We start from the raw sequence: 115,343 nt of genomic DNA on the forward strand, positions 1-115,343 counted from the left end.
TTCATGCAGAATCTCCCTGCGTATATATTACGAGAAAATTCTACTTTTGAAATCTACTATTTTTAGGGGGGATTACCGGTGCAACAGCACTTGGTTGAAAATGTTGAACCTTCGACCGTAAATATTATGTCTAATATTCCAACTTTCGATGCCTTTGTTGATGAATGGGTATCTGAAAATAGGATTCAATGGAAGAAAAGCCACTATAAAAATGTGCTTATGATCATTGAAAACTATCTAGTACCGGTGTTTGGTCAGATCAGACTAAACGATATTACACGGCCTCATTTGATAAAATTTCGCGCTTCAATTTCAGAGCCTAGACGAACTGGGGTAAAAGATAAACTCAGTAACGATTGGATAAATCATGTTATGACGCCATTACGAGGAATTCTAAATGAAGCAGCATTGCGTTTTGACTTCCCTACTCCGTTTATCAATATCAAACCTTTGAAAATCGATAAAACAGCTATTGAACCTTTCTCTCTAGCAGAAGTTCAGCTTTTTTTGTCGAGAATTCGTGATGACTTCCACAATTATTATACGGTGAGATTTTTTACCGCAATGCGAACGGCTGAAATCGATGGGCTTAAATGGCAGTTTGTAAATTTGGATCGAAACGAAATCCTAATTCAAGAAACGCTTGTGGATGGCAATGTTGAGACACCAAAAACATCAGCCTCGTATCGCAGCATTCAATTATCACAACCTGTCGTTGAAGCACTAAAAAAGCAACGAAAAGTGACTGGTAATAAGACATATGTATTTTGTAATGCGAATGGTAATCCTCTCGAGCACCGTAATGTAACAAAACGCATTTGGTATCCGGCGTTAGACGAAATGCGCTTAAAAAGAAGACGTCCTTATCAAACAAGACACACGTGCGCAACGTTATGGCTGGCTGCTGGTGAGAACCCTGAATGGATTGCCAAACAAATGGGTCATAGCACGACCAAAATGTTGTTTGAAGTTTATAGCCGTTATGTACCCAACGCGACCAGGCAAGATGGTAGTGCGTTCGACCGACTCATTGAACATGTTAATTTTGGTTCTACTCAGGAGAATACAGATGATTAAACCAATATTTGTTTGGATAAAAAGCGTTAAATTTAGCGCGAACCTTCCTACTGCTAACTGTGAATTTATTTCATCCAATTGTTTAATTAATGCAATAACATCTGCAGAAATAGCAAGAATTTGCCCTGTGAATTATGGACTTGCTCAGATGGTGATATCTCATGACCACCAAGGAAATACAGTTGTTTGTGCGATAAAACCCATATCAACCAAATGTACCGAACAGCAATATCGTCAAATGGTGAGTTTTGTTCATGAGTACAATGAAGGTTTGGTCGGTCGATTTCTTAGGCTACTTAGCTTCGTCACTATTCATGAGCTCCAGCCTTTTATCGATTTTATTCTTAATAAAGAGGAAATCCTAAAATTATTCATGAGATCTGAAGCCAGCTTCAAGCATCATCACTGTTATAAAGGTGGCTTGTTTGAGCACAGTATTGAAGTAGCAGAAATGACATATCAAAATGCTAAATATCTAGGGCATTCTGACGTTGAATGTCAAACGGGACTTATTGCTGCACTATTTCACGATATAGGTAAAATTTATCCGGCTTTACATATGAACAGTGATAAATACATCGCTGGTCCTCATGAAAGTTACACTTTTGCCCTTTTAGCTAAACCATTAGGGCAACTGGGAACACTTAACAGCCGAATATTTTCTATGTTAAGTGAACTTTTAGCAGCAAAGCCATATGGACATAAGACACGTTACGCCATTGAGCATGTGCTAAAGCAGGCTGACCGTAGTTCAGCTGAATCTAACTTTACCAAAACACAATTTAAAGAGCTCCCATCGCATTATTACTTCACAAAAGTGAATGGTAATGTGATGTATCGACTTAACAGTCTGTAAATTATTAGTTGAGGATCTTGATAATGAAATATCTCTATATTGGTCATGTACAGTCCTTTGCTACTGGTGATGGTAGAACAAATATCTTTGGCAATTGTACTAAAATTTGTTTGGTGAAATAGTTAGTAAAAACTGGAGCTTATTCGATGATTGAGAAAACTATGAAGGTCATAATAGAGGAAATGGAAGATGGCCAAAAATTTTTAGGACCCCAGTAAAATACCTAGAAGAATTACTATGTAATGAAGGTGATGTTATAAAATGGATCGATAATAAAGATGGCTCTTGGAACCTGCAAAAAATTGGTCCGTCAGACATTGATAACGCCACTGAAATCTAACCATTATCAAATCATGAACTTAGTCGTCGGCGGTCTTTAAAAAGTTTAGAGCCACACTTAGGCAATTTATAACGATAAAGATTAAACAGACACTTGATGCTTCAGCCACATCTGGGCTAGTCTGCTGAGCTTACTACTCAAGCGTTATATCGGACGCATAGCCCAAAGGCGGCTGAAAGTGAGTTTATCTATGTTTAAAATAACCAAATCTAATCAAGGTCGGTTCGAGCCTGTAATTGAAATCATTGGCAGGTAAATCAATAATTCAAATAAAAGCTGATCTGGGTTGGGATAACATTTATCACAAAAAAACTGCTGTCGAACCCAACAATCAAAATCTAGATAAAACAACAGCCTGGTGTCAATATTTGAGCATTTAAATACTTAAGGTTCAGTCTATGGATCAGTATAAAAATCCAGCTAAATAATGAACTTATCATTCGCTTCCTTATTTTTTACATTCCTTACACATCATACTTTTTACAGAAAAAAATCTTTTGTCGGTCTGATAATATTACACTCTTTACACTTTAATGCGGGAGTTGGGCGATAATAAGAACTTCCTGGATTTTGACGTGCATCAGACATTTTACGTATTGTAACCGTCATAAAAACCTCAAACTCAATTTGTGTTGCTTGAACATCAAAACATTGAAATACTCTTGTTCAGCAATATTATAAATATATATCAAAAATATATTCATCCTTCTTCTAAGCATATCTCTAGGATGTTCTAGAGATTTTATATTCCGACCTATAAATTTTTTCTTCTATTTGCCATAAAACTTGCTTAAAGAACCAGTTAATCGCGAGAACTACCAATCCAACCAGCTCCCCCCGACGATGGTGATTTACCAGCTATACCCATATTAACCAAGATTGGCTCAATAGTATCCTTACCTTGAATACGAAAACTTAGATTTGAGAGTATTTTTTTATCCTTCTCATTTAACTCTGAAACCTTATCATTTAGAAGTGCTTGAACAATCAAGAAGTGTCCAATTTTTTTCAGTAACTGAATCAGTTCATTTTTTTTGTCACCGAACATTTATCTAATTTCCATTTTAAATAACGCCAAATGAACTTGCGCAGTACAGGTGCAGTTTTTTCTTCTATTTGCGAAAAATATAAAATTTAAGCAAATGCTTGAAGAACGAAGCCACTCTTCGGCACAACCAATCACTATCAAAAATAGATCAATAACGCCTTAATTTCCAGTAAGGTTGCAACAGAATCTCTGCTTGATGGTAACCAGCTTTCCCTAATCGAGCTGGGACGCAAGATTCCCGAACGGATTAACCCAGGGTGAGCGCATGAGTGTTTATTTTTCGTCCACTATGATTGATCAACAAACGAAACAATATCAAGCCGAGTTTGTGATGATCATTTAATGTATAGTCGTGACTCATTATACAAACAAAGATAGATCGAAAAAAGTTCGCGATCTCGTCCTGGGTTTGCTCCGAATTACACATTAAACTCATCAATTGCTTACTTGGAAATCCGCCAGAGCCTTACATAATGAATTAACAAGCTTATGTTCTAGGCGTTTATGTTTATTTGAATGTCATTTGCTACCGCATTGACGAAATAACGCTGATTCGCACCACGATGCTCACTTGTTTCTGCTTGTGAGCCAATCTCTATTTTGGCTGCCAGTTCACTAGGTAGATTATTTTTAAGCGCTTTGTTTATATTACTCCGATTTTGCTGCACAAACTCTTTGCTCATAGGGAGTAAACCCGCGTAGTTTTTATCATTAAAGTCTTCTGGTTCAATGCCAAATGTTTTGTTAAATACCCGGCTATCACTGCCTATCACTAAATACTGGGTTAAAAAACCAATCGCGTTGTCAAAGTTATGTTTAAAAACACGTTCATCACTGCTAACCAATAAACCACGGTCAATACCTTGAGTAAGCGTTATTAGCCATATATAAAAAGCCAGTTCTTTAGCGGTAAGTTTGATATCGACACCGGAGACGCTTAAGGTTTTATTTTTTAGATACACGTCAACCACAACACACTGATTGTGAATAGAGTTAAGCGTTGCGACCGTTTGGCTAAACGACATCTTTCCCATCGAATTAATCAGCTGTGGGTCAACCGCCTGGCGCATCCGTACAAATGGTATTTCAGCTAATGTTACTTGCGCTTGGCTTGTATCTACCTTCCCATTGCCTTGCTTGCCTACAATCCAATTTGTTGCTTTGGTTGGGTAATAGAAATCTTTTACAAACTCAAACTCATCATTAACAAATACATGACTGAGGGAGTCTTGTGGGCGGCCTAACAATGACATGGCATAACCGAGATAAAACGCCATAGTTTTCCGTCCTCCTGCGATGGAGGCGTGAATAGCGATATTTTCGTCTTTAGTGAGTTCAAAGACTTTGCGAGTAATATAATTTGCCATGTAGGTCTGATCTTCAATGCTTTTAGCATCCTCAATAGGATCGCCCTGCTCATCTTCAATTAGCAAGATATTAGACTCATCAAAGATAAAATGTGACATGTCGTATTCTTGTTGCATCGCTTTCAGATGGCCGTTGGTAAAAAAGCCTTCCATTAACATCGCTTTCGATCCACTGGTGGTGATCACTATCACTTCATCTGGAAAGGTTTTACCTTCGATGTGCAAAGCATAAAGGGTTTCGGTAACTACCTGTGGGCTAGCCCCCGTTATTGCTAGAAGTATATTTTTCAATCAAGGTCCCTCCAATCAATATAGAATCGAAATTATACGTCGAATTACTTTATGAATTAATAGTTTATTATTAAGAATCCTGATTTAAATAACAATGAAACCGTACTAACTTCTCTTTGCTTTTCGCGCTGCTTTATTTGCTTGCTTTTGCTTCTTGCGGTCAACTTTTATGTGAGTATTTTTCGTACTAATGATACTTCCGTCTCGAAGTATCACTTTCCCCTTAGGGGATTTTATAAAATCTATTGCTTCAACGTGACCTGCTTTAGCGGATTCGCGAATGAGTTGTTTTAAAGCATGTGGTGACTTAACCTTATTGCCATTTTGTAATTTTCGCCAAATCAGCATTGCCAACTCAAATTTAATTTGAGCTTTACCTAGTACAGTTTTATTAATGCGTAATGCATCGTTTGCAAGCTCAATAGCTTCTGACGTATATTCACTATCTTTTTTGACTATATTAAACAGTATCTCTTGGTAATCAATAAATTGTGGTACCTGCTGATGGTGTTTTATCATTGCTGACAAACCTTTAACGGGAGCTGGAGCGTTACCCCAATAGCCATGATAATCGCAATAACCACTAAAGTAATTTACAGCTGGTGATAGTCTAGCTTTAGCACTAATAAGCGCAGTTTTTACTTTCTTTTTAAGTATATCGTTATTTTTGTCAAGCTCCCATTGCTTAAGCTTTTCAAATACATCTAAAGTAAATGAACGTTTTTCTTCGGCATGAAGGCCTGCTTCAATCCAATAGTGGTATTGTTTTATGTCTTCACCATAGTATTTTTGTTGAAGAACTCTTATTGCTTTATGGTTTGCTTGTTCACCCGCTTGTGTGATTAATTCAATACCGCGTGTTTGTTGTGAGCGAGTAATGAGATAACTACCATATTGGAATGCCACATCGCCTTCATGATCGGTCTTAAGTGCCAATTTAAAGCAGTTATCAATCGTTTGCCCTTGCGGCAATAAGAGCTGCTTTTTAAGATAAACGTTAGCATACATTAACCACGTTTTTTGATGGCTTTGACGATGAGCCTTTTCTAACCAATAGTTAAGATCGCGCTGTAGTGTTTCCCAATGCTGTTTTTTTTCTAAGTTTGATATATAAGAGTCTAACTCCACTAACTCCATTTCTGATGAAGCCCTTTGTGCTAGTTCAAATGCAGCCTCTTTGTTGCCTGCAAGCGCAGCGTATACATGTCCTGCAAATTCCATTTCAGACGGCTCATGCCATGGCTGCGGTGCGTCGCTTTGATGATTTAATTTGAATGCGAGGTATTGCGACAATTCAAAAATATCGGTCATTAAATGCCTTAGCTTAGATTTAGCAATTGAGGCATTACAGTTCCATTGGCCGTCAATGCATTTTGTAATATGTACACCTCGATTGCCATGGCAACGAATGTTATGGAGCGCTTCGATAATGTAAGGCGGCACCCGTTGACTCGCCGCCAATTGTTCAATTTTATCCATTAAGTCACCATGTAGCGCAGGATAAAGATTTATCTTGTCTGCTACTTCATGACACCATAATTCAATAAACAGACGAGCTTTGAGTAAACAACAGGCATGATCGATAGAGTAATATTGCTCAGCCTCTTGACTAACCCGATAAAGCTCAGGAAAACTGTGCGCAAGAAATTGATAGTTATCAGGTTGATGGTCGTTGTCGGAGTAAAGATTGTGCGCCAATGTTGTCATGATATAACCTAGTTGAGTTTGCGAGGTTATATCATGACAAGGCCACAATAATTGTGGCGTTTACAAGCTTGTGAAGTTATTAATGTTTGTTAAGTAATTGAAAAAGCATAACGACCGTCATTGTCATTGGTATTATTAAGGACAAAAAAAGGTGATTTATTTCGATCGAGAGTCCAAATTGAATGACATGACTTATCCTTACATTCACCTTTAAAGTAGGTATTACTCTTCGAAGTAAATGAATATTTATTTACTTCGTTACCACAATAAGGGCAAAGACGAACAAATTTAGCAATCGCATTTTTTAACTTAATCAAGTTAACTAATTTTTGATCGGTTTGATTTATAACCACATTAGTTTGTTCTGTATTTAGTGGAGCATATATTGACCGATTATGTGACAACACCTGCTCAACAATCGTAGGTAATTTATTTGGCAAAGGCTTATTAAAACCTTCTAATAACCATCGCCAAATGCTTTTTACGATAATTCTTGCTAGCGCTTCTTTTGCGTGGAGGTTTAAGGGAGATAACTCTATAACCATCTCGGATGTGTTAGCTTTGATGACTTGAGGAACTATAATAGTTACGTTATGTTCATTATTTAAATTAGTCATTATTAATGGTTCGGCATTAACCACAACACGAAAGATAGTGTGGCTGAGATGGCAAAACTCCCAGTTACCCTGTATTGGGTTCGTGATAGAAATATTGATGCCGTCACTTATCGTCAAACAAGTCATTTCCGAGTTAATACTCCAACCAATGTCATTAAATATTTGTTGTAGTATCCTTTCAATATAATCAGTGTAAATAAGCTGCTGATGCTGTTTAACATCAAGTAATTGGTTTGGATTAAGGCGTTTATTGACAGATATTTTTGACCACGTGTTCCATAGACTTGCAAGGCGGCTATAGTTGTCGTCGTGAATTAGAATATTCGTCGATTTAAGCGCGATGCCAACCTGTAAGTTCTGCGGTATGGCCCGATACAAGCTGCCATTCCTCATTTGAATTAACTTGCCACGAATTGTCTGAACCGAATCCATTTGATCATTACTTTGTTTGGCTAAATCATCTGCGTCTGCTTGATCAAAGGCACGCCCCCAATCTTTTGCTATTTGGGTAACGTAATGATGGACGTTGTCTTGGGCATCAAGCTGGCCAAATTCTTCTATCACCTTTAAAATCTGCGATATTCTTGCCTGTACGCCAGCGAGATAGCGTAATAAATTATCGATTAAACGTGCGTATACCATATTCTCATAGATCACAATTTCATCTTCAGAGATTTGTCCCTTTAGCTTTTTAGGAATAATACCGGTAAACGTTCGCTGCTGCCAACACTCTGAATGCGCGACTAAATGTGCTTGATAATTCGAGGCATAGCGTTTAACTCGGCTGGTTGCCATTAATTCTACGTCATAACGCATACTCATTCGCGGGCGCTGATTGATCATTTGAAAAACCCCGTCACTAAAGCCCTTCGCTATCGCCTGTTCTAATTCACTGGGCGAGATAAACTCTGATATTTCTGGCGGCAGTAAATGACTGAACCCACAACGTGAGTTGTCTTTGAATTTTTCTTCGATATGTTTTATTGCATCAAAAATGATGGCTAGCGCTTCATTATCACTACACTTTTCGCTGTCTGATTGCCCTCGCTCATCTTTGTAAAATTGTATAACGTCAGTTTTAGTTTGATGTTTGCCACTACCATCATCAAACAAAATTGTTTGCTGGTTATTGTCTATCAGGGCATAAAGCCCTGATGGAATCGCTACACCATCATTAACTTGCTCAAATTCACCAGTTAGACGTGAATAAAGCTTCATTAAAAGACACCTTCGGTTTTTAGTTCAGTTTCTGTTAATAGGATATGAGATGCTAGGTCGCATTTAGCTTCCATTAATACCTCAAGTGCGGTCAGTAGTTTTTCTAACTTAGTTTGTGAAATATCAAAACGACCTAACACCTTTCCTTTCCGTAAAACACGAGTTATTAGTAGATGTTCAAGCGCTTCTAGCGCTTCACCCCCACATGCAATATAAACACTTATAAAACGCATTGACTGGTTTTCAAATCTATTACCCCAACCAATACCAAAATCTTTTTCTAACACCTTAGTGAACTCTGATTCTTTAAGCTTAGTTAATACTTTGTACACGTCTTTTTGGTGTTTTATTATTGCTTGCTCAAACAGATCTGTGACCGATTGAATATCAATAACGTCTTTACGTACTCTTTTCGGTTCCCACCCTGATGGTTTATCTTGGCGTGTTAGCTCCATCATAAATGCGCGATCATGAGTCTTGTCAGCGAACTCAAAGGTTGTTTCATCATGATTGGCGGTACCCATGAACCAAGTATTGCTAGCTAATGGTATTTTACGCTGCTCGACAAAATATTTTGGTGGTTGAGTAACGCTTGAGTCCATTAATACAATATTGCGTTCGCCCTCGCGCATCTCAATGGCTGAAAGAAACTCAGCAAAATATTGCTCTGGACGTGAGAGGTTCATTTCATCGAGCAAGATAATGTTAAAACGATTCGAAAAACTCGGTGTATGGGCGCGATAAAGTCCTTGTAAGCATTCTTTCTCGTAATAACGTTTTTCAAAGGCATTGTAGTGTCCAAGTAAATCGTCACGGTCACGCCAACCTGCTTGTACTGGCACGGTGGTAACATGACCGCCTACAGCCTTAGCAAATGCTTTGACTAGGCTAGTTTTACCCGTGCCGGAAATCCCCTCAAAGACATGCAGTTGACTCATGGCAAGGCCCGCAACAAACTTACGTAAATCGTTAATATCGTAATATAGCGTGACGCCCTTTTCTGCGATGGCTATTCTAGATTGCAACTCTTCGGTGAATTCACTTAATGATGAAATTGAGGCAGTAGCTACCGGCTCGGAAAAGGTTCTATCCATTTTAGTAAGTTCACTAAAGGCTTGCTGCGACTGTTGCTTTTCAATCAGATCGTCGAGGGTCATTTTTAAACTATCGATTGATACTTTTAATGTTTGATTATGCACCTCAAGCACATCGTTTTGATACTGTAATTCCTGTTTCTCACGGATACTGAGCAGATTTTTCCGTGCTTTAGCTTGAGCTTCGTCCAAATCTTTCCGCAGTAGCTCTAATTTTTCTGTTTGCTCTTCAGAGATATCTTTATAGTGTTCAAGTTCGTCTTCTAGATCGCTCTCACTGCGCCCTTTTAATTTTGAGCGAGCCTCTTTTAACTCTTGTTCAACATTATCTAAGTGCTCTAATACATCGCTGGGATGGGAGAATTCACGCATTTTGGCTTCGCGTTCTAATTCACTATAGCCAGCAACTTTTTGTTGTAATGCTTTAACTCTTTCTAAATCGCGTTGGCGAAATGTCTCAAGGGACTCAATTTTTTGAGTTAGTTGTTGCTGTTCAAACTCGAATTTATTGGTTAATTCATCTCGCAGCTCTTGAGTGGCTATCTGTTGGTTAGCGAGCTTTTTTCTAAATTCTTCTTTCGCTGTATTTAGTTCTATGTAATCTTCCTTCAACTGATTTTGAAGTTGTTCAAAAGAAGCTTTTTCATCATTAAGCAACTTAATTTCTTTGGCTAGTTTTGATTGCAACTGCGCGTCAAACTCAACGGCCTGCTGGCGCTGCTGCGCTATTAAATCAACATTTGCTTTGATTTTCTGCTGCTCTAGCTCACCTAACTGCTGCTGTAATTGAGTAAACGATTGCTTCATTGTGGCAAGTGATGCTTGGCGTTCAACGACAAATCCGGCTTGAGCATTAGCTTCTCGCTCGACTAATTTAGCTTCAATATTTGCACTCTCGCTTTCTCTGTGGAGTATAGATACTGTTTTGTGCTCAATGTCTTTTCGTGCTTGAGCAAGCTCTTTATCTTCTTGGGCTAGACGTGTCTTGCTAGCTTCAATATCACTTAGACTTTTTGTAATTTCTTGCTGCTTAGCGGTTATTTCTGCTTGGCTTTGTTCATTATCGGTAATAGATTGGTTAAGTTTTTCGATTAGCCCTTCTAATTGCGATATTTGTTCAGCGTTAAGCTTATTTTCAAGCTCAGGATCTAACTCTATACCGGCTTTACTAAACAATCCTTTTAGTATACCTGCTTGCTTTAGTGGCTTGACTGGTACTATTGGCGCGCTTGATTTGTTTCTGTTTTTGCCTTTACCCATTGTTTTCTATTCCATTAAATAATTTGTTTAAAAAGGTTTCTATAGTACTAATCACGGTTTTGATCTGTTGATGAGCGATATTAATTGAACTGCCATGGGAGCAATCATCACGTAAGTGGGTAATTTTATAAAAATTCGAGAAATACGTTTGTTGTTCGAGGAGGAATCGCAATGGGTGTTGAGGGTGGGTCTCCATTGAAATAAAGATTGCCGCCAACTGTGCTCTCACTGAACTGTTCTTTCCAATTGCGGCAGCGTAGACTCGCGAAGCATTTAACGCCAATACTTGTTCGGCCATTTCATTATTCATGTTCGTTGCGGAAACAATCATATGTTTTAGTAGCGCTCTTGCGTTTTTAGTATGTGGCTTTGGCAAGCTGGTTGGTCTATCCAAAGGATATCGCTCTAAAATATATGAGCAGACTACTTCAACGACTTTTATACCTTTAATAATAAATTCAGTATTAGCCGCCGATCTTGAATAGCTTTCTTGCTCTAGGCGCTCTTGCAACTCAAACAACTGAAAAATAGCATTTGTTAAATCATTAATTTGACCTGCTCTAGGGTATTTAACTAAGACTTTGAGCTTTGCATCTTCTGCAAATTTTAGACAAGCCTGATCGTAACTTAAATCTTTATCACTGACACCTAGCTGTGACAATGCATAGTTACCTAGCGCTTTATTTTCCTTACAACCTTGTTTAAATGACGTGGTCATCCAGGTTGATGAGCTTGATATATCAAAAGGGTCATATAGTGTCCACTCAAAACTCGTGGTGGTGTCACCCCAAACCGTTAAATAGACCGGTGTGGCGCTTTGTGATGCTCGCGTAAGCTTGTCAAATGATGACGGAGGCTTTTGCCATTCATCTCTATTACGGGTATTTTTAGCTATATAGACAGCGTCTTGAAATTCAGCAGCGATTGTCGCTAAATCATGTTCACTTGGAGCACTATTAAAAGCACTGTGAGCAGTAACGACGAAAGGAATTGTCACGGAATCACTAGCACGTTTTAGCTTAAATTTAGGCCTGTGAGTGTCGTCGTTACTCGTGTAGATTTCATTAAGGCTATAACATAATCTTGGTAACCACTTCCCAGTAATAGCACACTGAAAGATGTACGCGGTGGTTAAACTGTCATTGACTTCATCATTGAGTAGTTCCACTCCCTTAGAGGTCACTAGGCCTTTTTCGGTGAGCCAACCATTGGGTATTAACTGCGCCGTAATGATATAGCTAACCATATCGGTTTCTAAGCCTAACCAGTTCGCGACGTCTTCATTTTTTAGGCTTCGCTTACCTGTCACATTAAACAGTTGTAAAATTGTCTTCTCAAATACATTCAACTCTCTTCCTTGAGGCTTATTGGTGTAAACTTGCCACATATTAACCGGCCATAATATGGCCTTGGCGTCATAGTTTGGTTGTTTTGTTTGTAACAAATAAGTATTAGCGAACACAGCCCAGCTCCCCTTGACATAATTGGTAGAATGCATTGAAACCAGGTAACACTTGTTGCTTTATGCCATAGTCAAAAACTATAGATTGTGTTAATTCAGCGCTTGCTAGTGATAGATCTCCAACGACAATCAATAAGCGTTTTTGCCTGCTCATAGCCACATTAATTCGATTAATTATTCTTAAGAACCCAAGCTGTTCATTAACCACAACACTATTATTAATATCTGAACCTGATTTCCAAGATCTCACTGTAGACAATAAAACAACATCAAATTCTTTTCCTTGAAACGCATCGACCGACCCAACACGAAAGCGTTCTTCGCCGTTTGGCAATAGGTCATAGCCATGCATAGGTTGGTATTCATCAGAATTCTTTTTCAGAATGCCTTTTTTAACCATAATGTCTTGTATCTTTTCTCGCTGCGCTGCATAAAACGTAATTATGCCAACGGATAAATCTGGACGTTTGGTCAAAATGTCCGCAGCCTCTTGCGCTACAACTTCAGCTTCGCATTGACGGTATTTAGAACCATTATGTGTTTGCATCTTACCTTGTGATTTTGCGACATCTAACCAAGCTGCAAGCTTTCCTTCATAATTGGGAACATCCAGAGGAAAGTATTTCTCTTCCAATCCTGCTTTAACAGCAGGTAATCCTGCAGATTCATAGAATTCTTTACTGTGAAAATCACCAAGCACAGGATGCATACGGAACTGAGTGTCCAGCATAACAACTCGTTGTGGACCACCTTGCTCATGAAATCGAGTCAAATCATGATATAAGCGCTCAAATAAACTTTGCTTAAGCAATTCATGATCGGTTATTGCCAGTTCATCTTTATCCTGCAGTTCTTTTTCAACTCTAGGCTCAAGCATATGCGGTAATTGCTTATGATCTCCTACCAAAACAAGGCGAGTTCTGGCCATGGCCATTGGGATCATTAAATCAAGTGGGTTGGCGCGAGCCGCCTCATCAATAATTACGGAATCAAAATTAATGCTACTACTTTGTTCAACTGATTTTACTGATACCATCTTATCGCCAGCGGCTTGCTGGCAAGTTGCGCCCAGCACCGTCACGTATTCGGTAATAGAACGTTCGACGACAGAGGGTTGGCTTCGTAACGTATCGAGGTATTGTTGCCGAAAGTGAAGTTTGCCTAAAATAGGATCACTGGTAAGAGACTGCTCTAGGCTTTGCTGTAATAACTCTAGATTATCAATCTCTTTTTCGGTTATATGCCGAGCACCAGCAAGTACATAAGGGTGCACTAAAACTTCGAGTAAGCTTTGCTTAATCAACTTATACGCGGGTAAACTAGCATCATTGTCGATGGCTTCTTGTAATTGAGTCGCGTATTCGAAGGTTGCTGGAAGTTGATTTAAGGTTTGCAGTAAATCTTGCGCTCGTAAAATACCGTCATCACTAAATGCAATATTGGTTGTTCTTAAACCACGAACTTTGCGATATAAAGTTGCTCGCTGCTCAGGTGTTACGCTGATAGATGATAAAGATGCAAATCTTGCGATCAATTTATCAATATTGTCCATTATCGAAACACTAATATTAAATCCACGTTCAATCTGCCAGTCGTTAAGCTTGCTGCTTAGCGATAATAACAAGTTTTTTAGTTCACAAGGGATGCAACACAAGCGGATTGATAGCACAAGCTCATTGATTGACTCAAATAATGTATATTCCTCAAATTGTTGTAATTCACTGGCGATATCAGGGCTAAGACTGTCAATACGTAGCTGCGACCAATGCGCTACATCTGATACGGATTTAGTGCTTTTCTCTTTGCCGCCAACTTTAATTGCTGGTAAACCAAAGACACCAGAGCGTGCCACCACATTGCTTACTGCATCATGCTGATAACTGCTGAGTAATATCTGGTGTTGAAGTGACGAACCAAACTTATCTCCCTCTTCAGCTATACGTTGTTGCAACGCTGAGATAACCTGTGTTTTACCTGTACCTGGCGGGCCAATAATCAGTGCTATGTCAGGTGTATTTAACGCAATTTTTAATGCTTTTTCTTGCTGCCTTGTTGGTTCTCCCTTAAAACGCTCCTTTGCCTTTCTTGTTAAAGCTTTAAGTCGTTTAGGTCGTTGCGGCGGCGGCTGTAAACCCTCGAGAATATGTTTGATTTGTGGTAATGGATTATTTCCCTGGCGCAACATGTCAAACGCTAACATCTTACGTTGATGTTGCTTTTGCATACCGTTGAGGGAAATATAGATAGCGCCCTCACTTGGCGGTTTCTTATTGAGCGTTGCCTCTAAGGTGCCATTAACAAACTTAAGCTGTGATAAAAAAATAGGTTTTTGGCTTTGTTTATCGCTATAACTTAAAGACTGATCAAGTTCAATTAGATAGTTTGGTGCTTCTGGTGCAACTTGTAAATCGAGATTTTCTAGACTAAAACGTTCACCTACGTTTTCAAGTTCCGCTTTATAGTTGTCAAGAAATACAGTAATAGGCGAATCTCCTAACACAAAGCGAAAGCGTATTTGCTCATCGTTTATCGGCTCACATTCACTATAGGTTAGGTAACCTGCTGACTTAGCTATACGCGAGGCCTGTTGCCAATGAGTCTCTGAATATTTGAGCCATAATTGAAAGTAACTTCCATGTTCTTTGGTATGTTGCTCTAACAAAATTTGCTGATGTGTATCTTTAATTTCGTTATTTACATTGTGTTCCAGTATCTGGTGCTTACCAGAAAATACGGTTACTTTTTCTGGTACTTTATTTAACGCTGTGATGGTATTGATATACCAAGAGTCACCATTTTTAATAATACCAGCGGCATGTTTCTCGCCCACAATTCTGAAGCTGTCACCTAGGGCTGTGGCGTGAAACTCACATAACATCGCCTGTTGCTTCATGTAATTAAAAAAGAATGTCTGCTGGAACCATTGTTGTGTAGCGGTAAAAGTAGCGTCAGTTCCAGCAACCTTAGCTATTGCGTTAATTGACGCAACGTCAAGATAGAGCTTGATTGATTCAGAACATTGCGCTTTAAGATACATAAACCTTACCGCAACGGCCGTATCATTCTTATAACAGATAACAAAAAGAACAACCTGAGGATCGCTTTTATTAACGGCTTTAGCTAGTGGTAGATGCGAGAAGGTCACTTCCTCGAAATAATCGCCTTGCTTGAGGTAAAACAAACCGTCATCTTCAAATATCTCAGCAGTCTCATTTATCTGCCAGTTAAGTACCGTCTGCGTTGGGTTGTCTAACGTTAATTCAACAACATCTGACTGTAATAACTTTGATGCTAATAGATTCATTATTTATCTCAAACAAAACGCCAGCGATAACTTTGCACTAGTTTCAGATGTGCATCATCTTCAATTTCACTAGGCTGCCATGCTGAAAAATAATAGGGGGTGTTTGGTGTGCTATTACTCAAAGGAATCCGTTTTTCTTGAGTAAAATCTATATTTGATTTTGCTTTGTGAATTTGAACTATCGCATTGTTAGTCGGCAATATATGAAGCTTATCCTCTTGCCACTCAATCGTTAATAACGAAGTTGCATCAGTCCATAATTGCGTGCCATAAGGGGCTGAATTAAACACTATGTTGTCGTCTTTATTTAGGATTCGAATATTGTTGAGTGGGTGGAAATGAGCGTTACCCTCTTCTTGCTCAACGAGCACCTGTTCAAACTTAATAAAGCTATCTGACATCGCATGCTTATAACAAAAAGGACAAAACTGGTCATTTTCATCTATTTGATAGAAAAATTGATGGCGGCAATGCTGGCAATCAATCGTTTGATCTACAGCTTGCTGGAGAACTGTTCGCCACTGACTGAGGGATGGACGCAATAATGGGTTATTTTTGCCACCTTCAAAGCAATGTCTAAACAACTCAGCCATATTTTGGTTGCAAACTAGCTCTAGCGGTATACCACCACTTGTTTCATTTGAGCTATCTTGCAAGTCATATACCCATGGGAGCTTTCCTTCATAAGCCTCTTGTTCAACGATTTCTGGTTCACCATTTTCAACATGAAGCCCCTTAAAAGGATGCTGATGTGTTAATAGTTCAAAAGCCATGACAGCAAATGACCAGGCATCTGTTAAAGAGTTTACATTTTGCTCATTACGCACTACTTCTGGTGCACCGTAACCGGGTGTATGAAGATGGGTAACGCCCTCTCGTTCATTAAAACAAATGTTGTCACAATCGATAAACCAAACCTGTGAATGGTTAACGCTTTCTGATACAAAAATGTTGGCTGGAGATAAATCGCCATATGCATAACCACGGGAATGTAACTCAGATAATGTTTTTGCTATTTTGAACAGCAATTTAGTTCGCCTTGCTACTCCACCAGTATCTAAATATCTCTGAGTACTGCCATTATCTTGTAGATCGTTAAAACTGTCGTTGATCACGGTTTCTAAGGGTATAAGTCCATCCATTAGTTCCATTACATAACCGTATTTGGGTTTAATAATAGCTATTTGGGGCAATGCCATATTTAAATCACTAATGTTTTGCTGACCAATCCAGTCTATTTGTTTGATCGCTTTATCAATTTTAGCTTTATCTTTACTATTAATGATTTTAACCAGTGTGCCAACTCTATCAGTACTGCACACCACGCCCTGTCCACCTTCGCCTATTTTACCTGTCAGTTCGTATTGATTTCCCTGACTATCGTATACAATTTTGCTTCTATTTTTTGTCATCTAAAATTACCATTGCTAAACTTTTATCATCTGTGTGGTGAGGCGTGGGCCAATGTATGAGCATATTCTTAAGGTGATGCTTAATTCGCCTAGATGATTTATTTTTTGAATATGCTATTAACGCTTGAGCAAACAGACTGAGCTCTGCTATGTCTTCGCTAATACCATCACTCATGAGTAAAATACCGTTACCTTCTTTAGATAGGTTGCCCTGACAAACGCTCCAGTCACTAAATTGTTTCGATAAACCTAAGCCTGTAGTTAAATTTGAAAACTCATCTATCGATATAGGTGTAACTACTCGAGAAGGCGTGCAAATGACCCCATCACCTAACTGAAACGTTCTAAAATCTCCTTGATGGTTGCCCCATGCAATTAGTACTGTAGTAACAGCATCCTTTGGGCGTATACCACTTTGTTTTAATGTATTAAGCCAATGTCTATAGAAATCAGAGATTACTGATTTAGCCAATATATTGAATGATGATTGCTTAAGAACATACTTTATCGAGTTAACTGCGGCACTCGCACCGATGTCAGCATAAGGCCTAGAACCCATGCCGTCACAGGTTATAATCGCCCAGTTATTTTCGTCAATGAAATGTCCAACAGCATCTTGGTTAGGCAAAGCATCACGAATATGTCCAGGCCCTATAACTGAAGTTTTAATAAGTTTCAGCATGTGCTAGAAATCTAAATCAAAATCATCTTCCACTAACTCGCCTTCGCCAATTTCAGCGAAATCTAGTTTAATCGGTTGGTTCGGGGTCTGACTCTTTGAGTGATTAGCGACACTCATGGTGACAGCACGGAAAAAGCGATGAATTTCATTAGCATTTTTGGCGTGAAAAAGAGGGGCTTCTATATCATTGCTAAAATCACCTAACACACTATCGTCAGCATCAGCACCAATAGACAAAGCAAGGCGTGTTGCTTTTTGTGCACGTTCACTGTTTACCAATTCACTATATGCGGCACTGTAGTCATCAGTGGGGTGACCATCGGATAACAGAATAATCACAGGGCGGTATGCACGAGATGAGATAATATTTTTATCTTCAATGAGTTTTTTAGCTAATAAACACGCTTCTCCAAGAGGTGTTCCACCATTTGCATTCAACTCTTGCATTTGCTCAATTTGGTAGGCTGGTGTTAACTTTAAATGAACTTCGGCTTGGCCGCCAAAAGTAATAATTGCTACATTAATTTCGGCTCTGCTTCTACCTTCTTGTGAGAAGCTTTTTATCATATCTCGTAGAGATTGATTTAAAGAATCGATTTTGCCATCTACTGACATACTACCGCTGGTATCTGCCATTATGATCACAGGAAGCGGCCGAGCTTTGTTTGCTACAAATTTATTTAACGACATTTATATTCCTTTATATTTTTGAGAACTATAGGTTACAACGAATACTAATGTATTGACGAAGATAGAGACGTTCGCAAGCTTACGATATACGTATCTATTTATTATCCTTAATATTCCTATATGGCTGACATTACAATGATTTTTAAAATCTAACAAGTGTGAGATCGCACGTTTTAGTCTGTTTAATCACAAATTGGATAACAATCAGCATACGGGAGAGAACGCAAACGTTTTAAACCTGGGTTTATTTGCATAATGTGCCTGCGTCTTGCGTTAAATCACCCTCGAAAACTCGAAAACTCGAAAAATTGTTTAGTTTGGTGACAACTATCCTGACGCAGATGGACATCGCGGTTCAACCCATGTACTAAATCTCACTTGACCTGATAAAGTTCAAAGCCATTTGTGTGCTTAGCGACATTAATCGTCGAGACAAGACTTTATAATACAAACATCTTGTTATTAAATATTGGAGTTATTTGTGACAAACAACAAAATATCATTTAAAGAAGCTACAAAGGACATGACCCCAGAAGAAATCAATAAATACAGACAAGAGCTATCTTATCAATCATTTGCAGATGTGAATCCTAAAATAGACGCTAATGATTTACACTCCACGTTATTTCCCGAAGAATACGATTTTATGTATGACAGTTATGCTGATGCAAACGATCGTAAAAAAGGCATCAACCCGATGAATCTGGCATACGCAGATAGAATGAATCAAAAACGTATTGATCTCGGGGTTTCTCCTTTAGGAAGTAATGGTAATAAAGACCATTCTACTTCAATTGAATTGTGTCGGGATATCGTTAAAAACTTAACGAATAAAAACAAAAATGAAATCGTTGGTATTATTAATAAAACGTTATCTCGATAAAAAATAATGTTTATTTACAATGAGGTAAAAGCAAAATGTATCAATGTGACCAAGGAAATTATGATGTTATTGGGGATATTCATGGGCATGTAACAAAGTTAGAAAATCTTTTAAAAAAGCTAGATTATGCAAAATCAGAACAAGGAGTTTATTCGCACGCAAGTAGAAAAGTTATTTTTTTAGGTGACTTTATTGATGGTGGTTCTGAACACCAACAAGTTATAGAAATTGTAAAGCCTATGGTCGAAAATCAAGCGGCTTATGCCATTATGGGCAATCACGAGTTCAATGCTATTTCTTTTCACACAAAACATCCAGGTACTGAACTTCCTTTAAGAGAACGTTCTATAAAAAATATAGGGCAACATATCGAGTTTTTGTCTGAATATAAAAAACATAACGATAAAATGCTCATCACTATCGAATGGTTCAAAACCTTACCCTTATTTTTAGAATTGTCAGAGATTAGGGCTGTACATGCTTGCTGGTCTGATTATGAAATAAATAAAATCAAACACTACTTAATGCCCGACAACACCATTAAAACAGAGTTATTTGACTCATTTTATGTGAATGCAAACACCAAAGGGACAAATGAGTTTGATGCTGTTGAGGTACTATTAAAAGGTGTAGAAGTACTCTTGCCTAATGGTGAAAAATTTAAAGATAAAAGTGGATCTGACAGACAAGAAATAAGAGTTAAATGGTGGTTGCATGATGGAGAGACCTATAAAGACTATGCATTAGTGCCAGCTTCAGCAAAAGTGCCATCAATTCCATTTCCTAAAGAAATAATTAAAAATTATTTATACAGTCAAAATCAAAAACCAGTTTTTATTGGGCATTATTGGTTACAGGGAAAACCAGAAGTACAACATAGGAACATAGCCTGTTTAGATTACAGCGTAGCTAAAAATGGCCATCAAGTTGCTTATCGGTGGACTAAAGGAGATGACTACTTAATAGATAGTAATTTTGTTACAAGCGAGTAGTTTCTGTTAGATACAATTTGAGCATTCACTATCTATTACACGTGATAATAAAAAATCAGAGGCAGGGTAACCGCATGAGTGTGCGTTTTTTGATCACTATTGATAAATTCAATACTGAATCACTTCTAATTGTTTAGGAAGTGATAACGTACTCAACAAATCTAGCTCTAAAAACAGACTAAATCTGTATAGTAAATATCCGCGATTTAGCAATGATATCAGAGGTATTTAAGTATCACTCGAGTTCAGCGCAGAAGTGCTACACTCGGAAAATTTGGTTTTGTAGCTGTTTAAACAGAACCACTAGCGGCATAGACTTCATAGATATTATAGACCGCTAGATAAGCTTGTTCTTTACAGAAAAAGTGACAATTAATATTTTTCATAAAGCAAGCAACGTTTAAAATCAGCAAAATTATATCCATGTATGTCGAATATTCTATGACTCTTTGTTTTATGCTGATAGTACAAAGGCCAGTATTTTCACTATCCTCATTTTGGCGACAAATAGAAACAATGGTAATAATTCTTTTTTCATGAGCAGCAATAGCATTCCCATCAGCATAATTATTGAGTGCCCGTCCCTGCCAGGGCAACCGCATGAGTGCTTGCTTTTTGAACTATACGTTTGATCGGCAGGCAAAAGAACAAGAAACTATCCTAACTATAAAGATTTATCGAACTGCGGATGTTTATTAAACGATCTACATTTGTTCGAAAAACGTTCGCATTCTCGACCTGCCGTCCCAGCCTTATCAATTGCTTTAACCCAAAGACTATCGAGGCTTACTCCATGCGGATGCCCCGCAACTTGTCCCAACCAAACATCAATGCTTATCTCATTTCTAGCCAATGATCATCATGAAAAAATAATTTGAAATAGTACTTGAATTTTCACGATTTATTTAACACATGACAAATTAATTAGTACATAATTCTTAACCTTAATACATTTAAACCATATCTAATCATCTTGTTAAATAAAAAAAGGCGTATTTTAAATGTTCAAACTGATTAAAAGCACTGGTAGGCTGTTCGTTAATAGTGTCAACGTATTAGACGCAGGCGTTAACATACTAAACAAGTCGGCTTATGAACTTAATCATTCAATGGAAAAGTGGTCGCTTGAACAATCGATAAGTTATCAATACAAAAAAATCGATGCGATGAAAGAAGCTACACATTCCGAACTATCAGAAGAATATAATGTTTTAATTAAATACCTTGAGAGTCTTCAAAAGATAAAACCATATGAAAATGCAATTACAGAGCAATTGGATTTAGCAAACTCTAGAAGACAACTATCTGAACAAAAACGTAAAACTCTTGATGAGTTTTATTTCGAAGGCAATCAACTTAAGACAAGCCTGCCTAGATTAGATGGTCGTCTACATGGATTAGCAAAATCTTGGTATCAAGATGGCACTAAAAGATGGCAGGCACAATTTCTTGATGGCAACATCTCCGGTGAAGGAAATGCTTGGCACCCCGATGGAAGTCGTTGGTTTGAATACAATCGCAACATTGAAAGTAAACATGTTGTAGTAACTGTTTGGCCTTCTAATTTTGATGAATTATCAGTTAGATTAGTGAAAAGTACTGATGTTAAGTCAAAAATGAACGTTGAAATTAATTTTAAAGGAGTTCATTGGGGCCCTATTTACTATGCAAATGGTAAAATTATTTCTAGTTTTTTTATTTTTGGTCTCAAGAGCATCATTAAAATAGTTATGCACCCAAGGTTGTGGAAAGGCTTACGAACGGACGTAAAACGCTTTCAATGCTTAGAGGAAGACGCGCAAATGTTTCAGATCATATTTCATGAAATTAGTTCTTTAACGTAGCATTTTGATATTCATATTCAACCGCTATTACACTCATTTTCTGGCATTGCAACTGGATTTACACCAAGTAAAGTATTAACTCAGTCTCAACACTACTGCACTCTATACTAACTTATTACTATCACCCGCAAGAACAGGTCGAATCAGTTAACAAGCTTGCAGAGAAGTAGATATTGAAGTGGGAGTCATAAAGTTTATCGATATTTTACGTGGCCATCTTGATGCCTTTAATCAGGCTTATAGTATTCAAATTATCATCTCGATGCGCCAACTGTTAATTTTATGCTCAATTAATGCACTTATTGTCAAAGAGCCAGCTACTGAGTCGTGTCTGCGCAGTCCCATACAGCCGTCTTTTTACTCACATAAAGGCATCTCAGTTGACCGCAGTGTTAGCACAATGCCATCCGAAACTGGTCACTAAACAGCAAGGAAATTACTACCCGTCGACTACTTTATGGTGACATTTATCTGATCTAATGTGTTTCGAATTTTTTATAAGATTTCGTCCTTGAAGATACAACTCACGGTTGAGTAACTAATTTATATTTAATTGTCGAGAATAGGTTGGGATATCATAGTTATACTCTAAATGACTATCATCGACACTATTATTAGGCTGAGCATTCAAAAACTCATGGATATTCAATATCTCAGATTCGGTAAAGCGTTCCTTTAATTCTAGTGATGGTGTCATCGTACTTTGAATAGGCACTTTTCTTTCTGTTGTTGGAATCCCAGTAGCAATGACCATCAACTCTATTTCACAGTCTAAATCAGGTACAATGGTTAACCCAATAATGACCATCGCACTTGGGTCTAGTTGGTGATGTAAGGTTTCACCAATTTTATTATATTGGCTCAATTCTATATTCTCGTTCGCCATTATGCTGACTATGGCTCCTTTAGCTTGAGTAAGATCAACATCTTCCAATAAAGGATTCTTTAGAGCATTACAGATGGTTTGTTGTAAATCTTCATTTGGCATTTGCTTAGCGACGCCCATTACCGCGCGACCTTGGTGACTGATAACAGAAATAAAATCATTTAAATCAATATTGACCAAACCTGATTGACTGATTGTGGTTGTTACACCTTTAAGTACGTCTTGTAAAATGCGGTTACTCTCAAAAAAAGCATTAACGAGCGTGATTTTTTTGTCTAACATTTGACCCAGTTTATCATTAGGCAATACGATCACTGCATCAGCTTGTTGCATTAGCTCTTCAAGACCAGTGTTCGCGAGTTGCATCCTTTTGTTCCCTTCGAAACCAAATGGTGTAGTCACAACGGCGACCAAAGGTTTGTTCAGTTCTCTAGCTACAGACGCCATATAAGGGATCGCGCCTGTACCCGTGCCACCGCCCATACCACCTGTAATAAATATGATATCTGAGAGTTTGATTAGTTCTCGAATTTCTGGTTCCGATTCCTGAGCAGCATCGTATCCTTTTTGAGGGATGGCACCCGCACCTAATCCTTTTGTTGTTTCGATCCCAATTTGTAATCTAGTACTGCATTGCGAAATTGCCAATGATTGATAATCAGTGTTAACCGCGATAAGTTGCACATTGTCATTAAAAGCAACCTGGCTAAGTTGATTAATGGTATTACAACCACAACCGCCAACACCAAAAACAGAAATACGTGGGCTGTTATTAGTTTGATTCAGTAGTTCGAACATAGGGTAATCTCCTTGGAATTATCCAAAGTAGATTAACCTATGACTACGACAGACTCCGTCGCAGAGCGTTGGTATTTTTTATTTACCTTATTGATCAATCGAATGAAATGGTTCCTCAGCTTTAAAGGGCCGATGACTTCCACACTATCAGTCATTTCCCACAAAACTTCTCTTAATCGTGAAGTATCCATAACACTGGCTTTAACACTGTAGCGACCATCTTGTAATTGTTCGATAGTTTGATTGTCACTCAATTTAACATTTCGCAAAATAAAGTTTGCTGATGGTGAAAAAAGCAATTCTATGTCAATCATCGTTGAGGTACTTTCAACACCTGTTTTGTTGATATTGAAATCAGTTCGAACAATTGCAGGCGTATCGAGTAGTTGTATGTTACGTAACAAATCAATTGGTTTGGCATAACGTTTTAAATGAAACTGACCAATGGTAAATACTAATAAAACGACACCATTGGAGACTTTAATCCCTTCAGGATTAATTAATTGATACTTTATCCAATATGGCTTTCCTTTGATCACTCGCTTGATTTCACAAGAAATCTGGCATTTATTAAGTAAAGCATCTTGAAGAACGCCTAATGCTTTAGGATCTTGTTCTATCGAAATGAAAGGAAACGGCTCTGGTAGCTGGGCTACACGGCAAGCCCAATACAACCAAGGATTATCTGGATCGCTCCCTAATACTTGGTCTGCTCTTTCAAAGTATGGAGTAAGTTGCTTTATACTTTGAGCAGGCAATAACTGTTTTGCACTGTGTTTAAGGGTATGAAAAGCCAGTGCCATGTGATGATCCATTAGGGTTAAATTAAGCCCTCGCCAACAAGCTGCAATAGACCAGCCGTAAGGTTTATTCCTATCATCAAGTACCAATCCGAATAAGCCCATATCAGACATGGATTTTAACTCCCGTTGAACTGTTCTAAGTCCTACATCATAGTCAAGATAATTGAGCTTATCTGTAATGTCATTAGCAGTTATTCGTTTGGGATATCGGGGTATAAACTCGAGCATGGTGAGTTGTCGCTGAATGTTTTGCTGCATAAAAAGTTCTCCTTTCTCATTATGCACAGCATAAACTCAACATGCGACAAAATCTGTCGCATGAAGATTTTAATGCTAAAATAACGTCTCACATAAATTTTTTGATCAGAGATGATTAGACCTTAGTTTGATAGATACTCAGGCCAGTTCACATCGGATAATGCTCATCCTCATAAACTTCAACAAAAGATACCAGCTTTTCAAGTTCATCACCTTGCGGAGAATTAAGCTCTGCATCAAATTGGATTTCAATTCTCTTTAAAGCTTTTGTAGTTGCTTTCCGATTGTTCTTGTTCTGCAAGGCTATCTTCAGGTTTGATGTGTTTACAAACGTCACTTTGCACAAAGGGATTAAGACCACATTCATCTAGACGCCTTCCTATGTAAGATATGTATAACGACACCCGACTAACATAAAGAAAAAAACTGACATCCATTATTAAATCCCATTAAGCTATCACTATAAAAGTGTCTATGGGATGCTCGAACCGCTGTCATTTATACTCAAATTTAATTGTATTCAGCCTCAGGGATCTAAAGGCCTGTAAAGCCTACAAGTACAATCATCGTACTTCTTATTATAGATTTACCCACAAGCTAATGACTCCCATGATACCTAAGGTGTAGTGATATAATGAGTTTTCATAAGATGATGCTTTACTGTTACAGCTCTGCATTGAAACTCAGTATGAGCAGCAGATGTAAGAAACTGAATAAACTTTGATGTCTTTGTACTCTTTTATACTTGTTGTTAACCAACGCAATTTCAAGAAATCCGTTTCCATCATGGTTGCCTAGGAAGCGCCCTTCACTCTCACTCGCAACGACAAGATTCGCATCACTAAACCCATAATCGGTGATTGTTTTTTTCCATCGAATTTCTATTAGTTGTGCTTGGTCTATATCTAGATTTGCTCGATGAAATTTGAATTTTAAATGCCGGTTTTTTAGGCCAAGTAGCTGACAAAACCTGATAAACATTCTTGAAACGTCTGACTCAGGGCACCTCAACGCATAATCCTTTCCAGGAACTGCGTATGATAATATCTCCATGCTCAATCTAATATTGGCTAATGTTAAGGGCTCAACGTCTAGGCTCTTATCGAACTTATTGCATAAATAAATAAACACTTTGCTTGATTTAGCTAACTTGTTATCAGGCTCTGTAATACTGGTTATATTGCTAAATCGTGGAAATGTAGGAATTAATGGTAATTTTTTGCCTATTCGTGGGTAATGCAGATGCACTTGTTCAGCATTATTTAGTAGTTGCTGTAATTGCTCAATCGGCACATTAAAATATTGAGATGATTCAATAACTGAACTGACTTTCAACGCATTGAGAGCTTTAGCCCAGGTCAAGCTACTAATTTCTATATTGGGTTTGATGTTTATGACAAACGTCGATAATGTCGCTATCGATAATGATGACGTTAAAGGTGCAGGGTTAATTGCCAACTTTGATTCGGTATCACTAGTGTAATAGTTAAGCCTTTCTGCCAGACTTAACCCTGGCTCTTGTTCAAGTAATGATGCACGGCCAACACATTCTGACATAAAGTACTTGGTTAATGTAAAACGAGGTTTTAACTCTAGGTAATACAAGATATCTTTGAGATGAAGATAACTATTTAACGTTGATTGAACATCCTTATGCCCCATTAGATGGGCTAATATAAACATCATTTTACGAGTATTACTATTGTATCTTAACCTGGTTTGCAGTTGCTGAAGATAGTCATTATTGAATATCTCATGGTCGAACATCGTTAGTTGAGATCTTCCCTGATTGATAATATTTTGATTTAAGCGGCACCATGTCCAATTAGCAAAGCTATGGCGAAGATGATGAACACGTAAACTGTAATCTTGGGTGCAATGACGGATTAAATCAGTTACTAACTCATAAGCTTGGTTTACTAATTTAGTGTTATCAAACAACAGTGCTTTTTTACTTGCTCCTGAGTTTTGATGAATTTGATACCGTACTCGTAATTTATGAATACAAGATTTCGGCCAAAGTGCATCTAATGGTAATTCACGACGAGCCGAGGTCGTTTTCAAAGTACGATGTTGATTTGGTCTTACTGAAAGGTGCACATAATCGAATTGATCGTTGCTTGGAGCGTGTGTAGCAAATGAAAAATCAGCCCATGTTAATTTTGCCGTTTCATTTCTACGTAATCCGCTAAAAAAGCAAAAGCAAAGTAAAAAATAAGCATATTGATAGATGGCTCCATCTTCAACATGCTCTGTTAAATAATTTAACACATCATCGATATGAGTGGCTGATATTAAATTAGCATCGACTTCACTGGAACTGCCAATAACATCGATATCCGATAGACATAAGTCATGAACAAGGTTTGCCTCAATTAAAAAATGAGCGAAGTAATAGACATATTTTTTACGTTGAGCTGAAGTAAATATTTCAGCAGCTTCATTTAACTTATTAGCCCAATCCTCTCCTGATAACAGCCCTATATCACAGGTACTAAATAGCGTTAGAAACGGTTTACTAAGGCTTTTAACGTAATCGACAGTGGTAGATACTTTTATACGACGCTTATAGGTTCCCCCATTTTTTAACAGTGATAATAACCATGAGCATAATAACCAAAGATAAGGGTTGTCTTTTACTTCTGATGATTTTAGTTCATTACTCATTGCTGCTAAACAATTTGCTCGCGTTTCTTTATTTTCATCGAGCTTGAGTAATCTCATCAAGATTTCATCTAACTGCTTTAAGGTAAAATCTATGGCGATAAAGCCATTATTATCAGTGATTATTTTATGCCATGGCTTAAATGCAATACTACTTTTTCCGCTCGTTTCTATAAGATGCGGTTCTGAATAAAGACACGCTTTGTTGGTTAATATGCGCATGAAAGCATGTTCTGGTAAAGCCTGACTGACACTGGGGAGAAAATACATCTGATACTGCACTGGCCCATAACGCAAAATGTTGTCTATTTTTCGTAAAGTGCGTGATTTCAGGATTGATAAGTCAGACCAATCAAATTCAGAGGTCGTATTTAAATATTTGATGATACATGCTGATATTTTTAGTGGTTTACCTTCATTTAGGTTAGACCATTGTTGAAGTGCCATGACAGCGACATCACTCAATATGAATCGAGTTGAAGCTGTTTTATTCTTTTGGGATTGCCAGTAACAAATGCCTCCTACATAAAAAATCTCTTGTGGGGATTCAAGTATTGAAAGTAGGTCTTCGGTTTTACTCACATTGACAGTGATATAAACTAATATTGCAGTACGTCCTAATTTTGCATCTAGTGAGAGTGATCTATTTGGCGAGAATAATTCTTTCTCTAATAAGGTGTATAGCATCTCTACAATGAGTAATTTTACGAGTTCCACCGGCGATAATATTGGTTTATCGCGCTTTAATGTCACAATAGACGGTATGTTAGGAGAGTCGATCCCATGATGTTTTTTTGCATAATTGAGTAGAGATTGTAATATCAATAACTGTTCTTGTTTATTGAGTACAGCAGGCTTCAATTGAGCAATTAAAGCTCTTAACTCCTCTGGTAACACTTTTGTTTCTGACTGTATGAAACGTTTTTTTAAGTGCCCAAGTAAGTTCTTATAGGATAAAAAAAAAGCTTCTTTATCCTTATTTTGTATTTCTTCATCAATCGTATGGTTGTTTTGCTTTAAGAAAGCATCGAATACCTCTAAATAAAAGGGATGTTTATTTCCTTTGCTTATGAGCTCGTTTATGAAATCACGGACTTTAGTGGTAGCCATCCAGCCTCCTTAAATAACTCATCAAGCACCGGAACGATATCGTTAATGGCTTCTATGTGACTCAACGCTGAGTAATGCCCTAATGGTACTTCTCCTGCTTGCCAATGACCCATTTGGAAGTTGATTAGTTCTGGTGCAATATTTTTCCCAAGCAAGTTAGATTTTAGCCAATGTCTCCCCGCATTAGATGGAAGTACGATTTCTTTTTGACAAAAATTAACGAGTTCTGAAGGAGATAGATTCTTCGCAACCACAGTGTTCCCTTGTTTGTGAAAAAAGAAGAACGGCCCTTGCTCTTTACGTGAGTTCCTGATGACTTTGTACCATTGTGAGGCCTGCGAGTGATTAAAATTCAACACGTGTTGGTCAACATCAACTATGCTATCAATCGTGCTGCAAATCTTAGGCATCAATACACGTAACAATGAACGTAAACAACTCAAATGACGTTTAAACTCTTTTAGTTGTGTTGTTAACACATTTGGGACTGCGACGATACGAGAGTGACTAAAATCTGAATCATCTTTGTCACTTATTCCCATTAAATTTAGTGATGGCATAAAAAGAGCAAATGTCGGTAACGGATTCCAAGCAGCTCTATAACCTGTTCCAAATAACAGCATCCAAGCTGTATAGGCCGTAAACGCATTATGATATTCAATAATATCAACTAGGCGGTGATGAAGGCTGGGTTTAGATGCCTCAACTCGTTGAGTTAAAGAGTCGATTAATGTGGAGACTGCCGTTTTTTTTGGCGTAAATGATGAGCCTATAAATTGTTCAGTTTGGTAGAAGTTGCGTAGGTCAAATAATGAGATTGACAATGCTTGACCAGAGTATCTAACGATATCTTGTTCTACACTTTGCCATAATTTATGTAGCTGTCGGCTTCTCTGATGATCACTCACATTTGCATAACTTCTAGCAACACGAGTTGTATACATATTGACGGCATAGCTATAGTCAATAAAAATTGGGTCGATAATATCTGTTGAATTAAGATAATAACTCATAAAATTGACCAAGCGCCGAACGCTTAAACGTCCAGATCCATGCCGATCTGATAGTTTTTTCAGCTTTTTCACTACCATATTATTGATAGTTTGAGAGTCCTTTTCATTAATTATCGGGCCAATAGATCGACTACCCATATTTACTACAATCATTTTCAGTAAGAAGTCCGGGCATGATGTAAAAACCTTTTCTTTGGCCTCCCTTAAACCAACAATATCAATCTTAGCCTTTGCCGTATGACTAACATAGAAGAACCACCACCCTTGCCCGCCCTTATCGATGTATAAACCTTGTTGTTTTTTAGTTAGGTCGGTAAAAACAACTAAGCTCTGTATTTCTTCTATCGATTTACTCAATAACACCATCAACCAAATCACAATCGTAGTTTCAATATTTGATGATTGATTACCTGACTTTATTAGCTTGCCTATGAGGAGGTTTAGCTCTTTTGGCATTAATAATTGCGTATTTTGTAATCCCATATTGTGAGAGCGGCGAACACTCGCCGTTACATCTACGGCAGTTCTAGCTTGGATATGTTTATTAAATGGGATTGCTGTATCTAATAGCTCTGTTTTATCTCGCTTAGTGCTGTAGTCACGGTTATTAACAACAAACGTCTGTAAAGGATATTGGTCATCTTCATCTAAACCATCACTATTAGGTATTAGTGGTGCATCGGGTATCAAAGCAAATATATCATCGGGTGCCCCCAAAATAGGTATAGCCAAAGGATCGATATATCGTTTTGGCGACCGCTCCAATTTAGGGTGTTTTCGAGCAATATGTTTAGATGGCTTCCAATCATTGGAAAAAAAATGTGACAATATTCTAAGATAGCTTCGATGAGGTAAATATTGCCTTTTCCATTTAGTTACTAGATATTGTTCTAGTTGAGTAGCAATAGACATTGGCGTATCAAATGCTGTGTTCGGTATGGTCTCGCGAACAAAATTAAACTCTGTGGCATTATTTTGCATAAAAAGCCTAAAATTAGCACAGGCGTCCTCTTCTCTTGTCGAGGACTCTCTTGCAAGGTCTTCATCTCTGAGGGTATCTAACACTGAATAGTAGTGCTTTATAAATGCGGCAAATAACTCACAAGATTTAGTTGTAAGTTTGTAGTTATAAGATTTAAGCAACACAACATAGAATGGGTACTCACTGCACCATCCTTTTTGGTAACTATTCCGATGATATTCTTTGTTGATAGACTTATCGTCAACTTCAAAGCCATAGTTATGCAATGCATCAAATATGTATTTGGGGAAATGCAAATCTTTCATGATTGAGTCAGCAGAATGGGATGAAATACTTCTGACGCTGGCTATCATATGAATCAGTTGTCTAAACCCTCCCAGGGTTTCGGGTGCAAAAATTCGCTCTGTTAGTTCCTCTAGATCTTCTAGTACTTCATCGTTTTCAATGCCCAGCATTTGATGATCACAATAATGACATATGTGGTCGTAAAGATGTTGTTTGAGTGTCGTCACTTTAACCTCACAGTCTTTGTGCTGATGTGTAACCACTCGCACAGCTGTGTTTTGGTTTTTATCGTTGGAAACAGAGATTTCCATTCAGGAGAATTAAATACTGATGGTTGCTCAACTGAAACAAACCATGTTGAGAGCGATTGAGAAACGGTATCACCAGTTACGTTAACAAACTGCTTTAGTAGAGGTCTGACAATATCATTTAACATCAATAATCGAAGTACGTCTTTATTAGGACGTCTGGGTAACACAATGGCAGGCACTAAACCTTTATCATCTTCTGTATGAAGTTTACAGAGCTTCTGATACGTCAATAACCCGGAAATCAAACGATAGTATCCAGCCTGCGTTTTACTTACTAATATGGGAGCCTGATATGAATCGAGTAAAATTGAAGCCGGTGATTCGATGCTATCGTCTGAGCTTGGCTTTAATGTGCCAATAAGATTATATGACTCACAAAAATCTTTGAGTGTCCGATCAAGTTGGACGTGATGAAGCCCAACCATTTCGAGCTTCACATCGACTAACAACTTATCCAGCCCTTTCTTAAAATGCTCTGCATGAATGTTCATTAATAGGCCTCACCAACAAATAGTGGTCATTTTCGACATTTGTATCTTGTGCCCAAATCGTGCCAAAATCAAGTTGTAAAAGTCTATATATTTGTTAAAATAAGCGAGTAAGCAGTCAATGTAAATGACATTAAGCCTTATTATATGGCGGTTATGGCGGGAATGTTGAAGTGGGAATGGTTCAAAAATATTGCGCGTTAACGTCTTGACATGGTAGGGGTCGGTGGTTCGAGTCCACTCGGGTGTACCACTCTTTTCAAAGAGTCTAAACATTGGAATTGTAATAAAAGTAAACAATACACCCGTAGCTCAGCTGGTTAGAGCACTACCTTGACATGGTAGGGGTCGGTGGTTCGAGTCCACTCGGGTGTACCAATTCTCTTATACAAGAGAATACGGCCAGCGAAAGCTGGTTTTTTTGTGTCTAAAATTAATAGTTAATATTCACAAGCTAATAAACCCATAGCTCAGCTGGTTAGAGCACTACCCTCTCTTAGTTAACGGCGGCGGTAGGGGTCGGTATTCATGTGGTAAAGCGAAGTCCACTCGGGTGTACCATTTCTTGCAGTAACTCCTCGTTTTAAAAACCTTTTTTTATTACCAAACTCTCTACGTAAAAATTTATCTGCGCCAAATCGCATTAACCTCGTGCCAAGCAGTTATTTTTCGTGTCTAGAAGTCTTACAAATTAATTCATTTCAAATTTAGCCTATAAGATAGTTAAAACTCAAAAAAATAGGCAAAAAACACCAAAATGACGTTTTGTGTCCATTTCGTGCCAAACATGTTGGCACAAGTGATTTTTGAACCTGAAATGAATGACAACTACAACTTCCATTACTGGCACGATGAATAATTTACAGTCACACAAGCCAGTTGACGTACTTTCAATCAACACCTGATGTACACCAAGTAGATAAATGTACTTTTTCAAAATGGCTTGTTCTTTTCAACCACAGCTCTGATCCGCCAACTCAGGGCAAGCGACTTAACTCTACTATTTGGTTAATTTGAACACCTGCGGTTTTCTATTTAGATTGTGAAATTTAGTGCCGTAGCAAATGGTAACCGTATTAGTCACCATTCTTTTACCGCAATTATTCGCAGCAAGTCCGCAGGCAAAGGCAAAACAGAAGGGAACGCTTAGAGAATAGTGATCAAATATTTTTGCGACCCAAGGTACATTTACCCCTCCAATTACCAGTAACAGCCCAGTAACCAATGACACAGCCATACTGTCACGCCATAGGAGTAATGCTTTGTGGGCATCTTTTATTAGTGGGTCATTTTGTAATGGTTGATAGATATGTTGATACCATACTTGATTTTGCTGCTCTGCAGATGCATCTGAGATTAGGGAATATTAATATTCGAACGTAAAACCAAATTGAGTCAGTTTTTCATAAACATGCACATCAAATCGATACAATGACGCTGCTCTGTGGGCAACATTACGTTGCTTCTCATTACAGTCAATTAATAAATTCATCTTTAATATTTTTCGGCGAAAATTGGGTTTGTCTAATGTCACACCGAGAATAGATTCATATAAATCTTGTAGTTGTAATAAGGTAAATTTTTCAGGTAACAAACTAAAACCGATCGGTTCATGTCTGACTTTGTATTTTAAGTGATTAAGGCAACTGGCCAAAATATTATCATGGTCAAACATCAGTTTAGGGACTTGTCTTACATCAAACCATTCACATTCTATGGCATTTGGACCATGCGATAAATTGGTTTCGTCAAAGCGGACCAACGAATAAAACGCAATGGTAATAATTCGTCTGGCTGGGTAACGGTCAACATCACCGAAGGCACCTAGTTGGTCTAAATATAAGTTTTCGACCCCGGCTGTGTTTTTTACAACTCGCGATGCTGCAGTCTCGAGGTTTTCGTCACTGCGAACCCAGTGACCGACTAAGCCCCATTTATTGGTTGCTAGGCCTTTATTGTATTTAATCAATAAGACTTTAAGTTTGCTGTCATGAAGGGTAAAAATAAGATTATCAACGGTTAAGTTACTAATACAATCAGCAGGGATGGTTTCTTCATCAATAACTTCGTTTATAAAATTCACAGGTAAGATCCAATTTAATATAGCGAGCTTGGTTGTACATACACACTCTGGAGATTGCCGTTGAACAACTGTGTAGTAGTAAAAAAGTCATATTCAACAGACGTTGATAATCACTTTACTCACCAAAAACATAATTGTAAATGCATGAAACAAAATCAATTTCTACTGCACATCACCAATGCACAATATTACAACAATACTTATCATCGTTGTGGCTTAGATGCGTTTTATCAACGATCACCACAAATTAACCTGCTTAAATTATTGATTGTATTTGTATTTTCCGTAAACAAACACTTCATCATCCGTAGAATAGGTCATTGCTAGACAATTGATTTACTCGACTCTCTTTGAATAATTTCAAATTCGAGAATATGACGCAACTGACTGTTTTTTAGTCCTGAAAAGTCTTTGTTTTTATTTGAGGTAAATAAGCTGACAGCTAACGTTGCCATTTCATCAATAGGCTGTCTTACCGTGGTAATGTTTGGCCACACGACCGTTGCGAGGGTTGTATCATCAAAGCCAACAACCGATAAATCATTTGGCACATTAATCCCCTGGCTTTGTGCAATAGACATCACCGCAGCAGCCATATCATCGTTAGCTGCAAAAATAGCACTGGGTTTATCGTGACGAAAAAGTTATATCTTTTAATTTCAAATAACACTAATCGATTTCTAGATTTGAACAAATTCACATAATCAATGACACATACGATGATGTGTGGATGATTTGTTAATGTTAGCCTCATCTCTCATGATGAAAAGACGGTGTCATGCTGATGCTAGCGCTTTAGAAGTACCTGAAATAAGGACAATTGGAGGCTTATTCAGTTTTCGCAAACCAGGCTGGCCAGTACTGAATTGGGGATATGTTTTGCATTAAGACTTTTAGTCTCGGTTAGTGGCTCCGATGATGTGGTGATAGTCGACAGTGTTGCTTGATTGGCTAAGTTATTTAGCGAAAATTAATTGCCGAGGGCGCTAAACGTTGCAAAGTTAACTAAGGGTCGCTAGCAAAATGAGTTAACTATTTTGATATTTTTGCATGCTTAAAAGTGTTTATGTTGATATCGCTAAACAACTCACTATTTACCGATTTATTTCCTTACTGGATAAGCCAATCCGACTAGACATCAGATTGGCAATTAGCGCTAGAACGGAGCGTCGATGTCAACAATGGCGATAAGTTTGTGGTTAACAAACTCCTTGATGCCGAGACCGACTAGCTCGCGGCCGTAACCTGAACGTTTAACACCACCGAATGGTAAATCCGCCTTAGCCATTGTCGGGTGATTGACGAAGACCATACCTGTGGATATTCGTTTCGCCACTTCTGCACCATGGATTGGGTTGGCAGTAAATACCGAACCGCCCAGACCGAACGGTGAATCATTGGCTATATGGACCGCGTCATCTTCATCTTTGGCGCGAAACATCATAGAAACAGGGCCGAAGAATTCCCAATAACGTGCGGGATTGTCTTCTGCAATGTCAGTCAAAATGGTCGGCTGAACAAAATTGCCTGAATCAGGGACAATTGGCCCAACCTCAGTTGCGGTAGCACCGTAAGAAACCGCCTGGCGAATCTTATCCTTGATTTCATCGGCTGCCGCCTTGGATGACAGAGGCGCTAGCGTTGTGCTTGGCTCGAACGGATCACCCGCTTTGATATTCGCAGTACCACCAATATATCCTTCAAGGAACCGATCATACACCTCATCCACAATGATCATTCGTTTTGATGACACACAGACCTGACCACCATTCCAATGTCGTCCTAGAACCGCCCAGTTAATTGTTTTCTGCATATCTGCATCGGCTAGAACAACTAATGCATCAGCACCGCCAAGTTCAAGAGTCGATTTCTTTAATGCCTTGCCTGCCTGGGCAGCAACGACTGCACCGGCCCTTTCCGACCCTGTTAATGCTACGCCCTGAACGCGCGGATCGTTAATGATCGTTTCTATCTGCGACCTTGTAGCGTATAGATTTTTGAACACACCTTGAGGTAAACCAGCATCGAGCATTAATTTTTCGAATGCAGCCGCGGCCTGCGGAACGTTAGACGCATGCTTGAGCAACAGTGTATTACCAGCAGATATTTGTGGTGCAGCGATACGAACCACCTGATAGAAAGGAAAGTTCCATGGTTCAATCGCCAATAATACACCCAGCGGCTCACACAAAATTTCCGCATCAGCGTCGGCAACCGGTAGCTTTTGTGGAGCCAGCAATTTCTGTGCATTATTTGCATAGTAGTCGAAGATATCTGCTGACAACGCTATTTCTGCTTTGGCTTCGGATATAAGTTTACCCATCTCAATGGTGAGCAGATTGGCATAATAATCAACGTCACGGCGTAATAATTCGGCGGCGGCGTGCATTATGCGCGCACGCTCAGTAAACCCAGTATTTTTCCAAAGTAAAAAAGCATCATGCGCATTTTCAATTGCTTGCTTTACCTCTGAGTCGCTTGCATCTGGGAACGTTACCAGAAGATCACCAGTGTAAGGATTGCGTGTTTCATATGTCATAATATTTACCTTTTTTGGGTAATGTACCAACAGGAGACGGGTATTTAACAACCGGCCCCCGGTGTTTTTTTGCAAAAGCTATCGCCCGAGGGCGAAGTCAGAACCATCAAGATGGTAAAATATTGACCTGTTACTTTTGACCAACATGGATTGTACGTTTGCCGAAGTTTTCGCCATTAAGAAGGCCTATAAATGCATGAGGAGCATTTTCGAGCCCTGTGATAATCTCTTCTCGGTATTTAATCTTGCCGCTTTTAACCCAACCAGTCATCTCGGCGGCGAAGTCGGGATACAGATGGCCAAAGTCATCAAAAATAATAAAACCTTGCAGCTTAATTTTCTTACGCAGGATCTGACCCATCAGCCAGTTCATTCTATCTGGCCCTTCTGGCAATTCGGTTGCGTTATATTGTGACACCAGCCCACAAAGTGGGATCCGAGCGTTCGGATTTAATAGCGGGATGACGGCATCAAGGACCTTACCACCGACACTTTCAAAATAGACATCGATGCCGTTTGAGTTCACCTTGGCAAGTTGGTCTGCAAAGTCAGCAACCTTATGGTCGATGCACGCGTCAAAGCCTAACTCATCTACTGCATAGGCACATTTTTCCGCGCCGCCTGCAATTCCAACCACACGACAGCCCAGCAGCTTGCCGATTTGGCCAACAGTGGCCCCGACCGGGCCGGTCGCAGCTGCCACAACAATGGTCTCGCCAGCTTTAGGGGCACCAATATGCTTCAGGCCAGCCCAAGCAGTAAAGCCAGGCATGCCTAAAATACCAAGCGCCCATGAAAGATGGGTCGAAGACTTACCGAGGTTAGTGAGCCCGGTGCCATCGGAAACAGCATAGTCTTGCCAACCATTAAAACTAAGCACAAAGTCGCCTGGAGCAAAGCCATCGATATTGGAATCAACAACTTGAGACACAGTACCGCCTATCATCACCGCGCCTATTTCGACAGGGTCTGCATAAGATGGTGCATCGCTCATCCGCCCGCGCATATAGGGGTCGAGCGAAAGGAATTCAGTCCGCAGTAGCATTTGTTTGTCGTTAGCAACAGGGATAGCGGTCTCAATCAAAGTTAACGTGTCTAGCGTAGGTTCGCCTTTAGGACGTTCTGCAAGAACCCATTGTCGATTAGTTGTGTTTGTTTGTGTCATATTCAATCTCCTTTAAAGTGACGCTTCAAGAATGCGACGGACATCAGTTGGGGTGATGTCTTTGTGTTCGCCAAGAGCTGTCATGCCATGTTCCTCCAAAGCGCGAACAATAAGTTCAATTTCTGCTGCGGCAATACCGTAGTCGCTCAATCGAGTCTTGATCCCTAATTGCTCGAAAAACGCACGCGTGGCGTCTATTGCAGCGTCAATTCGCACAGCATCTGTGCCTTCGGTGATGCCCCAGACATTACTAGCATATTGGAGTAATTTTTCGTGCTTGTGGCCACGCTGATCATTCAATAGTGACGGTAACACGACAGCAAGAGTACGGGCGTGGTCTGTATCATTGAGCGCAGTAATCTCATGTCCGATCATGTGAGAAGCCCAATCTTGTGGCACTCCGGCACCGATTAAGCCATTCAAAGCCAGTGTGGCTGTCCACATCAGACTTGCACGAATGTCATAATCTTCTGGTGTCTTTAGCGCTTTAGGGCCAAGCTCAATAATGGTGCGTAGCAGAGACTCGGCAAAACCATCCTGCACGTGTGCGCCACTGGGGTAAGTTAGATACTGTTCGATAATATGGACAAAGGCATCTGCAGCGCCATTGGCAATCTGACGCGCAGGCAGCGTATAGGTAAGTTCAGGATCGAGGACCGAAAAAATTGGATAGCAATGCGGACTTCTAAAAGGAAGCTTGGCTATCTTCTCAGGGTTGGTTATCACCCCACCATTGTTCATTTCAGATCCTGTAGCAGGCAATGTAAGCACCGTTCCGAACGGCATCGCCGCGGTCACTTTTGCCGTGCCGGCAGTAAGGATCTCCCAGGGGTCACCAGCATAAAGCGCCGCCATCGCGATAAATTTAGTCGCATCAATGACAGATCCGCCACCCACGGCAAGCAAAAAGGTGATGTTGTTATCAGCGATTACTTTGACGGCATTAAGGGTCGTTGCATAACGAGGATTTGGTTCTATGCCACCAAACTCGACCAATGTGCGACCAGAAAGTGCTGTTCTCACTTGCCCTAATACACCGGTTCGTTCCGCGCTACCACCGCCATAGATAATCAATACTTTTGCATCTACTGGAATATGATCGTTAAGGTCTTCGATGCGGCCTTTACCAAAGAGGATTTTTGTCGGATTGTGAAAGTCAAAGTTGTTCATATTCTATGTTTCCTTCTGTTTCAATGTGAAGGCGTACGTTTATGCTGACATACGTCGATTTTTCTGTGTCTAGTATTCGAATATAGGCAGACCTGATGAACACATATACTGCGACAACTTGTAACTGCGGCGATAAAAAAGAGACTTAACAGCATCGCCAATATCGCTATTTTGCCGTTCATGGCAATTGCCTAGATGGAATAAAATGCGTTGATCATATTCACTTGCTTGATATCTACATTGTTATTCTTTACTAAATGGTCAACTATAATTAAATGAGTAAACTACCTAAAGTAACCTCTTGAGTATGTCAATACGATATTTAAATATAAAACTCGTTATTATCTCTGATTTAAGACATTTAGATATAATATTAAAATATATTTTCAGCATGACGCTAACCATATTAAAACCAGATGATTGAAATCACTGTTAGTGCGGTGCTTTAAATAAACTAAATTATATTTTACTATTTAGTTACACTAACATACCAATGTTAGCCTTTCCAATTAGGCCAATAAATCTTAATAATTGTAAACAGTTCAGACTAAAAGGATGTAATTGAGTACATCCTTTTAACAATACTAACGATTGGAATTAAGTTTTGTTTAAGTATAAAAATGATGATAGGGACTAAAAATAATTGGCGTATGTTATTAGCCATATAAGATTAACTTAATAACAATTCTGAAATTTATAAATAGTTAGATAAATAGATAAGCATCTACGTTTTTAAATAAATCCTAACGCGCGTGACAATCAACAGTTTCAATACTGCTTATTTCATCATCCATACAGAAATGTGGGCAACCCAACACGCGGCCATGTTTCTCGATAGCTTCAACTAGTGTTTGTTGTATGTCGTCAAAGTAGGCTTTAAGTCGCTCTAAAGGTGGCCTGGTTAGCGAAAAAGGTGTTCATTTTCGGCTTTTTTATCTCCGATCCGTCGAGGATGGCCTCAGTAGCATGTTCTGATTTAGATTTGAAAAAATAGTAGCAACTGCCCTTCTTCACGCTGGCTCGCTCACATATAGCATCAATAGTGAGAGTGCCATAGCTGCTCTGCCACATTAAATCTAATATTGCTTGTAGCAAACATTCTTTGCCATCACTTTTAGCCCATTTCCAGTACCTATCAATACGTTGACATTATTGACGTTAACATTATTGACGTTGACATTATTGAAATTGACTATTATCTATTCGTCTCGATACGCTAATTGGGGCTAACTAACTTAACTTAATCATCAGAAACCAAAAACAATATTGTAGCCCCTATTATCCCGGCTAATAATGAACCGAAAAGGATACCCAGCTTAGCTTGTTCGATTAAAGCGGGCTGCCCCTCAAATGCTAAGGCTGATATAAACAATGACATTGTAAAGCCTACACCCGCTAAAAATCCGATACCTATGATATGAGGAAATGTCACCCCATTAGGTAACCTTACCGCACCCACTTTTAACCCTAACCAAGCAAAAAGGCTAATACCAATGCCTTTTCCCAACACCAATGCGAGTATTATTGCTAGTGTAACCACAGTATCTTTAAATTCAGGAATCATTGTGGGTAACATTACACCTGCGTTCAAAAAAGCAAACAAAGGTAAAATAATAAGGCTAACGGGTTTGTCTAGCGTATAGCCCCAACGTAATATCGGCGCTGTACTTTGCTTGGCAATATCTTCGGCCTTTACAGCAAGTGCGTGTTGTTTTTCATTCTCAAGGATAGGAGTGTCTACACTGTCTACGTCCTTAAATTCTTGAATGACATTTTGCATTTTACGACGAAACCAAACTTTATTGGTATAAGGACGCGTCGGTACCATCATTGCAGCTAAAAGACCGGCCGTGGTTGCATGTACGCCTGATTGAAGAATAAACCACCAAAGAAAAAAACCGCCCATTAAATAGAAAATAGGTTTTCTTATGCCCAGAATGTTGATAAAAAATAACACTAATAACGTCAGAGCAGCCCACAATAATGACAGAACTTCGATTTGTTCAGTATAAAATAATCCAATAACAGCAACGGCTCCCATGTCATCTACAATGGCTAAACCCGTAAGAATAATGTAGGCAGCCCGAGGTGCTTTAGCGCCTAACAGTGTTAAAATACCTATAGCAAATGCCGTGTCTGTGGCCATAGGAACACCCCAACCTTGATACGCATTGGACGAGTCACTAATCCAAATAATGCTTGAATATATCAGTGCTGGGAGCACCATGCCCCCTAATGCCATAACAATAACTAATGCAGCATCTTTTAAATCGCTAAGAGCGCCGACCAAACATTCATATTTTATTTCTAACCCTAAAATGAAAAAAAACAACACCATCAAGCCATCATTGATCCAATAATGTAAGGAATGACTTATTGACCAATCGCCAAGAGAAATAGTTAATTTAAGTGTACTGAGTGCTTCATAACTGTGTTGCCATCCTAAGTTAACCATAAGAATTGCGGCTATTGCCGAAACCAGTAACACGATTCCAGCTACGATCTGGCTATCGATGAATGACTCCACAGGTAATGAAAACTTAAGAAAACCACGCTCTAACGGAGCATGATCACGATTTTCTTCCTTTATTTCGTAACCCATAACTTGTCTCCATCACGTTATTGCATGATTTTTTAACCGAAGAATGTATCCAGAACCCTTTAAAATCAATACATTAAACATCGAGTAAATACGATACCATCTTTGCTAACAAAACGGCTTTATATCCTGTCAATCGCGCTGAAATTTAATGCAAACCTAGCATCACGTTTACCAAACCAGCGGAGCTAAGCGATTAACATTGCTGATAAACTGTCAAGACACGCCTGAGAATATGACTGTAATCGGTTTAATCAACTGACTATGTATTCTGGTCTGTTTCGGTATATTTACCATCACTATGATTGCAACATACACGGTTATATTGTTAGTGTGGTAACCCGCTATGACATAAATATCGAACAATTAACGGAGCGAAACTAATGGGATCTAACAATACTGATCAACATAAACACAGTATCGCGACTTTTGCAGCCTTGAAAACCGCCATTGCAAATGATGAAGAGCAGTTAGTAAAGGAATTATTGGCAGATGAACCGATGCAAGAGCTTGAGAAAAGCTACCTCCTTGACCTAGCCCATCTAAACAATAATCGTACTATCATAAAATTACTTGAAGATATTCCTGAAAAATAGCTAAACAAAGAAATATAGTGTGTTGATGTCCTCTCTATTTAGCTAGCCATTTTCCCTTAAGAGAATCGCCGCTTATAGCGGCGAATAAATACTTATCTAAGCGATACATAAAAACCATTGTTCACAAATGACTATATACTTTCCTCTTCTCTTTTTTCTATAGTAGCGCTTAATTTTTGATATACACCAAGTGCGACAATTAAGATAGCTGATACCATAATAAGTAAAGCTGGATAGAGCAAAAGGCTAAGGTCTTTCGTTCCTGCTTTAAATATAAAAACCAGTCCTTCAATGCTGACTGCTATAGTAATAATGACAATAATTTTTGTAATTGTTCGTCTTGCCTCTTTGGGATCTCGCAACTCTTTGTCCTTAAAAACCTCTTCTTCCATCATATACTGTGCTACATCAATAATGGCTGCTGCAATAATGATAGCAGCGACAGATTGAAGCATTAATGGAATAAATCCAGAGTCATACTGTATGCCAGAAATGACCTCATAAATGGACCACAGCATAATTATCAAAGATAAGATGATAAGCACTACAGCTGCGAACAAATGAACTCCAGCGAAAATCTTATTAAACAGTTTTTTCATATTTTTTCCCTCTAAGAATTTATCAACCAACGTGGCCCATTCAGCTATTAATGTGTACACACATTTGAAGCGATGGTGTTCATCCAATATTGATACTTGCTTGTATCATTTAATGCATAAACTCATTAATGATTGGCCGCCATAATGTAGGGATACTATTAACTCGAGTTTCTATTATGTAGCATGCTTATTTGAATCTTGACGTCGCAGACTTAAATGCCGAACCAAGCGAATCCCAGGCGCTGTCAATACCGACTTTTATGTCTTCCCAAGCATCGTCACCGGCCTTTTTAAGCTCAGTAAGCTTTTTATTGGCAGTGTCCTTCATAGACTGAAGTTGCTCTATTTGTTTGTAGTATTCAAGCTGCTCATCAGCTGCGGCCGCATCAGCTTTTGCTTTAAGTTTGTCGATATCAGCGCTCCACTCGTCGAGCTGCGCTTGCAATTTCTTTTCGTATGCTTGTTTCTTACTCATAATGATTGTCCTTTTAAATACATTGGATACGCTATACATTTTAAGTGTTTCTAGTTTATTTGAATCACTGGGCCTCAGCATATTTGATTATTTACCGGCATAAATTTACCAGCTTAAATTTACGTTACCACGCAAGGCGGCATATTGCTCACTTCTGCCTTATTATTGCTTGTTCATGTAATATCGTTATGAAGATATGTTAATGGATCTATTTGCAACCTTTGCTCGTAAAAAAGCCTGCGATTAAAAAATTTAAGCTGTTATATGAGATACATGAGATACATGATGGTTATTTATCAAGGCAATTGACCACTGCGCAGTATCGAAATACAGTAGCGAGCAACAAACTAACATGAATAAATCATACTAGAGGTATATTGGTTTGATTTATTTAGCATTAATATCAATGAATTATAACCATAAAGCAAATGAGTCATTTACAAGCAAAACACACTCAGATGAAATAATTTATGGCCTAGATATCATATAATGCAAATTGACGAACAATATCCCAGATGTAGCGTTAATTGGTGAAGCAGCCAATTTTGATTGATAAGGTTGCACTAGTTAGTGTTAAGGACTTTTAATGCATTTTACCAAAGAGCGCTTAGACGCGCTTGAAAAACACACCCGTAGCCATTTAATCAATTCACTGTCAGGATTTAAAAGCGCTAATTTAATAGGTACACAAGATTTACAGGGCAACACTAATTTGTCGATAGTCAGTTCGGTTATTCACCTAGGAGCCAATCCGCCGCTGGTTGGTATGATAATCCGCCCTCACAGTGTGCCGCGTCATACCTTTGAAAATATTTTACAAACCGGCTTGTATACCATTAATCAAGTCAATCAATCTATTTATGAGCAAGCTCATCAAACATCAGCTCGATATGATAAAGATGAATCAGAGTTTGTAGCGACGGGATTAACGCCTGAATATCTATCAGACTTTAGCGCGCCTTTTGTAAAAGAAAGCCGCCTAAAATATTCAGTTAAGCTAGTAGAGCAGCAACATTTAGCTATCAATGGTACCGAGTTTGTTATTGGTGAAATAGTTGACGTGTATGTAGACGATGATGCGGTTCAAACTGATGGGTTTATAGATTTACACACTATTGATACGGTAGCGATTAGCGGGCTCGATTGTTACTACACAGGCAATAAACTGGCTCGTTTGCCTTATGCTAAAAAATAGCGGTGACATAATTTTATCGTGCTTAAGCTAATTTATAGCATGTGCAGCTGCATAAAATAGCCAGAATACGAGCCGTATTTGATAAATCCCATTTAACTAAATGGGATTTATCAATATCAACGTATTTTACTTTTTAGTTAAAAAGCGTTCTTTAACGGCTTCTGCCATTAAATTGGGTGGAATTAAGCCTTGCTCTAACACAAAGTTATTAAATGCCAAGCGATCAAACTTATCGCCTAGGGCTATTTCGACGTCAGCCCTGATCTCCAATAATCGTGATAAGCCATAAAAGTAACTGCCAGCCTGACCAGGCATTCTCATGGTGTATCGATCCACTTCTTGTTTCACTGCCGCTTCTGAAAATACCACCTCATTGCGTAACAATGCATAGGCGTTTTCTTTTGTTGTTAGACCTAGGTTCAACATCGGATCTAACATGGCGCGAGCATTACGTAATAGTCGATGCTGAAGCGCTATAAGCTGTGCTTCAATAGGAAGGTATGGCAACATTTCAGCTTCGGCATACAGTGCCCAACCTTCAACGTTTACGCTGTTAAAAGCATAATAAACACGTGCGAGTGACACGCCCTGCTCCAACATGACCGCAAATTGTAATTCATGGCCAGGTCTGCCTTCATGAGCACTTAATGTATAAGCAACGGCATTAAAATTAAAGTCATCGTAAGCAGCATCCCCGGTTAATGCAGGGTTACCGGTTGTCAGTACAAATTGCCCTTGTTCACCCGTATTACCAATAAACGGTGGCGGTAACATATGAGGCGCTGGACTGCCCGCAGCCTCTGCTTCGCTGGCCAATCGCATAATCATGTCGCGCTCAGGTAAATTGACCACTTTTTTCTGAGTGATTAACGCTTCAAGTTTTTTATTAATGGCTCGATAATGATCTTCAATCTTATCGTTGTCTAAAGAGTCTTTTTTAAGTGCTTTTATCACATCGCGATAATCACTTGATGGCATATTAAACTTTTGCGCAACCAACGGCGCTAACGCCTGCATGTTGGCTTTGGTTATCATATAGCTTGCTTTCGCGCGTTCAATTAACAACTCAGGTTCGATATCAATGCCAACTGTTTTGAGTTTTAAAGCGTAAATTTCTGACGGTAAGCGGAAGTCATCTCGGCTAGTTGGAATAACGGTTTTTTCTGCCCACTGACGGTAATCTGCAATTTGCTGCTTTAGTAGCGACAGATTCTCATCGGCTTTTATGAATTCATTTTTCTCAAACAACTGCTGCAAACCTTGCAATAAGGTATCGGTTCTTGCCAGTGCTTGGTTTACTTCTTCTTTTGTTGGCCCCATTAATTTTTTGTTGGCTAATGCGGCTTCATACAAGGTTTTTGCTTGTTCAGTTAACGCAGGTTGACCCGTTTTACCGACATAACACGCTAAACGAGTATTAGCCGCTTGTTTACGTGTATCTGACATTTGATCATCTAATAATGCCGACACGCCTCTAAATATAATTAACGGCACGTCCACCCAAGGCAACATGTATTTGTCTTCTAATTTACCCGAGGCAATGGTCTGATCAATATTGTTGATAATAATGTTGAGGTCTTGACGAACCTGCAATGATTTTTCAGTATTAAGCGCTTGTAACAACGTCTTTTTACTGGTTTCAAGAGTACGAATATACTTATCTTGTTGTGCCTTAGTAATGCTGCTGCATTGACTATCGGTTTCAGTAATGCCAATTGAACTTGCCATTTCAGGTTGAAATTGACTCGTTACCTGAATTTGTTTGTTGGTGTATGCATTACTGACATCAACCCAAGATTCCGCTGATGATGTGAACGGAATAAGAGCAAGTAGTGGAATCACAGACGTGAGTATTTTGCCTGACATCGGCTTAGTCCTTTTTTTATTATGAATTGATTACTATAACCGAATAAAGATCTAAAGTGATGAGCGCTGAATTAACTAATCTGTAACGAATAGTGATCAACAAATCAGGTTATAAAGTAGACCCTTTTAAAGTAATGATTAGAAAAACAGTCAGTGCATGAGTTACATCTGTATTGTTACTTCGCAGCCAATAAAAAACCGCAGCGATTGACGCTGCGGCTTGTTCTATCGAGAATATAATCGATTTTAGCGGATGAGATAATTGCTCAATTAAAAAGCAAAATCTTCGCTATCAAGTGCCATCATAGAATCGACACCATTGGCAATACATGCCGCATGACCTTTAGCCCTTGGCAGCATGCGCTGCATAAAGAACCGAGCTGTTTTAATTTTAGCCTCATAGAACGCTGGATCGGTGGTGCCTGCAGCCAATTTATCTTGCGCCACTTTAGCCATTTTCGCCCAGAAGAAAGCGAGTGTGACGTAACCGGCATACATCAAGTAATCCACAGACGCCCCGCCGATTTCATCCGGGTTTTTCATCGCCTTGCCACCAATTAACACGGTCAGTTCATGCCACTCTTTGGCATAAGCCATAATCGGTTTAATAAACTCAGCCATGGCTGGGTTATCCATGTTTTGTTGGCAGAATACGGTAACGTCTTTAGAGAAAGGCTTTAATACTTCACCCTGAGTACCAATAATTTTACGAGCCAGTAAGTCTAATGCCTGAATACCGGTAGTACCTTCATATAAACAGCTAATCTTGGTATCGCGCATTAACTGTTCCATGCCCCACTCTTTGATAAAGCCATGACCACCAAAAATCTGCACACCGTGGCTGGTACATTCAAAACCCAGCTCTGAAAGGAATGCTTTAGCAATCGGCGTTAATAAGGCTAACTTTGTTTCAGCATCAGCTTTAATGGCTTCGTCTTTTTCGGCATGGCCAATATCAACTAGCTGGGCAAGATACGAAATTAACGCACGGCCACCTTCAGCAATCGATTTCTGAGTTAACAGCATTCTGCGAACATCTGGATGAACAATGATTGGGTCAGCTGGGCCGTTAGGATTTTTAACCCCGCTGATTGAACGCATTTGTAGACGATCTTTTGCGTATGCCAAAGCCCCCTGGAATGACGCTTCAGCAGCCGCAACACCTTCACTAGCAACGCCAATACGGGCAGCATTCATAAAGGTGAACATGCACTTAAGGCCGCGATTCGGTTCACCAATCAAATGTCCTGTAGCGTCGTCGAAATTAATCACACAGGTCGCGTTACCATTAATGCCCATTTTGTGTTCAATAGAACCACAACTCACGCCGTTTCTATCTGAAATGGTGCCATCTTCGTTAACGTTGAATTTAGGTACGATAAATAATGAGATACCTTTATTACCTTCTGGCGCACCAGGAATACGGGCAATAACGATATGGACAATGTTGTCAGAAAGATCATGCTCGCCAGCTGAGATAAAGATTTTAGTGCCGCTTAATGAATAACTGCCATCGGCCTGTAACTCAGCCTTGGTGCGCAACATACCTAAATCGGTACCACAATGCGGCTCAGTTAAACACATTGTGCCAGTCCACTTACCTTCAACTAACTTTGGCATAAATTGTTGTTTTTGAGATTCTGTGCCGTGTGCTTCAATGGTGGCTAAAGCGCCATGACTTAGCCCTGGATACATGGCAAAGCTATGGTTAGCACTGGAAAACATCTCAGCAATACTGATATTTAATGAATGCGGTAATCCTTGGCCACCAAACTCTTCAGACTGAGATAACGTTGGCCAACCACCTTCTACATATTGAGCGTACGCCTCTTTAAAACCATCTGGTGTGGTCACCACACCGTCGTTCCATGTACAACCTTGCTGATCGCCTATTTGGTTTAATGGTGCAACAACCTGTTCGGTTAATTTTGCCGCTTCAGCAATAATCGCATCAACCATATCGATACTGGCATCCTGGTAACCCAAACGCTGATAGTGCCCTTCACAATCTAGCAGTTCTTGCATAACAAATTTTACGTCACGAATGGGGGCTTTATATTCAGGCATTGTTACTCTCCATGTCATTATCAATCTATATCTAGTTAGTGATTATTTGGATGAATTTTTCCATGCAAATAATATTTGTTACTACCGATGCTAAGTTAACTACAAGTATTATCCAAATGCATAATAATTATATGTATACATTCGTTTGAATTATAGTTTGTCAGTATTGTTAGACTTACAGTAACAACTTCGCAACAAAACCGCCTCAGCCCTCGACGATTATTCATCCTACGCATAACTAAAAACACTCAGACGGTGAAATTCCTCAGTGCATTATTCGTTATATGAATAGTTGCTTATCAAAATAATTGATTTGTTTAATTATAAAACACCCCCTAGCATGATTTGGCGGTTAATTGTTCACTAAAGTGGTAATGACGTATTTTCAGGATAAATTTTCAACATAGAAAATTAAGCTGATTGATCCCCCCTTGATGTTATTGAATAACGCTAATTTTACAACGCTATATATTTACAGGTTACAAATAAGAACGCTTAAGCGTCATACATATCTTTTGTAAATCAATGTATTGGCAAGCTTGTTTAATAACGATTAGTCATCGTCTGGGGAAATAAATGAATAATAATAAATCAACATATTTTAAGCATTCTTTACTCGCATTTGCGATTATGGGAGTAATTAGCTCAGCTGCAAATGCTGAAGATGAAAAACCAAAAGCACAAAAAAGTGCAGACGATATAGAAAGAATCGTCGTAACGGCATCTAAACGTGCCAAAGGATTACAGGAATCTCCTGTGGCCATTACGGTAGTGAGTAGCAAAGCAATAGAGCAAGCTAAAGTAATGGACATAACAGACTTACAAACTCTGGTACCAACTCTACGCGTCACCCCACTACAACGTTCAACTAACACCAACTTCTCAATTCGTGGCTTTGGTAATGGCACCAACAATACGGGTATTGAGCCTTCTGTTGGGGTATTTATTGATGGTGTGTATCGCTCTCGTGCGGCATCTCAAATAGGTGACTTACCAAGACTGCAGCAAATTGAAGTGCTAAGTGGACCACAAAGTACCTTGTTTGGTAAAAATGCTTCCGCTGGGGTCATTAGCGTCACCACGCGAGAACCCGCTTATTATCAAGAAGGTAAAATTGAAGTTGGCGTAGGTAATTTCAACCAAAAAGAAATTAAAGGTTATTACACCAATGGCATAACCGATAATTTAGCATTCAGTGTTTCTGCTGGATTGAACAAAAGAGATGGTTACACTGAAAGTGTGGTGGTTTTAGACGATATTAACGACCGTGACCGTTGGAATATTCGAGGTCAGGCACTGTACGAACCAACTGAAGACGTAAAACTTCGATTAATTGCTGACTATAGTAAAATTGAAGAAGCATGCTGTACCGTAGAGAATTCAATTAATGGCCCTACTACTGGCGCTGTGCGTGCGCTCGGGGGCATGGACCTTGATGAAACAGATTCATTTGCTTATCAATCTACTCTTAATTCCAATCCCGATAACAACGTCAAAGATGGTGGAGTATCACTGCAGCTAGATTTTGATTTTGATGGTTATTCATTTACCTCAATCAGTGCATTTCGTACCAACGATTCTGATTTTATGAATGATGTCGATTACACTTCTCTCGATATTTTGAACGAAGGCGGCTACACCGATATCGAAACAATTACCCAAGAGTTTCGCTTAACCTCTACCGGTGAACGTCAGCTCGAATGGATGTTTGGCGCATTCATTTTTCATGAAGAAGTGACCACTGGCGATACCTTGTATTATGGTAACGACATTAGAAATTACTTTGATGTGTTGATGGCTGCTGGTGGTGCTCCGGGTTTATTAGCGGGTGTTGAAGGAGTATATGGCCTGGATCCCGGCACATTTTTCTCAGGTGACTCGGCAGTAAGTTCTGAGTTTGAACAAGAAAATGATGCTTACTCGATATTTGCCAGTTTTGATTACCATATCAGCGACGATTTTACCGCCATATTTGGCGTGAGTTACACCAATGACCAAAAAGAAATCAACATCACTCAACAACATTCCGATGTCCTTTCTGCACTTGATTTAGACACAGTGCCAACATTGTATGGCGTGCCTATTGGCAGTATTCCTCAGTTGGCACCTGCGGTACCAGTGATTAAAAGTTTGCAGTTTTTACCCCCTATGCTGGGGTTACCAAATGCTGTTGAAAACAATCAATCAGATGATAGTAAAACCACGTGGTCACTACGCTTAGCTTACGAAATTAATGACAATGTCAATATATTCGCTACAGCAGCAACAGGTTTTAAAGCAACGTCTTGGAACTTATCGCGTTATTCAAGCCCTTTCGCAGCGGATCAATCTGCATTAGAAACGGCAGGCTTAGCACTTCCCAATCAGGTTTATGGCGGCCGTTATGCCTCACCTGAAGAAGCCATGGTGTACGAGCTGGGCATTAAAACTCAATTCGAACACGGATCATTTAGCGCAACCATATTTGATCAAACCATTGAAGGGTTTCAGTCATCTATTTTCATTGGCACAGGTTATGTACTGGCCAATGCGGGTAAACAAAGTACCCAAGGTATTGAGTTCGACTCTAATTATAACCTCACTGAAGATTGGTCATTTACCTTAGCGGGTACCTTCCTCGACCCTGTTTACGACTCGTTTGTTGGTGCATCAGGTTTAAACGGACCGGTTGATTTATCTGGCGAGAAACCGGCTGGTATTCATGAAGTCAGTATCACTGCCGGTATTGTGTATAACTTTGAAGTCTTTAATGGTGCCGATGGCTATGTTCGTACCGATTACCTTTTCGAAAGTGATACTAAGCTGGCTGAAAATACCCCTGAATCATTATCTCGCGAGGTAAACACCTTCAACGCAAGTACGGGACTGGCATTTGATAATGGCGTCAGTTTACAGCTTTGGGTGCGTAACTTAACCAATGATGAATATCTGTTGTCGGCATTCCCACCTCCAATTCAAGCGGGCAGTTTTAATGGTTATCCAAATCAACCACGTACCTTTGGAGCCAATATTTCGTACCAATTTTAACTAGCTAAACAGTCTGCAGTGACGGTAATAGCGCTTTACTGCCACTGCAGACTTTTTTATTAACATCAAGATTAAGCAACTGATTTATATCGCTAATAACGCTATAAACTCACTATCAATAAAACAATAAGAGTGTCCTATATGTCTATAGAATCAATATTAAAAAACCGTTACTCAGCACGCGCCTTTCTCGACAAACCGGTTGCCAAGGAAACCTTGGATTTGATTTTTGCACATGCACAGCTTTCTCCTTCCAATTGTAATGTGCAGCCATGGCAAACTTGTGTGGTTTCAGGTCAGACAAAAGACACATTGAAACAAAAGTTTATGGAAACACTCATGAGCGGCGCCTCGCCAAATCCTGACTTTAATTGGCTACCGCAATATCAAGGTATTCATCGTGATCGTCAATTTGGCTCAGCGAATGCGTTGTATAGTGCAATCGGTGTTGCACGAGAAGACAAAAAAGCCCGTCAAATGGCGATGGTACGTAACTGGCAGTTTTTTGATGCGCCACATGCGGTGTTTTTCACTATGGATAAATACTTAGACATTATGGGCGCTGTTGATTTAGGTATATATGCTCAAACACTGTCATTGATTATGGCAGATCACGGCATATCAAATTGCATGCAAGGTGCATTAGGGCAATTCCCTGACCCAGTACGAGAACTATTAAACCTCCCTGCCGAGCGCGGTATTTTATTTGGGATGTCTTTTGGTTACGCCGATGACAGTGCAGCGGTAAACAATACCCGTACCGATCGTGAATCCATTGAAAACGCTGTGGCATTTTTCGATTAACCAGTCATGACTAATGAGATTGAATATGAAACTAGAGCATAAAAATATTTTAGTGGATAACGTCAATATTCATTATGTTGAATCAGGGCAATCTACCGAAGCAAATAACGTATTTGCTGTAGCTGACATCACTGCACTCAAACCGACAATAATATTTTTGCATGGATTTCCTGAATATTGGGGTACATGGTCAGCTCAACTGAGTTTTTTCTCACCACATTATCGTGTTATCGCACCCGATTTGCCGGGATATAATCTAAGCGATAAACCAGACGATGTTAGTTTTTATGCGGTACCCAATCTTATCGGCTTTATGGCCAAGTTTATTGCTGCAATTAGCCCTACTCAGCCTGTTATTTTAGTCGCCCATGATTGGGGCGGCGCTATTGCTTGGCCATTAGCAGCGTTTCATGCTCAGTTAATCAGTAAGCTGATAATTGTTAATGCGGCTCACCCAAGTACCTTCACTCGAGAAATGATTAACAATCCACTACAACGCAAAAAAAGTGCTTATATACATCAATTAATCAGCGAATTGGGGGAGTCATTATTAACGCAAGATGATTATCGCTATTTAAGCGAAGACATCATGGTTAGTACCAACCCAAGCGTGTTTACCGCCGCTGTAAAAGCGCAATATAAACAAGTTTGGAGCCAAGCAGGCGCAATTAATGGCATGTTGCAATATTATCGCGCTATGCCCCAACTGGCAGAAAATGACACAGATAATCAACGTTGTAATTCAACAACGGCATCATCCCTAGACACAACATCGACTCAAAATGACACAACTAAATCGAGTCCCGTTAAACAAGCATCGCAGCTTAAAGTACCCAATATACGGATCAATGTTCCCACATTGATTTTATGGGGCGAACAAGACCTTGCCTTCGTTAATGAGAATCTCGATAACATTCATCACTATGTGCCTAACTGCATCATAAAACGTTTTCAAGACACCAGTCATTGGCTACAACACGAAAGACCAGACGAAGTGAATGTCGCCATTAATAATTTCATAAACGATTAACATTTATTTAAAGAAATTTAAAAACAACAAGTTAATTACATCCTTAGTTAAAGGCTTGTTGTAAAACAAACTCAATATAGTGCGCTGAATAACAAACGAAATAATAATAACGATAAAGGGATTTTATGACGACATTAACATCACAAACTCAACAGGCACTCGTATTTGAAGTGGCTAAAAATGACTTGTCACAAACACGTGTTGTTGAGCTTAATATTGAGCTGCCATTGGCTGAAAATGAAGTATTACTTAAAGTGAGTAAATTCGCGTTAACCGCAAATAACATCAGCTATGGCATCACTGGTGATGCATTAGGTTATTGGCAATTCTTTCCTGTTAACAATTCCCCTTTGGATACTGCTTCAAATTCGATTACGTCTAAAGCTAATACAGTTCAACACACTCAATGGGGACGATTACCTGTGATGGGGTTTGCAGATGTGGTGTCATCAAATAATAAAGATATCAACGTTGGTGAACGAGTATGGGGATTTATGCCGATGGCGACTCATTTCAAAATCATTGGCGGTAAAGTTAACCCTACGGGATTTTCAGATCTCAATCCATGCAGAGAAGGCCTATCTCCGGTTTATGCGCGCTTTGATCGCGTCAATGCTAATCCTTTTTATCAGCAAAAAAATGAAGACTACGACATCTTATTACGCGGACTGTTCACCACGTCTTGGCTAGTGGATGACTTTATGTTCGACAATCAGTATTTCTATGCGACTCAGTATCTGGTAACCAGTGCATCCAGTAAAACCAGCATTGCCCTCGCCTTTGCCATTAAGCAAAGAGGTCAACGCAGTGCGATTGGTATTACCTCCGAGGCCAATTTAAGTTTCGTTAAATCATTAGGTTGTTACGATCACGTTATTAACTATAACGACATCACCACCCTAGATGCCAATGTTGCATCCATCTTAGTGGACATGGCCGGTGGTAAAAACACCTTAGCCGCTATTCATAACCACTTTAACCAACAACTGCGCTATTCATGTCGGATCGGTGCAACCCATCATGGCGATATTGACTTAACAGACACACAAAGTGATGGTCTGCTACCAGGTGCGACTCCAACATTCTTCTTTGCACCAACGCAATTGAAAAAACGTAGCCTTGAATGGGGCGTTGGTGAAACCATGAAACAAATGAATCAATCGTTACTCAATTATATCGAGTTTTGTCGTTCTAACATCACCCTATCCCACACCCATAATCTTCACCACGTTAATGATATTTACCAACAAGTGTTAACAGGCACCGCTGATGCCGCGGTTGGCCAAATCATCTCGTTTGATACAAGTTCATCATAAACAAACCCAGTATAAACACGCTCATAGTAGAAAAATAAAAAAGGACGTTATCGGCCCAATAAAGGTCATATTTGAATGAGGTTATTATGGAAGATATTGAATTAGTGACATTTGTTAACACGCAAGTTATCCCTGTTTGCATCTTTTTAATTATGATGGGCATGGGGTTGTCTTTAGTGACAGATGATTTTAAACGCGTGCTTAAGTACCCAAAAGCAGTCGCGATAGGACTAACTAACCAGCTACTTTTGTTACCTATTATTGGCTTTGCATTAGCCAATATCATGCCATTAGAACCAGAATACGCAGTAGGAGTCATGTTACTGGTACTGTGTCCAGGTGGCACAACATCCAATATGTTTTCTCATTTAGCGAAAGGTGATGTGGCACTGTCGGTCACCATGACGGCGGTGGCCAGTTTAATTACCGTGTTTACTATTCCCGTGGTGCTTAATTACTCATTAATTCACTTCATGGGGCAAGGCAATGAATTCCAGTTACCAATACTGGCAACCATGTTTAGCTTAATGAAGCTGACTATTGTGCCTATTGTAATTGGTATGATGATAAGACGTTACGCACCTAAAATAGCAGAAAGCACTCAAGTTCATGTGTCACGTTTTGGCATATTGTTTTTGACGTTGTTGATTATATTTTTAACGTATATTCAGCAAGATATCGTTATTCCAGCACTTATCGCCGCTGGGCCAGTATCGATTATTCTTAATATCTCAACCATGTTGCTTGGATATTATTCAAGTAAATTGTTTGGATTAAATTTGGCGCAACGCACCTCGATTACGATTGAAGTCGGCTTACAAAACAGTACCTTATCAATGTTTATGGCATTAACACTGTTAGCTAACTACAAGATGTCTTTCACGCCCGCGATTTACACACTCACAATGCTCTTTACCGCAGGGATTCTAGCGGGTATGTTAAATTCAAAGTATTTTAAATCAAAAAGTAATAGTGAAGTGATGGCCGATAACGCCTAGACGAAAACTAATAATTAAAATAAAAAAGGTAAAAAATGGAATTGATCACCGTAGTAATCGAAAACAATGTGCATGTTATTACCCTGAACAATGGCAAAGTGAATGCAATATCGCCTGAAGTCATCGCTCAAATTAACAGTGCATTAGACCACGCAGAACAACAAAATGCGGTTGTCATATTAACTGGCCAACCTGGTATTTTATCTGGCGGTTACGATCTTAAAACCATGAAGCAAAGTTCACAAGCTGCAATTGCTTTGGTCACTGCGGGCTCAACGTTAGCTCGCAGAATGCTGTCATTCCCAACACCGATTATTGGTGCCTGTTCAGGCCATGCCATTGCTAAAGGTGCATTTTTACTACTCAGCTGTGACTACCGTATTGGCAGCACAGGGCCATTTAAAATTGGCCTAAACGAAGTGGCTATTGGGATGACAATGCATCAGGCTGGCATTGAAATCGCGCGTAATCGTATACCGCAAAACTACCTGTCGCGGGCGGTAATCAATGCTGAATTATTTGCACCAGAACAAGCGGTATTGGCAGGTTTTCTTGATCAAGTGGTTGAGCCAGAACAACTCATGGACACTGCACATGCCGTGGCTAAACACATGCAAACACTGAACATGCCTGCGCATTTGGGAACCAAGTTAAAGGAGCGTCAGTCTATTCTTGCCTCTTTGGATGCAGCAATAGAACAAGATAAGCTTATTACATTGAATTTATAAGGATATAAATATGATATCGCAAAAGACCTACCAAACGCTCTCTGTCGACATTAACGATAAAGTGGCCCACATCATCCTCAATCGACCTGACGCATTAAATTCAATGAACGTCGATTTTTGGCATGAGTTTCCAAGCGTAATACACGAGATTAATAATCAATCTGCGGCTCGCGCGATTGTTATCTCGTCTACAGGCAAGCATTTTAGTGCTGGTATGGACCTAGCCGTATTCAATGCAAGCAACAGCGACGATAATATCGAATTAGGTCGTAAACACGACCACTTACGCCGTTTAGTCCTCAAATTGCAAGATTGCTTTAATGTGCTTGAAACAGCCCGTATGCCTGTACTCATGGCCATTCAAGGTGGCTGTATTGGTGGTGCTGTCGATATGGTCACCGCGGCAGATTGCCGTTATTGCACCAGCGACGCTTTTTTTAGCATCGAAGAAACCAAACTCGGCATGACCGCTGATGTAGGGACCTTGCAGCGTTTACCTAAATTGATTTCAATCGGATTAGTGAAAGAGTTAGCCTACACAGGCCGAAGAATGCCTGCGGCTGAAGCCAAAGCAGCCGGATTAGTTAATCATGTATATGAAGACCAAGCATCAATGTTAACTGCTGTATTAGGCATTGCTGCAGATATTGCCGCCCGCTCGCCTTTAGCCGTTACCGGCAGTAAAGAGATGATTAACTATGCCCGCGACCACAGTGTCGCCGACAGTTTACATTACATGTCGGTATGGCAAAGCGGCATGTTCCAACCTCAAAACGACATGATGGAAATCTTTAAAGCGAAAGCGCAAAATCGTGCGCCTGAATTTGAAGAGTTAACGCAAATTGACCCATTAAAAATATTCTAAGCATTGGGTAAACCAGCGTTATTGCCAATTAACTTAGCTCATGACTGAATTAATTTAATCATTAATAGCGCTAACCCTTTAGAGTGAACTATGACAAAACCTTTGATAAACCTAGTGCATGCCAATGGCTTCCCCGCTGGCAGCTATAAAACATTTCTACAAGAGTTTGATAACGACTACCGTACCGTTGCCCACAATCAATTTGGCCATAATGTTCTGTATCCAATACACAATAACTGGCAACACCTTGTTACTGAACTTGTTGAATTTATTAAGAAGCAAGATGAAAAAGTCATTTGTGTTGGGCATTCATTCGGCGGTGTTATATCGTTTATCGCTGCTTGCCAACATCCTGAGCTTTTTCGAGGTTTAGTGATGCTCGATCCACCTGTCGTCACCGGCGCATTCTCACATTTGCTGAGTTTTATTAAGCGAACACCTTATATTGATAAGCTTTCTCCAGCAGGAAAAGCCAACACACGCCAAAATCACTGGCCAGAAAACACTAACTTAGTTGATTATTTTTCACAGAAAACATTGTTTAAAAACTTTGATTCTCGTTGCTTACAAGACTATGCATCATCAAGTGTGGTGCTACGCAATAAACGTTTAGAGCTCAGCTTCTCTCCTGCCGTCGAAGCCGACATCTTTAGGCATTTACCGACCAACCTTGTTAAATACAAAAACAAACTGACCGTGCCAGCAAAACTGATTTACGGTGAAAAGACTCAGATATTCCCGATTAAACATTTTGTTCGGTTTGCAAAACTGAACGACATCGAGTTAATGACGCTACCCAATGGCGGACACATGTTTCCATTAGAACAACCAGAAAACACCGCCAATATGGTCAAACAGATCATTAAAGACTGGTGATAATTACCATTACACTTGGCAACTAACTCAAATAACTCAAACAGATAAACAATCTATTTTAAGAGGCCCAATATGATTAAACCAATCAGTTTGCTATCTACCCTCGCGCTTTTGGGCTTATCTTATTCAGTCTATGCACTGCCGTTAAATAACATCCAATTACCAGCAGGGTTTACCATTGATGTGTATGCTGAAAATGTTGAAAATGCGCGCCAGATGGCGCTTGGTGACAACGGAACTGTTTTTGTAGGCAGTCGCAAAGCAGGTAATGTTTATGCCCTGATAGACAGTGATAATGACTTCAAAGTCGATAAGAAAATCATTATCGCAACGGATTTGTTTATGCCATCCGGTCTTGCTTACCATAATGGCAGTTTGTATGTCGCTGAAGTCGATAAAATCTGGCGTTATCCTGATATTGAACAATCATTACCCACGATTCCTAAACCAGAATTGGTGTACGACAAGCTGCCTAACAAATCCCATCACGGCTGGAAATTTATCGCTTTTGGCCCAGATGGAAAGCTGTACATTCCCGTCGGCGCGCCTTGTAATGTGTGTGAAAGTGAGCTTCCCTTTGCCAGTATTTTACAATTAGATCTTGAAACAAAACAAACCACTATCGTCGCTCAAGGTGTACGCAACAGTGTCGGATTTGATTTTCACCCACAAACAGGTGAGTTATGGTTTACCGATAATGGCCGCGACATGATGGGCGATGATTTACCCGATGATGAGCTTAATCGAGTCACTCAAACTGGGCAACACTTTGGTTTTCCTTATATTCACAACACAGATATTGCCGATACAGATTTTACTAACCCCAAAATCGCCAAACTCAACACGCCTCCGGTATTAACCTTAGGTGCTCATGTTGCTGCATTAGGCATGGAGTTTTATCAAGGTAGTCAATTCCCTGCTACTTATAAACAATCAATCTTAATTGCCCAGCACGGCTCGTGGAACCGCACTAACAAAGTGGGTTATCGCATTATGCAGGTGGCACTTGAGGGGAATAAGGTGATTGATTATAAGCCGTTTGCCACGGGTTGGCTTGAAGGCGAACAAAGCTGGGGCCGACCTGTTGATGTGATGACCCTGGTAGATGGCTCTATCTTGGTATCTGATGACTTTGCCAATGCTGTGTATCGGATTAGTTATACCAAGTAATAAAAAGCCAAGCGTTAAGCTTTAGCTGTACGACTGGGATACAGTTTGATCACTATCAAACTCACTCTTGGACAAAAGTGTATTTAAGATATGGCCTGCGGCCACTAACGTCGTGGCGCTTCGCCCACACCAGACCAAGTGGAAACCAACGGCTGTTCCCTCTTGGAACTCCCAGCCGCCCCGCAACATTTTCGCTATTTACAAAACAAGAACTGCGAAAAGGTCGCCATGGGAATTGATCCATCTTTGAATCTCGTTTGTAATCGGCCTCGGCCTTACTCGAAAATGCTAACGCTTTCGATGGTACATCCTGTACCGCGAAAGCTAGCCTGACGTCCTGTCAGGCTCACGCTATTTTCTTCAACGGCCTCAAGTTCAGAGTTGAATTTATCCATTCCCAATAATGTCTTCTGACTCATTTATGGACTGAAATCGGTTAGATCTTAGGCTCTAAAATTTACGGTTCACATTATCATTGCTAATGATTAGCTTAAGAAAGTGAGTTTATGTTCACTAAAAGATGGATCGCAATTCACTCTTGAAACAAGAAGCTAACCAGAAAGCTTAGCTAGACGTTATAAATGAACCGCTCTCACCTCCTAAATCCATTTAGACGTGTGCGGAGCCGCATGCAGGGTAGTGTGGGGACTGGAGGCTAAATACCTCCGGCTACCCGATTAGTTGCAACAACGTTAGAGATGATAGGTTAAATTATTTATAAATATTAATAATAACAATGCCGCTAAAAAAGACTATAAAACTAAGTAATTGTATAACATTACTTGCAATAAATAACTTTTGGACTTCTTTAGGTACTTTATCTCTTTGCTTTAATCTATCACAACGTTTTGCCTGCCAATAAAATTGAAATATCAGTCCGTAACGTGAAACACCTAAAGTTGCTGAGAATATATTCAATGAAAACGAATAGTAGTTATCATCAATAATATCCTCAACCATGGGTAGCCATTTGTTTTTTATAAAAAAAATAAGTAATACACTAGTAATAAGTAGGCATATTCCTGCACAAAACAAGATGAGTGACATTTGAGTTGTCAAACTTAAATTGCTGAATATCAACGAATTATACTCTTTGATTTATAGATCTCTTCACCTAAATACTCTCCTCCAGAGCCCCCATACTTCCCACCGACAAAACCAGTACCAGCACCAACGACTAAAGAACACCAAAAGAGGCTGGTTCCTGCACTTGGTGCACCAAATATAATGTTACAGCCGCCATAAGCAACTAACCCACCCAAAGCCCCACCACCAATACTACCAGCAGCCTTCCCTGTTTGGGTATATTTCGATTTACTACATTGAGAATCATCACCAACGGTACAAGCTTTTTGAATGTTAGATACTGCATCAACACCTGTTAGCATAATTCCTAAATAGCCTACACGTTTCAAATTACGTGACATTTCAGCTACTGCTGCATAGTTCTTATGAAAGTTGGGTACAGTTGTGGCATTTGCAGGCTGCTTATTCCACTGTTGAATGATGCTTTTACTGCTTAGTCCCAAATTACTACGGATATCACCAGCCACAAGTTTTCCACCTAAACTTGGTTGTCCAAAACGACTTAATGCTGCATCCAATCTAGCAAATTGTATTTTACGTTGGGTGAAAAAATTCTTATTATGTAGGTTACCATTTGATTTATAACTAGTAACATAGGTTCGCTCTATATCTTTCAAAATAGATTTAACTTGGGCTGTATGAGCATTCCACGCGGTATTACTTACGCCTATCAATAAGCCGTTATAACTAGTAATATTTGAGAAAAACTCATATCTATTTACTAGCAATTGCTTTTCAGAGTTACTCAATTTTAATAAAGTTAAATCAACTGCTTTAGCGACATTTAAAAATTCAGCTTCCTCAATTGTGCATTCTTGAGCATCTGCTGGAGATAGCAATACCACCTGTCCTACTTGAACAATTCCATTCTTAATATGGGAATTAACCATTTTAAAGTGTTTGTAAGTATTCTCGGAGGGAGAGTTGTACATAGTCATAATCAGTTGATCAACAGGCATCTGTTTTTCTATCGATATGTTCTTAACCAGCACTGGGAGTGGCTGAGGCTTGTTAAGCCACCGCAGGTCAAACGCCTACCGGATATTCTAACCCCTGCCGAAGTCTCAATCGTCATTAGCCTCACCCATAAGCTGCGATATCAAGTGTGATTTAACCATGTGCAGCATGGGATTGCGTCTCGGTGAAGCAATTTCATTGCAGGTTGGCGATATCGATTCTGCGTTGATGCTGGTGCATATTCATGACACCAAAGGCGGCAAGGATAGGCTTGTACCCTTACCATAACGCACATTGTTAGCGCTGCGGTATTATTGGCAAACTCATCGTCATCCCCGGCATGTTTTTCCTGGTAAAGACGGTAAACCTGACTCACTGATAGATTGCGAATTAATGTCGTTTAAAAAACAAACGATTAAATTTATTTGCAACATTATCAATCAATTATACTTTTCTAAATAAATTTGCATTACAACTTTAGGCCTACCTAACGAGTTGTTTGATTTTAATTAAGCTAAATCTATTTATACCTGTATATAAAACCAGCTCATTAGGTTATGCAATCTAGCAAATAAAAAATGGTTTCTGTAAAAGAGTATTATCAATTAAATTTTGTATGTAAAACGAAGGGAACCATTTTTAAATAGGGCTTTGGTTCTAAGTAACTTTGGGGCATAAATGATTTGCATACCTTGCTTGCAATTGGCGTCATTCAACTCTGAACTTGAGGACGTTGAAGAAAATAGCGTGAAGCTCACATGGCCTTTCTCGCACATCCATGTGCTACAAGGCATTCAGGCATCCTGCCTATCAGATGTGAGCTTAGCTTTCGCGGTACAGGATGTACCATCGAAAGCGTTAGTATTTTCGAATAAGGCCAAAGCAGTCTGCAAATGCAGGTCAAAGTTAAATTTAACCCCATGGCGACCTTTTCGCTTTTCAGAAAATGTTGCGGGGTGGCTGGGTGATCCAAGAGGGAGCAGCCGTTGGTTTCCTTTTGGTCTGGTGTGGGCGAAGCGCCACGACGTTAGTGGCCGCAGGCCATATCTTAAACAAGGTTTGGGGCAAAGACGTGTTTCAAGGTGGCCTAGTGAATGACCGTAAATTGCACAGAATTACTAAATCTCTACTATGTTCTGCCCTGATAATGTTAAAATCTCCGCATCAGAATTACCGAGAAACTCAATGTTTATCCATCATGTTAACGGCATCGACTGGCTAGTTATCACAGGTTTTGAAGAACTGAAAACTATGTTTATCGAAGAAGCCGGTACGATACCCTCTTGCTTCTCTACCGCCAGCGAATTGAACCTGGTTGATCAGGCAAAGCGAACTTATAGATATTTGCCTACTCTCAGCGGCGTAATCACCGATATAGGTACATATCAAAGACAGGGTAACGAAGAAGATTTGGACCCACAGCTTGCCTGCTTAGTTGAGGGGCATGGTCGGGTATTTATCTATTACGGCGGCTTTGTAGCTTTTGTGGATGACGAGCAAACCTTTATTACCCGAATAGACTGAAAATTATTCAGTAAGTTGAAATCGGCGAATTGGCATCCCTAGCAAGGAATGGGGCATAAATAATTTGCATACTTTGCTCGCAATTGGTGTGATTCAACTCAGAACTTGAAGTCGTTGAAGACTCTTTATACAAGAATGCGTGAAGCTCACATGGCCTTTCTCGCACATCTGACCGATAAGGATATTGGAAATGTCATTAGGATGTAGGGAACATCATTGACCATGTGCTACAAGGCATTCAGGCATCCTGCCTATCAGATGTGAGCTTAGCTTTCGCGGTACAGGTCGTTCTTTGGCATCTGACCCATATGGATATGGGGAATGTCATTATGATGTCGGGAACATCATTGACCTTGCCATCACGACATTCGTGAATCCATTCACATCAGATTCCCATCGGAAGCGTTAGTATTTTCACTTCTTATTACAAGATGGGCCAAAGCAGTCTACAAACGAAGTTCAAAGCTAGATAAATCCCATGGCGATCTTTTCGCAGCTGTTGTTTTGTAAATAGAGAAAATGTTGCGGTGCGGCTGGGCCAATTCTTTTATAAAGAGTAAAGAGGGAACAGCCGTTGGTTTCTTCTTTGTCTGGTGTGGGTGAAGCGCCACGACGTTAGTGGCCGCAGGCCTTGTGTGAAACACATGTTGAAGCACAAATACCACCAACTATTTGCTCAACAACCAAATTTGCCCATGCATTATAAATCGGTGCTCCTGGGTGAAACCCATCGGTAGCCATCACTTGGCGCATAAACTCCAGCATAGTGATATCAGGTTGTGGGTTTTCTAATGGTAATTTAATTAATCTGAAACTTGTGGATTGGTCGACTTGTTGATTTAATTTAATAAGTAATTGCTGTAATTGGCGATTAAATTGATTTGCTCGCTGGCCTAAACTCCAACGAAGTGGATGTGGCAATGCAGGAAATAGCCCCAAAGGCGGTAACGCTGTGACCAATATCAATTTGGGTCTGTATCGCTTTGTAATCAGTTCAAATAACGTTTTTTGTTGCAGCAACCACTTCTCGCAACTGATTGATGAGGTAATGTCATTCACCCCTAACGATGTCACGATGACATCATAATGCGTTTGCCCGAGTATGGGATGTGCGTTATCAATCTGCTGTTGTAAGGCTTGTAAAGTGGTATATGTTGTCGAACCTGTTTTAGCAAATAAGCCATAACTAAACTCGAGTTGAGGACTTAATAGCTCAATAACCTGTCCCAATAATGCATGCTGTTGAATTGTAACTCCCACTCCTGCAGCGGCTGAGTCGCCCAAAATAAGCAAACTCAACGCAGGATTGGGCCCAGTTTGCCCGACACGCTCGCCCTCGGGTTCCGGTAATCTTGGCGTAGTGCGGCGAACCTTAAGCCCCTGAAACACCAACAACGGGGCTAACATGAGTGACACTCCTTGATACAGCATGGTTATCCTTTATTCACTATTAAACGAATCCTAATATTGTCACTCAGCACGGCTTAATCATTAATGCAAAATAGACCCTTAACGATTATCAGCAATAAAGTTCACTACAACGTCGGCTAATATTTCACCTTTGTCCTCTTGCAAAAAGTGCCCTGCAGCGACGATAGTGGTGTGCTTTTGCCCTTTTGTTCCTGGAATGAGTTTTTGCATCAAGGCATCACCACCCGCAGTAATCGGATCTGAATCGCTAAACGCGGTTAAAAATGGCTTTTGCCATTGGCACAATACTTTCCACGCGGCGCGGTTTTTATCTGCAGCAGGATCGTCAGGCGTTATTGGCACTAATAACGGGAATTGACGCGCGCCCTCTTTGTAGCGCTCATCTGGAAACGGCGCATCGTACGCAGCAATAACCTCAGCACGTAAAGTCGATACACAAGCGCTGTTAATTAAGTTGCCCGTTGGGAATATCTCAACGTCTTGTGAGAACTGACGCCATTTTTTAAATGCTTCACCTGGCTCATGGTCACCAGTGGGTAACATGGTGTTGGCACAAACAACCCGTGCAAATCGCTCGCTTTCTTCGGCGGCTAAACGTAAACCAATTAATCCGCCCCAATCCTGACAAACCAAGGTAATGTTAGTGAGATTAAGTTGCAGCATCAGTGATTTAATCCAATCGACATGACGTTGATAAGTATAGTCGTTACGGTTTGTCGGTTTATCTGAGCGACCAAAACCAATAAGATCAGGAGCAATAACACGATGACCGGCTTTAACAAGAATGGGGATCATTTTGCGGTACAAAAAGCCCCAGGTCGGCTCACCATGTAATAACAATATTGGTGCGGCATCCTTAGGGCCTTCATCAAGATAATGGACTCTCAGTTCACCACCCTCAGTGTCATCAACGGTTAAGTAATTCGCAGTAAAATGGTAATCAGGTAAATTGGCGAAACAACTGTCGTCGGTACGTAAAAAATCCATATTAATTCCCTTCCTTATTGTGTTTTCTATCAATATTGTCTGAGTAATGTAACCTCGCGCTAAATAAGCCACATTGCTGACTGTCACTGAACCTTGAATGTTGACGTCACGGCGTCAGTTTATTGCACGCAACGAACTGACATTAACTCAGATCCTTAATCGCCCGTCCTATTCCATCAACCGTTAACGGATACATTTTATTGTTCAGCAACTGTTGAATAATGGAAATAGAATGATGTATTGGCCAGCGATTTTCCGGTTGTGGATTAAGCCATGCCACTTTATTGAAATGCCCCAGCAATCGATTCATGTATTCAATGCCGGGCTTTTCATTCCAATGTTCAACACTGCCGCCTTTAGCGATAATCTCGTAAGGCCCCATAGTCGCATCACCGACAAAAATGACTTTATAATCGGCACCAAATGTTCTGATGATCTCTTCTAAATTAATCACTTTATCAAAGCGGCGGTTATTATCTTGCCAGAGATTTTCGTACACACAGTTATGAAAATAAAAGAATTTTAAATGCTTAAACTCACTGTGCGCCGCAGAAAAAAGCTCTTCACATGTATGAATATAATCATCCATTGAGCCGCCAATATCGAAAAACATCAACACTTTAACGGCATTGTGACGTTCCGGTTCCATGTGAACATCTAACATTCCGCCGTTCTTGGCAGTTGAACTGATAGTGGTATTAATATCCAGTTTTTCACTGGCCCCAGTGCGGGCAAATTTTCTGAGTTTTTTAAGGGCCAATTTAATATTTCGAGTACCCAGTTCACGGTCTTGGTCGAAGTTTTTAAACTCGCGCTTATCCCACACTTTCACGGCACTGTTATTACGGTTTTTATCTTGGCCGACTCTAATCCCTTCAGGGTTATAGCCATAAGCACCAAACGGAGATGTGCCGCCTGTACCAACCCATTTATTGCCGCCTGCATGACGTTTTTTCTGTTCTTCTAGACGTTCTTTTAACGCCTTCATTAATGCTTCAAGCCCGCCTAAAGATTTAAGCTTGTCTTTTTCTTCTTGAGAAAGGTGCTTTTCAAACTCCTTTCTTAGCCAATCTTCGGGCAGAATTTTATCAAATACATCAATACTTTCGATGCCTTTAAAATACTCAGCAAAGGCGTTATCGTACTTGTCGTAGTGGATTTCATCTTTAACCATGACAATTTTGGCAAGGTTATAAAACTCTTCCACATCGGCAAACACCACCCCAGCTTTTAGTAACGCAATCAAATCTAATAGCTCACGTAAGCTACAAGGCACTTTGTGCTTTTTTAGGATCAGAAAAAAATCAATAAACACGATGCACTACCTGTTTCTGCGGCTCATAAAAGCAAGCTTTTCAATCAATGAAACGTCTTGTTCATTTTTAAGCAATGCGCCAAACAAAGGAATGATGTCTGATTGTTTATTTAACAAAGTGCTTTGAGAAATATCATCCGATATTAATAACTTAAGCCAATCGATCAATTCAGATGTTGAGGGTTTTTTCTTAATACCGTTGACATCTCGTAAATCGAAAAACACCTCTAATGCTTGCTGTAACAAGTCTTGCTTAACATTAGGATGATGCACGTCGATAATTTTTGCCATTTCATCTTTGGTGGGAAATTTAATGTAATGGAAAAAGCACCGTCTTAAAAACGCATCTGGTAGCTCTTTTTCGTTGTTAGAGGTAATGATGATAATGGGACGTTGTTTAGCTTTGATAACCTGTTGAGTTTCGTACACATAAAACTCCATTTTATCGAGTTCTTGTAGCAAGTCGTTAGGAAACTCGATGTCCGCTTTATCAATTTCATCAATCAGCAATATCGGTCTTTGTTCTTCTTCAAACGCATGCCATAGCTTACCTTTAACGATGTAATTACCGATGTCGTGTACACGCGCATCACCTAACTGACTGTCACGTAGACGGGACACAGCATCATATTCGTATAAACCTTGTTGCGCCTTGGTGGTCGACTTAATGTGCCATTGATACAGTTTACAATTAAGAGAACGAGCAAGTTCTTCTGCTAACTGGGTTTTACCCGTGCCCGGTTCGCCCTTAATTAATAACGGTTTCTCTAAAGCAATAGCGGCATTTACCGCTAAAGTAAGCTCGTTTGAGGCAATGTAGTTCTGTGTACTTTTAAACATGGTCAACCTTTTCATTTATGTCATTTTGCCGTAGCAAGCTTTTTCATGTATTTGTTTGGGCATATATCTGGCTTTAAGCCACGTTAATGGCAACCGGCGTGCCATTGAATGCTGCATTTCCTGTTAGCATATCAACTCTAGCGGCATCCGTTAAATCATTAATGCTCACGCCTGGCTGCGCAGATGCCACTGACATGTTAGTGCCTTGCTGATTATGGCCCCACCCTTGCGGCATACTCACAACACCTTGTTGAATATCGTCAGTAATAACCACTTCGATTTCAATTTGGCCAACGGCTGAACGAACAGACACGATTTGCCCCAGTGTTATCCCAAGCTGTTTAGCATCTTCAGAATGCACTTCTAAAGTGCAAGGATTTTTACCTTTAGTTAAGCGCTCGGAGTTTTGTGTCCAGGTGTTATGACTTTTCACTAAACGACGACCGATTAAATCAAATGGATAAGCCTTGTCGCGTGCAGTTGGTGTCATCATCGCGTCTAAACGTGGTAAGTCACCAAGGTACACTTGTGGGAATAAATTAACCTTACCGTCTGCGGTTTTAATGCGTTGTTCAATACAGGGCATTAACGGGCCAAGGTCGATACCATGCGGATTGTCTATTAACTTTTGCAAGCTGATGCCTTGTTCACCATACGGACCATTTTTGAGTTCCATGTCCAGTATCATCTCTGGGGTGACTTTTTGCATTGGGTCATCGGCAGGCAGGTTTAGCATTCTGGCTGAAATCTCTTTTAGAATTTGCCAATCGCTGCGTTGTTCTGGCAGTTTTTCAAATAATGGTGCTGAGTATTTCACCGTGTTTCGCACCGAAAATGAATTAAAGAAAATATCAAAGTGGGAATTCTCGACTCCTGTAGTGCCCGGTAAAATAATGTCTGCGTATTTGGTAGTTTCATTTAAATAGATATCTACCGACACCATGTATTCAAGCCCAGCAAAGGCTTGTGCCAATTGATGACCACTGGGCGCTGACAATACAGGATTGCCCGCGACGGTAATGAGGCTTTTAATCTGCCCTTCACCCTCGGTTTGTATTTCTTCTGCTAAGGTTGCCACCGGGAATTCGCCATTAAAGAATGGCAATTGACGAACACGAGTGTGATGCTGACCAAATGAGCTTTTATGGCCTCGTTTATGATTACGTAATAAATCAAACGCAGGTTGTGGAAACATCGCCCCACCGGCACGGTCAAAGTTGCCAGTAATAATATTGAGTACATTGGTGAGCCATAAACATAAGCCACCGAACGTTTGAGTCGAGGCGCCCATGCGGCTATAACAGACCGCAGATTCGGCCGCCGTCATGTCATCTGCAAGCGTACGAATACTAGCGGCATCAATACCGACAAACTCTGCTACCGCTTCTGGCGAATAGCCTTTGGCAAGCTTAGCTACATCGTCCAATCCTTCAACCATGTTCTCTAAATGGCGTAAATTGACCTTATCATTGGCAAACACACAGTGAATTAATGCCAGTAACAACAGGGCATCTTTTTCAGGTCGAATAAATAAGTGCTGGTCAGCAATGTTAGCGGTGCGGGTTTTGCGCGGATCGACCACAACAATTTTTCCGCCACGCTTTTGAATCGCTTTCATTCGCCCAATGACGTTTGGCGCGGTCATCATGCTGCCGTTCGATACCACCGGATTTGCGCCAATGATCAACATAAAGTCAGTTCTATCAATATCAGGAACCGGAATTAACATGCCTGCACCAAACATAAAGTTAGACGCAACATGATGAGGTAATTGATCAGCCGAAGCTGAGCTAAAGCGATTGACCGTACCTAGTGACTTCATAAAAGGTTTAAGCACTAATGCATTGCCTAAGCTGTGGGCGTTAGGATTACCTAAATACACCGCTAAAGCATTGTTGCCATGTTGCTGTTGAATACTTTTAAACTTAGCGGTGATTTCACTAAATGCGTCATCCCAACTAATGGCTTGCCAACCTGAATCGGTACGTTTGATTGGGGTTTTTAAGCGATCTTTATCTGTATAAAAATCTTCCAGCGCCAATGCTTTAGGGCAGTTGTAACCTTGGCTAAAGGGATCGAGCTGATCGCCTTTGATCGACAAAATTTGTTTGTCTTGATATTTTATTTCCAAGCCACACATGGCTTCACAAATATTGCAATTTCTATAATGGGTTTTTATGTCGCTCATATATATCGCCTGACTTGGAAAATGAATGTAAATGTAACTGAAACGCCAACGTTAACTCACCTAATAACTCAGCTAATAACGCACCTAATAACACACCTAATAACACAATGCTGACGGTGCTATTAGGCTTTATTTGGCGAGGTTATGTGGTTGCTAAGCTCCGTTATGCCCCATTAATAACTAAGGCTTATCGATTGCTGATAGCCATAACACTTACAGTTTGACGATTAACTTGCCTTTGTTTTTACCAGTGAAAAACAAATTCAAGCCAGTCATTGCAGACTCGAGTCCATTTAATACGTGGGCACGATGCTTAATTTGCCCTTTCATCACATAAGGGGTTAATTTTTCAAGTAATGCAGGCACATCACCGAAATGATCAGGCATGGTGAAACCTTGGATAATCAAGCGCTTTTTAATCACTTGGATCCAATTAGGACCTAAATCAGGCACTGCTTTCGGGTAATCCGCAATCATGCCGCATACCACAATACGCCCATGGGCGTTCATTCTGGCAAACACATGATGTTGAATTGGGCCGCCAGTATTTTCAAAATACACATCAACGCCATCTGGGGTTAACTCGGCAAGCTTTGCTGCAATATCATCGGTTTTGTAATTAACTGCGCCGTCAAAACCAAGCTCATTTACGATCCAATCTGCTTTTTCGTCACTGCCGACAACGCCAATCACTCTTAGTCCGTCTGCTTTAGCAAGCTGCCCCACAATAGAGCCAACAGAACCTGCCGCGCCAGAAACCACAATAGTTTCACCTTTTTGTGGTTTACCTACGTTGAAAAGTCCCTGTGTTGCTGTTAAGCCCGGTAAGGCGAATACCGATAAAATAGCTTCGTCTGGTAATGGCGCGGTGACTTTATTTAACCCTGCACCATTACTTAAAAAGTATTCTTGCCAGCCCATCATGCCCATTACGCGGTCGCCCACGTTAAAATCAGGGTGATTGCTTTCAACAATTTCACCAATGCCTGAGCTGCGCATCACATCACCTAACTCAACTGGTGGAATATAGCTTTCGGTGTCTGCGCTCATCCAACCAAACATGGCAGGATCCAGTGACATATGATTCTGTTTTACCAAAAATTGCCCTTGTGCCACTTTCGGCATGTCTTTATGGACCACTTCGAATAATTCAGGACCGACTGGGCCACCGGTTGGACGGGCGATTAAGTTAATTGCTTTGTATGTGGTCATGTTCAAATCCTTTTTTAATGAGTTAACGTCAACATAGTAATGACGCGTTTTTAATTGATATCCAAAAATGAAATCTTATTGCCGTTAAGCCAGTAACTGCTCAATACTTTTAATGCTGTGAATATTTTGCTGTTGATAAAAATGCTTAAAATGCTCGGCTAGCTTTTCACTTTCCACAAACACTTGCTGCCAATACTCTAAGCGCTGCGTCGGTTTCATTTCGACAAAATCACTACGGTCGGGGATTTTGCTAAACGGCAGTGATGCGACAAATTCAGTGGATGGACACAGGAGCACAGTTTTGTCGTAGTGTTGTAAACGCACTTTGCGAGACAGGTTTTTATCAAACCAACCCGGCTTTAATGTCGAGCTGAAATGTGGATAGAGAGTTAAGCCTTCATTTTGAATATTAAAATCAAAATGATAGTCAATAATTCCACCATCTCGATACATACCTTGAGGGCAATCTGCAATGTCTTTTATGCCTTGCATCACCATAGGAATCGAGCCAGACGCTAATAGCGCTGCTTTAATATTACGCTGGCTTAATGCCATAGACGTTGTGGCGATATTGTCAGGATCATAAATGCTTAAATCGCTTTGACAATGTTGAAAGATGTAGCGTTCGTACTGACTGTTAAGCAGAGGTCTGCTGATGGAATTTCTGACAAAACTGTTGAATAAGCCAGCCCCTTGCAGCAGTTTATTTTCTGACGCAACCAGTCCTTTGCATTTAGCCACAATAAAATGGGCTTTAAAGACTGTGTTATTGATAATCTCATCTGCACCGCTATCACCAAATAATTCATCGAGTAATTCAACTGCTTTAGCTGTAATTTCATCCGGTTGCGGTTTAGTGTCATTAGAATAAACGGTTTCACTGTAATTTTTGGCTAAGCGTTCTATCGCCGCAACCGGGTCATTTTGGGCAAAGCACGCGGCGCGAAATGCACCGGCACTTGAACCAATCAGGTTTAAAGGTTGTTGTCTGCCTTTAAAGAATTCCCCAAAAAGGTATTTGTCTAATCCCAGCAAGGTGAACCATTTAGGTCCACCACTTGCACCAAGGAAAGAACTGAATAAATCTGGAGAAAAACCCTGTTGTTGTATCGATTTTAAAGCCGTTTCACCAGCGTATATTTCTAACATATGACTCTTATTATTGGACTGTCGCAATACATGCCGACAGCAGCTCTTGTTATTTTACGCTTGTGACTGATTACGAAGATCTTTACGCAATACTTTACCGACATTGCTTTTAGGCAATTCATTCATAAACTCAATGATTTTAGGGCGTTTATAGTTAGTGAGCATTTTATTGCAGTGATCAAAAATATCTTGTTCTGTTAATGTTGGGTCCTTACGCACAATGTACACTTTGACGCGCTCGCCAGTAATGTCGCAAGACACACCCACAGCGGCAGCTTCCAATACCCCTTCGTGCGACACAATTACTTCTTCAATTTCGTTAGGGAACACGTTAAAACCAGACACGTTAATCATGTCTTTTTTGCGATCCACAATTTTAAAGAAACCATTCTCGTCCATGGTGGCAATGTCACCGGTGGCTAACCAGCCGTCGATTAACACTTCGTCAGTGGCTTTTTGGCGATTGTAATATCCCTTCATCACTTGTGGGCCTTTAACCCACATCTCACCTGGTTCACCTAATGCCACATCTTCACCATCTGCACCGACTAAACGAATATCGGTTGATGATGCCGGTAAACCAATCGAGCCATTATAGCTTTTTTGGTTATAAGGACTCATTGTCACTAAAGGTGCACATTCCGTTAAACCATAGCCTTCAAGTAAACGGCTTTTAGTGACTCGCTCCCAATGTTCTGCAACTGGTCGCTGAACTGACATTCCGCCACCAAAGCCCATCTTTAATGCACTGAAATCGAGTTGATCAAATCCTGGAGTATTCAATAATCCGTTAAACAAGGTGTTTACACCTGTAATCACAGTAAAGCGATATTTAGCCAGTTCTTTGACAAAGCCGGCCATGTCTCTTGGATTGGTGATTAATAAGTTGGTGCCGCCAAAAGGTAAAAAGGCTAAGCAATTAGAAGTTAACGCGTAGATATGATAAAGCGGTAATGCGGTAATAATCAGCTCTTTACCAATTTCATAGACGTTTTTGGTAACCGCATTTGACTGTTCAAGGTTAGCAACCATATTACGATGAGTTAGCATGGCGCCTTTTGATGGACCTGTAGTGCCGCCAGTATATTGCAAAAAGGCTAAGTCAGAACCGATAACGTCAACTGGTATAAAGGTTTTTTTACTGCCTTTTGCCATGGCGTCATTAAATTTAACCGCATTGGGTAAATCGAACGCTGGCACCAATTTCTTCACGTGCTTAATAGCGCCGTTGACTAATGCGCCTTTAATAAGACCTAATCGGTCACCCACCCCAGTGGTGATAACATGTTTAACATCGGTTTTATCAATGACGGCCTGTAATACATGAGCAAAGTTTTCTAAAATTAATATGCCTTTCGTGCCTGAGTCTTTTAATTGATGTTCTAACTCACGGGCGGTATAGAGTGGATTGACATTCACTACGGTTAATCCCGCAATAAGTGCACCAAATAATGCGATCGGATATTGCAGTGTATTGGGGATCATGATGGCAAACTTATCGCCTTTCACTAAACCTAAGTCTTGCTGTAAATAGGTTGCAAAGTCAGTTGCTTGCTGGGCAAGCTGCGTATAAGTAATGCTAACATCCATGTTGATAAATGCCGTATTCGTGGCATATAACTTGGTATATTTTAAAAACAAATCTGCCAATGAGTTGTATTTATCTGGATCGATTTCAAACTCAACCCCAGGCGGATAACTCTTTTCTAACCAAATCCTTTCCATAATACTATCCCCAATTATTACAAAATTATCAGCAGCCTACATTACCGGCTGCTGTTATTATTATTGTTATTTTTAACCTACACCCAGCTTTACAACACTTCAAATAAACCTGCAGCACCTTGACCGCCACCAATACACATGCTGATCACGACGTATTTAACACCACGACGTTTACCTTCAATTAACGCGTGCATCACCATACGAGTACCGCTCATGCCATAAGGATGACCAATAGAAATTGCGCCCCCGTCGACGTTTAAACGATCATATGGAATGCCCAATTTTTCTGCACAGTAAATGACCTGAACCGCAAACGCTTCATTGATTTCCCACAAACCAATGTCATCAATATTCAAACTATGACGTTCAAGCAACTTAGGAATGGCAAAAATTGGACCTATGCCCATTTCATCTGGCTCACAACCTACAACCACCATGCCTCGGTAAACACCTAACGGCTTAAGACCGCGTTGCTCAGCGAGTTCTCGTTCCATTACCACAACAGCGGCAGCACCGTCAGACAGTTGCGATGCGTTACCGCCAGTAATTGAGCCGTTATCTTTTACCGCTTTTAAACCCGCTAAGCCTTCAATATTGGTTGAAGGACGATTACCTTCATCTTGAGTTAAGGTGACTTGTTCTTTAGTGATATCACTGCTGGCTTTATCCATCACCAATTTTGTACACGTAACAGGCACAATTTCGTCATCAAATTTACCTGCAGCTTGTGCATCAGCAGTGCGTTGTTGCGAGATTAATGCATAAGCATCTTGTGCTTCACGCGAGATGCCATAACGATTAGCAACCACTTCGGCGGTATCAAGCATCGGCATATAAATCGCTGGACGATAAGCTTTAACACTTGGGTCGACCGCTCGGTGCATGTTCATTTTATCGTTTTGAACCAAGCTGATTGAGTCACAACCGCCAGCAACTACCACGTTGGCGCCATCACAAACAATATAATTGGCAGCGATAGCAATAGACATTAACCCTGATGAACATTGACGGTCGACAGTCATACCTGGCACAGACACAGGCAGTTTTGCCGCCATTGCCACTTGACGACCAAAGTTCATCCCTTGGTTACCTTGAGTTAGTGCAGCACCAAAAATACAATCTTCAATTTCATTTGGGTCAATACCCGCACGCTCAACGGCTGCATTAACAGCAACTGCAGCTAATGTTGGAGCAGATAAATCATTAAACGCACCGCGGTACGCCTTACCAATGGGGGTTCTCGCTACAGATACAATGACGGCTTCTCTCATAATAATTCCTTGTTTATATGTCTTCTAAGACATGTATTTAATCAGGTTTTGAGGTTGAGCTAAGTATTAGTCATAATCACAAGAACAGTTAACGAAACAGCTCAACCTACATTAGAATCATTTACTGTTGCTGCGATTTCATAAATGCCATCGCCTTGATCACAAACTTCTCGCCTTGTTGAGCACCAGATTTCAACGCTTTTTGATTATCTTGCGCAGTGAGTTTCTCCCAGTTGTCACGCACCGTTTCTGGGGTTTGTGATGCTTTAGGGATAAAACAACCTTCTGTTTCAAAGATACTGGCACTTGAATAACCACCCGCTCCGGCACATAAAATAAAGCGGTTTGGCGCGTGTTCATCACACAAGGTCAACATCCCCGCAGTTACCGCTTCTGGCGCGAAGGCTTTAACGATTTCTTCAGGCATTAAATCTTCAGTCATACGCGTCCCCGCAGTGGGAGCTAGCGCATTGATGTGGATATTATTTTTTGCACCTTCAAGCACTAAGGTATTCATTAACCCAAGCACGGCCATTTTGGCTGCACCATAATTAGACTGACCAAAATTACCGTACATGCCGCTTGACGATGTGGTCATCACAATACGACCATAATTTTGCTGCTTCATGATTTCCCACACTGCTTTGGTGCAGTTAACCGAGCCCATCACGTGGACATCCATGACTAACTTAAAGTCATCTAAGGTCATTTTAGAAAACGACTTATCGCGCAAAATTCCAGCATTATTGATTAAAATATCAACGCGGCCCCACTTGTCCATGGTTTGTTGCACCATGTCTTGCACTTCGTCAAAATTAGCGACGTTTGCACCATGACTAATGGCTTCACCGCCCATTTCTTCGATTAAACGAACCACATCTTGCGATGCTGAAGAAGATGCGCCGCTTCCATCACGTGCGCCACCTAAATCATTTACCACCACTTTAGCACCACGTCTGGCGAGTTCCAACGCATGAGAGCGACCTAAACCATTACCGGCACCTGTGACTATGGCTACTTGTCCTGCAAAACTGATCGTCATAATGTTTCCTTAACGCTTTTTTTGATTTTTTATTGTTGTTTTATGTTCATGTGAAGGTGACAAATGATAGAAATCTACTTAACCATTTGCACAGAAATCCACTCAGCCACTAATGCCGGAGTATCAACACCTTCAATTTCAATGGTCACTTCGGTTGATAAACGGAACTGCCCTGGTTTCTTTTCTTCAATTGAAAGGGTTTTAGCGTGTGCTCTAATGCGACTGTTAACGGTAACCGGCTGTAAAAATCTCACTTTATCGAAACCGGCATTCAAGCCCATATAAAAACCGTCAATGATGACACTAAATTCTTCAGCAAAATGTGACAGCATGGAAAGTGACAGGAAGCCATGGGCAATGGTCGAGCCAAAAGGCGTCGCTTTGGCTTTTTCTTCATCTACGTGAATAAACTGATGATCCAGTGTGCAATCCGCAAACTGATTAATCTGATCTTGAGTGATTTGATACCAGCTTGTTGGCTCGGCTTGGAAGCCAATATAGTTTGTGATGTCGTTACGATTGATGACTGTCGGCATTGTTCCCTTTCCTCTTGTACGTTCAGGTACTGTCCATGAATGAAATTTAAGCGATATCTCATGCTAGTTGGGGTGGGCACATTAAACAAATGAATAGTTTTAATACCAAGACATTCGCAATATGAATAGTCTAGCGTGTTGAAAGGAAGTAATACGTCAGGGAGATTATAACAAAAACGCATTACCCAATTAATGAGTAATGCGTTAATAATAAAGGATTTATACTAGCTAGAATTGAGAATTCACCTCGTGAATCAAAATCCAACTATAGGCAAAGTCTGACTGGTAATACTCATCTAGGGAATCGACCTACGTATAAATAACTCAGCTCAGTCAGTGATAACCTATGATGACTATGACCAACTTGGACATCATTCAATTTAGGTTAAAACCAGTCGGCTTGCATGTCAAAACTGGTACTGTCAGTACTCATCAACAGAGATGACCACACCGCAATTTTGGGTAATTCAAAGCGATAGAAATACTGCGATGCCTGTAACTTACCTTTATAGAAAAACTCATCTGCTTGATGCGGTTGCTGTGCTAAGGCTTTGGTAGCAACCATACTTTGCTTAAGCCATAACCACGCAATAATCACATGGCCAAACAACTCTAAATACTTAACTGAGTTGGCTAAGGCTAAATCGATATTCTTCGTCGCCATGCCGTTGAGTACCGCTTCAGTTGTCAGCGTTAATGTCTCTACCGCTTCGCTTAGCTTCTGGGTATATTCGCTCAAGCTGTCGTATTGTTTGGCTTGCTCAATGGTTTGGACAATTTCATGCAGGGTAGCTTTATAACCCTGCATCTTATTCATCGGCACTTTACGGGTAATCAAATCTAACGATTGTATTCCCGTGGTGCCTTCATGAATCGGATTTAAACGGTTATCACGATAGAACATCTCAACTGGATGCTCATTGATGTAACCATGCCCGCCCATAACTTGAATAGCATAAGAGTTAGCTTTAGGGCCATATTCAGATGGCCAGGTTTTAATGATTGGGGTTAAAAAATCTAATAAGGTATGGGCATGCTCACGTTGTTCAACGGTGTCTGCAGTACGCTCATCATCACTTAATTGAGTCCCATACAACACTAACGCCATTGCCCCTTCGGCATAAGCTTTTTGTGCTAATAACATGCGTTTTACATCAGCATGTTCAATGATGTTGACCATTGGGGATTGCGGGTCTTTACACGAGGGTAGTCGACCCTGCGGACGGTTTTTAGCGTAATCGACTGAATATTGATAACCGGCCACAGCCAATACCGCACCACTAGTACCCACCATAATGCGAGCTTCATTCATCATGTGGAACATGTACTTTAAACCGCAATGTTCTTCACCGACTAAATAACCAATTGAACCATTTTTCTCACCAAAACTCAGTGCAGTAGACGTTTGCGCGCGGCCACCCATTTTATGAAATAGCCCAGCGAGAGCCACTTCATTGTCTTCACCGACGGAACCATCTTCATTAAGCAAAAATTTAGGTACCACAAATAACGAAATACCTTTAACACCTTTTGGTGCGCCTTGAATTCGTGCTAACACCAAATGAACGATATTCTCGCTTAAATCATGGTCGCCGCCTGAGATATAAATTTTATTGCCAGTAATCCGATAAGTACCGTCGTCCGATTTTACCGCTTTGGTAATTAAGTCGCCTAACGCTGAGCCACTGCCCGGTTCCGTCATGGCCATGGTGCCCATAAAACGGCCTTCACGCATGGGTTTAACCCAAGTGTTAATCAGTTCTTGACTGCCATGTGCTTGCAACAAGTTGGCGTTGGCTGTGGTTAACATGTTGTAACCCATACCCACACCGCCAGCCACACTCAAAAATGAGGCTGCTGCACTGGCGATAATCGGCGGTAATTGCATACCACCCAAATCATAATCAGCTGTTGCAGCACCAATACCAGACTCATTAACCGCATCTATCGCGGTTTTAAGCTCTGGGATGATATGCACTTTTTTACCATCAAATGTTGGTTGATGAGTATCAAGTTTTTGACGGATAGGAAGAAAGTATTTTTCTGCGATCGCTTTAGCCGTGGTGACGACTTCATTGAAGGTCTGGCGATCGTGATCTTGATAACGCGCTCGGCTCGTTAACGCTTCACTGTCAAACAGTTCGTAAAGCATAAATTCAAGATCGCGTTCATTCATTAACGTTGCAGGCATAATAGTCTCTTCTTATCTTGTTACTGAGCAGATGTCATGACATCTGCTCACAATGTATTGTTAAATGGATAGTGACAAATATTTGCTGACTGTCCACTGAGGCTTAAAACGCTGATACGCCGCCATCAACCGCAATGCATTGTCCTGTCATATAGGTGTTGGCGGGTGATAACATCATTAACATCACCGCGACGATTTCTTTTGGCTCACCTAAACGATTCATTGGCGCGCCACGGGCCATTTTCTTTTGCTTTTCTTCGTCAGCAAAGTTGGTCACCATCGGCGTTAGGGTAAAGAATGGGCATATTGCATTAATACGAATATTCTCGCGGCCGTATTCAACTGCACCCGTCTTGGTTAAACCAATAACAGCATGTTTTGCCATAGAATAAGCACTGCCTCGAGCAGCGCCACCTAAACCGGCCATTGAACTGACATTGAGAATGGCGCCCTCGCCTTGTTTAAGCATTTGTTGTATTTGATGACGCATGCCAAATTGCACACCTTTGACGTTGACAGCAAATTGGCTGTCCATAATGGATTCGTCAATGTGATGCAGCGGCATAAACTCGTGCGCGATACCGGCATTATTGACGCCAATATCCACTCGACCAAAATATTCAATCGCGGTATCGACCATCGCTTTACAAGATTCATTTTTGGACACATCGCATTTCATTGCGACCACTTCAGCACCGGTCGCGGCAATAGCATCTGCCACTTGATGCACGCCAGCTTCGTTAATGTCACTGATGACTAACTTAGCGCCACGTTTGGCTAACTCTTCGGCCAATAATTTACCAAAACCTTGTGCTGCGCCCGTAATAACGGCGACTTTGCCCGTAAAGTCTAATAATGGATCCATGCGAGTAACTCCTGTAATTGATGGTCTTATTGTTATATTGAGTGTCTGTTTATCAATTTTTTATCATTTGTTTTTAGCTGAAATCTTAAGTATTAAGTATTAAGTATTAAGTATTAAAGATTAAAGATTAAAGATTAAAATGAGTGTTAACGTCGCGTTATCACGGTAGATTTCGTTGATAGAACGCTATTATTTCTCTTGTGCGACAACCTGCAACGCCATTTGTGCAAGCGGTTCAACGAACGATCCTACTTTATTAGCATGTTCATTTGATGCATTGCCTTCTGCAGCGCGTTTTGCCACTCCTTGGGCAATTGCCGCTAAACGGAAGAAACTAAACGCAAGATAAAACACCCAGTTTTCAATCCGTTCAATGCCCATGCGGTGGCAATATAGATCGACATATTCTTGTTCAGTCGGAATGCCTAAGCTGCCACGGTCGACGTCTTTTAAACCATCAATACTGCCCATTCCTGCTGGCATACGTAATTGCATGCATTGATAAGCAAGGTCGGCATATGGATGACCTAATGTCGATAATTCCCAGTCGAGCAACGCAATAACCTGTGGCTTATCTTTGGCAAACATCATGTTGTCTAATCTAAAGTCGCCATGGACTAAACACACACGGCCATCATCTTCGGGTAAATTATCTTCAAGCCACTGACTTAGCTGGTCCATCGCGGGTATTTTTTTAAGCTCGGTCAACCGATACTGTGATGTCCAGCGAGTTAATTGACGCTCAAAATAATTTCCTGCTTTACCATAATCAGTTAAGCCAACCGCATTCACATCAACACTGTGCAATGCAGCTAATACTCGGTTCATTTCGTTATACATGGCTGAGCGGCGCTCATTGGTGCCAATCTCAGCTAACGATGCGCTCCAATAAACGGTGCCATCGCAATATTCCATTAAGTAAAACATCGAACCGATAACAGAGATGTCTTCACACAGATGGAATACTTTTGCGACCGGAACTTCGCTGTCTTTTAATGCATTAAGAACCCGATATTCGCGATCTACAGCATGAGCAGACTTTAATAACTTGCCTGAAGGTTGACGGCGTAATACATACACACCCGATTTTGCGGTGACTTTAAATGTTGGATTAGACTGACCGCCGGCAAACTTTTCTAAGGTAATCGGGCCTTCAAAACCCTCAACTTGATCTTGTAAGTAAGCAGTCAGCTGTTCATTATTAATTGATAATACTTGGGGCATTTAGCAATACTCTTGTTGTTATTCTTATTCATTAGATTGCAGTCATTGGATCGCAGTCATTAAAATTAGTCAGCTTGAATCAGTGTTTACGATCCAATTTTTATGACTCAATGTTTAGCAATTAATGCTCATAAATGATTGCCATCTGATTGGTGACACGGCATTCAGATTGAAACGCAGTAATGCGTTTCAATCTGTTGCTCAATGTCTGCAACGTATCGAATTACTCTGCAATCTTTTTCACTAAATCACGGCCTAACTGCATCATATGCACTTGGTCTGGACCATCGGCTAAACGCAAAGTACGTTGTCCAGCCCATGCGTGTGCTAAGAAGGTGTCTTGACTCACACCCACAGCACCATGGCATTGAATAGCACGGTCAATCACATCAAGTGACATATTCGGCGCGACAATTTTGATCATTGCAATCAGTTCTTTGGCGGCTTTATTGCCGTCGGTATCCATTTTTTGCGCCGCTTTTAAGGTCATTAAGCGGGCTTGTTCAATCTGGCAGGCAGATTTAGCAATGTCTTCACGAACCGACTGTTGCTTGATCATCGGTTGACCAAACACAATACGTTCACCAACGCGTTTACACATTAAATCTAATGCGCGCTGAGCGATACCAACTGAACGCATGCAGTGATGAATACGTCCAGGTCCAAGGCGGCCTTGGGCAATTTCAAAACCTTTACCTTCAGCAACAATAATATTTTCAACCGGTACGCGGACATTGGTAAACGTCACTTCGCCGTGACCTTCGGGAGCGTCGTTATAACCAAACACTTTCATTGGCCGCACTAACGTCACGCCCGGGGTGTTCATTGGCACAAGCACTTGTGATTGTTGAATGTAACGATTGCTGTTGGTTGGGTCTGTTTTGCCCATCACAATCATAATTTCGCATTGCTTACGACACGCGCCACTGATGTAAAACTTGCGGCCATTAATGACATACTCGTCACCATCACGTTCAATGCTTAACTCAATATTAGTCGCATCACTTGAGGCAACTTCAGGTTCTGTCATCGCAAATGCGGATCGAATTTTGCCTTCCAGCAATGGCTCTAGCCATTGTTTTTTCTGGGCTTCATTACCGTATTTAGCCAATACTTCCATGTTGCCGGTATCGGGTGCCGCACAGTTAAACACTTCTGATGCCCACATCACTTTGCCCATAATTTCAGCCAGCGGTGCGTATTCTAAATTAGTCAATCCAGCACTGTATTTACCGTAAGCAACGGGCAGAAATAAATTCCACAATCCTTCTGCTTTCGCTTTGGCTTTTAATTCTTCCATTAACGGAGGCGTTGACCAAGGATCAAGCTCTACCTGTCGGTGCATTTCTTCTTCAACCGGAAACACGTTCAAATCCATAAAATCGGTTACACGTTTGATTAATGCTTGAACTTTTTCACTGTATTCAAAATTCATGTTCTACCCTTCTATTGGTCATTACGGTGTAATAGCAGTGCTAGAGTGAGGCTTAATATTTCAATTAAGACTCAAGCACATCAGCAAACGTTAACTGAGTGACGTTAATGATTTTTTGTTAAACGGTTTAATCTCCGCGATGGCTTTGTGTTTAATTTTATTGACCCACTGCGGATCGACTAACAAGGCTCGGCCAACTGCGACTAAATCAAATTCGTCATTATTTAAACGCACTAATAACTCATCAATGCCAGTTGGATTAGACGTGCCAGATAAATCGGCATTGCCTTCACCAATAAAGTCAGCGTCTAACCCCACATTGCCAACGGTAATGACGGGCTTATTAGTGAGCTTTTTGGTCCAACCTGCTAAGTTAAGATCTGAACCTTCAAACTCTGGTACCCAGAATCGGCGTGTACTTGCATGAAAAATATCGACGCCAGCATCGCTTAGCAAACCTAAAAAGGTGGCTAACTCTTCAGGGGTTTGACACAGTTTTGCACTGTAATCTTGTTGTTTCCACTGTGAAAAGCGGAAGATAATCGTAAACTCCTCACCCACTGCGGCGCGAATGGCTTTAACAATTTCAACGCCAAAGCGAGTTCGATTTTCTAACGAACCACCGTATTGGTCATCACGTTGGTTAGTGCCTTCCCAAAAGAACTGATCCACTAAGTAACCGTGCGCGCCGTGTACTTCAATGGCATCAAAGCCAATGTTTTTGGCATCTAATGCGGCTTGTGCAAATGAGGCAACCACTTCATTAATATCATCTTGGGTCATTGCGACGCCGTTTTTAGCACCGGGTTTATATAAACCTGATGGGCTATAGGCTGGTGCTTCTTTGTCTGGGCCAACGCCGGGTTTTCTCACTGAACCTACATGCCAAAGCTGTGGGGCAATTTTGCCACCTGCCGCATGCACTTCATCAACTACGTGTTTCCAACCTGCTAATGCTGCTTCGCCATAAATTGCAGGTACATTTTCATAACCGTTGGCCGCTTTATGAGAAATAAACGTCCCTTCGGTGATAATCAATCCCACATCACCTTCAGCACGTCTGCGGTAATATGCTGCAACATCTTTATTAGGGACATAATTAGGTGAAAACGCACGGGTCATCGGCGCCATGACGGTTTTATTTTTCAATGACAACGATTTAGTGCTGAATGATTCAAATAACTTATCGATACTGGTGTTTTTATCGCTGTTCATGAGTATTTCCTAGCGTGTTATAGTTTTTATTTATCTGTTTTTTCTTATACTAATCAATTCATTACCCAATGAGATAACCGCCGTCGACATTGATGGCGGTACCTGTGGTGTAACTTGATGCGTTAGATGCGAGATACAACACAGTGCCTGCCATTTCGTCTGGTTGAGCCACACGCTTCATTGGCACGTGGTGCATCATTTGCTTCAAAATGGCTGGGTTATCGACTAATGCAGAAGCAAACTTAGTATCAGTTCCACCTGGGAGTAATGCGTTAACGCGGATATTGAATTGGGCGCATTCTTTTGCGAATGCTTGTGTCATTGAAATAACAGCCGCTTTAGTAATAGAGTAAATACCTTGGAAATCTCCTGGGATGACGCCATTAACAGACGCCACGTTAATGATTGAACCACCGCCACTGTCTTTCATTAATTTTGCGCCTTTGGTCGACATAAAAAAGTAACCACGAATGTTAACGTCGACGGTTTTTTGAAAGGCGATTAAGTCAGTATCAATAATGTGACCAAAATAAGGATTGGCCGCAGCGTTATTCACCAGAATATCTAATTTGCCATGTTGCTCTGTAATGGCGGCGAAAATCGACTCTATTTGATCCATGTCGCCAATGTGACACGCGATGGCTTGTGCACTGCCGCCGGCTTTAACAATCTCATCAACCACTATCTGGCAAGCTTCAATTTTTCGACTTGATACAATCACATGAGCACCGTACTGAGCTAATAGTTTGGCAACACTTTCGCCAATACCACGACTTGCACCAGTCACTAAGGCAACCTTCCCTGTTAAATCAAACAAATTGACATTGTTCATGTTTTTTCCTTTATATTTTTGATTAATGGTTCAAAGCGCTAAAGAGCCTCGTGATTACCTAAAGGTTACCCAGTCGTCGCCAGCCTGCTCTAAGTGACTGTAGTTATTAAAATAATCAACACTCAACATGTTTTCAGAAAATAACAGTTTAGTGACACCTGTATTTCTAGCCTGCTGATTCAAGGCTAATGTTTGCTGATCGTTCAATTGTAAAATGTGTTGTACGATTGCTGAAATAGTCCCTCCTGAAGTAAACACTAAAATGTCTTTTGATTTTTTTGTGTTATTTCCAGCGGTGATAATCTCACGCTTTTTTGCTAATTCTTGTTCAATAATATTGTGCAGAGCTCGAATACAACGTGCTTTAAATTGTGGCCAACTCTCTTTGTATTCATGATCTTTATCACCAGCAATCCAACGACTGAGTGCTTGAGAAAATTCTTTTTGTAGCGTTTTATTCGGTTCATTACGTTGACTAATTTCTAGACTCATTTCTGCAAAGTTTTGCCACTGGTCATTGTACTTTTTTAAAATATCTACATGGTCAAATTCATTAAAGCCAGAATGGATAATCATGGGTGTTGATTCACCTTGGTATCCTTTTACAAAGCTGGTTAACGTTTGGCCATGACGCAATAAATCACCACTATAAAACTTGCTGGGGATAGCCCTAGCGCGCCAGTACTGACCTAATATTGTCGCTTGCTGGCTACCTTTATCTGACAGTTGATCGTAATCAGTGCTTCCAAAAGATGCCTGCCCGTGTCGAATCAAATAAATTGCTGCCATATTAGGTCTCTAACTGATTAAAATGATGGTTCAATACAAAAGTAAAAAATTAACTCACTGTTTAACTTATTGTTTATATTGTCGTTAATCTAGGTTTAACAACCTTGAAAGCAATATTGAATTATTTTCGAATATCTGTTGTAGATGTTAATAATGAATACTTTTAGCGTATATTTAGCCATTTTTTGTACTGCACCGAATCTACTTGACTATGCTAATAGCAACATCTAAATTGAACAAATGAATAGTTCTAATACCCTACTATTTATAATTTAAATAGTAGATGTTAGATCAAAAATAGCAGATATGAGTTGAGGTGCTCTCAACGTACACCGTGAGATCACTGGAGTGAGTATGAAAATTGATTTGAATTTGTTTGTGGTTTTCGATGCGATTTATTGTGAAGGAAACATAACCAAAGCAGCGTCAGTGCTAAATTTATCGCAACCAGCAGTGAGTCATTCATTAGGTAAATTACGCACTCATTTTGATGATGCTTTGTTTATCAGGCAAGGCAATGAAATGCGGCCAACACCGGTGGCAAAGAATGTCATTGATGACGTGCGCGAAGCATTACATCAACTACAGGTGTGTTTAGTACAATCGCGGCAGTTTGAACCCTTAACCTCACGTAAGAGTTTTTCACTGTCATTACATGGCTCGTTAGAACCCTACTATTTACCGATATTGCAGCAAAGTTTGTCGTTAGAGTCTCCGGCAATCAATTTACGCAGTAATAAAAGGGTCAGACGAACGGAACTTGAAAACAAACTCGCCAGTGGTGATATTGACTTGGCAATTGATACCCTAATCCCTGTCAGCAATAACATTATGCACACCCAATTAGAAGTAGACCAACTGGTTGTTGTTGCTCGTAAAAACCACCCAGCTATTACACCAGAACTTGATTTAGATACTTACCTTCGGTTAGATCACGTGCTAGTTTCATCTCGCTCAACGGGCCCTAGCTTGGAAGATTTTGAACTTTCTCGCATTGGTTTGCATCGTAAAATCTCATTACGTTGCCAGCATGCTTTATCAGCGTGCCAAGTCATCTTAAATAACGATATGTTGCTCACATTACCTAAAACCGCCGCAGCCATGTATAGCAAGATGCTTGATATTGCTATTTATCCTATGCCAGTTGAATTACCTGATATTGGCGTGCATTTATATTGGCATGTAAACGTCGACAAAGAACCGGCTAACAAATGGCTTAGAAACAAAATGATTATTGCGGCGACAAATACTCGGATAGAGAAAAATTGACATTCATATAGGTAATGATTGAGCTTAAATGCCAACTATATTTTTTCACGCAATATATAAGGGCATGCCCCCTTATATATTGCCGTTTAATTAACACTGCAGGTAATTATCCATCAAACTGTGTTCTTGCAGTAAATTGATATGTTCACCTAATAAACCTAAATACTGTTCAATCAATTTTATACACTAAGAGTTGCTGATCCATTGCCTAATATCGACATCGACAACTAAATTTAACAGCTCATTTTTTGACGGTTCATCGAGTTGATGAGTTAATGATAAATTGACAACATACAAAATTAATCCCAGAGTATTCACGTTTAATCCAGTGGCATTAAAATCCGGTTTATCTTGCATTAAAATCAGTTCACATAGATCAAGTGGGTAACCCCAAAGTGTCAAGATATAAACCGTCAAGACAGTCGCATCTGCAAGCATGATATGAGTGTCATTTGAATCAAAATCAACATGCTCGTTTGTTTCAGACATTAGCACTAAATGACCAATACCACTGAGTAAAGCCGCTATAAAAACAACATCTTGCTGCTCAACGCTAAATCCCATCGACTTACTTAACTGACGACATAATCGAGAATAATTAAATGACCATTCATTAATTTTTTTATGTGCTTTTTCTGGCACTCTTAAGGCTAATGCTTGATCAACAACCATACTAACAACGATCGTTTCAGTCATTTTAAGACCTAAACGTTTTATGGCCTCTTCCAAGCTCACAGTCTTGCGGCTGTAGCCTAAGAAAGCTGAGTTTGCGATTTGTATCAGCTTGGCAGCGATAACACTTTCCTGGTGAATTATGTCCGCGGCATGAGAGATATCAACTTCTTCATTGGCGAACATAGACTGAATTTGTCTCGCGATATCTGGTAATGCAAAAAAGTACCCGATACGACCCAGTTTATTTCGTAGAGGTTGTTCTATATCTAGGGTATTTAAGTGTTCTAATGAGCAAAAAACATCATTTATGTCTTGTTGTGTAAAAGGTTTTTTCAACACAAAATGGGCAATTTCTGTTACTTTAGACACAACATCCTCGGCGGTGTCACCGGTTAATAACACCCGTAATGCCGACGACATTATTTGAGAAACCTGTTTTAGCAGCTCATCACCATTAATATCTGGCATTAAGTAATCACAAATCACGGTATCGACAATGGCCCCATCAGGCAAAGCCTGCTGCCAATTAAGTGGATCACTGCATAAATAAAATTGCCAATGTGGTTTGAGACGACTTGCGACTCTATTTAGCGCTTTAAGCATAAAAATATCGTCATCAATAAACAGTACAGTTAATGTTTTCATAAATCACCCATTAATCTGGCAACTGAAAAATTAGGATCAGAAATTAAAGAAATAAACTGCTCCTCTATTTGAGGGCGAGCAATAACATAGCCTTGGATAATGTCACAATTCAGCCGTTCAAGAATTGGAATTTGGTCAAAATACTCTACTCCTTCAACCACCACTTTCATACCTAAATCATGGGCCATACGAGTAATGTTAGCGATCATGCTTTGAGTGTTTAAATTACTGGCAATGTCGATGATTAAAGACCGATCTATTTTAAGCACATCGATTGGCAATTTTGATAAATAAGACAAAGATGAATAGCCCGTACCGAAATCATCAATCGCAATACTGATCCCTGCTTTTTTAAGTCTAGCCAGTTTCTCTGCACTTTCTTCAATATTATCAACCAACCATGACTCTGTTAATTCAAACTCGAGAATTGACATGTCGATATCGAAACCTTTCAATAACGCTTCGACTCTTGGTATAAAATCGGGTTCAGATAATTGCTTTCCAGAAATATTAACAGCAACATGATCGAGAACGATTCCGTTTTTAAGCCAATTTGAAATCGCTAAACAGGTTTTTTCAATTACCCAGTAGCCTATTTCAATAATTTGCCCTTCTTGCTCCGCTATTGGAATAAATACGTCTGGAGAGACCATTCCTAACTCTGGACTATTCCAGCGTAACAGTACTTCACAACTCGCAATTTTACGTAATCTTAAATCGTACTTAGGTTGAAAGTTTAAAAATAACTCTTGATTTTCAATGGCATGATATAAGGCTTTACTTGTAAATAATTGTTTGCGTTTCTGCTCGATGATTGAGTTGTCAAAACGCATGTAAAAATGAGGATTTCCATTAATATGCAGTCTGTTACTGACCAATGCATTGCTGAATAACTGCTGTGCACTTGCGCCATCGTTTGGAGCAATGCAATAGCTAATCGTAAATTCAATGCGTACGGTTTTTTCAACATATTTGTTGCCAGTAAACGATGATAAAATATTATCTAGTTGACTGTGTAATTCAATCTCAGATACATAGTTAGCAACAAGAATCACAAAATATTCATTCGGTAATACAGATATTCGGTGATTAAACCTTTCACATTCCATTATTAATGTTGTGTGTATCTCATTAAATAATGCAACAGAATCAATATCGCCTAGCATATCAGCCCAATAGCCATAATTTTTTAGATGTATAGCCACCAAAGCAAATGATTTATCTGTCTCAAGTAATGTTTGCGCATTGCTTAATAAACTTGTTTGATCGATTAGCGTTTTTGACTCACAAAGGACATTATTATCAACGTCTGATGCCATTGAAATGGAAAAAAATCTAGAATTATCTGTCACATGCTTAAGGCTAAACATGACACTTTCGCCTTGAGTCGTTTGTAATATCGGGGGTTCATCGTTGGGGGTAAATAAATAGTCAATGCAACGATCAGTACAATACGGAAACAGGTCATTTAATAATGTATTTTCGTTTTTTATTGCAAGTATCTTTTTAGATAAGCCATTGAACCTACCTATTTGACCATGTGGAAAAAGCTCGATTACAGCTTCATCACTGCTGGCAAGTAGATCGGCAATAATACTTCTTTGTTGTTTACTGTGGTATTGACAAAAGGCCTCCTCAACCTCAATAACAAGTGCATTGTCGTCCCATGGTTTTTGTAAAAAACGAAATACAGTACGAGAGTTAAGCAGCGTTAATATAGAATTAAAATCAGACGAACCACTAAGCACCATACACACCGTATTAGGTTGCATAGATTTTATTGCTAGCAGTAAATCAGACCCATTCATCATAGGCATACGATAATCTGAAATAACGACAGGACATGCTTCCTTAGACATGATCTCTAAGGCTTCTTTACCGTTATCAGCAATAAATACTTGATAACCTACACGCATGAACAATCTTTTTAACGCTCGTAATATGGACTGTTCATCATCAACAATGAGTAGCTTTTGCTTCATAATTTTACCCATTAATTAAAAGACTGTTGACTAAAGATCGCAGCTTGTCGTTATCAAACGGTTTTGATAATACCGCATCAGCACCTAAATCTAAGGCTTTTTGCAATTCATGTTCAGATAATCCAGACAACACAAGGATTTTTAATTCCGCTAATTCTGGCTGTTGACGAATAAATTGCAATACTTCAAAACCATCTAAACTAGGCATTGCAAGGTCAAGTGTAATCAAATCAGGTTTATCACTGAGTAATTTAACACCCGCGTGAAATCCATCTGCGGCAAAAGAGAAATAATAACCGCTTGATGATAAAACTCGGCGTATTGCATTTCTAATTTCAGTTTCATCATCAATAATTAAGATACGTTTTGGTGATGCAGAACCTGAGTCGGAATCAGTCTCTATATCCTCACAGTAACTCATTAATTCTTCAGGCATTGGCATTTTTTGTTGTTGTAAAAACAAAATAAAATCGTCCAGTAGCACTCGGTAATTACCCCTACCCGGCAATTTATGTCCTTTTAACCGACCTTGCGAAATCCAACGACTAACAGTCCTATGATGCACATCACAATACTGCGCAATGACACTGGGTCGTAACGTTTTCATACTTTATCACTCATCATAAAACTTGATTAGTTGTCATTTATAGCATAACTTAATCAATGAGACAAATGAGACATTGAAGGCATCGGAAATTTAGGAACATATGAAACAATTAGAAACTGCAGATTTACCTGTAATTTTATGTGTAGACGATGAGACCAGTATTTTAAAGTCTTTACAACGTGTGTTTTTTTCATCAAATGTTCAACTATTACAAGCGTCTAGTGGTAAACAAGCACTAGAAATAATGCAACAACACAAAGTGAACCTGATCATTTCTGATATGCGAATGCCAAATATGACAGGTGCAGAGTTTCTTGCACAAGCAGCCGTAATGCAGCCTGACAGTTATCGTATTTTGATGACTGGATACTCGGATATTCAATCTACTGTTACGGCCATTAATATCGGTAAAATTCATCGTTATATTCAAAAGCCTTGGGATAATACTGAACTACTTGCACAAGTTAATGAGGGGCTAGAGACTTATCGCCTAATTAAAAAAAATAAAGAACTGACAAAGAAAATTGCAGTTCAAAATAAACAACTAAAACAATTGAATACCAATCTAGAAGACACGGTACAGCAACGAACCCAACAACTAAAACAAAGTTTACAACAATATAAAACCTTGGCCAATAATCGAGGTAATGAACAGAAAGCCACATTAGAAGTGCTTTATAATTTAATTAGTATCAATCCGGAAATAAACGGTCAGTTTGCACTTAAAATCAGTGAAACCTGCAATAACATCGCTAACCTATTAGGCATCACTCCACCTGGAGTCGAAATTATTACTAAAGCAGGATTATATTCCGAGCTAGGCAAATTAGGGTTACCTTCTTATTGCCTGAATAAGCCATATGATGAACTGACTAGTGCTGACCAAAAACATTTTATGCGTCATCCTCAATTAGCAGAAGAGATTTTAACACCTGCCGTTCATTTATCTGTAATGAGTGAAATTATTGCTAGTCAATATGAACAATATAATGGTACCGGAGAGCCTTTACAGAGAGCGGGCAAAAATATTCACATAGGATCGCGAATTTTATCCGTTGCTAGAGATTTTTGGCATGAATTTCTGCCTAAAAAAAATATTCAAGAGCCGACAAAAGAACAAGTATATAAACTGATAATGCTTCAACAAGGTATTTTATACGACCCAAAAGTGGTTGAAGCATTGGGTAAGTTAATATTTAGTAATGAAAATAATAAAGAAAACATTCATTATTCTGAAGAAGAGTTCTCAAATGGCATACACATAGGAGAAATATCTATTGGTATGCGACTTAGTCAAAATCTCTATAATCGTAAGCATATGCTATTACTACCAAAGGGACATATCTTTTGTGCTAAAACAATCAATAACTTACAGAGTTATGAAAAGAGACACAAAGAAACGTTACTGATAAAAGCAGAGAAAGTTGAAAAGTGACCTGATCAGGCAGTACAAAAGAATGTATAACTCGATAATCGCATCTACATTGTTACTATTTATCCACATATGTTTTAACGGTGAATTATTATGAAGAACATGTTAATAAAACTGTTTTTCTCAAAGGCATTTTCTACAAGACGCATGTGGTTCTTTATCTACGCCACATCACTTGGCTTGATTGCTAATACCATGGCAATTGACATTCCCATTGTTGTGCCGTTTCTTGTGGGTAATATTGCGTCTTCAATTATACTATTTCGATTAGGTTTCACTTGGTCGTTATTATCGTTAATCATTGTTTGCTTACCACTAGAAAGTCCATTAGTTATTGGTAATTGCGTTTTACAGTTAATGTTTCTTATGTGGCTTAGGCTCAATCTTAAGCAGTCTTTATGGCCCATATTTTGTATATATTCCATATCAATCTTTACCCTTGATTACCTATTGGGTAATGATTCTTTAAAAAGTACAACGATGTTATGGATCATTGCCACCATGTTACATTGCTGTCTTTTTGCCCTGTGTACCAAAACCGCATTGATGCTTAATACCATCACCATCACCATCACCCCATTAAATCAAAAACAGCAAAGTTTGCGTCTTCAACTGAGTCACCGAATTGGACTATACAGTGCAGTGCCATGCACAATATTGATTGCATTTATTTTGCAAGCAGCAATCGGACTGCATTTATCATCGCAACTACAATTTTATCAAGATGAGCAAAATGTGTTTGTGTCAAAAATAAAGCAGCACATAGAACGATATATCAGTAATACTGAGCTCGTTGCCAGCTTAGGACATAAAAATATAGATACACATACTCTCCAAACACTTAACGACCAGGAACCTGAATTTATCTCCACACTGGTGACCGATAAAAATGGCATCGTGACGCAATTTTACAAAGCTGGTGTATCGAAACTACCGATTAACAATGTGTCTGTTACTGACCGCAGTTATTTCAGTCAACCCAAAACAATTAATACCAGCTTTGTGAGTGAGAGTTTTAAAGGTAGAGCCCTCGGAGAAGACCTGCTTTTTGCCGTGAGCGCACCTATTTATCTAAACGGTATTTTTGATGGCGTAGTCGAAGTTTCGGTCGTTCTAGACACTCTCACCAAAACATTATCGTTTACTGATAACATCAGTCCAAACACGATTATACTTGATCGACAGTCGAAAAAGATATGGGGAAGCAATCACTTAGGGGAATTAGGCGATGTTTGGACTGAACACGCAATATTTGAACCATATCATCCTTCATTACTGCAACAGTTGTTTTTTAATACGGCAAAATCCATTGTTTTCACAACAGATGCTCATTACATTCTAGTAAAAAGCCAATTAGATAAATTAAATTGGTCAACAATACATTATCAAGAAACAACCCCTTTTGTTGTTCGCTATTTAATTTATCTTAGTATCGCAATGCTATCTTCATTATTAGTATTGAAATATATCACGGCATTATCAGGTCGTTTAGTGCATAACTATACGGAAACACTCGAAAAAATTACAGAATTCACACATCAATTAGGCACTGATAAACGAATCAATCAACCGCTGCATTTTAACTATTCAGCGCGAGAATTTGAGATACTGACTCAAAGTATAAATAACCTTAATGAACGTGTTATTAATTCAAGAGAAGCAATGATGAATTCAATGGCTGAAGTCAAAGCGTTGAACAATCAATTAGAAGACAGAGTGAAAGAAAGAACATTACAACTAGAACAAGAGCGCGACAGAGCAAATCAATTAGCAGCTATCAAGACTCGTTTTTTAGCGAATATGAGCCATGAGATACGCACGCCTATCACTATCATAAAAGGATTCACAGAAGAGTTACTTAACCACACAAATGGTGAAACCCAACAAGTGTTGAATCGTATTCGGCAAAATACCTTACATCTACAAAATGTTATTAACGACATCTTAGATACCGCTAAAATTGATGAAGGTAAAATGACGTTTGATTTACAGCCTATCGGCCTTAGAGACTTTCTAGTGAATTCAATTGATAGTTCATCACAAATTGCTAAATCTAAAGGGCTATCAATACAGTGCGCAATAGAGGACATATCTGACTTATATGTCATGGTTGATCCCTTTAGGCTACAACAAATTTTACTTAATTTACTCAGTAATGCCGTTAAATTTACAGCCAATGGCACGATTATACTAAAAGCACATAAATCACCTGATAATACTTGTACTGTTCAAATCATAGATGAAGGTATTGGAATGAGTGATGAACAACAACTCACTCTATTTGCAGCATTTAAGCAAGCAGACGTAAGTATAAGCCGGGATTATGGTGGCACTGGCCTAGGATTGTATATCAGTAAACAACTCGCTGATGCCATGGGGTTATTATTAACCGTGAAAAGTAAATTGGGTCAAGGATCCACTTTCACACTAACGTTGCCTACTACCAATACAAGACCCATTAGTAAGCCACTAGAACACGTTAACTCGACAACATTTACTCAACGAGTATTAGGCGGCACACTGCTTATTGTTGATGATGTAGAGGATATACGCCAACTCATTGCTGTTTATGTCAAACCGTTAAAGATGAAAATATTATTTGCTGAAAATGGTAGGCAGGCTGTAGATATCGTCGACAAAGATCAGCCAGATATTATTATCATGGATCAACAAATGCCCATTATGGACGGATACCAGGCTGCCCAAGTGTTAAGAAACAGGCACTTTACCAAACCCATTATTTCATTAAGTGCGGACGTATTTAAAGAAGAACACTCACCGAATACCGTCTCGCCTTTCAATGCAGTATTGAACAAACCCATTGATAAAACGCAATTATTGCAAACCATCACTCGATGTTTTGACAAGCATCAAACCAACGCATCAAAACCAGATAACGACGATGTAAAAACACAAGACGAATTAGACATGTTAAATGAAATTAAAAACTTACGCCTAGAGTATCTAGATAGTTTACGAGCAATGCCCGACCAACTCATCTTACTTGCATCAAGTTCAGATCACGATCAAGTTAAGAATTTATTTCACAAAATTAAAGGAACCAGTGCTTGCTTAGGGTTAGATAATGTCAGCGAATCAGCAAAACAAGCCGAAATAGGCTTAAAGGCTGGAGAAAACCTACATGACGTATGTAAAAAATTCAATTCTAGTTTAAATAAATTAATTACAGATTCAGATGCTTAGATGTGTTTTATCAATTTCACCTGGCGGTAATAAGGGTAAAATGATGGTAAAAGTCGTGCCAACATTCACAGACGAACTAACCGATATCTTACCGTTATGTTTTTGAATGATACTGTAGGACAAGGACAGGCCTAAACCAGTGCCCTGACCTACGGGTTTGGTCGTATAAAAAGGCTCAAATATTTTACGTATCGCGCTGTCGCTAATACCACAGCCGGTATCTTTTATCTCAATCGTGACCTCAGTATCATCGCCGCGCACTGAGATATAAATGTGGCCTTTATTTTCGATCGCTTGTGCCGCATTGACCAATATATTAAGAAATACCTGATTCAGTTGCATTGGCTGGCATAACAATAGAGGTACAGACTCTTGATAATCGCGATGAATTTCGATTTTGTGTTTAAATTGGCTATTGGCAATTTTTAAGGTACTTTCGATGCCATCAATGACATTACAGTTTTCCCATTCACTGCTATCAACATGAGAAAATGCTTTCAAGCTTCTGACTATATCGGTTACCCGTTCAATACCTTCGATAGATTCACTGACTAAATCTGGCATATCGTCGCGTAAAAAAGGATATTGCATGCGTTGTTGCATGTCTTGTTGAAGATTAATAAAAGTTTGATTTTTGGTTTTATCTATCACTTTTTCATAAAAACTAACCAGTTTTAGTAGCTTACTCGAGTAATCTTGTAAAATTTGTAAATTTGAAAAGATGAAGCCAATCGGATTATTAATTTCATGCGCAACACCAGCGGCTAATTGTCCAATTGCAGCCATTTTCTCTGATTGCAATAATTGATTCTGTGCAGCTTCAAGTTTATTGTTTAACTCTAGCAAAACAGAATGTTCTTGCGCCAGTTGTTGAGTTAATCCTTTTTGGCCTTGATAATAACTGGCAAGTTCAGTCACATCTTGCACAATCATACACACTGTTTTAACCGTATTATTGGACACATCCAATGGTAGAAACTCAATATTTTGATACATCAAGGTTTCTTCACCCGTAATTGGACGGCTACTGCCAAACACAAAAACGTGCGGCTTGTGTTCCCAATAAGAAAAACTGGCATTATTTAATATAAAGACGCTGTTGATTTTTTTCTTTAAATACGTGGCTTGATCTGGGAACATCTCTAATAAATTCAGCCCTCTAACATCATCGCTGCTAATCTTGAGGCGATCGGCAAAAAAGTCATTCCAATACTCAATCTCAAACTGATCATTCAGCACACAAACACCTAATGGAAGTTTTGCTGTTAGATTCTGTAACATGGACTCTGTTGCCATCATGACTCCAATAACTCATTTAATTTGGTTAAAACAATCGAAATTGAGTCAGCTTCTAAACAAATCATGATTTTAGAATCAAATCGACTAGATTCTATTTTAAATTCAACTTCCATTAATAATGTGTTGCCCCAGCGATAATGACCCGCAGAAAGAAGTGTTGGGTCAAATACTGTTGGCATACTTAATTTTGTATTCAATGTTAATTGTTGTGCAAAACCATTTAAGCAGGCCCCAGCAAGAATATTAGATAATTCCAGTAGTAACTCTTCTTGGGTAATGTTAGACAATGGCAATTCGTAATCCATCAATTCAGCAATGGCTTCACAGCCCTGTTTGGATTGCAGGGAAAGTACTTCCCCTTTCACTGTACCCAGAAAAGACTGCCTGGTATGCCACATGGTGTCTAAGTTGATCATCTCAACAAACTCTGTAGGGGTAACTGACGATATTTGAGGGATAGAAAGTGTAATCTTAGCGCCAATCAGTCTCGCAAGAGAATTGGCTGCTTGCCCCATAGAAATGTTCATTAGCTCCTGCAAAGCATCACGCTGTTCTTCACTTAAATAGTCATTCATATTAACCCCACGTCAGATAAAGCCTGCGATAATTGCTCTGCTTGTAGCGGTTTATGTAAAAAGCGAAATGCCCCAAGTCGATCGACTAATTTTTTAGCTTCGGGTTGAATATCCGCGCTAATCACAATAACAACTGTTTTAGCATGATGTTCCTGTAAATAGCTTAGGACACCAAATCCGTCCAGTTCGGGCATAGTTAAATCCAAAAAAAGCACTTCTGCTTTGCCTGCTTCAACCGCTTCAATTGCCTCTTTGCCATTTTTGGCTTCGGTGATTTCAACATCCCAATCAACAGGGAGTGCACGCCTAACTACTTTTCTTGACATCATCGAATCATCTGCAATGGTTACAGGTATAGGCATTATAATCTCCAGGTTGTCTCATTTGTCCTTTAGATTATGATGTAGTCTTACAGAAAGTCAAAATTTAATAGAGTATTTTTTATAAACAGTGGTGTTAATTCATTTTAGTTGACATAATCAGCAGAAGACAAATAAGACAAAACTTTCCATTAACAAATTAAGCATCTATTACTATTGAGGTTTTTATGAAAGGTATCATTTTTAACGTACTTGAAGACATGATAGTTGAACAATGTGGTATGGGTGTATGGAATGACTTAATGGAAAAACATGCGCCTGCGGACAGAGTATATGTTTCGGCTATCAACTATCCAGAAAATGAGTTATTTGCCATCGCCACAGAAGTCTCCGAGATTTTAGGTCTTCCTTTACAAGATGTCATAAAAGCCTTTGGCCAATTTTTATTTTGAGGCTTGGCTGCAAACCATACTGCCGTTGTTGAACGTTTCACAGACTTTACGTCACTCGTTATGGGCATTCATAATATCATCCACGTAGAAGTGAATAAGCTTTACGATGAGCCCTCATTACCTACCATCATGTCGACAATGATCGATGACCATAATATTGAACTCAAATACTATTCTCCGCGTAAATTATGTTTTTGTGCTGAAGGGCTTATCTTTGGTGCAGCTGATTATTATCATCAAAATATTAGCATCAAACATGACACCTGCATGCATCAAGGTGCTGAACAGTGCATCTTAAATATAGAGTTAAAAAATGATTGATAAATCTAACCCATATTACATTGCCTACCATCGAGAAAAGAAAGCCCGAGTTGAAGTTGAGCAATTGTTAGAAGATTACACTAGACAAGTGTATGAAAAAAATATGTTGTTAGAACAGCAGATTAAACAAATTAAAAATCAACAGCAGTCACTGATACAACAAGAGAAATTAGCCTTATTGGGGACTCTCGCTGCTGGTGTAGCTCATGAAATCAATAACCCATTAGCGTTTGTGATCAGTAATGTCACCACGTTAAACAGTTATGTGAACGACTTAATTGAGGTAATCCCTAAAGAACAGTTAAGTCAAAGCGACCAAAATACTATCAATTTTATTACAGAAGACTTACCAGAGCTTATCACCGATAACGATCAAGGTTTTTTTCGCATTAAAGATATTGTTAAAAACCTGCTGTTCTTTGCCAGAACAGACTCCGAAGAATTAACAGAAATTGATTTGTCTGGTGCCATTGATATGGCAGTCAAGTTATTAGGCCCAAAACTAAAAAATATTCAAGTTAAACAAGAACTTTGCAAGGTACCTAAAATTCGGTTTAATTCAGGAGAGCTTAACCAAGTGCTGGTCAATATCTTGGTTAATGCCATTCAAGCCTGTGAACAGCCAGCAAATAATAGCGCGATCATCACCATCAAACTGGCGCAGCATGACGGTATGATTCAACTCAATATTATCGATAATGGTTGTGGTATGTCTCCTGAAGTGCAACAAAGAATGTTTGATGCTTTTTATACTAACAAGCCTGTAGGCACTGGCACAGGTATAGGAATGTCGATTGTGTTGCAGATATTAAAACAACACAATGCGACGATTGATGTACAGTCTGAATTAGACAAAGGTACCATCATAAAAATTGGCTTTAATTTATCTGCACCTATATAGAAAATAAATTATAAATAAGTACTTAGCCAATATTTTTATTAAAAAAATCAACAGTCCGCTGCCATGCTAATTCTGCATTAATTTCATCATATCTGCTGGTCGAATCATTATGAAATCCGTGATGGGCTTTTTTATACATGTGCATGGTATAGGGTACCTTAAATGCTTTTAAATCTTGCTCGTACTCGGGCCAAGTATTGTTAACCCTTTCATCTAACTCGCCTAATTGAATTAATAATGGCGCTTTAATATTTTGTCTTAATTCTTTTGCTGCTGGAGTGCCATAAAATGGAACACCGGCTTGAATCAAATTTGAATCAACTGCCGCGAGATAATTAACAATATAGCCGCCAAAACAAAATCCCACCGCACCTAAGTTACCATTACTGCGTTGATGCGATTTTAAAAACTGGGCGGCCGCAACAAAGTCTTGTTCAATTTTGCTGCGGTCTAATGATTGCTGCATTGCCCGGCCTTCATCATCATTACCGGGATAACCGCCTAGTGAAAAAAGTGCATCAGGAGCAAAAGCAATAAACCCCGCTTTCGCTAAACGGCGAGCAACATCTTCAATATATGGATTTAAACCACGATTTTCATGAACGACTAATACAACGGGCAATAACCCTGTTTTACTTGTGGGCTCGACTAAATAGCCCTCGCCTTTGCCATAACCTAAAGGCGAATCAAATTGAGTGTAAGTGGCTTTAATGTCGGCATCATTAAATGACACTTGCTCAGCTAGCGCATAATTAGGCAATAATGCCGAAGTCAGCACACTCATTGAATAACCTAATGCCACTAACGAGCCTAATTTAGTCATAAATGTCCGACGGTCCATGCCACCATGAGCATAGGAGTCATACCAATCAAAGGCTTGTTGCGGAATATTATCGACGGATTTGTGCTGCATAAGTTCCCTCTTCTGATCAAATGTAATTACGCTAATTGATGGTTATTAATATTAGTTGATAACCGTTAATGTTACCTGAAGATAATGTATTCACCATCGTCAGCCGATTTTATACGCTTAATTAGCCGCTTAAGTTCAACTGATTTGGTGCGCCTAATTATCACAATTTAAGACTCTATCAATTGTGATGAGTCATGGTTGAGCTGGTTGATATCGCTTAAGCGTATGTGATGGATTTTCTCCAAAGAGTTGTGTGTAATCTTTGGTAAATTGGCCAGCATGCCAAAAGCCCCAATTGGCCGCAATCACCGAAATAGGCGTATCTTGGTCGGGTTGTTTCAGTTGACGCCTGACATTATTTAAGCGTGTAAGACGCAAAAAGCGCAATGGATTAATGCCTAAAATACTCTCAAAACTATACTGCAAGGTTCTTCGGCTCACAAAAGTAAGCTCACAAAGCTGGGTTATGGTCACCGCTTGTTGAGGATAATCATGCAAGAATTCTTTTACTTTCTCTACCACGGCTAAACGATGTTGATAGCTAGGCGCCACCTCTTGTTTTGATGATTCATGGGTTAATAAATTCAGCGCTAAAGTGCTTAACATATCTTGCTGTAACGCAGTATGTAAGCCTAATTCACCTTGGTTAATCAGTGATTCAATCATAAAACGGGTTTGGTTAAGTTGCATTGGCTTAGTACTTAATCGCTCCGCCCCTTGCGACATTAAACTCTTAAGTGACAAACCTTGGATCTCAGCCATAGTGAATAAGATCTGTTTATTAATAACCAAACCATAAATAGTAAACTGTTCTGGGGTCATTAACTCAAAATCACAATCACTGCTACGACACATAAACTCATGAGTATCAACTGGTAAACCATTGATTTTACTTTGGTCTGAAAAACGTGGAATGCCTAACCAGATTGATTCAGGCGCAATATTGCATTGCTGTCTTAGTGCACGCTGAGTAAATTCTTTAAATAAATGCGCCTCAGGATAGTCAAGCCCTTCTATACAACCATAAAAACTGCCGTTACTGACTTGATCATAAACTTGCTGCCATTGAGTTAAATTATGCGCCTGCTCATCAATATCGTTGGTTGTGACCACGCTCTTTTGTGGTGCGCACTGATTAATATGGTGCTCCATCTGTCACGTCCTCTTGATATAACACTGTTAACCCAAACTCTAACCCTGAAGAAAAAGAACTTCATCTAGCTGAAATTAATCACAAAAAATGACTTTGCCAAAACTTGATAGCCACTTGGTACGATTTAAGCTCATGTAAACTTATAAATTAATTGATTAACGATTACAGGAGCAAAACCTGTACCAAAGTTCAATCGTTAACCTCGAGGTCATTAATGAGTCAATCGTATCGCTACACCTTAGGTAGCCAAACATATCAATTTCGACATCTTGCAGACCTAATGGCTAAAGCAACGCCACAGCGATCCGGTGATCGCTTAGCCGGAGTGATGGCTCAATCAGCGAAAGAACGAGCTGTTGCGCAAATGACACTTGCAGATGTGCCATTAAAAATCTTCCTTAACGAAGCGCTTATTCCATATGAAACAGACGAAGTTACACGATTAATTTTAGACGAACATGACACTCGTGCATTTGCTTATATTAGCCATTTAACGGTTGGCGATTTTCGTAACTGGCTACTTAGCGACTACGTAACACCACAGGTTTTAGCCGCAGTAAAAATGGGCATCACACCTGAAATGGCAGCGGCTGTGAGCAAAATTATGCGTAATCAAGATCTTATTCTTGTGGCTAAAAAATGTCATGTCACTAGCGCATTTAGAAATACCATTGGCTTGCCCGGTCATTTATCGACCCGCTTGCAACCTAACCACCCTACCGATGATGTCAATGGGATTGCAGCTTCAATACTTGACGGTTTGTTGTATGGCAATGGCGATGCTGTGATTGGCATTAATCCAGCAACAGACAACGTAGCGCAAGCCATAAAACTAATGAAATTGATGGATGACGTGATCCAAAAATATGACATTCCAACACAGAGCTGCGTCTTAACCCACGTCACTAACACCATTGAATGTATAGAAGCCGGCGCACCGGTTGATTTGGTGTTTCAATCAATTGGTGGCACCGAAGCCACAAACAGCAGTTTTGGGTTTAATTTAAATACCTTAGCAGAAGCACAAGATGCAGCATTAAGTCTAAAGCGTGGCACCGTTGGCAATAACGTAATGTATTTTGAAACCGGCCAAGGCAGCTCGTTGTCTGCTAATGCTCACCATGGATTAGACCAACAAACCTGTGAAGCCAGGGCCTATGCTGTCGCGCGCAAGTTTAATCCGCTACTGGTGAATACAGTGGTTGGCTTTATTGGTCCTGAATATTTATTTGATGGTAAAGAAATTACTCGGGCCGGATTAGAAGATCATTTTTGCGCAAAACTACTTGGTGTACCTATGGGGTGTGATGTGTGTTACACCAACCATGCCGAAGCCGATCAAAACGATATGGATAATCTTCTCACCTTATTGGGGGTTGCCGGTTGCTCGTTTGTGATGGGGATACCAGGTTCAGACGACATCATGCTTAATTATCAAACCACTTCTTTTCATGATGCTTTATATGTTCGTCGTGTATTGGGCTCTCGCCCAGCGCCAGAATTTGAACACTGGTTAAGCAAAATGAACATTATGAAAAATTCGGATGATTTTGTGTTATCCAACACGGTACCCAATGCATTTGCTAAACCACTGTATGCACTACAAGGAGACTATTAATGGACTCCAATTGTGTAGATAAACAGAACAACCTTGTCGATTCAATTCAATCACATCATCAACATGGCAATGTAGTCTCCAATCCATGGCGCGACCTTCGCCGTTTTACTGATGCACGAATTGGCCTTGGTAGAGCCGGAATTAGCTTGCCCACATCAGAGTTATTAGCGTTCCAATTATCACACGCGCAAGCTCGCGACGCGGTGAATTTACCGCTAAATATCGATGCTCTGGCAATTGATCTAAGCAATATCTTATTACTGGATAATGTGACTTATCCTATGACAGTTAACAGTCAGGTTGATGATCGTATCACCTATTTACAAAGACCTGACCTTGGCAGAAAACTTGCTGAAAGCGGCCGCAAAACCTTACTACATCACATGAACAGTCAAGGTCAAGCTGCCGACACTCAATACGACCTTGCCATAGTAGTGGTCGATGGTTTGTCATCATTAGCGGTACAAAACAACGCCAAGCCATTTATCAACGAGTTATTAAGTCAACTACATCAGCAACACTCTGGATGGAATATCGCCCCCATCACCATAGTAGAACAAGGTCGAGTTGCCATAGGTGATGATATTGGCCAGCTGTTAAATGCCCAAGTGGTGATGGTGCTTATCGGCGAACGCCCGGGACTCAGCTCACCAGACAGTCTTGGCTTATATCTCACTTGGGCGCCTAAAACGGGGGTTAATGATGCCTGCAGAAATTGCATTTCAAACATTCGCCCTGCTGGCTTGCCCTATACCGAAGCAGCCAAACGGGCAGTTTACCTATTAACACAAGCTAAAAAACTCAAACTAACAGGAGTGAATTTAAAAGATCGCACTCAAGACGATGTGATTGAACACCAACAACAAACTCAAAACTTTTTAATTGCTGAATAACCCTAAATAAATTCTATATAAAAATGTAAATACCACCGGAGAAACAATCATGTCTGAAAACAACAAAGAGTATCTTGCCAAAAGGCAACTTAAAAGCGGTACCGCTGGATGGGTTTTATTGGCAGGATTAGGCGTGTCGTACGTTATTTCTGGTGATTTCGCAGGTTGGAACTTCGGCATAGCCGAAGCTGGCTGGGGAGGATTTGCCATTGCAGCTGTACTGATGGCAATAATGTATTTAGCGTTAGTCTTGTCCTTAGCGGAAATGTCAGCAGCAATACCCGCTGCAGGTGGCGGCTATAGCTTTGCTCGCCAAGCAATGGGACCGGCTGGAGGATATTTAACCGGACTGGCGGTGTTAATCGAGTATGCTCTAGCCCCTGCTGCTATTGTTATTTTTATTGGCTCTGCGGTACAGGAGTTACTGGGATTTAACGGCCCTTGGGTGTATGCACTGTTTTATATCGTCTTTGTCGGTATTCATCTCGCGGGTGTTGGAGAAGCACTAAAAGTCATGATGGTGATCAGTGGTTTAGCTGTTGTAGCCATTATTGCCACTGCAGTGGTGTTGATTGGCAACTTTGATGCTACCCGACTTTATGATGTTGCCGTTACTGATGCAGCAGGTGCTAGTGAGTTTTTACCATTAGGATGGTACGGTGTTTGGGCTGCTCTGCCCTTTGCCATGTGGTTATTTTTAGCTGTAGAAGGTGTTCCATTAGCAGCAGAAGAAGCCAAAGATCCGGCCAAAGATGTGCCTAAAGGTATTATTGGTGCAATGATATTTTTATTGTTTACTGCGCTGCTGGTTGTAGTATTAGTCCCTGGCGCTGGCGGTGCCGCGGCAATGGGCGCAAGTGCTGTACCACTCGTTGATGCATTAAATGTGACCGGTAATCATACCTTAGCGACTATGGTAAATATTTTAGGTTTAGCAGGTCTAGTAGCCTCATTTTTCTCAATTATTTATGGTTATAGCCGTTTGGTATTTGCGTTGTCACGTGCAGGCTATATTCCGCGTTCACTGTCAATTACAACCTCACGCAAAGTCCCTGCCCGCGCATTAATAGTCCCGGCAATATTCGGTTTTATTGCATCACTCAGCGGCGAAGGTGATTTATTGCTTGCTATGGCCGTTGTGGGCGCAACAGTATCTTATGCATTAATGGCATTAAGCCATATATTATTACGCATAAAACAGCCTGAATTAGTCCGTCCATACAAAACACCGGGTGGTGTCGTAACATCAGGTATTGCATTAGTCCTGTCTTTAATAGCATTAACCGGAGTGTATGCGTTTGACCCACGGGCATTCTTATTCACAATAGGGTTATTTGTCATTGGCGCTGCATACTACTTTGGCTACAGCTCAACTAGGTTGGTAGCAAAAAATGCTGATGAAGAGTTTGCGATGTTGGCTGCGGCTGAATCAGAACTAGTCATGGAAAACTAATCAAACAATGCTTAATGCGATCTGGTTGTGATAACAGATCGCATAATATCAAAAACGTATACTTCATCTAACCAATATAATTAATTGATTTAATGATCAACTCTAACGATCTCGAGTTAAATTTTGACTAGCCATGCTGTCAGTTCAGACACATTAATGCAGGGTGCATTTACAAGCATTTTGTAAGATTAGCACTATGGTTAACTGAACGGCCACAACGCTGGAATCAAACTAAGAAGAGTATCGCCAGCAAGAAATCTCACTGCATAGCTGAGGCGTACGTCCTTCCTAAGCTATCGCCTACTGTAGATAAACAACATAAACCTGTTCCATAAAGTAGCAAAAATACCAACAACTACTCGCCTCCAGCAGCATAAAGTAGCCATGATCAGTAATCAGTAATCACAGTCCACTGGTCATTAGTCATTAGTCATTAGTCATTAGTCATTAATCATTAATCATTAATGCCACTATTGGCATCACCCCATTTCCTTGCTTGCTCAGAAACCGATTATTGTTATCTTTCGTCCAAACGCTTAGCGCAGACGATGGGTCAGTGCTTCAATATGTTCTGGACCAATCCCACAACAACCGCCAATGAGTGATGCCCCCACGGCACGCCAGCGTTCTGCCCATGTTAGATAATCAAGTGGCCCAAGATCGTTACGGATCTCATCTAAACCATCATTGGCCGTAGCATCTTTTGCTTGCGGAGGAAAAGCATTCGCATAAGCCCCCAATCGGATGTCATTTCGGCCAAGCTTATCCAGACAGTCAGAGGCTACCTTTAGTGCAGCCTCAATGACTTCAGGCTGACAACAATTAAACAAAATGGCATCTACACCTACTTCTATCAGTCTCTCTATGGCATACACGACGGATTCACCAGATCGTAATCTAGGTTCATTTGCGACTATTTCATCCTCAAGCGTAAAAGCGACCCAAAACGGTTTACCGTCATTTGGCAGTAACCTTTTAATCGCAAGCGGTTCAGCGATAAGGCTCACTGTTTCGACCAGCCACAGATCCACATTGGGTGACATTGCTCGTATCAGCGGAGTAGCGAGCTCACTGACTTTATCAGCATCGAACAAATCGGCCCGATATGAGCCAAACAATGGCGGCAATGAGCCCGCAACTAACACAGAACTCCCCTGCTCGTCGGCCACATCGCGTGCCAACTTACTCGCAAGCGCGGCCAATGTTTCCCCTTCTGCTGCAAAACGCTCGGCTCCAATATGAAACGGCACCAAGGCATAACTATTGGTTGTAATAACTCGAGCGCCACTATCGACATAAGCACGGTGCACTTGAGCCACTGTTTGTGGTGCTTCCATTAAAGCCAGAGCGGACCATTCGGGTTGACGAAATGGAGCACCTCGGCTTGCCAATTCGCGTCCCATACCACCATCAAGCACCCACAATTCCTGCTTATCCATTGTTAATGACTCCATAATATTAAGATGCCTCTACAAATCTTTATCACGAGTGATGCTGAAATAGAGCTCAATGACACTGTCGAGTACACGAATAAATCGACCAAAAAAATCAGACGTCTAGATGGCTAAAGTGTAAAGGTATAAATGGGATACTGCAATCAACCATAACGAAAATATTAAATAATTTTGTTATTGATATCGACTCATTCTAAAAACCTAAACGAGGTATTAAATCGATATTAAATACGGCTTAGCTTAACCAACACCATTAAATCGTGTCCAATATTGATTAACCTGAGCTCAGGATAACAAATCAATGACCGCAGCAGCTTAGATGAATGATGCTTGAATAGAATTGGATAATTTAAATAGGTATAAAAACTATCAAATAAAGTGTGAAGTACAACCAGATAGCATTACTCACATAGGTTGTTGGAACTGTCATGATGAAGTTGTTAGCAGTAAGATGAGTCTTTATTTGGACATTTTTGTCGTTGTTTAAATGAGTAAAGCTCAATAGTCTAATGTCGATTAGCACGAATGAGCGAGATACATATTAATGCTGACTAGTAGCGCTCTATTCGATTATTAAAGCGTATTTATGATAAACATCATCAACGTTCATCGGTTTTGAAAAATAATACCCTTGCGCCACATCGCATTGATATTCAATCAAAAAATCTAATTGTTCTTGTAATTCTACCCCCTCAGCCGTGACGCATTTACCTAATGAATGAGCCATGTTTATCACCGCTTTTACCACAGCTTGATCTTCGGCTGAATGAATCAGATTGGAGATAAATGACTGATCAATTTTTAACATGTTGGCAGGTAGTGATTTAAGATAAGCAAGTGACGAATAGCCGGTACCAAAGTCGTCGATAGCGACATGAATATCAGCTTCGATCAGTTTATGTAAAATCTCGATTGATTGCTCAGGAATGGCCATCAATGCGGTTTCAGTGATTTCAAACTTAAGCCACTTAGGTTCGGCGCCAGTATCTGTAATAACAGCCAGTAAATCGTCAGCTATATTTATATTTATCAGTTCCAGTGCTGACAAGTTAACTGAGACCCTCTTAAAGTCAAAACCTTGCTCATGCCATTTCACTAACTGTTGGCATACCGTTTTGAGCATCCAACGACTTAATTCAAAGATTAAACCAGTATTTTCGGCAATAGGGATAAATTCCGCCGGAGAGATAAGCCCAAAGTCTGGATGGTCCCAACGCATCAACGCTTCAAATCCACCTAGGCCTTGGCTTGGTAAAAGGATTAAAGGCTGATATACCGCAAACAATTGATAATGTTCAATAACAGGTTCAGCTAACGCTTTACGTAACCCCTGCTCAATAATGAGACGGCGTTTATTATGTATCGCTTGTTGTTTGTTACAAAATGCCACCCCAAACGGTCTTTTTTTCGCTTCATACAAGGCTGAATCAGCTTGGCTTAATATCGCTTCAGCATCTTGGCCATCTTCAGGAAAAAGACTAATACCCACACGGCAACCTAAAATAATGGTTTGTTCTAAAAACTCAAAATGTTGTTGAAACACTTCAACTAATTCTGTCGCAATGGCATTTGCTTCATCGGCAGCTTTATTGGGTAATGCAATACAAAATTTATCACCGCCAAAACGTGACACTGTGAAGGTTCCATTTAGCGTAGTACTAATGCGTGTAGCCGCCTGCTGTAGAATATAGTCGCCAGCACTATGTCCAAAATTATCATTAATAATTTTAAAACGAGTAAGATCTAAAAATAGTAATGCCAGTGGCTGTTGATTTTGCAGACATGTTTGAATATTTTCGTCGAGTAAAATCTTAAAAAAGTAACGGTTAATTAAGCCCGTTAAGTCGTCATAGTGCGACAGCTGATACAACATATCTTGTTGCTGTTTACGCGATGTCACATCGTGGGCAATACCTTCGCAACCAATGCATTTACCTTCATCATACATAGGTCGTTCAAGCACCTCAAAGGTATGAATAACGCCATTCACATCAAATATTTCTATCTCAAATGGCGCTAATTTCTCTCCGTTAATAATGCGTTGGATATATCCTGAGATCAGTTGGTTTTTCGGGTTGTCAGTTAACAATTTATAATAATATTCGCCAAATCCAGTAATAGTGAGCCCTAAAATGTGAGTCACAGAAGGGCTGACATATTGTATAAATCCATCAGTATCGTGCTGATAAAAAATGTATTCATCTTCTAACGACTCAACCAAACCACGGTATCTATTTTCGCTAATGGTAAGCTGAAGCGTCCGTTCCAAGACGTTTTTTTCAAGATTATTTTTTAATTCGTTTAATGCCATATTGGCATTTGCAGTATTAATATTCGCAATGACTAAGGCTTGATTATTCCGTCTAGCTTGCAAAATCCACACACTAAGCAACAAAATTAATACACCTGCCACCGCCGCAAACTCAATCAAATCTTGGTTATCTTTCGGCAGCGTAATATTTGCCCCCCAAGCTTCATTAATGGCAATTTTTTCAGTAGAGCTCAACGAGCTCAACCCTTTCTGCATAATACTGGCTAAAATGGGAAAGTCTTGTCTGACTGCAATGGATTCATTAGCATTGTTTTTTTCGTAAAAGGCGAAGAATTTCAAATCAGAAAATGAGTACTTTAACTGGTAATAATTTGCTGCAGCTAAAAAGGTGATTGCAGCATCGGCTTGATTAGCCTGCACAGCTTCCATTGCTTCACGCATGTTATCAACCACAAATGGCGTTACGCTGGGGAACTCTTTAATAAGTTTATCGGAATATTGATAATCCTTCACTATCGCAATGGTTTTATTAGCAATATGACTGCGGTTATTAATTTGATGGTTATTATTTTTACCAATAATCACCAGCGATTTATAAAGAATTGGACTAGTGAACAAAAATTGGTTTTCGCGCTCAGGTGTGTTGACCATGGTTAACACCATATCAATCTCTTTTTGCTGCAGATTTTTGACGATATCTGGCCAGCGATATTCATCATTTATGACAAACTCTATGCCTAACTTTTGCCCAATCAACAACAAAGTATCAACTGCCATTCCAACAATTTGATCGTTTTCATTGATATAAGTATAAGGAGGGAAATAACCATCCACACCCACACGGATTGGTTGATGTTCGCTCAGCCATTGTTGCTCATGTTCAGTAAGGGTTATTGGCCTAACAGCGGTCATCTCGACAACATCAGCACGTGTAAAGTTAGCGAATGACAACAATAACAATATACAAAAAAAGACGTTTACATACGCATAGGGTTTATTTGGCATTATTATTTTATTCCTGGTGCTTATATAGCCAATGCTAAAACTAACACCGGTAAAATGTAATGAATTAATGAACTGCTTAGGCGAGCGTACCATATTTAAAATAATAACGAGCATACTTAAGCATTAAATAAATTTTTTCAATTACTTAGCCATGAATAACGCGATTGTTTTAATCAACATTTTTAATCAATTTAATGAATCTATTTATACAAAAAAGATTATCAATATACAAACTTTAATGAGTATTTTATTCAATAATCTTTAGTAAACTGCATGTTTGCGATCAGGTACTAAAGCAGGCTTTGTAAGCCCCGCTAGGGAGTGTAAACGGTCAGCCAACCATTCGTTGTCCTGTTATCGGTGTGATACTTGCGATAGACAAACTGCTCCTGCGTTACTCTATCTCCTGCATCCATGCAGTCGTCGGTAACTGCTCCTGCGTTACTCTATCTCCTGCATCCATGCAGTCGTCGTTTAGGACTGCTATTAGTGTTTTGCCTTGAGGTTTACCCGTTATCACTAAGTAATAACAGCACAGTCTATTATTGACTCAAGCTTAACTCACTAAACGACAACGACATCTTGCCTAATCCTTGATATTCAATCTGCAGTGGTTTATCCATGTCGACTTTAAGCACACCGCAATATGAACCAGTAATAATGGCCTGCCCGGCAGTAATCTCAATGCCGCGAGCGGTTAAAAAGTTCACTAACCAGTACAAAGGTGATGCAGGTAAATGGCACGGATGACATCCGTCATAGGTATTGGTAGTGTGTTGTTGAGTCACCAATATTTGGATTTTGCTAGCCATTAATGCCTTAGCTTTGTCAATTTCAGGGCCTAAATACAACCCCTGGTTACTGAGTCCGTCAGCCAATTTTTCAACAAATGTGGCTGGATAATCTCGGCTAAATCGTTGTTGAATTAACTCCAATGCCATATGAGTAGCGCTAATTTGCTGATTAATTTCGGCTTCAGAGTAATGACGATGAGCCTCAAAAGTTTGACCAACAACAAAAGCGATTTCAGGCTCAATCAGGGCTAGCTGCGCCGATGATAAAATGGCGCAATCATGTTGATTGACAATGGCATCCGCCAAAATAGGTGCAACAATCAAATCGCCATTGTCTCGCGGCGTTAAACATTTCCAGCCAGTAACATTATGTTGATTCAAGGCAATCATCGCAACTTGGATTTCAAGTGCCGTTTCAATACTGTCTATATGCTGTTCAGGTAGTAAATTCGACAGTGGCTTAACACAATGCCTTTGTGAAAAGAGATGTTTGGCAATGTCGTTTATATTCGTTTGTTGAACCATTACGGTTTCCTATTGCGATAGTGAGTACTTTAACAAGCGAAGTTTTAGTCGCGAGTAAGTGATTATTATAAATACATATTCGGTTAGTATTAACGCCACACATTATTCACAGCTGTATCGATGTTAGTGGCGTTAATGCTAGTCGCGTTAAAGATAGTGGCGTTAGCGTTAGTTGCGTTAATGTTAGTGGCGTTTCAGCTGATGACACCGCACAAACAACCGCAGTATCAAAGCTAGCATAAAGTAACGCTCACGTTATCCAGCTTTGCGTTGCTTTAATTGTGCTTTAGTTTGCTCAAACCACTGATAAACAATCTCGCGTGTTTGCTCCGATGGCGTTGAATTAGATGCGCCTCTAATCTGGTCGATTTCGCACATCAGCGGCTCGGTTTTAGTGATTTTGATGCCAATAGTCATTCGCTCAGGCTTAGCCATTTTAAACGCACAATAATGTCCGTTGGCAATGCTTTGATGATAAATAGCAATACAGTGGCCTTGTTCGCGACCTTCTGCGACGAGCTCATCATAATGGCTAATAGGCTTAATTTGGCCATTGGCTGTAAGCAATTGAGGATAGGCGAAATCAGCATTTTGCGGGCGAGTTTTAACAAGCTCCATTTCATTGCGTTCAACCACCCAGCGATCATGTAACTGGCGTAAATCACTAATCGACGACAATTGACTAACCCGTTGCAGCGGATCGAAAATCCCTAATGTTATTCCCATGTGTAACGTGTCATTAAGGTACGCCATTAATTGGCTGCGACCTTGTTGCTGATTAAACGCCAAATCGAGCCCGAGCGGAGTGCCAGTAAAAAATGGGTACATGTGATCAACACTCAAAGCATTTAAGTTAATCTGTTGATAATGCTTAAACCGACTAAAGTGACAAAAACGGACATCTAACTGACGTTTAACATGCAGTAAATCGGCTTCTCGTTGATAGGTTAAGGTTAACTTATCAATAAACTTAAGCGCTGCTTTACTGCTGTGATAGCCTAGGACCGATAGAATTTGGCGCTGTCCAAGTAAGCAAAATGCCAACGCTTGTTGATTATCGACACAGCATTGCTCGCAAATAAGCAATAACAGCACCGGTCTGCTGAGTAATATTTGTAATGCGGGTTCACAATTAGCAGCCAACCACAGCATTTGGTATTGATGCTCAGCAAAGGGCGCGGTGATCTTCAATAAATGTTCCGGAATAGACGTCAACCAGGCTCTACCAGCTTCGCTTTGAGTCACTAAATCAAGTCCCAGCCCTAACCCGCCTTCAAGTTGCTCATTAGATTGATGATTAAACGTTCTAAAACCAGCTAAGCCATCATGCCAGCTATGTAATTCAACATCATAATCAAAACCCAAATCACGCATAGGGATGGTTAATGCAGCGGTCATGTCGACTCCTAAAACAACCAAATCAATAATGTAGCTGATATTGAAACTAATATGGCATCAGTTTCTATTGCAAACGATTCAACCGCGCAGATATCAGCCAATTTACTCAGTTCAATGCTTTCCTAGCCCAGCGTTAATGCCATTGTCTGCTATATAAGCAGATTATAAATCGACAACTTAGCACTAACCTGTATAATCCGCGGCCTATTTACTTACATATACTTATGTCTGTCTTATTCACACGTGGCTGTTGTCTTGCCTATTGTTGATAAATATTCAGTAGTACACAGTTGGAACATTGCTTTGATTTCTACCGCTAATATCACCATGCAGTTTGGCCCTGAGCCATTATTTGAAAACATCTCGGCTCAATTTGGTCACGGTAACCGTTACGGTTTAATCGGCGCAAATGGCTGTGGTAAATCCACGTTCATGAAAATTTTGAGTGGTGCTTTGGCTCCAACATCAGGAAACGTGTCGATTACACCAGGCTTTAAAGTCGGTACGCTTAGTCAAGATCAATTCGCGTTTGAACAATATAGTGTTGTCGACGCAGTGATCATGGGTGATGTCGGACTGTGGAAAGTCAAACAAGAACGCGACAGCATTTACGCCAAAGCAGAAATGACCGATGAAGACGGCATGCGAGTAGGCGACCTAGAAAGTCAGTTCGCGGAAATGGACGGCTACACAGCTGAAAGTCGTGCGGGTGAAATTCTGCTAGAAGCCGGTATTGAAGAGTCATTTCACTTTGGTTTAATGCAACAGGTTGCTCCAGGTTGGAAACTGCGCGTGCTATTAGCACAAGCTTTGTTCGCTAACCCAGACATTTTGTTACTCGACGAACCTACCAACAACTTGGATATTCATACCATTAGTTGGTTGGCAACAGAGCTAAACAAACGTAAATGCACCATGATCATCATTTCGCACGACAGACACTTCTTAAACTCTGTTTGTACCCACATGGCTGATATCGATTACGGCGAATTACGTGTTTACCCAGGTAATTACGAATATTTCTTAGCTCAATCAGGCTTAATTCGCGAGCAATTGTTAGCGGGCAATGCCAAGAAAAGTGCTGAAATTGACGAGCTGCAAGACTTCGTTAACCGTTTTGGTGCTAACGCATCTAAAGCAAAACAAGCTAGCTCACGCGCTAAAAAGATGGACAAAATTAAGTTAGATGATGTTAAGTCATCTAGCCGTATTACCCCATCAATTCGTTTTGCGGAAAGCAAAAAGCTGCATCGCCAAGCACTCGTGCTTGAAGAATTGTCTCACGGATTCGACGAAGTGTTATTCGAACACGGCGACCTTATTCTTGAAGCGGGTTCTAAACTGGCGATTATTGGCGAAAACGGTGTGGGTAAAACGACCCTATTACGTTGCTTAGTGAATCAATTACAACACAATCATGGCCGTATTAAATGGTCTGAAAATGCTGCAATTGGTTACTGCCCGCAAGACAGCACCGCAGATTTTGATAATGACATGACTTTATTTGATTGGATGTCATTATGGCGCACACCAAAGCACAATGATTTAATGGTTCGCGGCATGTTAGGTCGTCTATTATTTTCTGATGACGACGCCAACAAAAAAGTCCGCAACTGTTCAGGTGGTGAGAAAAACCGCTTGTTATTCGGTAAGTTAATGATGATGGATATTAACGTACTGGTAATGGACGAGCCAACCAACCACATGGACATGGAAGCGATTGAAGCGCTAAACCAAGCCTTGAAATTATTTGAAGGCACATTGATATTTGTCAGCCATGACCGTGAGTTTGTGTCATCTTTGGCAACACGCATTATTGATGTAAAAGGCAAAAGATTGATAAACTTCCAAGGTACATTTGATGAATACCTTGCAAGCCAAGCTGAAGCTGAAGCCAGAGGCTAACATCTTTTTTGGGCATGCATTACTCCATGTCCATTAACGGATAACATCGTTAAAGTAAGGTCTTCATGTTGCATAATGTTGCAATGACGAAGACCTTTTTTGTTTAATTCATCATAGAGATGAAAGCTAAGCAGTTAGCAAAGCAATACAAAGGGCTGTTTGAGCGACGTTTGTTATCCCGAGTTCAGGTTATTTATATTCGAAAAGCCTAATCAATAGTAATCCGTTGCAGATACACGTAAAATCGACCTGTAAAATTAATAACCAACGACATAAAATAGCGAAAATATCATGAATAGAAAAATCGAATTATTGGCACCCGGTGGAGATGTCGATGCGATCAAAGCTGCGATTATAGCCGGTGCAAATGCCGTTTATTGTGGCTTAGATACCTTCAACGCCCGTAACCGAGCGGCCAACCTGTCATTCGATGACTTAATTGGTGTTATCGCGCTTGCTCACCAATATCAGTGTGAAGTGTTTCTCACCATGAACATCGTTATTTTAGAAAACGAAGTTCCGACATTGGTTAAATTGCTCAATCAGTTAGTGAATACGGGTATCGACGGCATTATCGTCCAGGATTTAGGCTTGTTTAACCTGGTGACTAAGCATTTTCCAAGCCTAGCCATTCACGCTTCTACCCAGCTGACAACTCATAACGAAGGTCAAATTGGCTTCTTAGCCAAAATCGGTGCCACTCGTGTCAATTTATCACGCGAGCTAAACCTTGGCGAAATTAAAAGCCTTACCACCCTCGCCCACGACCACGAAGTGCTTACCGAAGTTTTTGTTCACGGCGCTTTATGTATTGCCTTCTCGGGTCAATGTTATTCAAGTTCAGTCAGTGTCGGTAATTCTGGCAACCGTGGCCGCTGCAGCCAGGCATGTCGTGATGAATATGAAGTCACAGCAGCCGGTAACAAGTTTCCGCTTAACTTAAAAGACAACTCAGCTTACTTTGATTTACCAGAATTGGTTGATGCCGGTGTCGACTCGCTCAAAATTGAAGGCCGCATTAAAGGTGCACAATATGTCCATACCGTGGTGGACAGCTGGCGCAAACAGATCGACAAATTTATCGAAACAGGCAAGCTATTAGCCGATGACTCGAACTTACATAAAGTGTTCAACCGTGATTTTACCAACTCGTTTTTAAAGGGTAACCTCACCAAAGACATGTTTATCGATAATCCACGCGATAACAGCTTTAAACATGCTAACGACAAAAGTAACGCGATATCAGTGGTTCAAATTCAAGAAGCCCAACAAACACTGTCGTCAGAAAAAGACGCCATTGTGCAATTGGTAGCCGAAAAAATTAATCACTTGAGCATTGCCAAGCCTACGCTAGCACTGGCATTTTCTGGTCAAGTCAATCAACCATTGTCGGTCACTGTGACCACGCCAGATCAACACTTTGTGATTGAATCATCTATCTCTCTAACCCAAGCAACAGAATCACGGGTTGATGAAGCCGCAATTGAAAAACGCTTTAAAAGCTTAAAAGGCAGCGGTTACTTATTACAGGCATTTAATTATGACGGCTTGCAG

General features: G+C 40.0%; 86 protein-coding genes, 1 tRNA gene and 3 pseudogenes (1 of these 90 running past the window's edge). 29 read left to right on the plus strand and 61 right to left on the minus strand.

The window, feature by feature from the left end; translation table 11 throughout:
• Positions 1–78 precede the first annotated feature (78 nt).
• Positions 79–1,077 carry a tyrosine-type recombinase/integrase gene (locus AAEY98_RS06420; RefSeq protein ID WP_351015682.1) on the plus strand — a complete coding sequence of 333 codons (999 nt, stop codon included), beginning with the start codon at positions 79–81 and terminating at the stop codon, positions 1,075–1,077.
• Complete coding sequence (locus AAEY98_RS06425; protein WP_351015684.1) at positions 1,070–1,933, plus strand: HDIG domain-containing metalloprotein; 864 nt, start codon at positions 1,070–1,072, stop codon at positions 1,931–1,933. Before AAEY98_RS06420 ends, AAEY98_RS06425 begins: the two co-directional genes overlap by 8 nt.
• Before the next feature lie 1,142 nt (positions 1,934–3,075).
• Here AAEY98_RS06425 and AAEY98_RS06430 read toward each other — a convergent pair.
• The 11 genes and pseudogenes from AAEY98_RS06430 to AAEY98_RS06480 form a co-directional block, all read right to left on the minus strand.
• Positions 3,076–3,321, minus strand: coding sequence for a hypothetical protein (locus AAEY98_RS06430; protein ID WP_351015687.1), 246 nt, complete (start codon positions 3,319–3,321; stop codon positions 3,076–3,078).
• Between the two features lie 494 nt (positions 3,322–3,815).
• Entirely contained in the window at positions 3,816–4,979 is a 1,164-nt protein-coding gene (gene csm6, locus AAEY98_RS06435) for a CRISPR-associated ring nuclease Csm6 (protein ID WP_351015690.1), read from the minus strand.
• Positions 4,980–5,084: 105 nt separating this feature from the next.
• Positions 5,085–6,290 (minus strand): hypothetical protein, encoded by a 1,206-nt coding sequence (locus AAEY98_RS06440; RefSeq protein ID WP_351015985.1) that lies wholly within the window; start codon positions 6,288–6,290, stop codon positions 5,085–5,087.
• Positions 6,291–6,362: 72 nt separating this feature from the next.
• Positions 6,363–6,686, minus strand: a pseudogene (locus AAEY98_RS06445) (DUF4145 domain-containing protein); the annotation flags it as partial.
• An 89-nt stretch (positions 6,687–6,775) separates the two neighbouring features.
• Positions 6,776–8,521, minus strand: coding sequence for a hypothetical protein (locus AAEY98_RS06450; protein WP_351015695.1), 1,746 nt, complete (start codon positions 8,519–8,521; stop codon positions 6,776–6,778).
• Positions 8,521–10,875 (minus strand): AAA family ATPase, encoded by a 2,355-nt coding sequence (locus tag AAEY98_RS06455; protein ID WP_351015698.1) that lies wholly within the window; start codon positions 10,873–10,875, stop codon positions 8,521–8,523. The genes AAEY98_RS06450 and AAEY98_RS06455 overlap by 1 nt, the downstream gene beginning before the upstream one ends.
• Positions 10,868–12,337 (minus strand): hypothetical protein, encoded by a 1,470-nt coding sequence (locus tag AAEY98_RS06460; protein ID WP_351015701.1) that lies wholly within the window; start codon positions 12,335–12,337, stop codon positions 10,868–10,870. Before AAEY98_RS06460 ends, AAEY98_RS06455 begins: the two co-directional genes overlap by 8 nt.
• Positions 12,327–15,641, minus strand: coding sequence for an AAA domain-containing protein (locus AAEY98_RS06465; protein WP_351015704.1), 3,315 nt, complete (start codon positions 15,639–15,641; stop codon positions 12,327–12,329). The genes AAEY98_RS06460 and AAEY98_RS06465 overlap by 11 nt, the downstream gene beginning before the upstream one ends.
• Positions 15,642–15,649: 8 nt before the next feature.
• Positions 15,650–17,053 (minus strand): protein kinase domain-containing protein, encoded by a 1,404-nt coding sequence (locus tag AAEY98_RS06470; protein WP_351015706.1) that lies wholly within the window; start codon positions 17,051–17,053, stop codon positions 15,650–15,652.
• Positions 17,040–17,735, minus strand: coding sequence for a PP2C family serine/threonine-protein phosphatase (locus tag AAEY98_RS06475; protein ID WP_351015708.1), 696 nt, complete (start codon positions 17,733–17,735; stop codon positions 17,040–17,042). Before AAEY98_RS06475 ends, AAEY98_RS06470 begins: the two co-directional genes overlap by 14 nt.
• 3 nt (positions 17,736–17,738) lie before the next feature.
• Entirely contained in the window at positions 17,739–18,425 is a 687-nt protein-coding gene (locus tag AAEY98_RS06480) for a vWA domain-containing protein (RefSeq protein WP_351015710.1), read from the minus strand.
• A 481-nt stretch (positions 18,426–18,906) separates the two neighbouring features.
• Here AAEY98_RS06480 and AAEY98_RS06485 point away from each other — a divergent pair, with 481 nt between their 5' ends.
• Both AAEY98_RS06485 and AAEY98_RS06490 read left to right on the plus strand, forming a co-directional pair.
• Positions 18,907–19,308, plus strand: a complete 402-nt coding sequence (locus tag AAEY98_RS06485; RefSeq protein WP_351015713.1) for a hypothetical protein — start codon at positions 18,907–18,909, stop codon at positions 19,306–19,308.
• A gap of 35 nt (positions 19,309–19,343) precedes the next feature.
• On the plus strand, positions 19,344–20,300 hold the full coding sequence (locus AAEY98_RS06490) for a metallophosphoesterase (protein WP_351015716.1): 957 nt from the start codon (positions 19,344–19,346) through the stop codon (positions 20,298–20,300).
• Positions 20,301–20,590: 290 nt separating this feature from the next.
• Here the strand turns inward: AAEY98_RS06490 and AAEY98_RS06495 are convergent, their stop codons facing one another.
• The gene (locus AAEY98_RS06495) at positions 20,591–20,902 is read right to left on the minus strand and encodes a hypothetical protein (RefSeq protein WP_351015718.1); all 312 of its coding nucleotides are present in this window, start codon (positions 20,900–20,902) and stop codon (positions 20,591–20,593) included.
• A gap of 399 nt (positions 20,903–21,301) precedes the next feature.
• Here AAEY98_RS06495 and AAEY98_RS06500 point away from each other — a divergent pair, with 399 nt between their 5' ends.
• Positions 21,302–22,144 (plus strand): toxin-antitoxin system YwqK family antitoxin, encoded by an 843-nt coding sequence (locus AAEY98_RS06500; protein ID WP_351015721.1) that lies wholly within the window; start codon positions 21,302–21,304, stop codon positions 22,142–22,144.
• 538 nt (positions 22,145–22,682) lie between these two features.
• Here the strand turns inward: AAEY98_RS06500 and ftsZ are convergent.
• The 6 genes from ftsZ to AAEY98_RS06530 form a co-directional block, all read right to left on the minus strand.
• Entirely contained in the window at positions 22,683–23,828 is a 1,146-nt protein-coding gene (gene ftsZ / locus AAEY98_RS06505) for a cell division protein FtsZ (RefSeq protein WP_351015724.1), read from the minus strand.
• Between the two features lie 32 nt (positions 23,829–23,860).
• Entirely contained in the window at positions 23,861–24,889 is a 1,029-nt protein-coding gene (locus AAEY98_RS06510) for a helix-turn-helix transcriptional regulator (RefSeq protein ID WP_351015727.1), read from the minus strand.
• Between the two features lie 148 nt (positions 24,890–25,037).
• Entirely contained in the window at positions 25,038–25,256 is a 219-nt protein-coding gene (locus AAEY98_RS06515) for a hypothetical protein (RefSeq protein WP_351015730.1), read from the minus strand.
• 296 nt (positions 25,257–25,552) lie between these two features.
• Positions 25,553–28,663 carry a site-specific integrase gene (locus tag AAEY98_RS06520; RefSeq protein ID WP_351015733.1) on the minus strand — a complete coding sequence of 1,037 codons (3,111 nt, stop codon included), beginning with the start codon at positions 28,661–28,663 and terminating at the stop codon, positions 25,553–25,555.
• Complete coding sequence (locus AAEY98_RS06525; RefSeq protein ID WP_351015736.1) at positions 28,633–31,113, minus strand: hypothetical protein; 2,481 nt, start codon at positions 31,111–31,113, stop codon at positions 28,633–28,635. The genes AAEY98_RS06520 and AAEY98_RS06525 overlap by 31 nt, the downstream gene beginning before the upstream one ends.
• Before the next feature lie 53 nt (positions 31,114–31,166).
• Positions 31,167–31,745, minus strand: a complete 579-nt coding sequence (locus tag AAEY98_RS06530) for a hypothetical protein (protein WP_182750726.1) — start codon at positions 31,743–31,745, stop codon at positions 31,167–31,169.
• 298 nt (positions 31,746–32,043) lie between these two features.
• Between AAEY98_RS06530 and AAEY98_RS06535 the strand changes: the two genes are divergently transcribed.
• Positions 32,044–32,120, plus strand: a tRNA-Val gene (locus AAEY98_RS06535).
• A 988-nt stretch (positions 32,121–33,108) separates the two neighbouring features.
• Here AAEY98_RS06535 and AAEY98_RS06540 read toward each other — a convergent pair.
• From AAEY98_RS06540 to nhaA, 7 genes and pseudogenes are all read right to left on the minus strand, one after another.
• Positions 33,109–33,825, minus strand: a complete 717-nt coding sequence (locus tag AAEY98_RS06540) for an NUDIX hydrolase (protein ID WP_310734201.1) — start codon at positions 33,823–33,825, stop codon at positions 33,109–33,111.
• 323 nt (positions 33,826–34,148) lie between these two features.
• A pseudogene (locus AAEY98_RS06545) lies at positions 34,149–34,448 on the minus strand (substrate-binding domain-containing protein); the annotation flags it as partial.
• 533 nt (positions 34,449–34,981) lie between these two features.
• Positions 34,982–36,364 (minus strand): NAD-dependent succinate-semialdehyde dehydrogenase, encoded by a 1,383-nt coding sequence (locus tag AAEY98_RS06550; protein WP_351015740.1) that lies wholly within the window; start codon positions 36,362–36,364, stop codon positions 34,982–34,984.
• Positions 36,365–36,494: 130 nt separating this feature from the next.
• Positions 36,495–37,529, minus strand: coding sequence for an NADPH-dependent curcumin/dihydrocurcumin reductase (gene curA, locus AAEY98_RS06555; protein WP_101088262.1), 1,035 nt, complete (start codon positions 37,527–37,529; stop codon positions 36,495–36,497).
• A 12-nt stretch (positions 37,530–37,541) separates the two neighbouring features.
• A complete protein-coding gene (locus tag AAEY98_RS06560) occupies positions 37,542–38,699 on the minus strand; it encodes an iron-containing alcohol dehydrogenase (RefSeq protein ID WP_351015743.1) in 1,158 nt (385 codons plus the stop codon).
• 876 nt (positions 38,700–39,575) lie between these two features.
• Complete coding sequence (locus AAEY98_RS06565; RefSeq protein WP_351015746.1) at positions 39,576–39,794, minus strand: TetR/AcrR family transcriptional regulator; 219 nt, start codon at positions 39,792–39,794, stop codon at positions 39,576–39,578.
• A gap of 145 nt (positions 39,795–39,939) precedes the next feature.
• Entirely contained in the window at positions 39,940–41,301 is a 1,362-nt protein-coding gene (gene nhaA / locus AAEY98_RS06570) for a Na+/H+ antiporter NhaA (RefSeq protein WP_350978428.1), read from the minus strand.
• Positions 41,302–41,681: 380 nt separating this feature from the next.
• Between nhaA and AAEY98_RS06575 the strand changes: the two genes are divergently transcribed.
• The gene (locus AAEY98_RS06575) at positions 41,682–41,894 is read left to right on the plus strand and encodes a hypothetical protein (protein ID WP_011637494.1); all 213 of its coding nucleotides are present in this window, start codon (positions 41,682–41,684) and stop codon (positions 41,892–41,894) included.
• 131 nt (positions 41,895–42,025) lie between these two features.
• Here the strand turns inward: AAEY98_RS06575 and AAEY98_RS06580 are convergent, their stop codons facing one another.
• Together AAEY98_RS06580 and AAEY98_RS06585 are read right to left on the minus strand one after the other, a co-directional pair.
• A complete protein-coding gene (locus AAEY98_RS06580) occupies positions 42,026–42,493 on the minus strand; it encodes a hypothetical protein (RefSeq protein WP_162023135.1) in 468 nt (155 codons plus the stop codon).
• 187 nt (positions 42,494–42,680) lie between these two features.
• Positions 42,681–42,968 carry a sll1863 family stress response protein gene (locus AAEY98_RS06585; RefSeq protein WP_162023137.1) on the minus strand — a complete coding sequence of 96 codons (288 nt, stop codon included), beginning with the start codon at positions 42,966–42,968 and terminating at the stop codon, positions 42,681–42,683.
• Between the two features lie 586 nt (positions 42,969–43,554).
• Here AAEY98_RS06585 and AAEY98_RS06590 point away from each other — a divergent pair.
• Positions 43,555–44,163, plus strand: coding sequence for a flavin reductase family protein (locus AAEY98_RS06590; protein WP_351015751.1), 609 nt, complete (start codon positions 43,555–43,557; stop codon positions 44,161–44,163).
• Positions 44,164–44,289: 126 nt separating this feature from the next.
• Here the strand turns inward: AAEY98_RS06590 and AAEY98_RS06595 are convergent, their stop codons facing one another.
• Complete coding sequence (locus AAEY98_RS06595; protein WP_351015754.1) at positions 44,290–46,029, minus strand: DUF885 domain-containing protein; 1,740 nt, start codon at positions 46,027–46,029, stop codon at positions 44,290–44,292.
• A gap of 270 nt (positions 46,030–46,299) precedes the next feature.
• Positions 46,300–48,096, minus strand: coding sequence for an acyl-CoA dehydrogenase C-terminal domain-containing protein (locus tag AAEY98_RS06600; RefSeq protein WP_351015757.1), 1,797 nt, complete (start codon positions 48,094–48,096; stop codon positions 46,300–46,302).
• A gap of 576 nt (positions 48,097–48,672) precedes the next feature.
• Here AAEY98_RS06600 and AAEY98_RS06605 point away from each other — a divergent pair.
• The 9 genes from AAEY98_RS06605 (at position 48,673) to AAEY98_RS06645 (ending at position 58,910) form a co-directional block, all read left to right on the plus strand.
• Positions 48,673–51,123, plus strand: a complete 2,451-nt coding sequence (locus tag AAEY98_RS06605) for a TonB-dependent receptor (RefSeq protein WP_351015760.1) — start codon at positions 48,673–48,675, stop codon at positions 51,121–51,123.
• Between the two features lie 141 nt (positions 51,124–51,264).
• Positions 51,265–51,927, plus strand: coding sequence for a nitroreductase (locus tag AAEY98_RS06610; protein ID WP_351011715.1), 663 nt, complete (start codon positions 51,265–51,267; stop codon positions 51,925–51,927).
• A 25-nt stretch (positions 51,928–51,952) separates the two neighbouring features.
• Entirely contained in the window at positions 51,953–52,957 is a 1,005-nt protein-coding gene (locus AAEY98_RS06615; protein ID WP_351015763.1) for an alpha/beta fold hydrolase, read from the plus strand.
• Positions 52,958–53,082: 125 nt separating this feature from the next.
• Positions 53,083–54,273, plus strand: coding sequence for a DUF2855 family protein (locus AAEY98_RS06620; RefSeq protein WP_351015766.1), 1,191 nt, complete (start codon positions 53,083–53,085; stop codon positions 54,271–54,273).
• Positions 54,274–54,359: 86 nt separating this feature from the next.
• Positions 54,360–55,271, plus strand: a complete 912-nt coding sequence (locus AAEY98_RS06625) for a bile acid:sodium symporter family protein (RefSeq protein ID WP_351015769.1) — start codon at positions 54,360–54,362, stop codon at positions 55,269–55,271.
• Positions 55,272–55,306: 35 nt separating this feature from the next.
• A complete protein-coding gene (locus AAEY98_RS06630; RefSeq protein WP_011637505.1) occupies positions 55,307–55,999 on the plus strand; it encodes a crotonase/enoyl-CoA hydratase family protein in 693 nt (230 codons plus the stop codon).
• Between the two features lie 10 nt (positions 56,000–56,009).
• Entirely contained in the window at positions 56,010–56,864 is an 855-nt protein-coding gene (locus AAEY98_RS06635; protein WP_351015773.1) for a crotonase/enoyl-CoA hydratase family protein, read from the plus strand.
• A 90-nt stretch (positions 56,865–56,954) separates the two neighbouring features.
• Complete coding sequence (locus AAEY98_RS06640; RefSeq protein ID WP_182743429.1) at positions 56,955–57,740, plus strand: alpha/beta fold hydrolase; 786 nt, start codon at positions 56,955–56,957, stop codon at positions 57,738–57,740.
• Between the two features lie 72 nt (positions 57,741–57,812).
• Positions 57,813–58,910: a PQQ-dependent sugar dehydrogenase gene (locus AAEY98_RS06645; protein ID WP_351015776.1), complete on the plus strand. Its 1,098-nt coding sequence runs from the start codon at positions 57,813–57,815 to the stop codon at positions 58,908–58,910.
• Positions 58,911–59,621: 711 nt separating this feature from the next.
• Here the strand turns inward: AAEY98_RS06645 and AAEY98_RS06650 are convergent.
• Together AAEY98_RS06650 and AAEY98_RS06655 are read right to left on the minus strand one after the other, a co-directional pair.
• A complete protein-coding gene (locus tag AAEY98_RS06650) occupies positions 59,622–59,870 on the minus strand; it encodes a hypothetical protein (protein ID WP_351015779.1) in 249 nt (82 codons plus the stop codon).
• A 116-nt stretch (positions 59,871–59,986) separates the two neighbouring features.
• Complete coding sequence (locus AAEY98_RS06655; protein ID WP_351015782.1) at positions 59,987–60,955, minus strand: hypothetical protein; 969 nt, start codon at positions 60,953–60,955, stop codon at positions 59,987–59,989.
• Positions 60,956–61,121: 166 nt separating this feature from the next.
• Here AAEY98_RS06655 and AAEY98_RS06660 point away from each other — a divergent pair, with 166 nt between their 5' ends.
• Complete coding sequence (locus AAEY98_RS06660; RefSeq protein WP_351015785.1) at positions 61,122–61,241, plus strand: site-specific integrase; 120 nt, start codon at positions 61,122–61,124, stop codon at positions 61,239–61,241.
• A gap of 897 nt (positions 61,242–62,138) precedes the next feature.
• Positions 62,139–62,477 (plus strand): cytosolic protein, encoded by a 339-nt coding sequence (locus tag AAEY98_RS06665; RefSeq protein WP_351015788.1) that lies wholly within the window; start codon positions 62,139–62,141, stop codon positions 62,475–62,477.
• A 615-nt stretch (positions 62,478–63,092) separates the two neighbouring features.
• Here AAEY98_RS06665 and AAEY98_RS06670 read toward each other — a convergent pair.
• From AAEY98_RS06670 to AAEY98_RS06755, 18 genes are all read right to left on the minus strand, one after another.
• Positions 63,093–63,884, minus strand: coding sequence for an SGNH/GDSL hydrolase family protein (locus AAEY98_RS06670; RefSeq protein WP_351015792.1), 792 nt, complete (start codon positions 63,882–63,884; stop codon positions 63,093–63,095).
• A gap of 102 nt (positions 63,885–63,986) precedes the next feature.
• Positions 63,987–64,895 (minus strand): haloalkane dehalogenase, encoded by a 909-nt coding sequence (locus tag AAEY98_RS06675; RefSeq protein ID WP_351015795.1) that lies wholly within the window; start codon positions 64,893–64,895, stop codon positions 63,987–63,989.
• Between the two features lie 142 nt (positions 64,896–65,037).
• Complete coding sequence (locus tag AAEY98_RS06680; RefSeq protein ID WP_101087185.1) at positions 65,038–66,210, minus strand: vWA domain-containing protein; 1,173 nt, start codon at positions 66,208–66,210, stop codon at positions 65,038–65,040.
• Between the two features lie 6 nt (positions 66,211–66,216).
• Positions 66,217–67,050, minus strand: coding sequence for an AAA family ATPase (locus AAEY98_RS06685; RefSeq protein ID WP_101087184.1), 834 nt, complete (start codon positions 67,048–67,050; stop codon positions 66,217–66,219).
• A gap of 73 nt (positions 67,051–67,123) precedes the next feature.
• Positions 67,124–69,238 carry a molybdopterin-dependent oxidoreductase gene (locus AAEY98_RS06690; protein WP_351015798.1) on the minus strand — a complete coding sequence of 705 codons (2,115 nt, stop codon included), beginning with the start codon at positions 69,236–69,238 and terminating at the stop codon, positions 67,124–67,126.
• Positions 69,239–69,451: 213 nt separating this feature from the next.
• Positions 69,452–70,450 (minus strand): NADP-dependent oxidoreductase, encoded by a 999-nt coding sequence (locus AAEY98_RS06695; RefSeq protein ID WP_351015801.1) that lies wholly within the window; start codon positions 70,448–70,450, stop codon positions 69,452–69,454.
• An 84-nt stretch (positions 70,451–70,534) separates the two neighbouring features.
• Positions 70,535–71,599, minus strand: a complete 1,065-nt coding sequence (locus tag AAEY98_RS06700) for a patatin-like phospholipase family protein (RefSeq protein WP_351015804.1) — start codon at positions 71,597–71,599, stop codon at positions 70,535–70,537.
• A gap of 54 nt (positions 71,600–71,653) precedes the next feature.
• Positions 71,654–73,324 carry an AMP-binding protein gene (locus AAEY98_RS06705; protein ID WP_101087180.1) on the minus strand — a complete coding sequence of 557 codons (1,671 nt, stop codon included), beginning with the start codon at positions 73,322–73,324 and terminating at the stop codon, positions 71,654–71,656.
• Between the two features lie 89 nt (positions 73,325–73,413).
• Complete coding sequence (locus tag AAEY98_RS06710) at positions 73,414–74,595, minus strand: acetyl-CoA C-acyltransferase (RefSeq protein ID WP_101087179.1); 1,182 nt, start codon at positions 74,593–74,595, stop codon at positions 73,414–73,416.
• A 121-nt stretch (positions 74,596–74,716) separates the two neighbouring features.
• Positions 74,717–75,637 carry an SDR family NAD(P)-dependent oxidoreductase gene (locus AAEY98_RS06715; RefSeq protein WP_192114950.1) on the minus strand — a complete coding sequence of 307 codons (921 nt, stop codon included), beginning with the start codon at positions 75,635–75,637 and terminating at the stop codon, positions 74,717–74,719.
• Between the two features lie 74 nt (positions 75,638–75,711).
• Positions 75,712–76,173 carry a MaoC family dehydratase gene (locus AAEY98_RS06720; protein ID WP_059743536.1) on the minus strand — a complete coding sequence of 154 codons (462 nt, stop codon included), beginning with the start codon at positions 76,171–76,173 and terminating at the stop codon, positions 75,712–75,714.
• A gap of 385 nt (positions 76,174–76,558) precedes the next feature.
• A complete protein-coding gene (locus tag AAEY98_RS06725; protein ID WP_351015808.1) occupies positions 76,559–78,364 on the minus strand; it encodes an acyl-CoA dehydrogenase in 1,806 nt (601 codons plus the stop codon).
• Between the two features lie 103 nt (positions 78,365–78,467).
• Positions 78,468–79,229 carry an SDR family NAD(P)-dependent oxidoreductase gene (locus AAEY98_RS06730; protein ID WP_101087176.1) on the minus strand — a complete coding sequence of 254 codons (762 nt, stop codon included), beginning with the start codon at positions 79,227–79,229 and terminating at the stop codon, positions 78,468–78,470.
• A gap of 189 nt (positions 79,230–79,418) precedes the next feature.
• Positions 79,419–80,453, minus strand: coding sequence for a phosphotransferase family protein (locus AAEY98_RS06735; RefSeq protein WP_335691941.1), 1,035 nt, complete (start codon positions 80,451–80,453; stop codon positions 79,419–79,421).
• A gap of 223 nt (positions 80,454–80,676) precedes the next feature.
• Positions 80,677–81,888: an acyl-CoA dehydrogenase family protein gene (locus AAEY98_RS06740; protein ID WP_335691942.1), complete on the minus strand. Its 1,212-nt coding sequence runs from the start codon at positions 81,886–81,888 to the stop codon at positions 80,677–80,679.
• Positions 81,889–81,978: 90 nt separating this feature from the next.
• On the minus strand, positions 81,979–83,103 hold the full coding sequence (locus AAEY98_RS06745; RefSeq protein WP_351015811.1) for an NADH:flavin oxidoreductase: 1,125 nt from the start codon (positions 83,101–83,103) through the stop codon (positions 81,979–81,981).
• Between the two features lie 61 nt (positions 83,104–83,164).
• Entirely contained in the window at positions 83,165–83,935 is a 771-nt protein-coding gene (locus AAEY98_RS06750) for an SDR family oxidoreductase (RefSeq protein ID WP_101087172.1), read from the minus strand.
• A gap of 54 nt (positions 83,936–83,989) precedes the next feature.
• Entirely contained in the window at positions 83,990–84,724 is a 735-nt protein-coding gene (locus tag AAEY98_RS06755; protein WP_351015814.1) for a histidine phosphatase family protein, read from the minus strand.
• A gap of 354 nt (positions 84,725–85,078) precedes the next feature.
• Between AAEY98_RS06755 and AAEY98_RS06760 the strand changes: the two genes are divergently transcribed.
• Positions 85,079–85,993 carry a LysR family transcriptional regulator gene (locus AAEY98_RS06760; protein WP_101087170.1) on the plus strand — a complete coding sequence of 305 codons (915 nt, stop codon included), beginning with the start codon at positions 85,079–85,081 and terminating at the stop codon, positions 85,991–85,993.
• A 186-nt stretch (positions 85,994–86,179) separates the two neighbouring features.
• Here AAEY98_RS06760 and AAEY98_RS06765 read toward each other — a convergent pair whose 3' ends face one another.
• The 3 genes from AAEY98_RS06765 to AAEY98_RS06775 are packed head-to-tail and all read right to left on the minus strand — an operon-like array spanning position 86,180 to position 89,902.
• The gene (locus AAEY98_RS06765; protein WP_351015817.1) at positions 86,180–87,313 is read right to left on the minus strand and encodes an HDOD domain-containing protein; all 1,134 of its coding nucleotides are present in this window, start codon (positions 87,311–87,313) and stop codon (positions 86,180–86,182) included.
• Entirely contained in the window at positions 87,310–89,295 is a 1,986-nt protein-coding gene (locus tag AAEY98_RS06770) for an EAL domain-containing response regulator (protein ID WP_351015820.1), read from the minus strand. The genes AAEY98_RS06765 and AAEY98_RS06770 overlap by 4 nt, the downstream gene beginning before the upstream one ends.
• Before the next feature lie 4 nt (positions 89,296–89,299).
• Entirely contained in the window at positions 89,300–89,902 is a 603-nt protein-coding gene (locus tag AAEY98_RS06775; protein WP_101087167.1) for a response regulator, read from the minus strand.
• A gap of 100 nt (positions 89,903–90,002) precedes the next feature.
• Between AAEY98_RS06775 and nosR the strand changes: the two genes are divergently transcribed.
• Complete coding sequence (nosR, locus tag AAEY98_RS06780; protein ID WP_182743448.1) at positions 90,003–91,337, plus strand: response regulator c-di-GMP phosphodiesterase, NosR family; 1,335 nt, start codon at positions 90,003–90,005, stop codon at positions 91,335–91,337.
• A 90-nt stretch (positions 91,338–91,427) separates the two neighbouring features.
• Positions 91,428–94,538, plus strand: coding sequence for an ATP-binding protein (locus tag AAEY98_RS06785; RefSeq protein ID WP_351015824.1), 3,111 nt, complete (start codon positions 91,428–91,430; stop codon positions 94,536–94,538).
• Here the strand turns inward: AAEY98_RS06785 and AAEY98_RS06790 are convergent.
• The 3 genes from AAEY98_RS06790 to AAEY98_RS06800 are packed head-to-tail and all read right to left on the minus strand — an operon-like array spanning position 94,527 to position 96,774.
• A complete protein-coding gene (locus AAEY98_RS06790; protein ID WP_351015827.1) occupies positions 94,527–95,837 on the minus strand; it encodes a PAS domain-containing sensor histidine kinase in 1,311 nt (436 codons plus the stop codon). The genes AAEY98_RS06785 and AAEY98_RS06790 overlap by 12 nt on opposite strands.
• Positions 95,834–96,412 (minus strand): chemotaxis protein CheC, encoded by a 579-nt coding sequence (locus AAEY98_RS06795; RefSeq protein ID WP_101087163.1) that lies wholly within the window; start codon positions 96,410–96,412, stop codon positions 95,834–95,836. The genes AAEY98_RS06790 and AAEY98_RS06795 overlap by 4 nt, the downstream gene beginning before the upstream one ends.
• On the minus strand, positions 96,409–96,774 hold the full coding sequence (locus AAEY98_RS06800) for a response regulator (RefSeq protein ID WP_162023171.1): 366 nt from the start codon (positions 96,772–96,774) through the stop codon (positions 96,409–96,411). The genes AAEY98_RS06795 and AAEY98_RS06800 overlap by 4 nt, the downstream gene beginning before the upstream one ends.
• A 185-nt stretch (positions 96,775–96,959) precedes the next feature.
• Between AAEY98_RS06800 and AAEY98_RS06805 the strand changes: the two are divergent.
• Both AAEY98_RS06805 and AAEY98_RS06810 read left to right on the plus strand, forming a co-directional pair.
• Positions 96,960–97,505: pseudogene (locus AAEY98_RS06805) on the plus strand (heme NO-binding domain-containing protein).
• Positions 97,498–98,406, plus strand: a complete 909-nt coding sequence (locus AAEY98_RS06810) for a sensor histidine kinase (RefSeq protein WP_182743451.1) — start codon at positions 97,498–97,500, stop codon at positions 98,404–98,406. Before AAEY98_RS06805 ends, AAEY98_RS06810 begins: the two are co-directional and overlap by 8 nt.
• 22 nt (positions 98,407–98,428) lie before the next feature.
• Here AAEY98_RS06810 and AAEY98_RS06815 read toward each other — a convergent pair whose 3' ends face one another.
• Both AAEY98_RS06815 and AAEY98_RS06820 read right to left on the minus strand, forming a co-directional pair.
• Complete coding sequence (locus tag AAEY98_RS06815; RefSeq protein ID WP_350978468.1) at positions 98,429–99,319, minus strand: dienelactone hydrolase family protein; 891 nt, start codon at positions 99,317–99,319, stop codon at positions 98,429–98,431.
• 192 nt (positions 99,320–99,511) lie between these two features.
• Positions 99,512–100,471 carry a helix-turn-helix domain-containing protein gene (locus AAEY98_RS06820; protein ID WP_351015830.1) on the minus strand — a complete coding sequence of 320 codons (960 nt, stop codon included), beginning with the start codon at positions 100,469–100,471 and terminating at the stop codon, positions 99,512–99,514.
• Between the two features lie 215 nt (positions 100,472–100,686).
• Here AAEY98_RS06820 and AAEY98_RS06825 point away from each other — a divergent pair, with 215 nt between their 5' ends.
• Genes AAEY98_RS06825 through eat form a run of 3 tightly spaced genes read left to right on the plus strand, consistent with a single transcriptional unit; the run spans position 100,687 to position 104,436 of the window.
• A complete protein-coding gene (locus AAEY98_RS06825) occupies positions 100,687–102,090 on the plus strand; it encodes an ethanolamine ammonia-lyase subunit EutB (protein WP_351015833.1) in 1,404 nt (467 codons plus the stop codon).
• Complete coding sequence (gene eutC, locus AAEY98_RS06830; protein ID WP_351015836.1) at positions 102,090–102,983, plus strand: ethanolamine ammonia-lyase subunit EutC; 894 nt, start codon at positions 102,090–102,092, stop codon at positions 102,981–102,983. Before AAEY98_RS06825 ends, eutC begins: the two co-directional genes overlap by 1 nt.
• Positions 102,984–103,032: 49 nt before the next feature.
• Positions 103,033–104,436 (plus strand): ethanolamine permease, encoded by a 1,404-nt coding sequence (gene eat / locus AAEY98_RS06835; protein WP_101087155.1) that lies wholly within the window; start codon positions 103,033–103,035, stop codon positions 104,434–104,436.
• Positions 104,437–104,972: 536 nt separating this feature from the next.
• On the opposite strand, the gene AAEY98_RS06840 is transcribed toward eat, so the two are convergent.
• The 4 genes from AAEY98_RS06840 to AAEY98_RS06855 all read right to left on the minus strand — a co-directional run bounded on the left by AAEY98_RS06840 (position 104,973) and on the right by AAEY98_RS06855 (position 111,884).
• Entirely contained in the window at positions 104,973–105,875 is a 903-nt protein-coding gene (locus AAEY98_RS06840) for a homocysteine S-methyltransferase family protein (RefSeq protein WP_351015839.1), read from the minus strand.
• 577 nt (positions 105,876–106,452) lie between these two features.
• Positions 106,453–109,167: an EAL domain-containing protein gene (locus AAEY98_RS06845; protein ID WP_351015842.1), complete on the minus strand. Its 2,715-nt coding sequence runs from the start codon at positions 109,165–109,167 to the stop codon at positions 106,453–106,455.
• Between the two features lie 542 nt (positions 109,168–109,709).
• Positions 109,710–110,486, minus strand: a complete 777-nt coding sequence (locus AAEY98_RS06850) for a hypothetical protein (RefSeq protein ID WP_351015845.1) — start codon at positions 110,484–110,486, stop codon at positions 109,710–109,712.
• A 255-nt stretch (positions 110,487–110,741) separates the two neighbouring features.
• Positions 110,742–111,884 carry a PcfJ domain-containing protein gene (locus AAEY98_RS06855; RefSeq protein ID WP_351015848.1) on the minus strand — a complete coding sequence of 381 codons (1,143 nt, stop codon included), beginning with the start codon at positions 111,882–111,884 and terminating at the stop codon, positions 110,742–110,744.
• A 303-nt stretch (positions 111,885–112,187) separates the two neighbouring features.
• Here AAEY98_RS06855 and AAEY98_RS06860 point away from each other — a divergent pair, with 303 nt between their 5' ends.
• Complete coding sequence (locus tag AAEY98_RS06860; RefSeq protein WP_101087233.1) at positions 112,188–113,789, plus strand: ABC-F family ATPase; 1,602 nt, start codon at positions 112,188–112,190, stop codon at positions 113,787–113,789.
• Positions 113,790–114,080: 291 nt separating this feature from the next.
• Positions 114,081–115,343: the 5' portion of a peptidase U32 family protein gene (locus AAEY98_RS06865; RefSeq protein ID WP_335691958.1), read on the plus strand. 978 nt of this gene lie beyond the right edge of the window; the window shows 1,263 of its 2,241 coding nt (coding positions 1–1,263); it begins with the start codon at positions 114,081–114,083; the stop codon falls past the right edge of the window.

The sequence above is a fragment of the Shewanella sp. AC91-MNA-CIBAN-0169 genome, assembly GCF_040310165.1.
Classification (GTDB): domain Bacteria; phylum Pseudomonadota; class Gammaproteobacteria; order Enterobacterales; family Shewanellaceae; genus Shewanella.

What these genes read in the sequence shown, in the direction of transcription:
- AAEY98_RS06725 (WP_351015808.1), bottom strand. Translation starts at nt 78,364, where the DNA reads ATGCCTGCAACGTTAATGAATGAACGCGATCTTGAATTTATGCTTTAC.
- AAEY98_RS06720 (WP_059743536.1), bottom strand. Translation starts at nt 76,173, where the DNA reads ATGCCGACAGTCATCAATCGTAACGACATCACAAACTATATTGGCTTC.
- AAEY98_RS06650 (WP_351015779.1), bottom strand. Translation starts at nt 59,870, where the DNA reads ATGGTTGAGGATATTATTGATGATAACTACTATTCGTTTTCATTGAAT.
- AAEY98_RS06675 (WP_351015795.1), bottom strand. Translation starts at nt 64,895, where the DNA reads ATGGATTTTTTACGTACCGACGACAGTTGTTTCGCCAATTTACCTGAT.
- AAEY98_RS06525 (WP_351015736.1), bottom strand. Translation starts at nt 31,113, where the DNA reads ATGCTGGGCATTGAAAACGATGAAGTACTAGAAGATCTAGAGGAACTA.
- AAEY98_RS06550 (WP_351015740.1), bottom strand. Translation starts at nt 36,364, where the DNA reads ATGACATATGAAACACGCAATCCTTACACTGGTGATCTTCTGGTAACG.
- AAEY98_RS06635 (WP_351015773.1), top strand. Translation starts at nt 56,010, where the DNA reads ATGATATCGCAAAAGACCTACCAAACGCTCTCTGTCGACATTAACGAT.
- AAEY98_RS06465 (WP_351015704.1), bottom strand. Translation starts at nt 15,641, where the DNA reads ATGAATCTATTAGCATCAAAGTTATTACAGTCAGATGTTGTTGAATTA.
- nosR (WP_182743448.1), top strand. Translation starts at nt 90,003, where the DNA reads ATGAAACAATTAGAAACTGCAGATTTACCTGTAATTTTATGTGTAGAC.
- AAEY98_RS06530 (WP_182750726.1), bottom strand. Translation starts at nt 31,745, where the DNA reads ATGAACATTCATGCAGAGCATTTTAAGAAAGGGCTGGATAAGTTGTTA.
- eat (WP_101087155.1), top strand. Translation starts at nt 103,033, where the DNA reads ATGTCTGAAAACAACAAAGAGTATCTTGCCAAAAGGCAACTTAAAAGC.
- AAEY98_RS06510 (WP_351015727.1), bottom strand. Translation starts at nt 24,889, where the DNA reads ATGCAGCAAAACATTCAGCGACAACTCACCATGCTCGAGTTTATACCC.
- AAEY98_RS06580 (WP_162023135.1), bottom strand. Translation starts at nt 42,493, where the DNA reads ATGAAAAAACTGTTTAATAAGATTTTCGCTGGAGTTCATTTGTTCGCA.
- AAEY98_RS06855 (WP_351015848.1), bottom strand. Translation starts at nt 111,884, where the DNA reads ATGACCGCTGCATTAACCATCCCTATGCGTGATTTGGGTTTTGATTAT.
- AAEY98_RS06785 (WP_351015824.1), top strand. Translation starts at nt 91,428, where the DNA reads ATGAAGAACATGTTAATAAAACTGTTTTTCTCAAAGGCATTTTCTACA.
- AAEY98_RS06815 (WP_350978468.1), bottom strand. Translation starts at nt 99,319, where the DNA reads ATGCAGCACAAATCCGTCGATAATATTCCGCAACAAGCCTTTGATTGG.
- AAEY98_RS06425 (WP_351015684.1), top strand. Translation starts at nt 1,070, where the DNA reads ATGATTAAACCAATATTTGTTTGGATAAAAAGCGTTAAATTTAGCGCG.
- AAEY98_RS06520 (WP_351015733.1), bottom strand. Translation starts at nt 28,663, where the DNA reads ATGGCTACCACTAAAGTCCGTGATTTCATAAACGAGCTCATAAGCAAA.
- AAEY98_RS06705 (WP_101087180.1), bottom strand. Translation starts at nt 73,324, where the DNA reads ATGGAAAGGATTTGGTTAGAAAAGAGTTATCCGCCTGGGGTTGAGTTT.
- AAEY98_RS06800 (WP_162023171.1), bottom strand. Translation starts at nt 96,774, where the DNA reads ATGCCTATACCTGTAACCATTGCAGATGATTCGATGATGTCAAGAAAA.
- AAEY98_RS06760 (WP_101087170.1), top strand. Translation starts at nt 85,079, where the DNA reads ATGAAAATTGATTTGAATTTGTTTGTGGTTTTCGATGCGATTTATTGT.
- AAEY98_RS06700 (WP_351015804.1), bottom strand. Translation starts at nt 71,599, where the DNA reads ATGTTAGAAATATACGCTGGTGAAACGGCTTTAAAATCGATACAACAA.
- AAEY98_RS06820 (WP_351015830.1), bottom strand. Translation starts at nt 100,471, where the DNA reads ATGGAGCACCATATTAATCAGTGCGCACCACAAAAGAGCGTGGTCACA.
- AAEY98_RS06560 (WP_351015743.1), bottom strand. Translation starts at nt 38,699, where the DNA reads ATGAACAACTTTGACTTTCACAATCCGACAAAAATCCTCTTTGGTAAA.
- AAEY98_RS06845 (WP_351015842.1), bottom strand. Translation starts at nt 109,167, where the DNA reads ATGCCAAATAAACCCTATGCGTATGTAAACGTCTTTTTTTGTATATTG.
- AAEY98_RS06750 (WP_101087172.1), bottom strand. Translation starts at nt 83,935, where the DNA reads ATGAACAATGTCAATTTGTTTGATTTAACAGGGAAGGTTGCCTTAGTG.
- AAEY98_RS06625 (WP_351015769.1), top strand. Translation starts at nt 54,360, where the DNA reads ATGGAAGATATTGAATTAGTGACATTTGTTAACACGCAAGTTATCCCT.
- AAEY98_RS06515 (WP_351015730.1), bottom strand. Translation starts at nt 25,256, where the DNA reads ATGAATGTGGTCTTAATCCCTTTGTGCAAAGTGACGTTTGTAAACACA.
- AAEY98_RS06620 (WP_351015766.1), top strand. Translation starts at nt 53,083, where the DNA reads ATGACGACATTAACATCACAAACTCAACAGGCACTCGTATTTGAAGTG.
- AAEY98_RS06640 (WP_182743429.1), top strand. Translation starts at nt 56,955, where the DNA reads ATGACAAAACCTTTGATAAACCTAGTGCATGCCAATGGCTTCCCCGCT.
- AAEY98_RS06500 (WP_351015721.1), top strand. Translation starts at nt 21,302, where the DNA reads ATGTTCAAACTGATTAAAAGCACTGGTAGGCTGTTCGTTAATAGTGTC.
- eutC (WP_351015836.1), top strand. Translation starts at nt 102,090, where the DNA reads ATGGACTCCAATTGTGTAGATAAACAGAACAACCTTGTCGATTCAATT.
- AAEY98_RS06595 (WP_351015754.1), bottom strand. Translation starts at nt 46,029, where the DNA reads ATGTCAGGCAAAATACTCACGTCTGTGATTCCACTACTTGCTCTTATT.
- AAEY98_RS06745 (WP_351015811.1), bottom strand. Translation starts at nt 83,103, where the DNA reads ATGAACAGCGATAAAAACACCAGTATCGATAAGTTATTTGAATCATTC.
- AAEY98_RS06795 (WP_101087163.1), bottom strand. Translation starts at nt 96,412, where the DNA reads ATGAATGACTATTTAAGTGAAGAACAGCGTGATGCTTTGCAGGAGCTA.
- AAEY98_RS06600 (WP_351015757.1), bottom strand. Translation starts at nt 48,096, where the DNA reads ATGCCTGAATATAAAGCCCCCATTCGTGACGTAAAATTTGTTATGCAA.
- AAEY98_RS06740 (WP_335691942.1), bottom strand. Translation starts at nt 81,888, where the DNA reads ATGAATTTTGAATACAGTGAAAAAGTTCAAGCATTAATCAAACGTGTA.
- AAEY98_RS06685 (WP_101087184.1), bottom strand. Translation starts at nt 67,050, where the DNA reads ATGTTTAAAAGTACACAGAACTACATTGCCTCAAACGAGCTTACTTTA.
- AAEY98_RS06430 (WP_351015687.1), bottom strand. Translation starts at nt 3,321, where the DNA reads ATGTTCGGTGACAAAAAAAATGAACTGATTCAGTTACTGAAAAAAATT.
- AAEY98_RS06470 (WP_351015706.1), bottom strand. Translation starts at nt 17,053, where the DNA reads ATGACAAAAAATAGAAGCAAAATTGTATACGATAGTCAGGGAAATCAA.
- AAEY98_RS06575 (WP_011637494.1), top strand. Translation starts at nt 41,682, where the DNA reads ATGGGATCTAACAATACTGATCAACATAAACACAGTATCGCGACTTTT.
- AAEY98_RS06710 (WP_101087179.1), bottom strand. Translation starts at nt 74,595, where the DNA reads ATGAGAGAAGCCGTCATTGTATCTGTAGCGAGAACCCCCATTGGTAAG.
- AAEY98_RS06455 (WP_351015698.1), bottom strand. Translation starts at nt 10,875, where the DNA reads ATGGGTAAAGGCAAAAACAGAAACAAATCAAGCGCGCCAATAGTACCA.
- AAEY98_RS06585 (WP_162023137.1), bottom strand. Translation starts at nt 42,968, where the DNA reads ATGAGTAAGAAACAAGCATACGAAAAGAAATTGCAAGCGCAGCTCGAC.
- AAEY98_RS06480 (WP_351015710.1), bottom strand. Translation starts at nt 18,425, where the DNA reads ATGTCGTTAAATAAATTTGTAGCAAACAAAGCTCGGCCGCTTCCTGTG.
- AAEY98_RS06605 (WP_351015760.1), top strand. Translation starts at nt 48,673, where the DNA reads ATGAATAATAATAAATCAACATATTTTAAGCATTCTTTACTCGCATTT.
- nhaA (WP_350978428.1), bottom strand. Translation starts at nt 41,301, where the DNA reads ATGGGTTACGAAATAAAGGAAGAAAATCGTGATCATGCTCCGTTAGAG.
- AAEY98_RS06495 (WP_351015718.1), bottom strand. Translation starts at nt 20,902, where the DNA reads ATGCGGTTGCCCTGGCAGGGACGGGCACTCAATAATTATGCTGATGGG.
- AAEY98_RS06765 (WP_351015817.1), bottom strand. Translation starts at nt 87,313, where the DNA reads ATGAAAACATTAACTGTACTGTTTATTGATGACGATATTTTTATGCTT.
- AAEY98_RS06615 (WP_351015763.1), top strand. Translation starts at nt 51,953, where the DNA reads ATGAAACTAGAGCATAAAAATATTTTAGTGGATAACGTCAATATTCAT.
- AAEY98_RS06440 (WP_351015985.1), bottom strand. Translation starts at nt 6,290, where the DNA reads ATGACCGATATTTTTGAATTGTCGCAATACCTCGCATTCAAATTAAAT.
- curA (WP_101088262.1), bottom strand. Translation starts at nt 37,529, where the DNA reads ATGACACAAACAAACACAACTAATCGACAATGGGTTCTTGCAGAACGT.
- AAEY98_RS06645 (WP_351015776.1), top strand. Translation starts at nt 57,813, where the DNA reads ATGATTAAACCAATCAGTTTGCTATCTACCCTCGCGCTTTTGGGCTTA.
- AAEY98_RS06755 (WP_351015814.1), bottom strand. Translation starts at nt 84,724, where the DNA reads ATGGCAGCAATTTATTTGATTCGACACGGGCAGGCATCTTTTGGAAGC.
- AAEY98_RS06730 (WP_101087176.1), bottom strand. Translation starts at nt 79,229, where the DNA reads ATGGATCCATTATTAGACTTTACGGGCAAAGTCGCCGTTATTACGGGC.
- AAEY98_RS06770 (WP_351015820.1), bottom strand. Translation starts at nt 89,295, where the DNA reads ATGAAGCAAAAGCTACTCATTGTTGATGATGAACAGTCCATATTACGA.
- AAEY98_RS06665 (WP_351015788.1), top strand. Translation starts at nt 62,139, where the DNA reads ATGTTTATCCATCATGTTAACGGCATCGACTGGCTAGTTATCACAGGT.
- AAEY98_RS06695 (WP_351015801.1), bottom strand. Translation starts at nt 70,450, where the DNA reads ATGACCACATACAAAGCAATTAACTTAATCGCCCGTCCAACCGGTGGC.
- AAEY98_RS06450 (WP_351015695.1), bottom strand. Translation starts at nt 8,521, where the DNA reads ATGAAGCTTTATTCACGTCTAACTGGTGAATTTGAGCAAGTTAATGAT.
- AAEY98_RS06660 (WP_351015785.1), top strand. Translation starts at nt 61,122, where the DNA reads ATGGGATTGCGTCTCGGTGAAGCAATTTCATTGCAGGTTGGCGATATC.
- AAEY98_RS06655 (WP_351015782.1), bottom strand. Translation starts at nt 60,955, where the DNA reads ATGCCTGTTGATCAACTGATTATGACTATGTACAACTCTCCCTCCGAG.
- AAEY98_RS06610 (WP_351011715.1), top strand. Translation starts at nt 51,265, where the DNA reads ATGTCTATAGAATCAATATTAAAAAACCGTTACTCAGCACGCGCCTTT.
- AAEY98_RS06840 (WP_351015839.1), bottom strand. Translation starts at nt 105,875, where the DNA reads ATGGATAAGCAGGAATTGTGGGTGCTTGATGGTGGTATGGGACGCGAA.
- AAEY98_RS06790 (WP_351015827.1), bottom strand. Translation starts at nt 95,837, where the DNA reads ATGATGGCAACAGAGTCCATGTTACAGAATCTAACAGCAAAACTTCCA.
- AAEY98_RS06490 (WP_351015716.1), top strand. Translation starts at nt 19,344, where the DNA reads ATGTATCAATGTGACCAAGGAAATTATGATGTTATTGGGGATATTCAT.
- AAEY98_RS06590 (WP_351015751.1), top strand. Translation starts at nt 43,555, where the DNA reads ATGCATTTTACCAAAGAGCGCTTAGACGCGCTTGAAAAACACACCCGT.
- AAEY98_RS06735 (WP_335691941.1), bottom strand. Translation starts at nt 80,453, where the DNA reads ATGCCCCAAGTATTATCAATTAATAATGAACAGCTGACTGCTTACTTA.
- AAEY98_RS06850 (WP_351015845.1), bottom strand. Translation starts at nt 110,486, where the DNA reads ATGGTTCAACAAACGAATATAAACGACATTGCCAAACATCTCTTTTCA.
- AAEY98_RS06630 (WP_011637505.1), top strand. Translation starts at nt 55,307, where the DNA reads ATGGAATTGATCACCGTAGTAATCGAAAACAATGTGCATGTTATTACC.
- AAEY98_RS06670 (WP_351015792.1), bottom strand. Translation starts at nt 63,884, where the DNA reads ATGTTAGCCCCGTTGTTGGTGTTTCAGGGGCTTAAGGTTCGCCGCACT.
- AAEY98_RS06475 (WP_351015708.1), bottom strand. Translation starts at nt 17,735, where the DNA reads ATGCTGAAACTTATTAAAACTTCAGTTATAGGGCCTGGACATATTCGT.
- AAEY98_RS06775 (WP_101087167.1), bottom strand. Translation starts at nt 89,902, where the DNA reads ATGAAAACGTTACGACCCAGTGTCATTGCGCAGTATTGTGATGTGCAT.
- AAEY98_RS06825 (WP_351015833.1), top strand. Translation starts at nt 100,687, where the DNA reads ATGAGTCAATCGTATCGCTACACCTTAGGTAGCCAAACATATCAATTT.
- AAEY98_RS06715 (WP_192114950.1), bottom strand. Translation starts at nt 75,637, where the DNA reads ATGACGATCAGTTTTGCAGGACAAGTAGCCATAGTCACAGGTGCCGGT.
- AAEY98_RS06810 (WP_182743451.1), top strand. Translation starts at nt 97,498, where the DNA reads ATGATTGATAAATCTAACCCATATTACATTGCCTACCATCGAGAAAAG.
- ftsZ (WP_351015724.1), bottom strand. Translation starts at nt 23,828, where the DNA reads ATGTTCGAACTACTGAATCAAACTAATAACAGCCCACGTATTTCTGTT.
- AAEY98_RS06690 (WP_351015798.1), bottom strand. Translation starts at nt 69,238, where the DNA reads ATGAGCGACATAAAAACCCATTATAGAAATTGCAATATTTGTGAAGCC.